Origin of the sequence: Nocardia sp. NPDC052566 (assembly GCF_044547285.1) — a bacterium.
GTDB lineage: Bacteria > Actinomycetota > Actinomycetes > Mycobacteriales > Mycobacteriaceae > Nocardia.
Genome location: NZ_JBIUAF010000005.1, coordinates 761659 through 875541 on the forward strand (window position 1 = coordinate 761659; position 113883 = coordinate 875541).

Annotated in this window: 112 protein-coding genes and 3 pseudogenes (2 of these 115 cut by a window edge); 74 read left to right on the forward strand and 41 right to left on the reverse strand. The window is 66.3% G+C overall.

Going from position 1 to position 113883, the window contains the following annotated elements:
* The 6 genes from ACIG5A_RS28375 to ACIG5A_RS28400 all read right to left on the reverse strand — a co-directional run.
* Positions 1 to 103, reverse strand: the start of a protein-coding gene (locus ACIG5A_RS28375) for a hypothetical protein (RefSeq protein ID WP_397245350.1). It extends 518 nt beyond the left edge of the window; the window shows 103 of its 621 coding nt (coding positions 1–103); the start codon lies at positions 101 to 103; its stop codon lies beyond the left edge, outside the window.
* Positions 104 to 108: 5 nt separating this feature from the next.
* Complete coding sequence (locus ACIG5A_RS28380) at positions 109 to 393, reverse strand: WXG100 family type VII secretion target (RefSeq protein ID WP_397245352.1); 285 nt, start codon at positions 391 to 393, stop codon at positions 109 to 111.
* Between the two features lie 10 nt (positions 394 to 403).
* A complete protein-coding gene (locus ACIG5A_RS28385) occupies positions 404 to 724 on the reverse strand; it encodes a WXG100 family type VII secretion target (protein WP_397245354.1) in 321 nt (106 codons plus the stop codon).
* Positions 725 to 978: 254 nt separating this feature from the next.
* Entirely contained in the window at positions 979 to 1986 is a 1008-nt protein-coding gene (locus ACIG5A_RS28390; protein WP_397245356.1) for a GNAT family N-acetyltransferase, read from the reverse strand.
* A gap of 118 nt (positions 1987 to 2104) precedes the next feature.
* On the reverse strand, positions 2105 to 2659 hold the full coding sequence (locus ACIG5A_RS28395; protein ID WP_397245358.1) for a hypothetical protein: 555 nt from the start codon (positions 2657 to 2659) through the stop codon (positions 2105 to 2107).
* 198 nt (positions 2660 to 2857) lie between these two features.
* Positions 2858 to 8977 carry an amino acid adenylation domain-containing protein gene (locus tag ACIG5A_RS28400; protein ID WP_397245360.1) on the reverse strand — a complete coding sequence of 2040 codons (6120 nt, stop codon included), beginning with the start codon at positions 8975 to 8977 and terminating at the stop codon, positions 2858 to 2860.
* A gap of 324 nt (positions 8978 to 9301) precedes the next feature.
* Between ACIG5A_RS28400 and ACIG5A_RS28405 the strand changes: the two genes are divergently transcribed.
* From ACIG5A_RS28405 to ACIG5A_RS28515, 23 genes are all read left to right on the forward strand, one after another.
* Positions 9302 to 9964, forward strand: a complete 663-nt coding sequence (locus ACIG5A_RS28405; RefSeq protein WP_397245362.1) for a hypothetical protein — start codon at positions 9302 to 9304, stop codon at positions 9962 to 9964.
* Between the two features lie 28 nt (positions 9965 to 9992).
* Positions 9993 to 10823, forward strand: a complete 831-nt coding sequence (locus ACIG5A_RS28410; protein ID WP_397245364.1) for a helix-turn-helix domain-containing protein — start codon at positions 9993 to 9995, stop codon at positions 10821 to 10823.
* Positions 10824 to 11532: 709 nt separating this feature from the next.
* Positions 11533 to 12402: a BTAD domain-containing putative transcriptional regulator gene (locus ACIG5A_RS28415; protein ID WP_397245367.1), complete on the forward strand. Its 870-nt coding sequence runs from the start codon at positions 11533 to 11535 to the stop codon at positions 12400 to 12402.
* A 73-nt stretch (positions 12403 to 12475) separates the two neighbouring features.
* Positions 12476 to 12736: an acyl carrier protein gene (locus ACIG5A_RS28420; protein ID WP_397245369.1), complete on the forward strand. Its 261-nt coding sequence runs from the start codon at positions 12476 to 12478 to the stop codon at positions 12734 to 12736.
* Complete coding sequence (locus tag ACIG5A_RS28425) at positions 12733 to 14364, forward strand: fatty acyl-AMP ligase (RefSeq protein WP_397245371.1); 1632 nt, start codon at positions 12733 to 12735, stop codon at positions 14362 to 14364. Before ACIG5A_RS28420 ends, ACIG5A_RS28425 begins: the two co-directional genes overlap by 4 nt.
* A gap of 268 nt (positions 14365 to 14632) precedes the next feature.
* On the forward strand, positions 14633 to 15397 hold the full coding sequence (locus ACIG5A_RS28430) for an N-acetylmuramoyl-L-alanine amidase (RefSeq protein WP_397245373.1): 765 nt from the start codon (positions 14633 to 14635) through the stop codon (positions 15395 to 15397).
* 77 nt (positions 15398 to 15474) lie between these two features.
* The gene (locus tag ACIG5A_RS28435) at positions 15475 to 17703 is read left to right on the forward strand and encodes a hypothetical protein (protein ID WP_397245375.1); all 2229 of its coding nucleotides are present in this window, start codon (positions 15475 to 15477) and stop codon (positions 17701 to 17703) included.
* A 140-nt stretch (positions 17704 to 17843) separates the two neighbouring features.
* A complete protein-coding gene (locus ACIG5A_RS28440) occupies positions 17844 to 18332 on the forward strand; it encodes a DUF6301 family protein (RefSeq protein WP_397245377.1) in 489 nt (162 codons plus the stop codon).
* 33 nt (positions 18333 to 18365) lie between these two features.
* Positions 18366 to 18899, forward strand: a complete 534-nt coding sequence (locus ACIG5A_RS28445) for a DUF6301 family protein (protein ID WP_397245379.1) — start codon at positions 18366 to 18368, stop codon at positions 18897 to 18899.
* A gap of 76 nt (positions 18900 to 18975) precedes the next feature.
* Positions 18976 to 19344: a DUF6301 family protein gene (locus ACIG5A_RS28450; RefSeq protein WP_397245940.1), complete on the forward strand. Its 369-nt coding sequence runs from the start codon at positions 18976 to 18978 to the stop codon at positions 19342 to 19344.
* Positions 19345 to 19536: 192 nt separating this feature from the next.
* Positions 19537 to 20040: a DUF6301 family protein gene (locus ACIG5A_RS28455; protein WP_397245381.1), complete on the forward strand. Its 504-nt coding sequence runs from the start codon at positions 19537 to 19539 to the stop codon at positions 20038 to 20040.
* Positions 20041 to 20073: 33 nt separating this feature from the next.
* Entirely contained in the window at positions 20074 to 20607 is a 534-nt protein-coding gene (locus ACIG5A_RS28460; protein WP_397245384.1) for a DUF6301 family protein, read from the forward strand.
* A 73-nt stretch (positions 20608 to 20680) separates the two neighbouring features.
* Positions 20681 to 21184: a DUF6301 family protein gene (locus ACIG5A_RS28465; RefSeq protein WP_397245386.1), complete on the forward strand. Its 504-nt coding sequence runs from the start codon at positions 20681 to 20683 to the stop codon at positions 21182 to 21184.
* A gap of 99 nt (positions 21185 to 21283) precedes the next feature.
* Positions 21284 to 21817 (forward strand): DUF6301 family protein, encoded by a 534-nt coding sequence (locus tag ACIG5A_RS28470; RefSeq protein WP_397245388.1) that lies wholly within the window; start codon positions 21284 to 21286, stop codon positions 21815 to 21817.
* A gap of 803 nt (positions 21818 to 22620) precedes the next feature.
* Positions 22621 to 23394: a PE-PPE domain-containing protein gene (locus tag ACIG5A_RS28475; protein ID WP_397245390.1), complete on the forward strand. Its 774-nt coding sequence runs from the start codon at positions 22621 to 22623 to the stop codon at positions 23392 to 23394.
* A gap of 41 nt (positions 23395 to 23435) precedes the next feature.
* A complete protein-coding gene (locus ACIG5A_RS28480) occupies positions 23436 to 24086 on the forward strand; it encodes a hypothetical protein (protein ID WP_397245392.1) in 651 nt (216 codons plus the stop codon).
* A gap of 26 nt (positions 24087 to 24112) precedes the next feature.
* On the forward strand, positions 24113 to 24361 hold the full coding sequence (locus tag ACIG5A_RS28485; RefSeq protein ID WP_397245394.1) for a hypothetical protein: 249 nt from the start codon (positions 24113 to 24115) through the stop codon (positions 24359 to 24361).
* Entirely contained in the window at positions 24361 to 24810 is a 450-nt protein-coding gene (locus ACIG5A_RS28490; RefSeq protein ID WP_397245396.1) for a hypothetical protein, read from the forward strand. The genes ACIG5A_RS28485 and ACIG5A_RS28490 overlap by 1 nt, the downstream gene beginning before the upstream one ends.
* Before the next feature lie 101 nt (positions 24811 to 24911).
* Positions 24912 to 25574 (forward strand): hypothetical protein, encoded by a 663-nt coding sequence (locus ACIG5A_RS28495; protein ID WP_397245398.1) that lies wholly within the window; start codon positions 24912 to 24914, stop codon positions 25572 to 25574.
* A 164-nt stretch (positions 25575 to 25738) separates the two neighbouring features.
* Positions 25739 to 25879, forward strand: coding sequence for a hypothetical protein (locus ACIG5A_RS28500; RefSeq protein WP_397245400.1), 141 nt, complete (start codon positions 25739 to 25741; stop codon positions 25877 to 25879).
* Positions 25880 to 25903: 24 nt separating this feature from the next.
* Positions 25904 to 26236, forward strand: a complete 333-nt coding sequence (locus ACIG5A_RS28505) for a hypothetical protein (RefSeq protein WP_397245402.1) — start codon at positions 25904 to 25906, stop codon at positions 26234 to 26236.
* Between the two features lie 38 nt (positions 26237 to 26274).
* The gene (locus ACIG5A_RS28510; protein ID WP_397245404.1) at positions 26275 to 26718 is read left to right on the forward strand and encodes a hypothetical protein; all 444 of its coding nucleotides are present in this window, start codon (positions 26275 to 26277) and stop codon (positions 26716 to 26718) included.
* Entirely contained in the window at positions 26718 to 27107 is a 390-nt protein-coding gene (locus tag ACIG5A_RS28515) for a hypothetical protein (protein ID WP_397245406.1), read from the forward strand. The genes ACIG5A_RS28510 and ACIG5A_RS28515 overlap by 1 nt, the downstream gene beginning before the upstream one ends.
* Positions 27108 to 27143: 36 nt before the next feature.
* On the opposite strand, the gene ACIG5A_RS28520 is transcribed toward ACIG5A_RS28515, so the two are convergent.
* Positions 27144 to 27755 carry a hypothetical protein gene (locus ACIG5A_RS28520; protein ID WP_397245408.1) on the reverse strand — a complete coding sequence of 204 codons (612 nt, stop codon included), beginning with the start codon at positions 27753 to 27755 and terminating at the stop codon, positions 27144 to 27146.
* 480 nt (positions 27756 to 28235) lie between these two features.
* On the opposite strand from ACIG5A_RS28520, the gene ACIG5A_RS28525 reads away from it, so the two are divergent.
* The 17 genes from ACIG5A_RS28525 (at position 28236) to ACIG5A_RS28605 (ending at position 42898) form a co-directional block, all read left to right on the forward strand.
* On the forward strand, positions 28236 to 29240 hold the full coding sequence (locus ACIG5A_RS28525; RefSeq protein ID WP_397245411.1) for a hypothetical protein: 1005 nt from the start codon (positions 28236 to 28238) through the stop codon (positions 29238 to 29240).
* A gap of 79 nt (positions 29241 to 29319) precedes the next feature.
* Complete coding sequence (locus ACIG5A_RS28530) at positions 29320 to 30204, forward strand: phage tail protein (RefSeq protein ID WP_397245413.1); 885 nt, start codon at positions 29320 to 29322, stop codon at positions 30202 to 30204.
* On the forward strand, positions 30201 to 31880 hold the full coding sequence (locus ACIG5A_RS28535; protein ID WP_397245415.1) for a phage tail protein: 1680 nt from the start codon (positions 30201 to 30203) through the stop codon (positions 31878 to 31880). Before ACIG5A_RS28530 ends, ACIG5A_RS28535 begins: the two co-directional genes overlap by 4 nt.
* A 42-nt stretch (positions 31881 to 31922) precedes the next feature.
* Positions 31923 to 32360, forward strand: a complete 438-nt coding sequence (locus ACIG5A_RS28540; RefSeq protein WP_397245417.1) for a DUF2744 domain-containing protein — start codon at positions 31923 to 31925, stop codon at positions 32358 to 32360.
* Positions 32357 to 33739, forward strand: coding sequence for a hypothetical protein (locus ACIG5A_RS28545; RefSeq protein WP_397245419.1), 1383 nt, complete (start codon positions 32357 to 32359; stop codon positions 33737 to 33739). Before ACIG5A_RS28540 ends, ACIG5A_RS28545 begins: the two co-directional genes overlap by 4 nt.
* A gap of 100 nt (positions 33740 to 33839) precedes the next feature.
* Positions 33840 to 34133: a hypothetical protein gene (locus ACIG5A_RS28550; RefSeq protein ID WP_397245421.1), complete on the forward strand. Its 294-nt coding sequence runs from the start codon at positions 33840 to 33842 to the stop codon at positions 34131 to 34133.
* Entirely contained in the window at positions 34133 to 34525 is a 393-nt protein-coding gene (locus ACIG5A_RS28555) for a hypothetical protein (RefSeq protein ID WP_397245423.1), read from the forward strand. Before ACIG5A_RS28550 ends, ACIG5A_RS28555 begins: the two co-directional genes overlap by 1 nt.
* Positions 34522 to 34857, forward strand: coding sequence for a hypothetical protein (locus ACIG5A_RS28560; RefSeq protein WP_397245426.1), 336 nt, complete (start codon positions 34522 to 34524; stop codon positions 34855 to 34857). The genes ACIG5A_RS28555 and ACIG5A_RS28560 overlap by 4 nt, the downstream gene beginning before the upstream one ends.
* An 81-nt stretch (positions 34858 to 34938) precedes the next feature.
* The gene (locus ACIG5A_RS28565; protein ID WP_397245428.1) at positions 34939 to 35289 is read left to right on the forward strand and encodes a hypothetical protein; all 351 of its coding nucleotides are present in this window, start codon (positions 34939 to 34941) and stop codon (positions 35287 to 35289) included.
* Positions 35290 to 35341: 52 nt separating this feature from the next.
* Positions 35342 to 36298, forward strand: coding sequence for a hypothetical protein (locus ACIG5A_RS28570; RefSeq protein ID WP_397245430.1), 957 nt, complete (start codon positions 35342 to 35344; stop codon positions 36296 to 36298).
* A 534-nt stretch (positions 36299 to 36832) separates the two neighbouring features.
* Positions 36833 to 38980 carry a hypothetical protein gene (locus ACIG5A_RS28575; RefSeq protein WP_397245432.1) on the forward strand — a complete coding sequence of 716 codons (2148 nt, stop codon included), beginning with the start codon at positions 36833 to 36835 and terminating at the stop codon, positions 38978 to 38980.
* Positions 38981 to 39064: 84 nt separating this feature from the next.
* Positions 39065 to 39607 (forward strand): hypothetical protein, encoded by a 543-nt coding sequence (locus ACIG5A_RS28580; protein WP_397245434.1) that lies wholly within the window; start codon positions 39065 to 39067, stop codon positions 39605 to 39607.
* 245 nt (positions 39608 to 39852) lie between these two features.
* Complete coding sequence (locus ACIG5A_RS28585) at positions 39853 to 40389, forward strand: hypothetical protein (RefSeq protein ID WP_397245436.1); 537 nt, start codon at positions 39853 to 39855, stop codon at positions 40387 to 40389.
* Positions 40390 to 40622: 233 nt separating this feature from the next.
* On the forward strand, positions 40623 to 41114 hold the full coding sequence (locus ACIG5A_RS28590; RefSeq protein ID WP_397245438.1) for a hypothetical protein: 492 nt from the start codon (positions 40623 to 40625) through the stop codon (positions 41112 to 41114).
* A 292-nt stretch (positions 41115 to 41406) separates the two neighbouring features.
* The gene (locus ACIG5A_RS28595; protein WP_397245440.1) at positions 41407 to 42195 is read left to right on the forward strand and encodes a hypothetical protein; all 789 of its coding nucleotides are present in this window, start codon (positions 41407 to 41409) and stop codon (positions 42193 to 42195) included.
* Positions 42192 to 42635, forward strand: a complete 444-nt coding sequence (locus tag ACIG5A_RS28600; protein ID WP_397245442.1) for a hypothetical protein — start codon at positions 42192 to 42194, stop codon at positions 42633 to 42635. The genes ACIG5A_RS28595 and ACIG5A_RS28600 overlap by 4 nt, the downstream gene beginning before the upstream one ends.
* Complete coding sequence (locus tag ACIG5A_RS28605) at positions 42632 to 42898, forward strand: hypothetical protein (protein WP_397245445.1); 267 nt, start codon at positions 42632 to 42634, stop codon at positions 42896 to 42898. The genes ACIG5A_RS28600 and ACIG5A_RS28605 overlap by 4 nt, the downstream gene beginning before the upstream one ends.
* A gap of 78 nt (positions 42899 to 42976) precedes the next feature.
* Here ACIG5A_RS28605 and ACIG5A_RS28610 read toward each other — a convergent pair whose 3' ends face one another.
* The gene (locus tag ACIG5A_RS28610) at positions 42977 to 43690 is read right to left on the reverse strand and encodes a hypothetical protein (protein WP_397245447.1); all 714 of its coding nucleotides are present in this window, start codon (positions 43688 to 43690) and stop codon (positions 42977 to 42979) included.
* A 277-nt stretch (positions 43691 to 43967) separates the two neighbouring features.
* Here ACIG5A_RS28610 and ACIG5A_RS28615 point away from each other — a divergent pair, with 277 nt between their 5' ends.
* Entirely contained in the window at positions 43968 to 44180 is a 213-nt protein-coding gene (locus tag ACIG5A_RS28615; protein WP_397245449.1) for a hypothetical protein, read from the forward strand.
* 350 nt (positions 44181 to 44530) lie between these two features.
* Here ACIG5A_RS28615 and ACIG5A_RS28620 read toward each other — a convergent pair.
* The 5 genes and pseudogenes from ACIG5A_RS28620 to ACIG5A_RS28640 form a co-directional block, all read right to left on the reverse strand.
* A pseudogene (locus ACIG5A_RS28620) lies at positions 44531 to 45443 on the reverse strand (protein kinase); the annotation flags it as partial.
* Positions 45444 to 45767: 324 nt separating this feature from the next.
* Positions 45768 to 47141, reverse strand: a pseudogene (locus tag ACIG5A_RS28625) (SAV_2336 N-terminal domain-related protein); the annotation flags it as partial.
* Positions 47138 to 48175, reverse strand: a complete 1038-nt coding sequence (locus tag ACIG5A_RS28630) for an AAA family ATPase (RefSeq protein WP_397245451.1) — start codon at positions 48173 to 48175, stop codon at positions 47138 to 47140. The gene ACIG5A_RS28630 and the pseudogene ACIG5A_RS28625, both read right to left, overlap by 4 nt.
* A gap of 11 nt (positions 48176 to 48186) precedes the next feature.
* A complete protein-coding gene (locus tag ACIG5A_RS28635) occupies positions 48187 to 50124 on the reverse strand; it encodes a caspase family protein (protein ID WP_397245453.1) in 1938 nt (645 codons plus the stop codon).
* Positions 50121 to 51308: a hypothetical protein gene (locus ACIG5A_RS28640; protein WP_397245455.1), complete on the reverse strand. Its 1188-nt coding sequence runs from the start codon at positions 51306 to 51308 to the stop codon at positions 50121 to 50123. The genes ACIG5A_RS28635 and ACIG5A_RS28640 overlap by 4 nt, the downstream gene beginning before the upstream one ends.
* Positions 51309 to 51740: 432 nt before the next feature.
* On the opposite strand from ACIG5A_RS28640, the gene ACIG5A_RS28645 reads away from it, so the two are divergent.
* A complete protein-coding gene (locus ACIG5A_RS28645; protein ID WP_397245457.1) occupies positions 51741 to 52307 on the forward strand; it encodes a hypothetical protein in 567 nt (188 codons plus the stop codon).
* A 22-nt stretch (positions 52308 to 52329) separates the two neighbouring features.
* The gene (locus ACIG5A_RS28650) at positions 52330 to 52866 is read left to right on the forward strand and encodes a GNAT family N-acetyltransferase (protein WP_397245459.1); all 537 of its coding nucleotides are present in this window, start codon (positions 52330 to 52332) and stop codon (positions 52864 to 52866) included.
* Between the two features lie 3 nt (positions 52867 to 52869).
* Here ACIG5A_RS28650 and ACIG5A_RS28655 read toward each other — a convergent pair whose 3' ends face one another.
* From ACIG5A_RS28655 to ACIG5A_RS28665, 3 genes are all read right to left on the reverse strand, one after another.
* Entirely contained in the window at positions 52870 to 53598 is a 729-nt protein-coding gene (locus ACIG5A_RS28655; protein WP_397245461.1) for a PaaI family thioesterase, read from the reverse strand.
* Between the two features lie 145 nt (positions 53599 to 53743).
* On the reverse strand, positions 53744 to 54391 hold the full coding sequence (locus tag ACIG5A_RS28660) for a DUF305 domain-containing protein (protein WP_397245463.1): 648 nt from the start codon (positions 54389 to 54391) through the stop codon (positions 53744 to 53746).
* The gene (locus ACIG5A_RS28665; RefSeq protein WP_397245465.1) at positions 54388 to 55965 is read right to left on the reverse strand and encodes an LVIVD repeat-containing protein; all 1578 of its coding nucleotides are present in this window, start codon (positions 55963 to 55965) and stop codon (positions 54388 to 54390) included. The genes ACIG5A_RS28660 and ACIG5A_RS28665 overlap by 4 nt, the downstream gene beginning before the upstream one ends.
* Positions 55966 to 56228: 263 nt before the next feature.
* Between ACIG5A_RS28665 and ACIG5A_RS28670 the strand changes: the two genes are divergently transcribed.
* Positions 56229 to 57065: a tryptophan 2,3-dioxygenase family protein gene (locus tag ACIG5A_RS28670; RefSeq protein WP_397245467.1), complete on the forward strand. Its 837-nt coding sequence runs from the start codon at positions 56229 to 56231 to the stop codon at positions 57063 to 57065.
* Here ACIG5A_RS28670 and ACIG5A_RS28675 read toward each other — a convergent pair.
* Positions 57026 to 58735, reverse strand: coding sequence for a DUF3556 domain-containing protein (locus tag ACIG5A_RS28675; RefSeq protein ID WP_397245469.1), 1710 nt, complete (start codon positions 58733 to 58735; stop codon positions 57026 to 57028). The two genes, ACIG5A_RS28670 and ACIG5A_RS28675, sit on opposite strands and share 40 nt — an antisense overlap.
* A 191-nt stretch (positions 58736 to 58926) precedes the next feature.
* Between ACIG5A_RS28675 and ACIG5A_RS28680 the strand changes: the two genes are divergently transcribed.
* The 12 genes from ACIG5A_RS28680 (at position 58927) to ACIG5A_RS28735 (ending at position 69755) form a co-directional block, all read left to right on the forward strand.
* A complete protein-coding gene (locus ACIG5A_RS28680; protein WP_397245471.1) occupies positions 58927 to 59757 on the forward strand; it encodes a mycofactocin-coupled SDR family oxidoreductase in 831 nt (276 codons plus the stop codon).
* Positions 59758 to 59866: 109 nt separating this feature from the next.
* Positions 59867 to 60985 carry an aminotransferase class V-fold PLP-dependent enzyme gene (locus tag ACIG5A_RS28685; protein ID WP_397245473.1) on the forward strand — a complete coding sequence of 373 codons (1119 nt, stop codon included), beginning with the start codon at positions 59867 to 59869 and terminating at the stop codon, positions 60983 to 60985.
* Positions 60982 to 62001: a methyltransferase gene (locus tag ACIG5A_RS28690; RefSeq protein WP_397245475.1), complete on the forward strand. Its 1020-nt coding sequence runs from the start codon at positions 60982 to 60984 to the stop codon at positions 61999 to 62001. Before ACIG5A_RS28685 ends, ACIG5A_RS28690 begins: the two co-directional genes overlap by 4 nt.
* A 190-nt stretch (positions 62002 to 62191) precedes the next feature.
* Complete coding sequence (locus ACIG5A_RS28695) at positions 62192 to 63364, forward strand: serine hydrolase domain-containing protein (protein ID WP_397245477.1); 1173 nt, start codon at positions 62192 to 62194, stop codon at positions 63362 to 63364.
* Positions 63365 to 63388: 24 nt separating this feature from the next.
* A complete protein-coding gene (gene trpM / locus ACIG5A_RS28700; protein ID WP_397245480.1) occupies positions 63389 to 63550 on the forward strand; it encodes a tryptophan biosynthesis modulator TrpM in 162 nt (53 codons plus the stop codon).
* A gap of 108 nt (positions 63551 to 63658) precedes the next feature.
* The gene (trpB, locus tag ACIG5A_RS28705; RefSeq protein WP_397245482.1) at positions 63659 to 64903 is read left to right on the forward strand and encodes a tryptophan synthase subunit beta; all 1245 of its coding nucleotides are present in this window, start codon (positions 63659 to 63661) and stop codon (positions 64901 to 64903) included.
* A complete protein-coding gene (gene trpA / locus ACIG5A_RS28710; protein ID WP_397245484.1) occupies positions 64900 to 65724 on the forward strand; it encodes a tryptophan synthase subunit alpha in 825 nt (274 codons plus the stop codon). Before trpB ends, trpA begins: the two co-directional genes overlap by 4 nt.
* A gap of 211 nt (positions 65725 to 65935) precedes the next feature.
* Entirely contained in the window at positions 65936 to 66340 is a 405-nt protein-coding gene (locus tag ACIG5A_RS28715; RefSeq protein ID WP_397245486.1) for a DUF4440 domain-containing protein, read from the forward strand.
* A gap of 46 nt (positions 66341 to 66386) precedes the next feature.
* Entirely contained in the window at positions 66387 to 66839 is a 453-nt protein-coding gene (locus tag ACIG5A_RS28720; RefSeq protein WP_397245488.1) for a hypothetical protein, read from the forward strand.
* A gap of 50 nt (positions 66840 to 66889) precedes the next feature.
* Positions 66890 to 67192, forward strand: coding sequence for a hypothetical protein (locus tag ACIG5A_RS28725; protein ID WP_397245490.1), 303 nt, complete (start codon positions 66890 to 66892; stop codon positions 67190 to 67192).
* Positions 67189 to 68751 carry a hypothetical protein gene (locus tag ACIG5A_RS28730; protein ID WP_397245492.1) on the forward strand — a complete coding sequence of 521 codons (1563 nt, stop codon included), beginning with the start codon at positions 67189 to 67191 and terminating at the stop codon, positions 68749 to 68751. The genes ACIG5A_RS28725 and ACIG5A_RS28730 overlap by 4 nt, the downstream gene beginning before the upstream one ends.
* 188 nt (positions 68752 to 68939) lie before the next feature.
* Positions 68940 to 69755, forward strand: a complete 816-nt coding sequence (locus ACIG5A_RS28735; protein ID WP_397245494.1) for an LLM class F420-dependent oxidoreductase — start codon at positions 68940 to 68942, stop codon at positions 69753 to 69755.
* On the opposite strand, the gene ACIG5A_RS28740 is transcribed toward ACIG5A_RS28735, so the two are convergent.
* Positions 69743 to 70819 carry a fatty acid desaturase family protein gene (locus ACIG5A_RS28740; RefSeq protein WP_397245496.1) on the reverse strand — a complete coding sequence of 359 codons (1077 nt, stop codon included), beginning with the start codon at positions 70817 to 70819 and terminating at the stop codon, positions 69743 to 69745. The two genes, ACIG5A_RS28735 and ACIG5A_RS28740, sit on opposite strands and share 13 nt — an antisense overlap.
* 301 nt (positions 70820 to 71120) lie before the next feature.
* Here ACIG5A_RS28740 and ACIG5A_RS28745 point away from each other — a divergent pair, with 301 nt between their 5' ends.
* Positions 71121 to 72686, forward strand: a complete 1566-nt coding sequence (locus tag ACIG5A_RS28745; protein ID WP_397245498.1) for a phytoene desaturase family protein — start codon at positions 71121 to 71123, stop codon at positions 72684 to 72686.
* A 226-nt stretch (positions 72687 to 72912) separates the two neighbouring features.
* Positions 72913 to 73920, forward strand: a complete 1008-nt coding sequence (locus ACIG5A_RS28750) for a terpene synthase family protein (RefSeq protein WP_397245500.1) — start codon at positions 72913 to 72915, stop codon at positions 73918 to 73920.
* An 8-nt stretch (positions 73921 to 73928) separates the two neighbouring features.
* On the opposite strand, the gene ACIG5A_RS28755 is transcribed toward ACIG5A_RS28750, so the two are convergent.
* The 12 genes and pseudogenes from ACIG5A_RS28755 to ACIG5A_RS28810 all read right to left on the reverse strand — a co-directional run bounded on the left by ACIG5A_RS28755 (position 73929) and on the right by ACIG5A_RS28810 (position 87798).
* On the reverse strand, positions 73929 to 74258 hold the full coding sequence (locus ACIG5A_RS28755) for a hypothetical protein (protein ID WP_397245502.1): 330 nt from the start codon (positions 74256 to 74258) through the stop codon (positions 73929 to 73931).
* 293 nt (positions 74259 to 74551) lie between these two features.
* Entirely contained in the window at positions 74552 to 75433 is an 882-nt protein-coding gene (locus ACIG5A_RS28760; protein ID WP_397245504.1) for a 3-methyladenine DNA glycosylase, read from the reverse strand.
* Complete coding sequence (locus ACIG5A_RS28765) at positions 75430 to 76494, reverse strand: hemolysin family protein (protein WP_397245506.1); 1065 nt, start codon at positions 76492 to 76494, stop codon at positions 75430 to 75432. Before ACIG5A_RS28765 ends, ACIG5A_RS28760 begins: the two co-directional genes overlap by 4 nt.
* Positions 76487 to 77869, reverse strand: a complete 1383-nt coding sequence (locus ACIG5A_RS28770; protein ID WP_397245508.1) for a hemolysin family protein — start codon at positions 77867 to 77869, stop codon at positions 76487 to 76489. Before ACIG5A_RS28770 ends, ACIG5A_RS28765 begins: the two co-directional genes overlap by 8 nt.
* Positions 77870 to 78225: 356 nt before the next feature.
* On the reverse strand, positions 78226 to 79662 hold the full coding sequence (locus tag ACIG5A_RS28775) for a GuaB1 family IMP dehydrogenase-related protein (protein ID WP_397245510.1): 1437 nt from the start codon (positions 79660 to 79662) through the stop codon (positions 78226 to 78228).
* A 605-nt stretch (positions 79663 to 80267) separates the two neighbouring features.
* Entirely contained in the window at positions 80268 to 81113 is an 846-nt protein-coding gene (locus ACIG5A_RS28780; RefSeq protein WP_397245512.1) for a DMT family transporter, read from the reverse strand.
* 700 nt (positions 81114 to 81813) lie between these two features.
* Positions 81814 to 83166: pseudogene (locus tag ACIG5A_RS28785) on the reverse strand (DEAD/DEAH box helicase); the annotation flags it as partial.
* A gap of 222 nt (positions 83167 to 83388) precedes the next feature.
* On the reverse strand, positions 83389 to 84327 hold the full coding sequence (locus ACIG5A_RS28790; RefSeq protein WP_397245514.1) for a M56 family metallopeptidase: 939 nt from the start codon (positions 84325 to 84327) through the stop codon (positions 83389 to 83391).
* 61 nt (positions 84328 to 84388) lie between these two features.
* Positions 84389 to 84784 (reverse strand): BlaI/MecI/CopY family transcriptional regulator, encoded by a 396-nt coding sequence (locus ACIG5A_RS28795; protein ID WP_397245516.1) that lies wholly within the window; start codon positions 84782 to 84784, stop codon positions 84389 to 84391.
* A 70-nt stretch (positions 84785 to 84854) separates the two neighbouring features.
* Entirely contained in the window at positions 84855 to 85670 is an 816-nt protein-coding gene (locus tag ACIG5A_RS28800) for an ABC transporter ATP-binding protein (protein ID WP_397245518.1), read from the reverse strand.
* Positions 85667 to 86752, reverse strand: a complete 1086-nt coding sequence (locus tag ACIG5A_RS28805) for a FecCD family ABC transporter permease (RefSeq protein WP_397245520.1) — start codon at positions 86750 to 86752, stop codon at positions 85667 to 85669. The genes ACIG5A_RS28800 and ACIG5A_RS28805 overlap by 4 nt, the downstream gene beginning before the upstream one ends.
* The gene (locus ACIG5A_RS28810; protein ID WP_397245522.1) at positions 86752 to 87798 is read right to left on the reverse strand and encodes a FecCD family ABC transporter permease; all 1047 of its coding nucleotides are present in this window, start codon (positions 87796 to 87798) and stop codon (positions 86752 to 86754) included. Before ACIG5A_RS28810 ends, ACIG5A_RS28805 begins: the two co-directional genes overlap by 1 nt.
* A 110-nt stretch (positions 87799 to 87908) precedes the next feature.
* On the opposite strand from ACIG5A_RS28810, the gene ACIG5A_RS28815 reads away from it, so the two are divergent.
* The 8 genes from ACIG5A_RS28815 to ACIG5A_RS28850 all read left to right on the forward strand — a co-directional run bounded on the left by ACIG5A_RS28815 (position 87909) and on the right by ACIG5A_RS28850 (position 93995).
* Positions 87909 to 88613: a hypothetical protein gene (locus tag ACIG5A_RS28815; RefSeq protein ID WP_397245524.1), complete on the forward strand. Its 705-nt coding sequence runs from the start codon at positions 87909 to 87911 to the stop codon at positions 88611 to 88613.
* Positions 88614 to 88769: 156 nt separating this feature from the next.
* Positions 88770 to 89207, forward strand: a complete 438-nt coding sequence (locus tag ACIG5A_RS28820; RefSeq protein WP_397245527.1) for a PaaI family thioesterase — start codon at positions 88770 to 88772, stop codon at positions 89205 to 89207.
* 77 nt (positions 89208 to 89284) lie between these two features.
* Positions 89285 to 89587 carry an urease subunit gamma gene (locus ACIG5A_RS28825; RefSeq protein WP_397245530.1) on the forward strand — a complete coding sequence of 101 codons (303 nt, stop codon included), beginning with the start codon at positions 89285 to 89287 and terminating at the stop codon, positions 89585 to 89587.
* A gap of 5 nt (positions 89588 to 89592) precedes the next feature.
* On the forward strand, positions 89593 to 89946 hold the full coding sequence (locus ACIG5A_RS28830; protein ID WP_397245532.1) for an urease subunit beta: 354 nt from the start codon (positions 89593 to 89595) through the stop codon (positions 89944 to 89946).
* Positions 89943 to 91664 (forward strand): urease subunit alpha, encoded by a 1722-nt coding sequence (locus ACIG5A_RS28835; RefSeq protein ID WP_397245534.1) that lies wholly within the window; start codon positions 89943 to 89945, stop codon positions 91662 to 91664. Before ACIG5A_RS28830 ends, ACIG5A_RS28835 begins: the two co-directional genes overlap by 4 nt.
* 83 nt (positions 91665 to 91747) lie before the next feature.
* Positions 91748 to 92371 (forward strand): YitT family protein, encoded by a 624-nt coding sequence (locus ACIG5A_RS28840; protein ID WP_397245536.1) that lies wholly within the window; start codon positions 91748 to 91750, stop codon positions 92369 to 92371.
* 467 nt (positions 92372 to 92838) lie between these two features.
* A complete protein-coding gene (locus ACIG5A_RS28845) occupies positions 92839 to 93033 on the forward strand; it encodes a hypothetical protein (RefSeq protein WP_397245538.1) in 195 nt (64 codons plus the stop codon).
* Entirely contained in the window at positions 93030 to 93995 is a 966-nt protein-coding gene (locus tag ACIG5A_RS28850; protein WP_397245540.1) for a CorA family divalent cation transporter, read from the forward strand. The genes ACIG5A_RS28845 and ACIG5A_RS28850 overlap by 4 nt, the downstream gene beginning before the upstream one ends.
* A 4-nt stretch (positions 93996 to 93999) precedes the next feature.
* On the opposite strand, the gene ACIG5A_RS28855 is transcribed toward ACIG5A_RS28850, so the two are convergent.
* From ACIG5A_RS28855 to ACIG5A_RS28865, 3 genes are read right to left on the reverse strand one after another with little or no spacing between them, the layout of a single operon-like run.
* Positions 94000 to 95088: a 2Fe-2S iron-sulfur cluster-binding protein gene (locus ACIG5A_RS28855; protein WP_397245542.1), complete on the reverse strand. Its 1089-nt coding sequence runs from the start codon at positions 95086 to 95088 to the stop codon at positions 94000 to 94002.
* Positions 95089 to 95094: 6 nt separating this feature from the next.
* Complete coding sequence (locus ACIG5A_RS28860) at positions 95095 to 95973, reverse strand: metal-dependent hydrolase (protein WP_397245544.1); 879 nt, start codon at positions 95971 to 95973, stop codon at positions 95095 to 95097.
* A 25-nt stretch (positions 95974 to 95998) separates the two neighbouring features.
* Positions 95999 to 96844 (reverse strand): metal-dependent hydrolase, encoded by an 846-nt coding sequence (locus ACIG5A_RS28865; RefSeq protein ID WP_397245546.1) that lies wholly within the window; start codon positions 96842 to 96844, stop codon positions 95999 to 96001.
* Between the two features lie 239 nt (positions 96845 to 97083).
* Here ACIG5A_RS28865 and ACIG5A_RS28870 point away from each other — a divergent pair, with 239 nt between their 5' ends.
* Positions 97084 to 98013, forward strand: coding sequence for a S1C family serine protease (locus ACIG5A_RS28870; RefSeq protein ID WP_397245942.1), 930 nt, complete (start codon positions 97084 to 97086; stop codon positions 98011 to 98013).
* Positions 98014 to 98016: 3 nt separating this feature from the next.
* On the opposite strand, the gene ACIG5A_RS28875 is transcribed toward ACIG5A_RS28870, so the two are convergent.
* Complete coding sequence (locus ACIG5A_RS28875) at positions 98017 to 98691, reverse strand: TVP38/TMEM64 family protein (protein WP_397245548.1); 675 nt, start codon at positions 98689 to 98691, stop codon at positions 98017 to 98019.
* A 180-nt stretch (positions 98692 to 98871) separates the two neighbouring features.
* Between ACIG5A_RS28875 and ACIG5A_RS28880 the strand changes: the two genes are divergently transcribed.
* The 3 genes from ACIG5A_RS28880 to meaB are packed head-to-tail and all read left to right on the forward strand — an operon-like array spanning position 98872 to position 104083.
* Positions 98872 to 100818, forward strand: coding sequence for a methylmalonyl-CoA mutase family protein (locus ACIG5A_RS28880; RefSeq protein WP_397245550.1), 1947 nt, complete (start codon positions 98872 to 98874; stop codon positions 100816 to 100818).
* A complete protein-coding gene (scpA, locus tag ACIG5A_RS28885; protein ID WP_397245552.1) occupies positions 100818 to 103094 on the forward strand; it encodes a methylmalonyl-CoA mutase in 2277 nt (758 codons plus the stop codon). The genes ACIG5A_RS28880 and scpA overlap by 1 nt, the downstream gene beginning before the upstream one ends.
* Positions 103091 to 104083: a methylmalonyl Co-A mutase-associated GTPase MeaB gene (meaB, locus tag ACIG5A_RS28890; RefSeq protein ID WP_397245555.1), complete on the forward strand. Its 993-nt coding sequence runs from the start codon at positions 103091 to 103093 to the stop codon at positions 104081 to 104083. Before scpA ends, meaB begins: the two co-directional genes overlap by 4 nt.
* A 115-nt stretch (positions 104084 to 104198) precedes the next feature.
* Here meaB and ACIG5A_RS28895 read toward each other — a convergent pair whose 3' ends face one another.
* Positions 104199 to 105314, reverse strand: coding sequence for an amidohydrolase family protein (locus tag ACIG5A_RS28895; RefSeq protein WP_397245557.1), 1116 nt, complete (start codon positions 105312 to 105314; stop codon positions 104199 to 104201).
* Between the two features lie 274 nt (positions 105315 to 105588).
* Here ACIG5A_RS28895 and ACIG5A_RS28900 point away from each other — a divergent pair, with 274 nt between their 5' ends.
* The 3 genes from ACIG5A_RS28900 (at position 105589) to ACIG5A_RS28910 (ending at position 107824) form a co-directional block, all read left to right on the forward strand.
* Entirely contained in the window at positions 105589 to 106239 is a 651-nt protein-coding gene (locus ACIG5A_RS28900; protein WP_397245559.1) for an L-2-amino-thiazoline-4-carboxylic acid hydrolase, read from the forward strand.
* Between the two features lie 277 nt (positions 106240 to 106516).
* Positions 106517 to 106972 carry a hypothetical protein gene (locus ACIG5A_RS28905; RefSeq protein ID WP_397245561.1) on the forward strand — a complete coding sequence of 152 codons (456 nt, stop codon included), beginning with the start codon at positions 106517 to 106519 and terminating at the stop codon, positions 106970 to 106972.
* Between the two features lie 186 nt (positions 106973 to 107158).
* Positions 107159 to 107824 (forward strand): NAD(P)-dependent oxidoreductase, encoded by a 666-nt coding sequence (locus ACIG5A_RS28910; RefSeq protein ID WP_397245563.1) that lies wholly within the window; start codon positions 107159 to 107161, stop codon positions 107822 to 107824.
* Here ACIG5A_RS28910 and ACIG5A_RS28915 read toward each other — a convergent pair whose 3' ends face one another.
* The 3 genes from ACIG5A_RS28915 to ACIG5A_RS28925 are packed head-to-tail and all read right to left on the reverse strand — an operon-like array spanning position 107825 to position 110980.
* Positions 107825 to 108703, reverse strand: coding sequence for an amidohydrolase family protein (locus tag ACIG5A_RS28915; protein ID WP_397245565.1), 879 nt, complete (start codon positions 108701 to 108703; stop codon positions 107825 to 107827). It abuts the gene before it with no gap.
* 7 nt (positions 108704 to 108710) lie between these two features.
* Positions 108711 to 109748: a nucleoside hydrolase gene (locus ACIG5A_RS28920; RefSeq protein WP_397245567.1), complete on the reverse strand. Its 1038-nt coding sequence runs from the start codon at positions 109746 to 109748 to the stop codon at positions 108711 to 108713.
* A 26-nt stretch (positions 109749 to 109774) separates the two neighbouring features.
* Positions 109775 to 110980, reverse strand: coding sequence for an FAD-dependent monooxygenase (locus ACIG5A_RS28925; protein ID WP_397245569.1), 1206 nt, complete (start codon positions 110978 to 110980; stop codon positions 109775 to 109777).
* A gap of 109 nt (positions 110981 to 111089) precedes the next feature.
* Here ACIG5A_RS28925 and ACIG5A_RS28930 point away from each other — a divergent pair, with 109 nt between their 5' ends.
* Positions 111090 to 111659 carry a TetR/AcrR family transcriptional regulator gene (locus tag ACIG5A_RS28930; RefSeq protein ID WP_397245571.1) on the forward strand — a complete coding sequence of 190 codons (570 nt, stop codon included), beginning with the start codon at positions 111090 to 111092 and terminating at the stop codon, positions 111657 to 111659.
* Positions 111660 to 111742: 83 nt separating this feature from the next.
* Here the strand turns inward: ACIG5A_RS28930 and ACIG5A_RS28935 are convergent, their stop codons facing one another.
* The 3 genes from ACIG5A_RS28935 to ACIG5A_RS28945 all read right to left on the reverse strand — a co-directional run.
* Positions 111743 to 113089, reverse strand: a complete 1347-nt coding sequence (locus ACIG5A_RS28935) for a CoA transferase (RefSeq protein WP_397245573.1) — start codon at positions 113087 to 113089, stop codon at positions 111743 to 111745.
* 65 nt (positions 113090 to 113154) lie between these two features.
* Positions 113155 to 113556 carry a DUF2784 domain-containing protein gene (locus ACIG5A_RS28940; RefSeq protein WP_397245575.1) on the reverse strand — a complete coding sequence of 134 codons (402 nt, stop codon included), beginning with the start codon at positions 113554 to 113556 and terminating at the stop codon, positions 113155 to 113157.
* 9 nt (positions 113557 to 113565) lie between these two features.
* Positions 113566 to 113883 carry the end of a ferritin-like domain-containing protein gene (locus ACIG5A_RS28945; protein WP_397245577.1) on the reverse strand. 411 nt of this gene lie beyond the right edge of the window, so only the last 318 of its 729 coding nucleotides appear in the window; its start codon lies off the right edge, out of view — the gene reads right to left on this strand; it ends in the stop codon at positions 113566 to 113568.

Here is a 113883-nt window from a genome sequence, read left to right on the forward strand (position 1 = left end):
AGCGGGCATCGAGTGCCTGGTACCAGTTGTGGGCGGCGGTGTTCAGCGCGGTCGCAGCGGCGTAGTAGCCCTGTGGGTCGACGCGCATAGCCGTCGTGGTCACCCGGGCTACCGCCCGAACATCGCACGGTTGGTGGCGATTGCCGTGCTGTAGTGCTGGTGGGCGGTGTGGGCGGCCGCGCGCATGGCGTCGACCCCTTCGCGCACCTCGTTCGCGCCGGTAACCCACTCGCGGTGGGCGCGGTCGTGCGCCGTGGCGGTCGCACCGGTCCATTCCTGGTGCAGCGCGCTGATGCGGGTATCCAAGCCCGTCAGTGAGTCGGTGACGAATCCGACCAGACCGCCGATGCGGGCGGTGACCTGGTCGAGATGATCTAGGTCTACTTCGAACACATTGTCCCCCTTACATTTTCAGCGAGCTCGCGCGTACGCCGTCGGCGGTGCGAGTGTCGGTATCGATGGTGGTGGTGACGGTCACGCCGAGTAGTTCGGCCATCTCGCGCAGCGCATCGAAGACCTGCAAGGCGCCCTGGCGGGTTTCCGACCACCCTTGCCAGTAGGCCGAGGCTGCGGTGCCGCGCCAGCTCGACATCAGCTGCGCTACCTCGGCGTCGGCGGAGCGGATGCCATCGGCCAAGGCCTGCGCCGTCTCCGAGACGAATTGCCCTGCATTGGAAACGTTTTCGGGCACCATCGCCAGCGGCGCGGCCGAACCTGCTGTCATCTGTCACCCCAAGATTCGAGATACATGCGTTGAAGATCGGACGCCGTGGGCGCTGTCCTGTCGCCCCGAAGACACTGATCCGATGATCACAGGATTCGAGCTTCCGGTCAAAGCCGCGGCCGTTGCGGACGGTGAACTTGGTTGAGTTGGGGACACCCGCGATGTGGAGGAAACCCAGAGCCTGCGGCCCGTCGCACGACGAAGGGGAGCCAAAGCAGGGCCGCTGTCCAAAGTCGCCGCTCATCCGCCCGAGATCAGGTGGGCAACCAGTATTGGCAGATACCGTCGTCGGTGATCCTGTCGAGCTCACCACCGCAGCGGGTGATGACGCGGCGGGAGCCGACGTTGTCGCTTCGGCACGTCATCCGTGCGCGATTGATGCCGAGATTCCGTGCAAGGGGCAGGGTTCGGCGCAGGATCTCGGTGGCGTATCCGAGCCTGCGACGCTCGGGGACAACCACGTAGCCGATGTGGCCGCCCCAGTGCATCAGCTGTTCGGTGAGGTGGTGCCGGATATCGCTGGTGCCGACGATCTGCCCGGCGGTGTCTTCGGCGACGAGGAAGGTCTCCGGCACTTTGCCTGGTGCCAGGTCAACGCCGCGCCGAGCTCGATCGAGATGGTCCAGATAGGACGTCCATGGACCTACATAGTTCCTGGCGAACTCGAATCCGTCGGCGTAGAGGCGAGCACGCACCGCTTGAAACTGGTGTTCGTCGGCGGGGCCGAATAGCCGGAGTCGTATTTCGGGCCGCGGACCGTACCGGGATGATGTGATCGCTGAGCCGGAGACCAGTGGCAACGTCATCTCTACCTCGACAACCGACGGGTTGTCTACGGCTTGTCGCCTGCCGCCGGTGGGTGTGAATCCGAGCCGCCGGTAGAGCGCGTCGGCGTGGGTGTTGGAGTCGGTGAGCCACAACCGCAGCAGGTGGTGGCCTCGAGCGCGAGCCCAGTCGGTCACCGCACTGATGAGTAGATCCGAGATTCCGGTGCCGCGGGCGGTCGGACGCACCCATACCGATGTCATCGACGGCAGGTCGTCGCTATCGAGCGTGCCGGCGGCCGAGCCGAGGAAACAGCCGTCGTCCTCGCAGACGAACAGCGTCTGCCGCCGCAACCAGGTTCGCCACTGTGCTTCATCCCAGGCCGAGGCAATGTCGAGGGCGGAATCGACTGCGCCAGAACGAGATTCGGCCAACGCCTCCAGGCGCACCGCGCGTGCGAGCTGCCATTCGTTCTCATCGACCCGGTGCAGGGTCATCTACCGATCCTGCCTATTCACCGCGAGGAGGTTGTCGACCGGGTCCACGGCGATGTCCTCACCGCCGAACCGAGCCGATAAGGCCGTTGCCATTTCGCCGCATACAACGGTGTCGGGATCAGTAGCGCAATGCGGCCAGCACGACCGTGATCATGAGCAGGCCGATGGAAGTCAGCAGAAGCCGGGCGGCGTGGCGGATCTTGAGATAGCGGTAGAGGTGGAGGCGCGAGGTCCGCCACAGCTCATCGAGGGCGCCCCGGAGTTGCTGCTCTGGGGACTGATTCATGACCGCTACTCTGAATTCCTCGAAGGTCGACCACCTACGGTTGATGCCGGACAGGTTGTAAAACATCGACGCGTCGCTGCGCGGTTCGGAAAAGCGACGCTCAGTGCGGCGCAGCATGACCAGCGCTTGCGTCGCGTAGGTGACCGACCCTGCCACGCACAACAACGTGCCAAGAGCTGGCATGAACACCCAAAGGCTCAGTGCCCGATGGCCTTTCAACGAGAAGGCCAGTGCTGTGCCTGCTACAACGAGTGCGTTGGTGCTCAGTATCGCACCGGCACGCGTTGATATCGCTGTGCGTTGGGCGTCCTCTCGAATGAGGTGCCAGTGAATGACGTCGAGACTGAGGCCTTTTGGCCTGCCGCTGGTGGTTCCCCCGGTGGTCATGCCTCGATTGTCGTCGATGAGTGGTTGTCGAGTGGTGTAGGTGGTGGTCAAAGTGGCGATCACGGTGCATGCGATTAGCCGGACTGGACGCCGTCCGACAGGTACGTCGGAAACCTGCGGAAAGTCCCTGTGTCCCTGGTATTTCCCTCGGCTTTCGCTCGATCTGATGGCCTTCGCTCCTTGGGGCATCCTGAGTGTTCAGGTGCGCGATGCCAGTTGTCGGGTCAGTGCGGTGATCGAGGGGTTGGTGAACAGTTCGTTGAGTTCGAGGTCGATGCCCTGTTTTTCGACGGCTGTGCGGAATTGTAATGCGGCGATCGAGTCTCCTCCGGTGGTGAAGAAGTCGTCGTCGCGGTTTGTTGGTGGTGTGCCGAGGACTTCGGTCCACGCGGCGAGGAGGGTTGTTTCGATTTCGGTGTGGGAGCGTGTGATCGTTGGTGAGGGCCGTGTGTGGCCTCGGCGCAGATTCTGTAGTGCGGCGCGGTCGGCTTTGCCGTTGGCGGTTACCGGGATGGAGTCGACGGCTACGAAGGCCGAGGGGATCGCGTACTGCGGGAGGCGTTTCCGCACGAATGCGACGATCTCGCTCGTCGGGGTGTCGCCGGTGTGGAATGCGACGAGGGTGTTGGTGCCATCCGGGTTGGGTTCGTCGAGGACCACCGCGGCGTCGATGCCTGGGCAATCGCTCAAGTGGGATGCGACCTCGCCGAGACTGATTCGATTGCCTCGGACTTTTACCTGATCGTCGGTGCGGCCCAGATATTCCAGGTTGCCGTCGTTGTCGTAACGCCCTAGATCGCCGGTTCGGTAGGTGCGGCCGTCGAGATGGTGTGGATCGATGGTGAATGCGTTGGCGGTGAGGTGTTCTCGATGGTGGTAGCCACGAGCGACCGCGATTCCGGAGACGAGGATCTCGCCGATTTCGCCATCGGGGACCACCTGGCCGTTGGGGTCGACCACGGTGAGGCCGACATTGGCGATGGGTGTGCCGATGGGGACGGTCGCGATCTTGCGGGCTTGGTCGACGGTGATGTCGAAAAAGGAAGCGCAGTAGGTCGCTTCGGTGGGTCCCCATAGGTTTGTCAGGACGACGTCGTCGAGACCTGCTGCGGCGAACAGGTCACCGAAGCGGCGCACGAGGCTCGGGTGCAGTGCTTCGCCGCCGCACAGGATGTGGCGCAGAGTGCGGATGCGGTCGAGGGCGGTGGGGGAGGTGTGCAGCTCGTCGAGGAACGGCCCGAGCATCGAGGGTACGAACTGGATGACAGTGACGCGGTGGGTCTCGATGGCGTCGATGATCCGGCGTGGGTCGATGTGGGCGCCTTCGTCGAGGATGGCGATCTGGGCGCCCGCGTGGATCGGCCACATCAGTTCCGGTACCGACGCGTCGAAGGTGTGGGGTGCTTTGAACAGGACGACGTCGGTGTCGGTGAGTAGGTATCGCTGTTGCATCCAGTCCAGCAGGTTGTTCAGTGAACGGTGTTCGGCCAGTACACCTTTCGGCGTGCCCGTGGAGCCGGAAGTGTAGATCATGTAGGCCAGTTCGGCGGTGGGCGTCGTACCGGGTTCGCGGTGGTGGGTCGGCGTGGCGGTTGGTGAGATCACCTCGACCGGGTAGGACGTGGCGTCGGTGAGGTCGGTGATCAGCAGGCATGCGCCGCTGTCGTCGAGCAGCGTCTGGATCCGGTGGGGCGGATAGTCCATCGCGAGGGGCACGTAGGTGCCGCCGGCGGCCATGATGGCGTGGATGGCGATGACCAGGGCGGGTGAGCGAGGCAGTAGTACCGCGACGAATTCGTTGGTGCGCAAACCCGTTTCACGTAAACATGCGGCGAGGGTGTGGACCTTGTCGCTGAACTCGGCATAGGTGAGAGCGTGGGTTTGCCGGTCTGGGCCCGTCCATACCAGTGCCCGGCGCGTCGGTGCCGTTTCGCTGGTCGCGACGAGCCGAGTCGTTACTGTTGCACTCGAATTATCGGCAGTATCAACAGTGTCCGGGTGGTGCGCGCTCGATGTCGGTACGGTGCTGACCGTGCGTCCGGACAGGATGTCGATGACCTCGTCGACAGCTGAACTGATCGTAGCTTCGGTGAACAGGTCGGGGGCATAGAAGATTTCGAGGTCGATCGTGGCCTCGTGCTCGAATTCGTAGACGGCGATGGTGATCGCGCCGAGCATGTTTCCGACGGCGAGGGTGGTCACATCGCGTCGTAGGCGGGCGGCGTGTTCATGGTCGGGGACTTTGTTGTAGGTCAGTCGGACATCGAACAGTGCAGACATGGTCCCGGTGTGTTCGCGTAGCGCGCGCAGCAGTTCGCCGTACGGGAAGCGTTGGCGCGCTTGCAGATCCCGGACTTGGGTCTCGACGGTCGAGGCCAGTTCGGTGAGTGTGCTGGTGCCGGTAGCCGGGATGTGGATGGGCAGCACATTGGTGAAGTCGCCGATCGTGTCGAGTTCGGCGGTCGTTTCTCGATTCAGCAATGCGACACCGACCACGATGTCGCCGCGCTGATGCAGGTTATGTAGTGAGATGCCGAGGGCGGCCAGTATCTGCGCGACGGTCGATCCTCGGCGCCGCAGTGCAGTCACTGCGGCGCGTTCGAAGTGGTGGGTATAGCGCAGATTCTGTGTCGGCGTCTGGATCTGGCGCTCGAACAGTGCCGGTGTCAGTGTGCGGAATCGACCGACGAGTGCGTCCCGGTCGTGTGCCCACTGGCCGGACTCGCGGTAGTCGCGGTAGCGGGTGTGCATGGTCAGACAGCTCGGGGCCGGGCCGGTAGGGCCCGCGCCGAAGTAGGTCGCGGAGAGTTCGCGAGCCATGATGATCAGCGACCAGCCGTCGGCGAGGGCGTGATGGAATCGGGTGAACACGATCAGCGACTCGGTGTCCTCGCGCAGGATCGTGAACTCCGATTGGGGGCCGTGGACCGGTAGGACTGTCGTGGCGCGATCGCGGGTCCATAGATCCAGTGCCGCAACCGGATCCGGCAGATCGAGCAGATCGACGAATACGATGTCGCCGGGCGGATCGCCCAGGTATTGGCTCGGTGGTGTGGTGGTGACATCCATGCGCAGGCGCAACGCGTCATGACGCTGATGTAGTCGCAGGATCGCGCTACGGAGCCGGTCGATGTCGGTGGCGCCGGTGATACGGAAATAATGCGCGGCCTGTACGACCGGCAGGTGCGGATAGCGGGCCGCCAAGACGACCAGATCCGCTTGATACGGAGTCAACGGCGCTCGGTCAACGATCGGGCCTGTCGGCTGATGGACAGCCGATATCGTTGTGGGGGAGTCGAGTTCGCTGCGCACATAGGCGGTGAGCGCGGCAGGGGTCGGGTGCTCGACGAGATCGGTGACCTGCAATCGCACCCCGGATGCTTCTTCGATCTGCTGTCTGAGGGTCAGCGATGCGAGCGAGTCGAGTCCGAGTTGGGTGAACGTCGAGGTGGATTCGGGCAGTACGCCACTGTAGCCACCCAGCACCGAGGTCAGTGCCGACCTCACGATCGCTGCGGCGTCGACGATCGCCACGGCACCCGCGGGCGCGGTCTGTCTGGGTGTCTCCGGTGCTGTCGGCACACATGTGTCGACCGGCCGAGTGGACCCGGCGCCGCGGACAGCGGTGGCGAGTCCTTCATCGTGCGCCATCCAATAGCGTTGGCGTTCGAAGGGATAAGTAGGCAGATCCACTGTGCGTGCATCGTGGCCGCGATAGTAGCGGGCCCAGTCCACGTCGATGCCCGCTGAATACAGCCCTGCGGCCGACGACAGAAAGCGGCGTAGCCCACCGTCGTTGCGACGCAATGTCTTCGCGACTGTGATCGGCACCGCGTCTCCGGTCTGGTGAGTGAGCGCGTTGAGGGTTTCGCCCACACTGGCCGTCAATACCGGATGGGCACTGACTTCCAGAAACGCCTTGGCGCCTCCGAGATAGGCGGTTCGCACCGCATGTTCGAATCGGACGGTCTCACGCGTGTTTCGATACCAGTACTCGGCATCGAGCTGGGCGGTGTCGATCGGTTCGCCGGTGACGGTCGACAGGAATGGGATGTGGGTGCGGTTGGGTTCCACTGACGCCAAAGCGCTTTCGATGCTGTGCCGAAGTGGCTGCATCAGAGGCGAATGCGAGGCCACCAGTGCGGGAAGCCTCCGTGCGTCGATGCCGTCGGCGGCGCAGCGAGCGAGCAGGTTCTCCACGGCGATGGTGGGACCGGACAGCACGCAGGATCGGGGACTGTTGACGCACGCGATCGCAAGATCGTCGTCGACGAGCTCGCTGGCCTGGTCCGCTGGCAGCGCCACTGCTGCCATGGCGCCGTTGCCCGTGGCGGTGGCCATGATCGTGGCGCGGCGTGCCACGATCATGGCCGCATCGCGCAAGGACAGTGCGCCGGCGATGTGCGCCGCGGTGATTTCGCCTTGGGAATGCCCGATGACTGCGGCAGGGCGGACGCCGAGGCTTTCCCACAGGCGGGCCAACGCCACCATGACCGTGAACAGCACCGGCTGGACGACATCGACGCGTTCCATCGGCGGAGCATCATGCGCGCCACGCAGGACATCGGTGACCGACCACTCGACGAATTCGGCGAGTGCGGACTCGCACTGGGCGACGTGTTCGGCGAAAACCGGTGCTGTGTCGAGCAATTCGACCGCCATACCGTGCCATTGCGGCCCTTGCCCGGGAAAGACGAATACGACATCGCCGCCGGTGTCGAGGTGCGCGGACCGGCTGGTGTCCGGGGTGGCGAGCCTATCGAGCGCGGTGATCAGCTCGTCACGATCGGCACCCAACACCACTGCTCGCTTATCGAAAGATGCACGACCAGCCGCGAGCGAGTACCCGATATCGAGCGGCGCGAGGTCCACACGCTGGCGCAGGTGTGTCGAGAGCGCCTCAGCTTGTGCGGCCAATGCGGAATCGGTACGCGCCGACAACACCAGCGGCAGCATCGATGGTTCGCCACGCTGGTCAGGGTTGCGGCGAGGCAGGTCGGGGGCTTGCTCGACGATGATGTGACAATTGACCCCGCTGATGCCATTGGCCGAGACCCCACCGCGGCGCGGGGCTCCCGCGACGGCGGGCCAGGCCATGAGTTCACCGGCTACCCGGACTTTGCCGCTCGACCAGTCGATGTGCGGGGAAGGCGTCTGGAAATGCGCTGTGGCAGGGACGATTCCGCGTCGGATCGATTCGATCATCTTGATCATTCCCGCAACGCCTGAACCGGCTTGGGTGTGGCCGAAGTTGGACTTTGCTGACCCGATCCAGACGGGATTGCCCGGACCGCGTACGGCCCCATAGGTATTGGTCAGTGCCGCGACCTCGATCGGATCGCCGATCCGGGTGCCGGTTCCGTGTGCCTCGACGACATCGATATCGGCGGCGCCGATTCCGGCGTCGCGCAGCGCGTACTCGATCACCTGCTGCTGGGCGTGCTGGTCGGGAGCGGTCAAGCCCGTTGACGCCCCGTCGGAGACGACAGCGCTGCCCCGCAGGACGGCCAGCACGGGGTGGCCGAGCCGCACAGCATCGGAGAGCCGCTCGAGTAGCAGGACCCCACCCCCTTCACCCAGGCCGAAACCCGATGCGGTGTCGGCGAATGGTCGGGTGGCGCCGTCTTCGGAGAGCACCCGCATCAACGAGAACCCGACGAAAAGGCTTGCGCTGCTGTGGATTGTCGCCCCGCCCGCCAATGCCAGCGAGCATTCTCCCGATCGCAGCGCCCGCATCGCGGTATGGATCGCGACCAGCGACGACGAACACGCGGTATCGATGCTGAGTGCGGGACCACGCAGCCCCAGAACGTAAGCGACCCGCCCGGACGCCACGCTGGCGGCAACCCCGGTGTCCTGGTATCCCTTGGTGCGTTCCATATCGGCCATGCGTGGCCCGTACTCGGCCTGCATGACACCGAAATAGACTCCGGTCCGGCTGCCCTGCAATATGCGGGGGTCGATCCCGGCACGCTCGATCGCCTCCCAGGAGGCTTCGAGCAGCACCCGCTGTTGCGGTTCCATGGCGATGGCTTCCCGTGGGCTGATGCCGAAGAAGCCGGCGTCGAAGCCGCCGGCATCGGTCAAGAAATTGCCTCGACGAGTGGAACTGGTAGCACGGGCGTGATCGGTTCCGCCCAGCCTCGATACGTCCCACCCGCGATCGGTCGGCATCGCGGTAACGGTGTCACGGCCGGTGACCATCGTCTGCCACATGTCCTCGACCGAGGCGACACCTCCGCCGAATCGGCAGCTCATCGACACCACTGCGATCGGTTCCGGCGCGTACGCACCGTCGCCCTCAAACCCCGACACCACTTCGTACCTCTCCTGAACACAGTTGAACCGCGGGAGGCTACAACCAAGTGGTTATTTGGCGGTTATCGAATTCTGGCAGGAAGGTTCTCGCCGAGAAAGCGGCTATCAACAGGTGTTACAGGGCGAACATCCCCTAGTTGGGGTATGTCGTAGCTCTTGTCATGGTGATCTGGCAAACGCTTCACTGAGCGCGTGAAAAGCTCGAATCACATGCTCTGCCGCACGCGGCCGTCCACATCGCATCAGTTCGTCGACGACAGTGCGAAGACCCCCAGCTCTCTCGACCCGTCGACTCGCCGCATGGCGATGCAATCCTTGCAGGCCGTGGCGGACCTGCTCGCCGAACTCGATATCACCATGTCTCGATCCGATGTTATGGGCACTCGATCCGGCGGACGCGCCCCGCGCGGCAGTCGCGCCTCGATCATGCCGTTCCATCAGGGAGCCGCTGACGCGCGCGCACTCCTCGTGCGGGTACTCGATCGGCTGAGCACCCAGGTCGCGGCCGCTCTCGATGAACCCAAACCTGCCGATTCGGCCGCGCAAGCCGCCTTCCTGTCGACCCACGCGCCGCGCCTCGACGCCGATTCTCGCGCGTTGACCGGCATGGGCGATCTCACCCGGGCCGTGCGCACGGCCCACCTGGCTATCGACGCGCCCCCGCAGCAGCGCGTCATCGGCCGCTGCCCGTGCGGCACCACGCTGTACGCCGACGCGGACACCGACATTGTCGAATGTGACCGATGCGCACGGGTCCACTCGGTGGCGATCCTTCGCTCGACCTCGCTCCAGCGAGTATGCGAAGAATTTGCTACGGCGGCGCAGCTGGTGCAAATCCTGTCAAGAATCACCGAGATTCCGGTCACTTCCAGCCGTGTTCGTCAGTGGGCGTCGCGAGGGAAGATTGCAGGTCATCGCAGGAATGGGCAGACCGTGTATCGAGTCGGCGACGTGCTTGCCCTTGTCTGCGGCCATGTGCAGGGCTGAAAAGTTGCTACAGTTACAAACTGGTCGGTTGTTCAACTATGTTCATGGATTGGGAGGGCGCGCGCGTATGTCTCCGCGTGAGCTGATGCTCCCCTTGCCCTCGCTTGCGGACTACATCTCCTTCCATCGCGGTCGTCTCGGATTGACGCGACCGGCTCTGGCCAAGCGCGCTTACGTGTCCATCGGCACGATCACCAAGCTCGAGCGAGGCGAGCAGACCGGACTGAACCCTTCGACCCTGAACTCGCTGGCCGAGGCGCTGGAGTTGACCACGGCCGATGAACGCCGGCATCTCGACGAGCTGACCCGTGTGCACATTCCTCGCCCCTGGTTTCCGCAGGAGTTGCGCTCGGAGGTGACCGAACACGAGCGGGCCATGCTCGATGCCCTGATGCCCCAGCCTGCCGCTTACTGCAACGAGCGCTGGGATGTCGTGGCGGCCAACGAGGCGTACGAGGCACTGTTTCCGGGGCGGCTCGAAGCTGTGAACGCGATGCGGTGGCTGTTCAGTCCCGCTGGGCGCGCGGCGATTGTCGACTGGGAAACCGAAGCGGCGGCAGACGTCGCACGGATGCGCGGGATTCTCGCCCACTTCGGCAACCCCGCCGTCGGGGTCGCGCTGCTGTCGCAATTGCAGTCCGACCCCGATTTCGCGCGCCTGTGGCTCGAACGCCGCGTGCGCTTCGACCGCGCGGTCGACGAGCCCGAGCATGTTCACACCGCCTCCGGCCCGGTCAGCGTCACCATGCAACTGCAGTCACTGCCTGCGCAGGTCGACTGGCTGCATCTGGTGATCGCCGTCGTTCACCCCTACAGCGGACCGCCGACGTTCGACGCTCCCGTCGACGACCGGTCCTGACCCGCCTTCGCGACTGCCGCAGCCCGCTGATGGTAGGGGCATTCGCTGATCTTCACTCACTCTCTCGATGTGGTGCGCCTCGCCGCATGCTTGTACCCCCTTCGGCTGCTGTCGCCGAAGGGGTATCTCGACATCGAATTCATCAGAAAGCTCGCTCAATGGCACCCCGCAATCCTGCCCTCCCGTGCGTCGGCGTACCCGGATTCATTCAACCCGCCGATACCCGAAACTGGCACCTCCGCGCGGAAACAATTGCCGCGCAAAAGATTTGCCGAGACCTATGCCCATCGGAGTCGTTCACTGCGTGCGCGCAGTCCGCGCTGCACGTCGGGGAAACGATCGAGGAGATCGGACGTCCCCGAGTCGCCGATGGTGTCGTCATGGCCGGGGTCATCTGCCGCGGAGACGCCGCCACCGCACGTGTACTGCGTGACCTTCTGGCCACGGACGCAAAGGTTTTGGGCAACGCCGCGCGTCGCTGCCTGGATTGTCGAGAGCCGATGTGCACCCGCACCCGACGCAAGCCCGGTCATGTCGTGCACGGCAGCGGCGGCCGCTGCTACCGCTGCTACCGGGCCGCCGCCCGTGCGGCATAACCCTGAATTTCGCGTATCCGAACGCTTGTTCCGTGTTCGCGGAAGGGGCGCTACTGGCTGGTAGCGCCCTCTGTGCGCGGCCGACGTGTGGTCGCATTCGAGAGATTGGATGAATGATGGTGGACTCGTTGCCTGTCGAGACCGTGGTGGTCAACCTGTTGGGAGACTTCGAAATCGGCTTCGACAACGGTATCGCTCCGGGCTGGCGCTCCAAGAAATGTACGAACCTCTTCGCATTTCTGGTCGTCAATGACGGTCGGCCGGTGAGCCGGGAGCGACTCGAGGCTGTGCTCTGGCCGCACCCGGGTCGCCCGGCGGGTCCCACCGCCCTGAAAGTCCTGGTGCACACATTGCGCCGCGCCCTCGATGCTGCATTCGGTCGTGACCGTGACTTCCTGCAGATCGACAACCACGGTGGCGGATACATCCTGCGCCTGGGGGAGCAGGTCCGTGTCGACATCCATGAATTCGAACGACTCTGCAGGGACGGCGGCGAAGCATCAGGGCGTGCGAGCGCGGACGCGATCGCGCACTACAGCCGCGCATGCGGCCTCTATCGGGGAGATTTCCTGGCCGGATGCGGGGAGGAGTGGGTGTACGAGTATCGAGAATGGTTGCGCGCCAATATGATGCACGCCCTCAGCGTGCTGGCCGGCCACGCTGGCCACACCGAGGACGCTCTCGCGGCGATCGGTCACGCCCGACGGATGCTCGAGCTCGACCCGTCGGAGGAAAGAGCGTTCCAGACGATGATTCTGGTGCACGGTCGTCGCGGCGAGTACGACCAGGTCGACTACTGGTATGGCTTGTGCTCGCAACGACTCGCCCAGGATCTCGACGTCGCCCCGCAGGAGGCTACCCAGCGGCTGTTGCTGCAGGCGCGCCACGGTGAGCTCATCCGGCGGCGCGGCGGCTCTCGCACACATCACTCCGGTACCAGGGTGGTGAAGTACACAGCAGGTCGTTCGGGTGCGCGGGGGTAGCGCACCGTGAGCCGCGTTGCTTTCCGGGCGGATCTTAACCAGCAAATAACCGTGCGATGTTAGAACATCTGTCATGGCGAGCATCGAACAGCAGTTGACGGCCCTTTTCGTCGAAGACCTCAGGATCGCGCCCGGTCAGCTGTCACCCGATACTCATCTGGTCGCTGACCTGGCATTCGATTCGCTCGCTTTCCGGATCACGATGTCCTCGATCGAAGCACGGTTCGGCATCACGCCGCCGGAGAGAGCCGCCATGGCGTGTATGACGTTCGGTGAATTGACCGAGCTGGTGACCCAGTGTGTCGCTGCCAAGACCGACCCAACGCCCCGATGAGTCGATTCACCGAGCATCTGTACCGGTCGTCGGCGGTCAGCGTCTGTGGCATGGTCACCGGTGAACCCGGCCTGCCGCGCCGACAGACCTGGGGTGAGCTACATCAGACAGCCCGCCGCATGGCTGGGGCACTGTCGCGGCATGTCGAGGCGGGCGCGCGTGTGGCGATCCTGGCCGGCGATCCGGCCGAGGTCGCACCGCTGGTTCAGGCGGTGTGGATGCGTCGTGGCGCCTTCACGATGCTGCAGCACCCCACACCCCGTACCGACCTCGGCACCTGGTCGGCGCAGACCCGGCGGGTACTCGACATGATCGACGCCGAGGTGCTCGTCGTCGGTGCGGCGTTCGACGCTGTGGAGTACAGGGACTTCCCCTGCACCGTGCTCACCCTGTCCGACCTGATCGACGGACCCGACACCGAGCCGCTGGAGTGCGGGGAAGACGACGCGGCGGTGCTGCAACTGTCCTCCGGCTCCACCGGGGACCCGAAAGCGGTCGTCATCACCCACCGCAACCTCTATACCAACATCACGGCCATGCTCACCAGGGCGGGGCTGGCGTCGGGCGCCGATGAGGTCGCGGTCTCATGGCTGCCGCTCTCGCACGACATGGGCATGATCGCGTTGCTGGCCATGCCCATGATGGCGGGCATCGAGTTGGTCAGCATCACCCCGGCCGACTTTCTGCGCAACCCGCTGCTGTGGGCCGAGCTGATCAGCCGCTACCGCGCCACCTTCACCGGCGCGCCCAATTTCGCCTACACCCTGCTCGGCCACCGCCTCGAACGTGCCGACGACAACGCCTACGGCCTGTCGAGCATGCGATACGCCATCAACGGCGCCGAACCGATCGATTGCGCCGCGATGGACGGGTTCGTCAACAGCGCCGCCCGATTCGGTTGGCCGGCAACGGCATTGGCCACCTGCTACGGCATGGCCGAAGCGGTTGTCGCGGTCTCGGCGCCCGAGCGCGGAGCGGCTCGGATCGTCGACCGAGTCGAGCGCGACGCGCTCGAAACCGAGCGCCGCGCACAACTCGACGAGAACGGTTCCCGTTACGCGGTGCTCGGACAACCGCTATCCGGTGTCGATGCCCGTGTCGTCGATCCCGACACCGGAATCACCCTCGGCGCCCGGTCGGTCGGGGAGTTCGAACTGCGCGGGGAATGCGTCACCGCCGGTTACCTCACCACCGCCGGATTCGCCGCCGGGCAGGATCGCGACGGATGGCTGCGCACCGGCGATCTCGGATATCTGACCGAGCACGGCGAACTCGTCATCTGCGGACGCCAAAAAGACGTCATCATCGTCTCCGGTCGCAACCTGTATCCGACCGACATCGAACGTGCCGCCGAACGTGTCGAGGGAATCCGCGGGGGCAACGTCATCGCCGTATCGGTAGACGCCGCCACAGCCACCGAAGGTTTCGCTGTCCTGGCCGAATCACTCCACCACCGCGACTTGACCCGAGTCACCCAGCTACGCCGCGACATCAGCGTCGAGATCTTCACCTCGATCGGTGTCGCACCCCGCATCGTCACCATCCTCGCACCGGGCGCGCTTCCGAAGACCACCTCAGGCAAGCTCCGACGCGCCCATGCCCGCCAGTTGCTGACCACTCGGGCCTGACGCTGCTGCCAGCTCGCCCGCGCCCATCATCAAAATAGCTTCCTACCTGCACTGTTCACGATTATCAGCGGATCTGTCACACGGCGGCCGATAGGCTACGAGCCGTCGGACATTGACCCCGACATCGTTTGACAACGCCTTCGTTCCGACCGCTCGCCAGCGGGGGCGAAGGCGTTGTCGTTGTGGCCGCACTGTTCGGCCTAGGCCCCAGCGCACGCCGACACCGGCGGCTCTGCGCGATGCATCGAGGCCGGAAGGGAATCGGAAAATGACGACGTGGACCGGAGATCCGGTGTGGCTCGCAGATGTCCTGCGCGAGGCCGGATTACGAGTAATCGAACACGAGGGCTGGCGCGAGCGCGGGCACGGCGACTTCGCCGATCTGCGCGGGGTGCTGTGTCATCACACCGCCGGTGGCGGTACCGAGGATTGGCGCATCGTGCAGCACGGGCGACCCGACCTGGAAGGTCCACTCGCACAGTTGGTGCTCGAACGCGACGGCACCTTCCGGGTCATCGCGGCCGGTGTGTGCTGGCACGCCGGGCGCGGTTCCTGGCCCGGCTGGCCCACCGATAACGCCAACTACCACACCATCGGCATCGAAGCCGTCTCCCGGGGCGACGGAACCGACTGGACCCCAGCGCAATTGGATGCCTACAAGCGCGGCTGTGCAGCCATCCTGCGGCGCCTCGGCCGCACCGCCGACGACTGCGCCGGCCACCGCGAGTACAGCAGCGAAGGCAAGATCGACCCGGCCGGCATCGACATGGACGACTTCCGTCGCGATGTCCAGGCCCTCATAGACGGAGAGGACGCGCCCATGAGCGCAACAGAAGTCAAGCAGATCCAGGATTTCGTCACCGGTTTCTGCGGCCCGATCGGCAGCGACGTCAAAGACATTCGCGAACAGCTGTGCGGCCGGTCCCAGCGTGACGCGGGCCAGTACAGCGGCTGGCCCCAGCTGGGCGACCGCACTCTGGTCGACGCAGTGGCGGAAGTTATAACAAGGCTCGACAAGCTCGAAAGGCCCTGAGCCGCTTCGCTTTCAATTCTGAGCGCCCAGCCTCCTCGGAGGCTGGGCGCTCTTTTCAACTGAACATGGAGTGACGCATGCCCCCGCCGAACAATCGGCCCGAAGCCGGCTCCAACAACGGCTACGGCGGTCACCGCGCTCAGCAGGATCCGTCGGCCGGTCAGCAGGCGCAGCCCGCACCTGCGCAACCGTCGGAGACGAAACCGGATAAGAACCGCCCAGAAGCGAGCTCGGACAACGGATTCAGCGGCCACCAGGCGCAGCAGAACGAACCGGCCGCGAACCCACTCGGTCCCGATGTCCCGACCTACAACCCGTCCGCGCCAGGCCTCCTACCGGCCGCACCCGAACCGGCGCACACACTCACCGGATACGACCCCAGCACCGGTACGCGCACCGAGATCTACATCCCGGAGCAGAAGCAGGCTCCCGCCAGCACCCCCTATCCCGCCTCGAAGGCGCGTCTCGACGACGTGAACGGGCAACCACGCTACGCGGTGCTCAACGCCGCGGGCGAATTCCTGTTCGTCGTAGACGGCCGAGGGAACCAAATCGGTTCCGGCAGTAATGGATTGACCCAAGGCAACGGACCGGGTGGAGTCACGCTGCCAACCGGAACCGGCAACCAGGCCGGAGGCCCCGGAGCCGTCCTGCACCCAGGCATCGTCGAGCCGATCCAGCCCAACGTCAATATGCTCGCCACCACGGTCGGTGTCGGTGTCGGCAGCACCGTCATGGCGGGCGTCCTGGTCGGCGCGGAAGGCGGCGCCGTCGCAGGCCCGGTCGGCGCGCTCGCTGGAGCAACGCTCGGACTATTGGCCGGTCTCACGGTCGTGGCCGCCGACCAGCTCATCGACAACCTTCGTGCCGGCGAATCCGAAGACACCCCGGCGCAATCGGTCGACCTCGATTCGCTCCCCACCTTCGGAGATCCCAATGCGATCGTCACCCCGGTCTTCCCGCGGAACCAGCCGACGCAACCCTCGACGACGCAGACTCCAGCCAACGATCCCAACTCCACCACACGGCCCGGCAGCTCGAACCCCGCCGATGATCCCAACACCAGTCATCAACGGATCACGTTCCCCTCCACGGTGCCCGGGCAGCCGGATGTCCCGATCGAGGGCACCTACTGGAGCGCTCCGGGCGTTCTCCGCAATGGCCGCGACAACCCCCGCGGCCAGCAACCAGGCAGCTTCCCGCCCAAAGGTGATAGCGAGATCAGCCTGAAAGCCAAGCTTTTCAAGCTGTACACCTGGACTCTCGCCGACATCGACGAGCAGTACAGGCCACCAGTTCTGGCGATCATGGGCTTCCTTGCCGCTGCCCAGGCCTACCAGGGGCAGCTAAAGGACGGCATCCAAGAACTTGTCGACCCCTACGGCGTGAAAGTCGCCGACCTCACCACGAGCAGTGAACGCCTCAAGGCGGCGATGGCGAGGCTCGGAAGGGCAGGCGCGCCTGTTGCACTCATCGAGGCGGCGGTCAATGCTTGGCAGGCAACGCGGTATCCGGTCGATAAGGCCAAGGAGCGTCTCGGTCTGGCCGGTGCGGTTGCGCTGCTGAAATCCGATGACTGGGACGTCAACGTCCGGCCCGGCGGTGACAGCAAGCACGACATCGTCGCTTTCAAGGACGGCCAGCTCATGGTCGTCGAGTCCAAGGGCGGCGACCCCGGTCCCGCAAAGGCCGGTGATGCACTGGTTCCGGACGGTCATGGTGGCGAGTACCGTGCCCAGCAGATGACCGACCCTTACCTGTGGCACAAGCTCAAGCAGGATGCAGAAACCGATCCCGAGTTCGAGAAATGGCTCATCGACCGCGGCATGTGGGACGCGGTGCAGAACGAGGATCCCACCAACATCGGATACCGTTTGCTGCGAACCGATACCAACGGCAAGATCGACGGTTACGGCTCCACCCAGGAAAAGCTGAACGACAACGTTCCCGACGACGTCGAGATTGGCAGAACCACGGGCAATCGGCCCGGCATCGACCCAGCCGACCGAAATCCGGGTCCGACGCTGCGTGGTATCGCGCTCCCTATCGGCCAAGATGGGAACCCGATCGACAATCTGCTCGGCCAGGCTGGGACCTGGCTCAACGGGCTGGTGCACAACGGCTTGCGCGATGCCGCCGCAGTGCCCCAGCTCACCGTGACCGTCCCGCCGCTATTCGCGCTGCCACAGCGGCTGTGGCCCCAGAATGCGTCGAACGATCGGTCCCTGACCGTCACCATAAGCACTCCCGCAATGTCCGCACAGATAACACAGGCCGAAGAAATGGCCGCCGCTACCTACCTCTAACCCGGGTGCGAAACGGCCTGTGCGAAGCTGGCATCAGTCCCGGGCAACCCTGCCAGGTTGAAACCCTGCACAGAGAGAAAGAGCAGTTCATACGGATGCGAGCAGATCTTGACCGCGCTGTGCGGGTTATCGAGGCGGCCATGGAGTTTGATTGGGCTTGGACCGTGGACGACTTGCCTGGCTTCGCTGAACGTGTCGGCTGGCAGGTCGGCAGCCTCGACGTACTCTCACCGCCTCTGACTACGGATTTCCAGGTCAACCGGACCGATGCGCAGGTGTTTGCGGCCAGTAAGGCGGTCTACGACCGGCCACGCGAGATGAAGAGTATTTGGTTTTATGTCAGTGATGTCGTGCTCGATGATCCGGCCGTCAAACCTGTGTTGTGGGGGTTGTTCGAGCAGTTGGCTCAGCGGGTGTTCGAGCTTGCTGGGCAGGAACCGATCCAATGGTGGACACGAGACCCCGACCGTACTGTGCGCTGGAATCTGTCGGGGATCGTGATCCAGCTAGCTGTCAGTGATGCCTCGCTAGACGTCAGGCTCATCAGCCCTGCACAGCAGGCGCGAGACGATGAGTGGGACAGGCGACTCGATCCGGATTTGAATCCTGATCTGGACCCTATTCGATAGTCGGGCAAAGAGAGAAGAGAGCAGTTCACACCTATGCGAGCAGATCTTGACCGCGCCGTGCGGGTTATCGAGGCGGCGATGGAGTTCGATTGGGCGTGGACTGTGGATGACCTGCCTGGTTTCGCTGAACGTGTGGGTTGGCAGTTGGGTGATCTGGATGTCCTGTCGCCGCCCTTGAGTACGAATCTCGATGTCAACCGCACCGTAGCGGCGGTATCCGCCGCGCCCAAGGCGATCTATGGCCGACCACGAGAGCTTACGATGGTCAGCTTCTCGGCCAGTGACGTCGTGCTCGACGACCCCGCCGTCAAGCCTGTGCTGTCGGATTTGTTCGACGACTTCGCCCAGCGGGTGTTCGAGCTCGTCGGGCAGGAACCGACTCGATGGTGGTTGCGAGACCCCGACCGTACTGTGCGCTGGGATCTGTCGGGGATCGTTATCCAGCTAGCTGTCAGTGATACCTCGCTGCGGGTGAGGCTTATCAGCCCGGCGGAGCAGGCGCGAGATGATGAGTGGGACAGGCGACTTGATCCGGATTTGAATCCTGATCTGGATCCTATTCAATAGTCGGGCACAGAAAGATAGAGAGTTCACACCGATGCGTGCAGATCTGGACCGCGCTGTGCAGGTTATCGAGGCGGCCATGGAGTTTGATTGGAGGTGGACTGTAGATGACCTGCCTGGCTTCGCTCACCGTGTCGGTTGGCAGGTCGGTAGTCTTGACGTACTCTCACCGCCTCTGACTACGGATTTCCAGGTCAATCGGACCGATGCGCAAGTGTTTGCGGCTAGTAAGGCCGTTTATGATCGGCCGCGCGAGGTCAAGAGTATTTGGTTCGATGTCAGTGATGTCGTGCTCGACAATCCCGCCGTTAAACCGGTGTTGTGGGGTTGTTCGAGCAGTTGGCTCAGCGGGTGTTCGAGCTGGTTGGGCAAGAACCGCTCCAATGGTGGACACGGAACCCCGACCGTACCGTGCGCTGGGATCTGCCGACATTTACCCTCAAGCTAGCTGTCAGTGACGCCTCGCTGTCAGTCAGGTTGATCGGTCCTGCGCAGCAGGCGCGAAATGATGAGTGGGACAGGCGAATTGACCCGGATCTGACTCCTGATCTGGATCCCATTCGTTAGTCCGGCCGGCTATCGTGTCGGTGAGGTTCGCCCGCTTTCTTGCACGGCTAACTACCAGAAAGAGCAGCTATCCATGCGAGCAGATGTCGAACGTGCTGCCCAGGCGGTGCGCACCGCAGCCGTATTCGAGTGGACGTGGACTGTCAACGACCTGCAGCCATTCTGCGATGGCGTTGGCTGGGAGCTTAGCGGGCTCGAAGGTGGGTCCCCAGGAATGACGACCAATCTCGACGTCAATCGACCCGATGTTTTGTTATACGTCAAAGCCATCGAAAGACCTGATGCGTCGCGCACCCTTAATCAGATCTCGTATCGCGTCAGCGATGTGGTTCTCGATCGCACCGATTTGCAGCCTGAACTTGACGAAGTTTTCGATGCGCTCGCCCAGAGGGTGTTCGAAATGCTCGGGAAGCGGCCAACGGATTGGTGGATCGAACCGACCCGCGGGTTGCGCTGGGACTTTCAGAACATCGTTGTGACCACCACAATCAGTGCGACGTCAGTCTACGTTGACCTGGTTAACCCCGCGTACCAGCAATGGCACGACGAAATCGAGAATAGCGGCGATGACGATTAGACTCTGCTCAGAGAGAAAGAGTAGTTCGAACCGATGCGAGTAGATCTGGACCGCGCTGTGCGGGTTATCGAGGCGGCGATGGAGTTCGATTGGGCGTGGACTGTGGATGACCTGCCTGGTTTCGCTGAACGTGTTGGCTGGCAGTTAGGTGATCTGGACGTCCTGTCGCCGCCCCTGGTTACGGACTTTCAGGTCAATCGCACCGATGTCAGAGTGTTTGCCGCGAGTAAGGCCATCTATGACCGGCCGCGCGAGGTCAAGAGTATCTGGTTCTATGTCAGTGATGTCGTGCTCAACGATCCTGCCGTCAAATCGGTATTGAGGGGGCTGTTCGAGCAGTTGGCCCAGCAGGTGTTCGAGCTCGTCGGGCAGGAGCCGATCCGATGGTGGCTGCGGGACCCCAGCCGTACGGTGCGCTGGGATCTGCCAGGCCTTACCCTCAAGGTCGCTGTTAGTGACGCCTCGCTGTCCGTCAGGTTGATCAGCCCGGCGGAGCAGGCGCGAAGCGATGAGTGGGACAGGCGACTCGATCCGGATTTGAATCCGGATCTGGATCCCATTCGTTAGTCCGGCCGGCTATCGTGTCGGTGAGGTTCGCCCGCTTTCTTGCACGGCTAACTACCAGAAAGAGCAGCTATCCATGCGAGCAGATGTCGAACGTGCTGCCCAGGCGGTGCGCGCCGCAGCCGTATTCGACTGGACGTGGACTGTCAACGATCTGCAGCCATTCTGCGACCGGGTCGGTTGGCAGCTGAGTGGGCACGATCAGCGATTGCCGTCGGTCTCAACTAATCTTGACGTAAATCGGCCCGACGCGTTGCTGTTCATCGCTGATGCTTCAGAAATCGAACAGCCACGACGAATCAAACAGATCGCGTTCCGTGCTAGTGATGTGGTTCTCGGTCGTACTGACCTGCAGCAGGAATTGGACGAGGTTTTTGACAACCTCGTCCAGCGTGTGTTTGAAGTAGTGGGACAGCGGCCGACGGATTGGTGGATCGAACCGACCCGTGGCTTCCGCTGGGATCTTTCCGCTGCTGTGGTTACGGCCAAGATCAGTGCCACCTCGGTTTATATGTATCTTGTCAGTCCCGCGTATCAACGAAGGAACGACGAAATCGAGCAGAGCGGTGATGACGAGTAGGCCACGAGTTCGTTTGACCGAGCGGCTTGGATGTCTTGTCGCGCCCCTGATCACCGAATTCAGCAAGATCTCTCTGAGAGCAAGGAACGGTTTGAACCGATGCGAGTAGACCTCGACCGCGCGATGCAGGTCATCGAGATCGCCACAGAGTTCGATTGGGCGTGGACCGTGGACGACCTGCCCGCCTTCGCTGAGCGTGTCGGTTGGCAGTTGGGTGATCTGGGTGTCCTGTCGCCGCCCTTGACTACGAATCTCGATGTCAACCGCGCCAACGCGCGAGTATCCGCCGCGCCCAAGGCAGCCTATGGCCGACCACGAGAGCTTACGATGATCAGTTTCCCGGCCAGTGATATCGTGCTCGACGACCCCGCCGTCAAGCCCGTGTTGTCAGATTTGTTCGACGACTTCGCCCAGCGGGTGTTCGAGCTCGTCGGGCACGAACCGCCCCAATGGTGGCTGCGGGATTCCGACCGTACTGCGCGCTGGGATCTGCCAGCACTCACCCTCAAGATCGCTGTCAGCGACACCTCGCTGCGAGTCAGGTTGATCAGCCCGGCGCAGCAAGCGCGAAACGATGAGTGGGACAGGCGAATTGATCCGGATCTGACTCCTGATCTGGACCCTATTCAATAGTTCGACAGTCATTGAAACCTTCGCTCTCCGTCCGGTAACAGCGACTCGAAACGCGGCATCTACCAGCGTTGTTCATCATTTTACGCCGAGTTGTCACGCACTGGCCGATAGGCTGTAGCCATCGGCGACATCAACGCAACCAACCCTCTTGGTTCGGAGCTCGCTGAGTTCGAAAAAGCTGACGGGAGTGGAACTTCCGTTTCTGCGCTGCATGCGGCACGCCCCCGGAAACCGAGAACACGGTAGAGAGCGGGTTCAGAGCACGCCGCATGTTTGCCCCTGTCGCTCCCGTCTCCCGTAGGTGGTTCGCGGTCGCAGACGCTGTCGCAGCGTAGGGGTCGCGGTGGTCCCACTCCAGGAAAGCCCTTCGAGTCCTGGGGTGGGGCCGCCGCACAGACAGCCCAGTCGTGTCCCGCTCGTCCGGATCGCCATGGACGAGCGGTGTAGAGCGGCGCGGGCGAATCGTTCCGCCCCGGTCACTGCCACGGGCCGGGGTGGAACGTCCAAAGACTCCCGGTGCGGCGCCGGGTTACCAAATCGCCGCGCGCACAACTGAACAGCCTCGGACGGGCGCACACCGGCTGCTCGTCACGCGCCCGTCCGATGGCCACCGTCGCATCACCCGAGCCCGCCCCGCCCGCCAGGACTCCCGTCAATCGGTCCGTACGGTTGCAGCCGGCCGGAAGCCGGGGCGCCACGCGGCTCCACCCGTACCGCGACGCGGATACGGGTGGAGCCGCGTCCTTTCAACCTCCACGTTGCCTGTCGGGCACCGTGACACTCATCCAGGAAGGCACAATTTCGTGATCACCGTTTTGACGTGCCGCGGCACCGGTGAGGTCCTCGGTTCGCCCGCGAACATGCTCACTCATGTCGCGAGCAGACTCGACAGCGCGAAGTATCGAATCGGCCCGGACATCGACTACCCCGCGAGCATCGGGCCGGTCAATCCGCAGAACCGTTGGGAGGGCTGCTCGGAGGCGGAATCCGTCGCCCGAGGTGTCCAAGCGCTGGTAGCTGCGATCCGCGCGACCCCCGATCGGGTCGGACTGCTCGGTTACAGCCTCGGCGCCATCGTCGTCACCGAGTTCTTGGAAGCGAAGGCGCGTGGCGAGTACGCGGACTGTGAAGTCGCGTGGGCGGCGAATATCGCCAATCCGTGGCGCAGACAAGGTGATTCGATCGATGGCGATGCGGTCGGGTTCGGCATCAACGGCGAGCATGGCCGGTGGCCTGACGATATCCCGACCTGGGAGGTCGCGAACCCTGCCGACGGAATCACCTGTTGCCCTGAAGATTCGCCGCTGCGCGGGCTCGCCGACACGCTGTCCGCGTTCAGCTTCGCGGAATTGGGCGGTTGGGGTGTCGCTCTCGCCAGCCGCATCCGAAGCAATCGGTGGCAGCTGAGTCGTCTCGGATGGTGGCAACGTCCCATTCGTAACTGGCGATTGTGGTCGCAGGCCGCCGTGCTGATGGACGGCTACGTCCGCGGTGGCACCCACAATGCCGCCTACCGCACCGACGGCTACTGCGACCGGCTGGCCGAGGTCGTCAATGCACACGATGACGTGCACTAACAATTCACAGCTAATGGATGGTCGTTATGTCTTATGAGGGAATGCGGATCAACTCGGAGGAGGAGAGCCGCCCGGATTCCGGTGACAGCATGCTGTCCGCCGCTCCGGTGGGAACCATCGGATCGTTCCTGCAATGGTCCACTATCGCAAGCGGTTTGGGGCAGGGTGGCGGCAAGACGGTCATGTTGCCGGCCAAACTTGCCGAAGGCGGTGAGCCCGAGGGGCGGCAGGACTACGACGACGGATTTCTCGCGACATCGCGACCAGGTCGGATTTTCGGCTTTCTACAGTGGCCGAGCTGGTACGGCATCTACAAGAGCACCCGTGACCAGGTCGTGCAGGCGGGGGGATCGGCTGCCGCTCAGGCGGGCTTGTCCGCGCTTGTAGGGTCGGTCGCCGGTCCCGCTGGTGCCGCGGCCGCTGCGGCGGTGAGCACGCTGACCTCCTCGGTGCAGAATGTGTTGCAGCAGTTCACCGCTCCATCACAGACGCAGACGGGGAACGCGCTGCCGAAGGCGACTCCGCTGCCACAGATCTTGCCGCTCAACAACGGTGTTTTCGATCAGGAAACGTTCGGTCCCAGCATCGACCGCACCACCACGATCAATGTGATCAAAGGCGTGGCGAGCGCCGTGAAGACCAAAGACCCCCTGCTCGAGCGCATGGAAACCTATCTGTCCCATCTGCGCTGACCGTATTTGTTTCCACGGATTACCCCGTGAACCTGATGATGGAGAAGATCATGCCCACCCCCGATGAATCCCGCGGCCTCGCCGAACGCATCGCGACCGATGTCAATGCGCTGGTTGCCCGACTTGTCAACCTGAAGTCGAATGTCGAGGTACTGCTCAACCTTGCCCAAGGGGTGTCGATGACTGTCGATGCGGCCATCCCCGCACCGGTGCCGGCCACGTCCGGCACGCTCGATGCCGTTGTTTCGATCGGCTCGCCTTCGGAAGCGGCGTGATGGCAACCTATCCCGTGCCAGGGGAGTTCCCCGATTTCGAGCAGTTCATGGTCGATCTGTTCACGCCGATCGCCACCACCGTCACCGCCCTGCCCGCGACATCTGCCGCATTGCAGTCGTCGTTGCCGCTGATCTGGGTACGCACCACCGGCGGAACTCTCGATATCAACGCGGTCACCTATAAGGCGAAGGTGAATGTCGTCGCGTTTGGCGCTACTCGCGGTGCGGCACAGCTGCTTTCGGTGCGCATCCGCGAGGCGCTACTGAATGCGCCGGCAAGCCGTGTCAACGGTGTCCTCGTCGACTACGTCGAAGAGGTCGCGGCCGAGGAACAGAAGTTCCATCCGCCGATCCTGCGGCGAAGCCGCGGTTTGACCGAGGTCCCCGACCTCGATCCGCTCAACCAGATGGTCGAGATCGCCTTCTCGATCGAAGCCCGCCGCCAGTAGGCGGTTCCAAACCCTGTCCCGGATAGGGCTTTTCATCGGCACCGCTCGGTGCCGTTTCCGTTAACCCTGCCCGCATCCCGCGGGTGTTCGAATGGAGACACATGCCTGCCACCAACCTCACCGCGCTCAAGAACGCGCAGCGCTCGCTGCTGCTCAAGCCGCTCGACGCCGCCGTGTTCATCGCACCCTGGTACACCGCCGCGCCGACCGCGTTCACCGATGCCAGCGGCAATCTGCAGTCGCTGCCGACCGCGTACAAGCCGGTCGGCCTGATCGACAAGAAGACCGGTATCGCCTTCTCTCGCGGCATCACCGCCGCGCCGATCGAGGCCTACGGTGAACTGCAGCCGGTGCGCAACGACATCACCAGCGATATCACCACTATCGAGTTCCAGCCGCAGCAGACCACCGCGCTGACCCTGGAGCTTGCTACCAGCGCGAACCTGGCGCAGGTCAAGTCGAACGCCACCTCGGGCGAGGTGTTCTTCCCGCAGCCCGCCTCCGAGCAGATCACCTACTACTCGGCGATCATCATCGGTAAGGACGGCAACGATGCCGAGCCGACCTACGTGTTCAAGGTGCTGCCGAAGGTTGCCGTCTCCAAGTTCGGTGGCGAGCAGTGGAATCCGACCGAGGTGCTCGCGCAGAAGCTCACCATGGTCGCTTTCAAGGACGACACCGCCGGTTACGCCGTCGCGCACGGCTTCGGCGGCCTCGGCTGGAAGAAGATCGTCGGCCAGACCGGTATCGCCCCCGCGGCGTGACGCCGCCCCACGCAGCGCGAAACCTCCCCTGATCACCCAGGTTCCGACCTGGGCGTGGGGCGTGCCATGTGTCTCCGGTCATGGCACGCCCCACACCATTTCCTGTCCGCACCACCGGAGAAGAAAGCGGGTCAACTGTGTCCGCCATCCCCACCGAATTCCCCGTGACGATGACCGACGGCGAGAACGACTACATCGTTTCCAGCGCCACCGAGTACGTCAACGCCGTCTACAAGCTCGGCCACGCGCCGAAGCCCGAAGCCGCCGACGCGGTTTCGCGTCGGCGCGCGGCGAAGTCCAAGTAACACCCCACAACCCGGAGATCACCCATGGCTACCACATCCGAAGCGGCCGCGAAAGCCGAGGTCGGCGGACGTTTTCACGAGCTCCAGCAGGAACTCGCCCCGCGCAGACGCGCTCCTTACCGCCTGACCGACGACATCGCCATCGCGCCCGTGACCCGAGGCCAGCTGCTGGCCCTGCGCCGGACCAACAACGACGACGAGCAGATGGTCATCGTGCTGGGCGACCAGTACGAGGCCGTCGAAGCGCTCTTCGCCGATCGGCCGCTGGATGAGTGGTTGGCCTTCCAGAAGGATCTCTACGCCCATCTGTTCGGCCAGGGCTCCTCGGAGCTGCCGGGGGGATCATCGGGCTCGTAGAGTTCTGGGAACGTTTCGGTGCCGCGCTCGACTACGACTTGCTCGAGCGCGGCATCGACATCCGGGACTGCTTCGGGCCCACCACAATCCGCACGCGCGACTGGCGCACCATCTGGGCCTTCAAAGACAGACTGCCGCACGGCTCGCAATACCGCTCGGCGCTCGCCATGGACCGCGAGCTGGCCGAGCAGATGATCGCGGCCGAGCAGGCACAGGCTCAGCACGAATCATACGAGGAACCCGAAACCACCGGCGGCCCAACGCCGGTCGGCTACACGATCGACACCTACCTGCTGCTGTCGATCATCGACGCACTACAGGGAGTCCAGGCCGCGGTAATCGCTGCCGCCGGCGGCGACCCGCCACGAATGGCGCCCATGCCCCGCCCCGTCACCGCAGCCGACCAGGTCCGTGACGAGTACCGAGACCGGTCGATGCAACAGCTCATCGACCAGTTCACCGCCCCTGACTGGGAGAACTGATGATCTACTCCGCGACATTGCCGGCTCAGAGCGCCGGCGGAGCCGACGTGACGGTGCTGGCAGGCGTTCATTCGCCGAGCTTCTACAGCGGCGACACCGTCACCGACGTCCAACTCGTTGCCCCGCCGGGCTTTTCGACCGTCAATGGCGGCGCCACCAACAACGTCACGGTCTCGGTCCGGCAACTGCGCAACGGCACCCCACTCCAAACCGTGGCAAGTCTGACTGTGACCAGCGGAGTTACCCTCAAAGCCGAAGTGCCGGTGACCATCCCGATCACCCAACAGCCGACGCTGCTCACCGGCGACGTCCTCGACGTTCAGATCCACCAGAACGGAACCGGTCAGGCGATCGGTGCCGGACTACTCGTCTCGATCTTCGTGAGCTGAGCGAATCCACTCTTACGACGAGGCGCAGTTATTGAATTAGGGATGCGCTATATGACTCGGAAGTGGGTCGGCGTTGCCTCGAGCGGTGTTCGGGAAGCAGGGTGAGGCGAGAGCCAGGCCCAGCTCTCCGGTCATAGAAACCATCGCTGTCAGCGTGAAATGGTCTGGTGTCGTGGCGCGGATGAGATCTGTTCTGATGGCTGGTTCGTTGGAAACTTTCCATCCGAGGTTCTGCCAGGAAGACCGGAAAGCGTCGATATATTGCTGCACAGGCGCTTCGGCTCCGGTCACCAGATAGTTTATCCATAGGCCGAGCGGCGCGTTCTGAACAGTGCGATCCGTCGTGCAGGTATCCACGAATCGCGGGTCGATCGCGTGCCCACCCCAACGATCGCTGATGGTGAGTGAAAGCTCGCCGGGTAGCGATTTCAGTGCCTCGGATAGGTGCCGGACAGCAAGTTCTTGCGCGGATCGTTCCGACAAATCCTCGCTCACGGGAAATTCGCTGACATACGTCAGTTCGGGCTTCGATACCCACTGGGTGGTGCTGACGTGTCCGCTGTGATCCTGCGCAGGCTGTGCGCACGACGAGCAGGCGATGACGATTGCCGCGACGGAAGCGGCAACAAGGGGATATCGACGTTTCACTCTGATTCTTGGTTTCTCTCTGTTCGAGTCGTCGCGCGTAGCTCGCTGGTCGCGCGCCGCAACATCCTAGCGTGATGGACGCAGCGACTGTAACTCGGGTATGCCGTCCCATCTGCATCGCATTTCGATGGACGCGAGGCCTGCTCGATTTCATCGGTAAACAATTGAAATGGTAGTGAAATGGGAAATGGTAATAACGTAGATCCAGCCGCTGCGCTCTTCGAATTCCTGAACCGAGCCGGCGATGCTCTTTCTTCTATGATTCCGGGTGCGCAGCGGGGGCCGTCGTTCATTCAGGAGAGCGATCAGCGTACGCGCGATTCGGCGAGAGCGTTCGAACGAGTAACAGGAAGACCGCCGCAGACCTCAGTGGATCTCATGACGGCGGAGGCATTGAATTCGAGAACCTACGATCCGAAATATAAGGGTGCGGAGGCGCAGGTTCGGGTAGCGAGGATCGACCCAGTTCTCGGACAGGGCGTGGTTCGCTCCTCGTTCTTCATCGAGCAGGACGAGGTGTTCAATCCGTCGCCGAATAACCTCGGCTACAACCGTGGTGACGGCCGGACCGCGAACGAGAACTTCGACCCCGAACTGTCTCGGGTCACGATGTTCGTGGACTACGAGAACGGCCTGGTCGTCATGCGGCAGAACCCGTCGATCAAGATTTCCGACGGGAGCGTGAAGGTCGGGACCCCGGAAGCGAACGTGTGGCAGGCCAAGGACGGTACGGTCCGGGTCAACTATGCCGCGCATGATCCATTCGCGTTGTCCCCGGCCAAGACCGTGGGATCCGTCAACGGGAATCTGGTCTTCACTCCAGGTAAGGGGGTCGCCGGCACACCCGGGTCGACTGGTGTCACGGTGAACGGGCGGGTCGGAGACTATCCATCGCTCGAGGTGTATCAGGACGCACCCAACGGGAATCGGCACACGATCCTGATCGATCCGGCGGATTCGGGTTCCGAAGAGTTCGGTCCGATGACCCTCATCGGAAATCACGACATCGGTTCCGGGCTGGATGCGATCGCCCCGTTCCAGGAACGGGGAATTGTGCAGCGCGGTCCGGACAACTTCTCCTATGCGCAGGTCGACAAGCCGTCGGTTGCGCTCGGCACGGTGAACAATCCTCCGAAGGTACCGGTCTACGCCAGCGGTGGTGACGTGCGCGGGCCGGGTTCGTCGATCGGCGACAAGATCCCGGCCTGGTTGTCCGACGGCGAATTCGTGATGAACGCCCGCGCGACGGCGATGAACCGGCCCTTCCTACAGGCGTTGAACGCTGACCCGTCCTTCTTGCAGACGATGCTCGCGCAGCGAGATCGTGCGGCCGAGGCAAAGGCCAACGCCAGCGCTGGTGCGTACGCATCGGCGCCATCGGGTGGTGGGCCCGCGACGGTGAACATCTCCATGTCCGGCTCCGACGACATCATCGGGCGGCTGAAGGTGCTGTCGACGCAATGGGAGCTCATGCACTCCCGGTAAAGGGCGATCAGCCCTCGTTTGTTCGAGATCGCTTGACAGCGAGGTTGTTTCAGATTTCAAAGAGAATTGAGGTGAACTTGTGGCGTCGAATGCCGCGATGATCACGGTGACCGGGGTCGACGGATCGGTGTGGACGATCGCCGGCCAGGGCCGGGGCCGTGAGGGTGTGGAGTTGGCGACGGCTCCGAGTGGTCTGTATGACGCTCCGGTGACGACGATTTGGAACCAGTCGGCGTTTCAGGTCGGGTCGTCGTTCGGTGGGTATCGGACGAACAAACGCGATGTCGTTTTCGCCGTCAATGTTTTCGAGGCGGCGGGCCAGTCGTGGGAGTCCGTGGATTCGGCGTGGCGCAAAGCTTGGGCCTACGACCGGGATTCGATTCTGACGATCACGACCGACTTCGGTACGCGGTCGCTGAGGCTGCGGATGTCGGAGCAGCCGGACTTCAAGCCGGACAAGGATCCGCATCTGAAGTCGATGGGCAAGGTCGTAATGACCTGTGTCGCAGGCAATCCGTGGTGGGTGGAGTCGGATGTGACCGGCACCTGGACCTCGACCATCGACACGACCGGTGCGGGTAAGAGCCAGAGCGGCACGATTACGATCGCCAACCCGACCGATCAGCCGATGTGGTTGAAGTGGGTGTGTTCGGCGCCGGGCAAATGGACGCTGCCGGACTTCTCCTGGGGCGATCCGGAGCGTGACAAGGCGCGCGTGATCACTTTGCCGACGACCACCGCGGGGCAGGATCTGACGGTCGACACCGATCCGATGGAAGAGATGATCGTCGCCGCGAACTCCGCGCAGATCTGGGCGCTGATGAACGGTGCCAGCTTCCTGTACCCGGTGCCGGCGTACACGTCCGCGACACAGGTGCCGGTGACGGTTGCCGGTGCGCCGGCGGGTGCGTCGGTGATGGTGGTGCAGCCGCGTAACTGGTCGCGTCCGTGGGGGCTGCAGTGACGGTGGCAACGGATCTGCCTGCCGTCTACGCGAATGCGCAGGCGGTCAAGGTAGCGCGCAAACAGCAGCGATTCTCCCGGCCGCTCATCCGGCTGTGGGACGGCGACTGGAATCTGCGCGGTGTATGCGGCGCGGAGATCAGCGCCAACTTCCGGTGGGTGCTCAATCAGTCCGGAACCGGTGTGCTGGTCCTGCCCTATGACCACTACCTGGCCAAATGGGCCGTCGATATCAACGGACGTGCCAAGAAGAACGCGCACATCACCGTCGACAAGGATGGTGCACGCTGGGACGGCCGGTTGGAGAAAGCGGTCATCAAGACCGACGAACACGGCTCGACGACGGTCGAGCTGTTGTTCATGCACTCCTACCAGGAACTGAAGCACATCTACTGCTGGTCGAATCCGTTCCTGCCCGCGGCCGTGCAATTTCCACGGGAGTTCATCTTGGCCGGACCCAGTGTCTGGGTGTTGAAGACGGCGCTGCATCTGAATCTGTTGCGCCTGCAGGGATTTGGATGGACGCTGCCTGACGATCCGGTGGATGCCGGTGGATGGGGCAACCTGAACCAGTCCAACTGGTCCGTCGTGGTGAAGCCCGGTGAGTTCGCTTCCGACACGTCGTTGTGGACGATTTTCGGCGCCCGATTCCGGTCCTTCCACGAAGTCGCTTCCGGCACATTGGAAACCGCACAGCTGGCGGTGGTGACACGGCGCTGGCTCAAGGGCGATCCGCCGCCGTGGCCGGGGGCGAAACTGCGCCACGGCTGCCTGGTGGTCGACATCGTCGACAAGTCCGGGTTCTGGTCCGGCACCAGTACCGGCGGCAATATGTGGGACGGTCTGACGCACACCATGCAGGTGCTGGACAACACCCTGCTGGACTACAGCCCGGATGTGCTGCCGGATCCGGATGCGCCTGAGCTGTACAAGAATCCGGGCTGGATGGGCACACTGCCGTCGAACCCGTGGGTGGTGTACCGGCAGAACGATCACACCGGTATCCAGACCTCGTCGTTCGTGGTCAACCCGTCCTCGGCGACGCGGGTGCTCACCGGCGGTCACTCTATGCCGGGCGTGAACGAGGCGATCTCCTCGGCGATTCAGTTCGTGGGAATGGTCGCCGCAGGCGCTCTCGGTGAGATCCCGTTCGTCGGCCCGATCGCGGCCGGTGTCGCCAATGGTACGACCGCGGTGGTGGACACCATCGCGATGGCGTTGCTGTCCGACACGTTGCTGGCGTGGATGGAGTTCCAATCGCCTCAGCGCGAACAGAATGCGGGCTGGTCGCACTATTTCGAGCATTTCGAGACCAGCGCTTCGCGTGCCTACACGCTCGGCTCGCTGCTGAGTCTCGGTGAGGGCCTGTGGAAGACGCGTCAGCACTTCACCCACAAGTTCACCGTCGCCAACGGCGAACCGTACATGATCGGTGACCAGGGCTACGGCCACTTCTTCCTCGGCGACCGGGTCGGTTCCACCGTCAAGGGCATGCCCGAGGGATCGATCTACGTCGATCAGGTCACCGAGCTCGAGCTCGCCTGGTCGCGCACCGCCAGCCCGGCCTGGCAGGTCACCGTCGGTTCCGATCGTGACCACGGTATGCCGTTCGCCAAGTCCATGCGTGTGATCGCCGACATCGCCGACGCAATTCAGGCGCTTGCGGTGCAGATGTAATCGCCGCCCCGACACTCTCTTTCGTATTTCCGGAGACAAACTATGGCTATTCCCTTGCATGAGGACTGCGACCCTAACGACCCGTATCAGGCGTTCGTGTGGGCGCTGGTCGGTCTACCCGGTCCGCACAACTCGCCACTGCTGGTACACCCCGATGTGCTGCGGCAGTGGTCGAAACACCTGTGGGACTTGGGGTTCCGTCACGATGAGGAACAGCAGACCAAGGAGTATCACCCGCCGGCGCGCGGTGTCGACCACTGGCTCAACGGTGCCGGACAGTGGGCACAGAAGGGGGCGCCGCGCCCGGCGGAGTCCTTCGCGCCTGACGTCACCGAGCTCACCCCGGACGAGCGCGCGCACCTGGTGCAGCAGCTGCGAGAGTCCGGTGACCTGAAGCACCTGGTGGATCCGAGCGAACTCGAGCTCAATCAGGCACAGATCGGTACCGCCGCGGACGTTTCCGTCGGGGAGCGCGAATGACCAGTCCCGACAAGAAGATTCCCCCCGGCGCCTATAGCGGCGGATCGATTCGCAACCTGCAGAAGGTTACCTGGGAATCGGCGCAGGCATCGGTCATGTCCAGCGTGATGGGTTCGTTCGCCGGTCTGGATGCCGTCGGCACCAACCTGAACACGGCGACCAATCGTGCCAGGGAAGCGGCGAATTCGGCGCAGGCCGGTGCCGCGCAGGCGCAATCCACCGCGAAGGCGGTGCAGAGCACGTCGGCGTCCAACGCGTCGGAGATCGCCAAGCTGAAGTCTGAGCAGACGCAGAACGAGGTCGGTGGGGCGGCGGTCTCCGACCGGTTCGATTCGTGGGACACCACGAAATGGACCGTCGCCAAGTGGGCCGAGGGCAGCAACGCCGTCCCCGACATCGTTGTGGCCGACGGTCAGGCGGGCATCACCAAGAGCGGGAACACCGGCACGGGTGGCGATTTCGCGCTGTACAAGACCCCGCTGATGACCGACTCGCAGACCGTGTCGATAGTGCTGGGGCGTCCCAACCAGGCGAGTCAGTTCACCGGCAGCGGTCTGCTGCTCCGTGCGGCCATCGACCTTTCGAGTTTCGCCCTGGCGCAGATCGGTACGACCAAGATCACCCTGCAACGTGCGACGTTGATTGCCGGGAAGCTCGAGGTCACAACGTGGGCCGAAGCATCGAGCCTGACATTGAGCACGGGGGACACTGTGTCGGTCTCCGCGGCTGGAGACAAGTACGAGGTACTGGTCAACGGCATCGTCGTCCTCGTGTACCGGGATACGGCTGTCAGCACCCCGGTGGGTGCGAACAACCGGTGGGTCGGATTCTTCACCGCATGCGCCATCACCACCGGCTGGGCCGGCGCGACCTATTTCGGCTTCGACGTCGAATCCCTTGCCGCAGCGGACACATCGTCACCGCCACTGGTCGGAACAGGCTGGTCCCTGTGTCGGCAGAGCGCGACCACGGTCGCTCATGCCGCGGGCAAGAACCGATTCGGCGCGGTCTTCGACACCGTGCGCCAGATGACGAACGTCAACGTCGTCGATCTCCCTTCCGGCAGTGTCCAGATCACCAAGCCGGGCTGGTACGTGATGAACGTGGGTGCTCAATGGTCGAAACCCTGTGGCACGGGCTATACCTACAGCGTCGGTTTGTGGACAGCGCCGAACCCCGAAGGGGATTGGCGGCTCATCCGTGCCAGTGGTGACGTCGAAGGTTCCAAGATCTACCGCGTCTCCGGAGGGTTCGTCGTCTTCGCCGGTGCCGGAAGTGTCTGGGCGCCAGGCTATAACGTCGCCGGAGCCAACGACATGTACGGCGACCCGTCGGGTATCAACACCTATTTCGACGGCAGTCTGTGCTCATTCGCCTGATGCCGTCGGCCACCAACAAGGAATTTGTCATGACTCTATTCGGTGTGCACCGAACCGGTTTCGGCCGGAAAGTCCGCGGTGCGGACTCGAAGGCGGCGGCGTGAGTGCCGGGGCGTTCGTGGGACGCAACGCCAAAACGGTGGTGTCGCTGATCGGCGGCGTCATCAGCGTGCTCGCGACCGCCACCGCACTACTGCAATACGCGCCGGCGCATGTGGCGGGCGTGGGTACGGCTCTGTTCACCATTCTCGAAGTGCTGCGCACCGCCAACGTGTGGATCGTACGTAACGAAACCCTGATCGAAGCCGCCGCCGACGCGGTCGAGGACCTCGCTGAATCCCTCACCGCGGCCGTCGAACATCCAGATGGCAACCGCATCCCTGGAGCCGGTTGATGGCGGTGCTGGAAACAACCGTCGCAGGCGTCGCCACCTTCCTGGGCGGCTCCGGAGCCGCCGGTTTCTTCACCTGGCTGCGCGCTCGCAAACGGCTCCCGGCAGAAACCATGCGCTTGGAGGTGTCGGCGGCCAAGCAGGTCAACGACATTGCCCTGGCGACGCTGTCGCGGGTGGCGGACGAGTTGCGGGTCGTCACCCTGCGTCTGGATGCCGTCGAAGTCGCGCAGGAGGCATCCATCCAGGAGCTCGATCGCGTCACCGGTCTGTTCCGTGAGGCGCTCGGGGTGCTGCGCAACGTGATCGAGGCGGCCCAGCACGGCCGCCTTCCGGAACTGAACCTGTCCAGAGAACTGATGGACGAGGTCGAACACAGCAGAGGAACCCTATGACCACATTCAACGATCCCGGCTACCTGGGCTACCAGCCCACCCTGCAACCGCTGAAACTGACCACCGGCGCCAGCTTCGTGCAAACCATCCAGCCCTCCGACGGTGCCGTATTTCCCACCGGCACAAAGGTTTCCATCGTGGTGACCAAACCCGGCGGCGAATCGCTCGGCACCTGGCCCGCGACAGTCACCAATTCCGCCGCGGTCTGGTCGGTGGCCTCCGTCACGTGTGACGAGGTCCCGGCGAACTCGCGCTACACCATGCTGGTCACCTACCCGACCAGTCCGGTGACCACCTACGCCTGGTACGCGGGCTCGGTCATCCGCACCTAGCTCCGCCGTCAGATGGCTACTCCAAGTTCTAGTGAGTAGCTGAATCACCCTTCCCCGCAACAATTCTCAAGGAGTGCTCTCATGGCTATCGCCGTCACCTCGACCAAGAACGCGCTGTGCGCCGCCTACGCCAACATCGCCTCGACCGTCTACATCTCCGTTCACACCGCGGACCCGGGCACCAACGGTGCCAACGAGGCCACCGGCGGCTCGCCCGCCTATGCCCGGAAGGTCACCACCTGGTCGGCCCCGGCCAACGGCCAGATCAGCGGCAGCCAGGTAACCATCGACCTACCGGCAGGCACCTACACCCATGCCGCACTCTGGAGCGCGGCCACCGGCGGCACTTTCATCGACAAGGTCGCCATCTCGCCCACCACCCTGGGCGCCCAGGGCACCCTGCTGATCACGCCCACCTTCAGCATGAGCTGACCAGCTCCCTGACCTCGACAATGATTGGCTCACAACCGGATCGGAGGCTGTCATGACAGCATCTGGGCAGGTGTTCACCGCGACACCGCCGACGCCGCCCACGGCGCTTCCCGCGCTCCCGGTGGCGCCGGTCATCGCGGTCGAAATCCCGGGGCCGACTCGCGCGTTCATCGACGGCACCCGGATCCCGGTGGTCCCCCCGTTCATCTATGCCGCATTCACCGCGTCCGCGGCCAACACCCCAACCGTGAAACCGTCGACCAGGTTGACGGCCGCGACCAGCGGATCCGGGTTGCTCACTACCGTCGCATCCGCGTCGACCCAGTCGACCGCACCGATGCTCGTCAACGAGGGAACTACCACAGCCCGAGTGCGTGTCGGTTCCGGCGGTGTGGTCGTCGCCGCCTCGTTCGGCAGCGATAGCCGTGTGGTCGCCGGTGACGCATCGTTCGCCGGTGTTGCGGCAATGTCGGCGGCGGTTGTTCCGGCATTGTCCGCATCCGCGGCGTTCGGCACCACCGGCGTATCGGCGAGCACGCGTTTCGGTCCGATCCCGATGGCAGGTTCCGGCACAGGCACACTCTCGGCGAGTGTCCCGCCCCCGTTCCGTCCATCTGGAATGACCAAGAACGGCGACCAGCAGCTCACCGGCAATTGGCTGAACATCACCGGCTGGATCGCCGAAACCGCAAGCCTGCCAGGCTCAGTGGTCACCAGCGACGGTCTCGTCGCCCAGGGCACCACGTTGAAGGCCTTGGTGAGCGCGACGGTGCCGTACGTGATCGCCAACGGCTTCGGCGCTCCCCGCCAGGCGGTGCGGATATTGGTCAACGGTGCGGTAGTCGCCACGGGTCAGGAGGCCACCGGCTGGTCGGGCACCATGACCGCCACCGCCACTGTCCGTGTCGACTCGGGTGACCGCGTCACTGTTCAAGGCTGGTCCACGCACGGCGCCGCGGTCCGCGGCGGCACCAGTACCCGAGTGCGAATCGAACGCGCCCCGGCTTAGCGTCGCACGCAATCAGAAACAGGCGGACTGCCCTCGCTGAATCTACGTCGGATTCAGCGGGGCTTTCTGTTTGAGAGTAGCGCTGGTCATTTCGTGGTGAGCGGCTGAAGCAGCTGGGTGCGGGCAAGGTTAGCTGAGGGCCATCTCGGAGTGCATTCTAGAGTTCCCAGGGTGGCAGATTTGCGTATATTTGTGAAACGGTAAGGTGCTGCCGCGGCTGGACAAATGCCATTTACGCTCACTATTACCGAAAGTCTGGAAAACCTTGAGCGTGGTTCTAATAGGATCCGCGCGGACGCCATAGATAAATGATCGGCCGCCATCGATTAGTCGAGACTGTTGCCGACGTTGCGGTCAGCGCGGGTAAATCTGAGGGCGCAGCGGCTGACCATTGATAGTCGGCCGATTGTTTTCCTTTCATTCACAGTGCGGCATGCCCATGAATGTGTACATACGAATGCTTCTTCCGATCATGCGAGAACTGTTCGTTCGGCCTGGCGTGTGTGCGCTGTTCGATACAGCAAGCGAGTCTCAATGGGATTTTGGAATAAAGTCAAGAACGCCACAGGGAAGGCTGCTGATTGGGTTGGAGACAAGGTCAGTGCTGGCGCGAGTGCCGCCGCCGACATCGTGGTCGCGCCTTTTGAGAACCTGGGCGACACCTTCGATCAAGCCTCGTCGGTACGCGCCGGCAGCAACGGAATTGGTCCTACCGCAGATACCAAAGGATCTCAAACCCGCACCGCTGTCAGCGACGCCGCCGTAGCGACCGGTTCTTGGGCATCGGACGTAGCCGCGGGAATGAATCCCTATCCGGGTCTCAGTGCGGCAGTTAATCCGACCAATCCTGCGGCCGTCGAGGCCGCGACCGAGAACTCCGACCGTTTCGGCCACGCCCTGGGCACCGTCGGCGAACCCGTATTGGAAACGGCTGAACACGCCGGAAAGTCCGCAGTGGTCCTCGGCGACGAGGCATTCGACGCCCTCCATTTCGACGACATCCTGGAGTGCCTTTACACCCGCCCCGGGCCCGACGGCACGTTGCATACCCCGGACTTGAACACCCGGCCCGACCACACACCACTCGAAATCGGAATGGCCGCAGTCGAGATCGCGTCCTACGCGTTCCCCGCTGCCACTGCGGCCGAGCGCCTCGCTGCCACCACTGCTGGCCGCCGCGCCATAGCCGACGCCCTCGCCAACGGTGCCACCTCCGAACAAGCCGTTATCGCAGGTCAACGGGCGACCCGTGACTATCTTGCACCGCCACGCAGTTTCGCCGAGCTTGAGGCCCCAGGTACGAGCGGTCCCAGCGAACTCCCACTGGGTACCAACCCGAAGCCCGTGCAACCTGGAGCGGTTGCAGCTGCGGACGGAAAACCCGCGCTTGCCCCGGACGAGGCCGTTCAAACCAACCTCGGTGCCGGAACACCACGGTCTGCGAGCGTTGGATCACCAGAGGTTCCGCCCAGAGATCCAAGGTACGACGACTGGATTGCGCAAGCTGATGCCGGACTGGTCAAGGCTGGGATCAATCCCTCCGACGTGTACGGTGACCTTCCAGCCACCGATCGGTGGCGTATGGAGCTCGCCAAGCAGATGGGAACGAACAGGTTCAGTGACAAACTTCCTGGCATGGACATACGTGCCTATCAGTTCGCATTCAACAATGGCGGTAAAGGAAATGCCGCGAATTTCAAGAACCTGTACGAATATTATAAGGCTCGATTCGATCTCGCGGCAAAGGAAGTAGACCCCTCAGTCCCGAAGAGGCAGCGCCCGCAGATTGCGGCTTCGGAGATGGATGACGCTGTTGTAGCAGCAGAGTTGGCTAGTGATCTCGAATTCGTCCGAAGTAGCCCGAGGGGAGTTATCGAACTTGACCCTGCGTTGGTGCCATTGGGGAGTCAGCGATCGGATCTAGCAAATGCGATTCAAGCGGCCGATAATCTGGGGTTTGGAAATCCTAACTCTGTGGTTATGCACACATATAAGCATCCGGAGGTTATTGAGCTCGGCGGGAGTGGTAAAATTGATGTGGCGGAGTATATTGATGGAGCTGCTAGAACCGTGCGGGAAGGTGCGCTGGTTGACGTAGCAAAAGCGGATAATGGCTCGCTGAGCTTCATTTATCACAGAAATATCCTGACTCCCACCGGCGATACCAAAACTGTCGAGGCCATTGTCATAGTCAGCACCGATGGTAAGGCGCGGATTGCAAGTTACGGGTCTCCGAAGGCTGTTAAGAACCCCATACCGGGAAGTAGGTGGAGATGGAATGATGAGACTCCGCCGGAACTGGCAGAAGATATAGGTCAGTCTACCACTTCTGGAGTTGGCGGGCCTGCTGGCGGGGGTGTTACGGAAGCCCCTCGCTTGGGGCTTCCTTGGCTCGAGGGTCTAGGAAGTTTGCGAGGGCGAGAGATTCCGAACGGTCAAGAGAATGTCGGCTTAGCTGATATGCATTGGTCGAATGGTCTCATCGAATCCATCACATCTGGCTTGGATGCACTTCTGGCTCCGATGGTCCCTGTGGGGCAGGAAACGGAAATGCCTGTTGCTGAAACCTCGCGGCGTAATCAGTCGATGACGGTGAACATTATTTCCCCAATCTTGGCTGGATTTGGTATTGATTCGCAGGAAATTGCAGCTACATTCGGCGCAGGGGTGCACATCAAGTAGTCAGTAGAGTGCGTTATAATACGATTAGTTTCTGCGGGTATCTACCGATTTGCTGGAACTGCTGATTTGAAAGGTCGTGCAGAAGTGCATACACAAGACACTCCCGTTTCCGTGCAGCAATCCATGGTGGAAACTATTTCCAAACTGAAGAAATCGCTAAAATTCGCTGACGCACGTGCTGTCGGTGATGTTCTGTTCGCTGAAGCGATGGAAGATCTTCTTATTGTACACATTGGATTAGCTCGTGAACAAGCGTCGGTGAACGAAGAGGATCTCAATATCTTCCGTACAGAGGTTTCATCACTTGTGCGAGCCAACAATCAGGGATGGTTTTCCTACGTTTACGACTCGTTGAATCGGGCAATCAATTCGGAACTCAACGGATGGAAAGATCCATGTATGCGGCGCTCAGTAATCCAGTTCTTGTCTGATTGCTATCCGGATGTCGTCGATGGTGAGGATCGGGAATACGTAGACGAGATGGATGATTGGCTTCGCGAGCGCGCACCACGTATCAGGCCGGCGCCCCCTCGTACGATTCCCCACGGAATCCCAGAAAGTCATTGGTGGTGGCGCCTGCCTTCCGGGGGCCCGGAGATCCCGTCTGACGATTCTTGGGAAAGCTGAGATGGCTAGCATGACTTTCCTTCGCCAGACTTGCTTGCTGAGCTGAACGGAGCGTCGGTCCTCACGTGTATCGTGAAAGCCTATGACAGGCCCGAGGGCCGCACCCACCTGCCGAAGCCGGCGACGCCGATTATTTGCCTGGCGATGGGGTGTCTTATCCTCACAGACTGGGCGCGCTTGCCGGAGCGATGATCGACAGCTGTGGATGGTCAGGAGGGAGTGTCTCCCGGATGATGTGAAAGACAGTGAGTTTCGATCGCGCTTGTCGCGTCAATGTTGGGCTACGGGAGCCGAATGTTGCTTTCGAGAAAGAGGATTGGGCTGTGGGCGTGGATCGAGGCAGATTGCTTGTGATCGCCGAACATGTGGCCCCCGGTGTGCCGGCGATCGCGGCGGCGGTTCGGTCCGCACCGGACGACAAATCGGCGATGACCGAGCTTGCCTGGGGGCTTCGTGGTGCCGGGTTGGCGGCTTACATCGACTGGGCGGAAGATCCGGAAGATGTTCAAGAGGCGTTGAATTCGTTACGGTCACGGCCAGGAGCGATGTCCTGGGACTGGTGGGACGACGAGGACTGCGAGGACTGTGACGAAGCCGAAGTCATCGAGCGATTTTTGGGCCTTGCCGGTGATCATAGCCGTCGGTACGGGGCGATCCTGTTCGAGATCGAGCAGGGTGGCGATGGCTACCTGGTTGGTTTCATGGAAGAGGGCTCGGTCGGCATGCTGGTCGACAACCGCTCGCTCCGGGTGGTTGCTACGGGTTGGCAAAACCGAGCCTGAAGGCCCGCCTGCTGAGCGCTTCGCCACGAGAGCTTGGAGAGTTGCTCGCCCAAATCCGCGCGATGTAACCGACCATCGTGTCGTCGCACACAATTCCGCTGCGTGTGTATAGCCGGGATTTGATTCGTCGACCGGGATGCTATAGAACTTGGCCGTTGCAATACGCAATGCAAACCGCGCTGCATTTCATCAGGTTCCAGTGTGCGCGGGTTTCGGGAAGATAGGGAAAAATCATGCGTCGGACTAACTTCGGTCGTAAGGCCCTCATCGCGGCGTTGCCGCTTGCGGTCGCGATGAGCTTCGTGAGCGCGGGAACAGCTTCTGCCGATGCTCCGGCCGACGCTTGGCAGTCGGCTCCTGTCCTGCAGATGATTGCAGCGCCGCAAGCTCCGCTCGCGGTCCAGCAGGTGGTTCCGGTTGTCGCGCGGCCCGCCGCCGCAGTCGTCGAGCAGCCCGACACTCCAGAGGTCGTGCAGTCGGTGGCGGCCACGGGTCCGCAGGAGATCGCCACCAATCCGAATGCGGCCAACCACGATCCGCTGGGTAATGGTGCGGCAGGGGGCGCGATTGTCGGGGCGGTGATCGGGGCCGTTGTTTGCGCCGTCACCATTATCGGCATTCCCTTCGTCCCGCTCTGTGCCCTTGGTTACGCTTTCCAAGGTGCCCTGGTCGGCTTGATCGTCGGTGCGGTCGCCCCGGATGTCATTCCGCAGGTGCTGCCCTGATCTCTTGGAGATTGGCAACTCTCGTTTCCGGTAGACGGATCGAAACCGGCTACCGGAAACGAGCTATCGATGTGCGCGGCTGATCACCGCGGTGCGCTCTTCTGCCGCTGAGGCGCGGCGATAATGTGGTGGCCGGCGATCGATACTTACTGTGGCGCTCGCTCACTCACATCAATGACGTCAGCTGGCATGATGAACCGTCACCTGCGATCGTGGGCAACAACCGTTTCGATGGATGCTGTTAAGTTGCCACCCGACGAGAGCCCGTTGCGTCGGAAATAGATAAACACACATGCGTATCAAGAAGTTCCTGGTGACGGCCGCTCTTACGGTGGCAGCCACCGGAATTGCCGCCGGTACGGCTCACGCCGGACCGCACGCGGAAACCATCGGGGAACCGGTCGCACTCCAGGGCGCCGATCATGGAGCGGCCTTTACGATTTCGTGGCCTGCCGATTCGGCGGACATCACGGTTGCCCTCAACGGCGGGCGTTTCGTTGCGACCAGCACTGGATTCACGGTGACGGACGCTTCCGGTGCCCGGATCGGCGAAGTTCCCTTCAGGTTCGCCACCGACGAGGCGACTGTCGATCTCGCACCGACCGTGGACCAGACCGGTACCCGCCTGACCGTTGAGCCGATTGACCGAGTCCTTTCGCAGCGTCAACTCAATACCGAGGTGGGAGCCGGAATCGGCGGAACCATCGGGTTTGTCACCGGGGCTTTCCTCGGCCTGTTCGGATTGATCGGTTTCGGCGGGCTCGCGATCATCACGATTCCGGCGGGCATGCTTCTCGGCGCTCTAGCGGGTGCCGGAATCGGCGGGGACATCGGCGCAGCGATCCCGGCGTCGGACGAGCCGACCTGGTTCGAGTACAAACTGCCGCCCGGGATACGACCCGCAGCCCGGCTGCTAGGCGGATCTCGAAACAGTGCCGCTCGGCCTGCATCTGCTGGGCGGCACTCCGGATGCGGGCGCGCCCTTCGAACGCCTCGGCGCCGACAATCGCTCCGCCGATGTCGTCCGACCAGGCTGCAACGGCGGTCATCGGGAACTATCCCGCCTACAACACCAGCATGATCATGATGATGGTCGAGGAGCGGCCATATTTTGTCGACAGTGCGACCTTGGAGGAGGACTGTCGACGGAAGATGAACACCTACATCAGTGCATTGCGGTCGGGTTACGTTCGGCAGTTGGCTGCTGATCGCGGTATTTCCGAGACAGCCGGGATAGAGATCGTGCTGTTCAGCAGCACGGAACCGACGGCCATGGTGAAGGAAATGATCGAGCTCGTCAACAGCGAACTGGCCGACGAGCGTGTCACTGCACGGTGGGAGTCGTGGGCGCCCGACGTTGTCGATTCCGAAGTGGTCGAGCGTGCGCTGGTGACGGAGGCAATCGGGTCGGTCGGGGCTGGTTGGGAATTCGCGCTTGTGTGGGCGAACCTGCGTGGGCAGCCAGGGTTCCGCTGGGATTCAGGTGGGCGGACGACCCGGAAGATGCCCAGGAGGCATTGAACTCGTTGCGGTCGCGGCCGTCGGCAATGTCGTGGGACTGGAGCGAGAACGAGGATTTCGACGACTGCGATGAATCCGAAGTCATGGAGCGATTCCTGGGCCTTGCCGGTGACCACAGCCGTCGATACGGGGCGATCCTGTTCGAGATCGAGCAGGGTGGAGATGGCTACCTGGTTGGATTCATGGAAGATGGCTCCGCGGACGCGTTGATCGAGAGCCGTGCCTTGTGGGTGGTCGGTACAGGTTGGCAAGACCGAGTCTGAGTGCCCTCGAGAAGGCGATAGGAGAGTCGTCGGCCAGAGGGGGCGATCACGGCCGAAATGGTCCTCCTGCGAGGCAAGTCAGCGCTTCAGCTTGGCCACCTGCGCGGCCAGCAGCCTATCTGCGAAAGTGATGCTCTCGGCGGGCATCTCGGGTCGGAAGGAGCCGAGGCTACCGCTGATGTATTCGACCACCGTACGATTGCCAACCGTCACGAAACGCACGACGGCGGCCGTGGGCATACTGCCGCTGCTCTTGTTGCCCAGTTCCCGGATGTAGGGCATCTCCCGTACCGAACCGACCCCGACGATGTCCTTGAACACCGGCATCTCCCAGTCGACGGCCTGCTCCGACCCATCGCGATTGCGCACCGAGACGTTCGCGCTCGGGCATGCCCGCATGGCCGAGGCCAGCGCGTCGACGTCGACGACACGGTTCAGCACCGCGATCTGTATGTCGTAGCGGGGCTTTCCGTCAGCGGTCTCGACTCGGGCCAGTGCGGCAGTCATCGGATCGGCGCTGACGAGCGGAATGGCCGCGTTGCGCGCCGCGCACTCCGGGGTGTTGCGGCTAGAGGCGAGGCCGACGGTGCCGAGCGCGGCGGCATCGGCCGCTGGGGGCAGCACGTAGGTGATCTCCGGCGTGTCGGCGCTGCTCACCAGATAGTCAGTCATCGGTCGCGCCACGACCGTGGTGGTGGGAGCAGTGCTGTTGGTCGCGATCGCCGCCTGCTGACTGTTGGAACACCCCGCAGCGACTGCTGCCGCACCCAACAGTAATCCCGCGAAAACCATTCGACGGCACGACATAACGCTCTGACTCCCATAGATCGAAACACAGCCACTTCATGGCTACCGCGCGGCAGCCTATCTCGCGGTGAATCAGGGGCGATCGCCGGGTCCGGCTCCCCATAACGGGGGTGTCGGCGCTCAGATTCTGGAGGCTGCCGGTGTAGCCAAGGGTTTCAGGTCCTCGACGAGCTCGAGTCGGCCTGGACTCTGGCGCCCGCGGTCTGGAGGCGCGGGTACACCACCGAGGCCGCTCGACGTCGCGTCAACTACCCTGCCGCAGATGTCGCTGACTTGGAAAAGGATTCTGGCGGGTACCGGCCTCGAATGGTCGACGCCGAAGACTCTGCGTTCCACTCGCGCGACTCGCGTAGCCGAGAAGTACGGCCTGCCGACTGCTCGGCTCATCCTGGGGCACGAGGAGAACTCACCAGTGACTGGGCGGCATTACGTCCCCGACGAACGCCAGGTGGTCGACCTGGCCGATGCACGGTGAGTGTCGCTGATTCTCGCTGACCTGTTCAAAACGGTCACATAAAAGTCACAGGCCTAGGCTCGGCGTCGTCCACTGCAGGTCAGATCGGATGAACGGGCCCAAACGGCTACACCGAGCCGATCCTGCACCGCCGCCGCCGCGAGGCCAAGGCGCTGGCCGCGAAGAACTGACGGCAACACCTCGAATCCCCTGGCAGGCAGCGCTTGCCAGGGGATTCGTGTATCGGGGGTTCGGTCAGTCGCGATTGCGTAAGAGCGACCACCAGCGTCGCCAGGGTGACTTCGGCTGGGTGGCGAGGCCGGAACCGGTTGTGCGTGAATCGGTCCGGCGTTCGAACTGTTCATAGTCGGAATCGGTCATCACCATCGGCGCGCTCGGTTTCTGCCCGCCGAGCACCCGGATCAGGTCGGCGCGCATCTCGGCCGCGGTCTGGTACCGGTTGGCCGGGTTCTTGCTCATCGCCTTGAGCACGACGGAATCGAGTTCGCGCGGCACCCCGGGATGTACGTGTGAGGGCAGGTGCGGGTCATTACGGACATGCTGGGAGACCACCGCGAGCGGCGAGTCGCCGGTGAAAGGCGGTTCGCCGGTGAGGATTTCGAACAGCACGCAGCCGACGGAGTACACATCCGAGCGGGCGTCGACGGTCTCGCCGCGCGCCTGCTCCGGGGAAAGATACTGCGGGGTGCCGATTACGGCCCCGGCCTGGGTCACAGCGCTCGCGCTGTTGGCGATCGCCCGGGCGATGCCGAATCCGCCGAGCTTGACCGCCCCCGCGTAGGTGATCATGATGTTGGCTGGCTTCACGTCGCGGTGCACGATGCCGTTGCGGTGGCTGAAATCCAATGCGGCACATATATCGGCGATCAATTCCATGGCCCGGCGCGGCGGCAGCGGACCCTTGCCGCGCACCACATCGCGCAGCGTATCGCCGTCGACGTACTCCATCACGATGTACGGCAGCGGGCCGCCGTCCACCTCGGCCTCACCGGTGTCGTAGACCGCGACGATCGCCGGATGGTTCAGCGTCGCCGCGTTCTGCGCTTCGCGTTTGAAGCGCAGGTAGAAGGTTGGGTCGCGGGCGAGGTCGGCGCGCAGCACCTTGATCGCCACATCGCGGCTCAGCCGCAGATCGCGAGCCTTGTGCATCTCCGATGTACCGCCGAATCCGATGATTTCACCGAGCTCGTACCGGGCGCTGAGGCGGCTCGGAACTTGGCCGAGGGGTGCCGCGCTCGCTGGTACGGGTGGTGGTTGAGCCACCACCCCGCCAGAGCTCGCGGTCTGTCCGTAATCCGGCTCCGGCGGGCTCGGCGATGCGGCGGCGGATACGGTGGAACCCGATTCCGTGGCGGGCTGTGCCTGCGCGGCGATTTCCGGGTGCTGCTGCGCCACGGCGGTTGCCGCCGCAGTACGGAGCTCCTCGACGCGGCGGCTGAGCACACCGAACCGGCCACCCAACCGGGCCAGCACCGCCGCGGCGACGTGAGCGAGCGGGGGACCGGAAGTCGCGTCGAGCGCGGGGAGCGGTGCCTGCTCCGGATCATCGAGCACGGCCGCGAAATCCAGCCGCTGGCCGAATCGCTCGCCGACGAAATCGCTTGTCGATTCGAGGATTTCGAGCAGGTCACGACGCATCAGGTAGCTGTTGAGCTGTGCTCGCGCGTCACCGGTGAACTCGTACTGGACGAGATCGGGATCGAGCGAGGGATCGTCGGGCCCGCAGCGGCGCAGCAATCCGCCCAGAAAGACTTCGGCCAGATGCGCGGTGTCCGATGCCGGGAGCATGACGCGCTGGACCAACCGCATGACGGGCAGGTTCAGCCATGCGGCGGAGAGATAGCAGGCCAGCTGGAAGGCGGTCGGTGAGGCCGCGACGCGGAAGTGGCGGACGAGGTCGTCGGTGCTGTCGAGGTGCGGCGGCGCACCGACGGCAGCGGCCGTGTCGGTCAGCATCGCCCCCGGCTGCCATCCGGTGCCACCCGCGACGAGCGCCGCCCATCGGCTGAGCCAGCGCGGCGACAACTCCACCACCGGAATGGGGACGCCGTCGGATCGTTGCTTCGTGAATCCGCGCCGCGACCGGCGAATCCGCCACGATCGATTGGCCAGACCACCTGCGGACGTGTGCATTTCGATCGGCCCGACGGGTAGTCCGGTCGCAGGCCACAAGCGTTGCGGTAGGAGCGTGAGCACGGCGGTGGGTGCGCTGTGCCCCCATCGCCGCAGCAGCGCGTGCATGCGGCCGTCGTGCCAGCCTTCGCCGACAGTGTCGGTGAGCACGACGATCGCCTGTCGGCCCGATCCGTCGATCGGGACATGTGGCGTGTGGGTGAGCAGCCGCGCTGAGGGCGCCGAGCTGTCGATCTCGAGCCGGACCATTCTGCGGAAGGCGCCCGAACTGGCTGCGGTGTCATGGAATTCCGCGAGCGTCCGCCGCCACACGACCATCGACGGTGACGTGTCGCAGAGGATGATCAGGTCCAGCCAGCGCTCCCGTGCCGGTCGCAGCACCGGCAGCCAGATACCTTCCTCCGCTATCCGATCGACCGTGGCGACTTCGTCGATGATCGACGAATACTGGCCCGCCACAGTGCGTTTCACCGGTCGAAGCGATCGGGCCAGCAACAGCTGGTTGCGCAGTGCCGGCACTGCCGGAGTCCTGGCCGCGACCGCGCGGTGTGTATCGGACAGTGCCCCTTCGAAACCCGTCGCGTGCCGCTCGGCCTCGGCTTCGCCTGGTTGCTCGCCCGGCGGGGCGACCCAGGTTTCGTCGTCGTCGGCACGCGGTGGCAGCGGCACGATCTCGGCCCGTACCGCATCGACCGGTTCCGCCGCGACCGTTCCGGGTGGCATTGCCGCCGCGGCGAAGTGCGGCACCAGCCACAGCGCGTCGCGCAGCTCGGCGACCGACGGGTCGAGACCGGCACCCGCCAGTACCGCACCGAGCCGATCGATCACTCCGTGCCCGCCTCACTGAGCGGTCTGAGCACCGCCGCGACGACCTCGGTGAAGGAGTCGTGCTGGCCGGACATGGCGAGATACACGACGTTGAGCAGCTGATCGGTGGCGATTTCGGACAGCGTCCGCTTCGCGAGGAAATCCCGGATGTACGGCTGCGCGGTGGCGACCGCCTCCGGTCCGAGATGCGCGGCCACCATGGCGGCCAGCTGGGCGCGGTCGGGTTGCCGCAGATCCAGGCGCAGACAGCGGCGCAGGAACGCCGCCGGGAATTCCCGCTCACCGTTGCTCGTGAGTACGACGAACGGGAACGCGCGGCACAGTACGCGCCCACGCTGGATCATGGCTTGGCCGTCGGCATCGGCCGTGCGCACCGAGATCTCCGCCTGTTCCGCGGGAAGGCGGGTCAGCTCGTCGATCTCGTAGGTGCCGTCCTCGAAGACATTGAGCAGGTCGTTGGGGAGATCGATATCGCTCTTATCGATCTCATCGATGAGCAGCACCCGCGGCCGGTCGTACGGCAGCAGCGCGGTACCCAGCGGTCCGAGCCGGATATGGCGGCCGATATCGTCCTCGTCGGCGGGTATCGCGGCACCGCTCTGCTCGGCCGCGCGGGCGCGCGCCTGGCGCAGGTTCTCCTCGCGTAACCGGCCGATCGGGTCGTATCGGTACAGCCCGTCGCGCAGTGTGGATCGACTGGTGATCGGCCAGGTCAGCACCGGTCCGAGCCCGAGTTCGGTCGCGACAGTCGTTGCCAGCGTCGACTTTCCGCTGCCGGGCCGCCCGGTGACCAGCAGTGGTCGGCGCAGGAAGAGTGCGGCGTTGATCAGCCGCAGTTCGTGGCCGGTCGGCCGCGGATGGGTGTCGCCGATGCCGATCCGGCGCGCGACGCTCGCCGCGGTCTCCGGATCGGTTGCGGGCGGTGGTGGCTGCACGGGCGCACCGGCGAAGGTCCGCCAATTGGGTGGCGGCGGCAGCTGCTCGATGCCGTCGTGCGGCACCGCGGTGCCGTGGAATATCGGCCACGCGCTCATGGTGGCATGTCCTATCTGCCCGGCGGCGCCAAGCGTAGGTGGGCGGGTATGCGATGCGGGTCGTCCCAGAGCAGCACCAGATCGCGCCCGATATGGTCGCCGCTCGATGTCGTTCTGGCCGCGGCGCGCTGACCGCGCACGGTATCGCGCAGATCGCGCAGCGGCCTGCCGCGCAGCACGCTGTCCAGCGCTGATCGGCGAGGTGGTCGTCCTGGAATGGTGCGCTGCCACAACATGATCGGGATACCGGCCGCGAGCGCGTCGAGCACGATCGGATCCGCGCCGGACCGGTTTCTCCGGTAGGCGAGAACTGTGCAGACTCGTCCGCTCAACACCGCGATATCGAAGGAGCTCTGCTCGTCGACGACGGTGATGGCCTCGGCGTCGTAGCTGTCACCGCGCGCTTCCAGATCGGCCCAGCCGCTGCGCCACCGCGAATGCCAGTCGGTCGCGCCGATGCGCTCGATCGGCCGGACCACCACCGGGAATACGACGCCGAGTGGCTCGGTGCCGCCGCCGACGGTGACCTCGAGATCCTCCACGCGTTCGTCGAACATCGTGATGGGCATGAGGAATTCGACGACCGGTGCGACGTCGTCGACCCGTTGTGGGTCGAAGTCACGCAGGTAGCCGCTGAGCTGATCGGCGAGTTGCTGTGCGCGCCAAGGTGTCTCGCTCACTGCCAACTGTCTGCCCTCGGTGCCGGCATACTCCCAGATGGTGACCTGGTAGCCGTCGTCGAGATAATCGGGCAGCAGGCGGACGAGATATACCCTGCGGCGCAAATGCGCACGCAGCGAACGGAGCTCGTCGACGTCGATCCGGTATCGCGGTGCGGTCGTGTGCAACCACTCCCAGAGCCGTTCCTGGGTGCCGGTGTCCGCGCTTTCGGCGAAGGTGACCAGAAACGAGAACAGTGGCGTCGGTTCGACCGGCCCGCGCAGCGCCTCCAGCACGGAGAACAGGTCGTCGACGTTGCGCGGCGTCGGTAGGTCGACGGTATTTCTGGTGGCCCGTCGGAAGGTCTCACCGATCTCGATATGGATCGCGGCCTGATGCAGGATCGCTTTGAGGGCTTGGTACTCGTCGAAGTCCAGATGACGCTGCGCCGATTCGCGCGCGGCCGCGCGCCGGAACGCGGCACGATCGACGACGACCTCCTCGGTCCCGTTCGCGCTGTGCGCCAGATAACTCGGCGACTGTTCGGTGTGACCGGTACCGCGGAGATACTCGAAGCGCTCGCGCAGCGCGGTGAGCAGCGCGCCGTGATCCAACCGGGAGATCCCCTCGGCCACCATCGGATCCAGTAGTTCCCGCAGCACCCGGGAGAACAGTCCGGTGCGCAGCCGATCGTCGTTCGCGGCGCGCTGGCCTGGGCTCGCCGCGAAGAACGCGCGCTGGTCGTAATCGTGGAGTTCGCGGCCGCTCGCGAAGGTTTCGTCGGGGATGGCCGAGGTGTCCCAGTGGGTTTCGTGCGCGAAGCTCAGGCAAGAATCCACGAAGACGAGCTGCCGGAGGTGTCCCGAATAGCGTTCCGTGCGCATGGATTTCAGTAGCGAAGTGAGGTTCAGGTTGGCCTCGTCGTCGGCGGTGGCGTCGGCATAGAGGATGCGGCGGACGTCCTTGTCGATGTATCCGTGTCCACCGATGTACAGGATCAGCAGGTCGCTCGAGCTGCGGTAGAGATAGGAGGTGAGCGCCCGCCGGATGGTCTGATGGTCGGCGGCGCCGACGGTGATGCCGTGCGGCAGCGCGTCGACCGCGGCCGCGTTCGACGGCAGTGCCGAGACCAGCAGTGAGATACTCCCGGCGTCGACCCCACGCTCGATCAGCCAGGAGGCGAACCGGCAGGCGTCGAGGGCCGGTCCGTTCAGCGGCCAGCCGGGGCCGATCCGGTAGTCCTCGATACCGATGATCACCGCCAGTGTGCGCGCGGGAAATATGTTCACGGCAAGACTTCGTCCAGGACGTCGAAGAAGTTCTGGCGGCGGAAGTAGGCGCTGTGGGAGCGGGGGAAGGGGGTGTTGTTGTCTACGGTGCGGTCTACGGTGTGGTTGGGGAAGACCGGTTCGGCGGCGTAGCCGAGGAGGTCGCGGCGGTCGTAGATGTTCACCCAGGGGGGCATGTGGGCGGGCAGTGGTGCGCCGAATTCGAGGGTGGGCAGGGCGTTGAGCTCGTAGAGCAGCGGGGCCTGGGAGCCGACGGTGATCAGCAGCGAGACCTGGGGGAGCGCGCGGGTGATCAGCATGTCCACCACGGCGATACCGCCGAGGCTGTGGGCGAGCACGATGATGTCCTCGCCGGGGTAGGTCTGCGCGAGTTCGGTGACCGTGTGGAAAAGGTAGGCGCGCAACGGGTTACCGCGGGTGAGATAGAGGACGACGTCGCCGGCCAGCGGGGCGAAGGCGTTGCTGATCGCGGCGCGGCGGCGCTCGGCGGGTTTGGTGATGCCGGTCGCCAGCGCGACATCGACGACCAGTTTGCCCATGCCGCGGTCCGAGCCGCCGAGGCCGGCCACGATGCAGGCGGCGAGTTCGTCGCGATGTGCGCCGTCGAGCGCGAGTACGCCGTCGAGCCTGCGATCCATCCGCACCGTCGCGGCGGCGACGATCGCGCGGGCGAGCACCTTGATGAGTTCGGCACCCAGCGCCGCCGCGTGTATCACCGACCGCGCGTATTCGGGGCTCGCGATGACCCCGTCGATCGCGGGGCCGAGCACGGGCGCGACGCCGGCCGCGCGGGCCGCGTCGACCACCGCCGCGTCGTCGGTGAGGTTCCTGGCCGCGTTGGCCAATTGGCGCCCCGGCAGCGGTGCGTTCGGCGGCATCGGGGTCTCCGGTACCCGGCCCGGCGACGCATGCCTGAGCTCGTACAGCGGATCCGATTCGAGCAGCGCCCACAGCGCAAGCGCCGGATCGTCGTCGGACCAGGTGTCACCGGCGCGCGAGGAGTAGCCGAGCGGAATGGAGGCGCCGTCCAGGTTCAGCCGCGCGCCGCACACGTCACCCCAATAACAGGGTGTGACGCGGAAGCCGGGTCTGATGTGCGTCAGGTTCTCGCTCACCGCCGCGAACGTGTCCTCGAACGAGGCCCGGCGGACGCCCGTTCCGTGCACGAAAACCACCGTTGTCATTGCGTCCATCCCCCAGGAGATCGGATCCGCCGCCATCGCAGATGCCAATGATGACGCAGCGATCGGCGGCTCGCGGGTGAACTCGACGATCGGATCCGCGAATTCTGGGCGGCCGAGCGCGCGCCGTTGCGTCGATGCCGATCCGTTACCCTGGTCGCTGCATCAAGGATCGACGGATTTGTGAGGAAGACTTATGGGAAGTGTTGTTCTCGACGTTGTCGCATTGCTCGCCAATCGCGCGGCGATGTTTTGGAATTGGATGGCCACCGGTTCGTCCGGATTTCCACCCCTGTGATTCCGTTCAGTCGTACCAGCACCGATCCCTCGGCCAGGTGGCCGGGGGATCGGTGTTTTTCGGCCGGATGGCGCTGAGCGCCAACAGGTTTCGTTCGATGGCGCGCGCGGTCGGCGTCCGCGACGTATCTTGATCGCATGGGCGGCGACGGTGCGGTGCGTGCGCGTATCCCGCGGTGGTTCGTCCTGTGGATGCGGTTGATCGCGCTGGTCGTGCTCGTGGTCGGGCTGGTGCTGCTCTGGCAGGTGGGGGCCGAGGGGAGTTTTCCCACCGTGGTGCTGCTCTGGGTGGGCCTGGCGGTGGTCGTTCTCGTCGCGGTGCTGTTCGGATTGTTCGGCATTCTGCGGTATCGCGCCTATGTGAGCGCGCTGGTGGTGCCGCTGCTGGTCGGGATACTGGCGGCGCTGGTCTGGTTCGATATCCCGCGGACGGTCGGCTGGCAGCTCTCGCGCGGGATCCTGGAGGACCAGGCGGTGGCCTGCGACAATCCGGGACGGCACACCCGCCTCGGGGTGTACACCATCACCTTCATCGATCGGCGTGATGGTGGCTGCCTGTTCTACACCCAAGCGGGAGAGGATGATTCGGTAGGATTCGGCTACTTCCCCGATGCTCCGCCACCGCGCCTAGGTCCGGCGCCGTCGCAGGGCATCGGCTATGAGCCGTTCCATGGTCGGTGGTACCGGTTCACCGACAAATCCTGAATCCGAGGGGAACTGATAAAAGGTGGGTGACGGGGTGGCCGGGGTTTATCCGGGGCTGCGCTTGCGGCCGTTGGGGTTGGGCGACGAGCAGGAGTTCCTCGCCGCGCACGAGGTGATGAAGGCCGACGACTTCGAATTCGGTTTCGAGGTGACACCGGGTATGCCGTGGCCGGAGTATGTTGCCACGCTGGAGGATTGGCGGTGCGGGCGGCATCTGCCGCCGTTCCGGGTCGCCGCGACGTACCTGGTCGCCGAGGCGCAAGGTCATATCGTCGGCCGGACCTCGATCCGGCATCGGCTCACCGAGAGCCTGCGGCGCGAGGGCGGGCACATCGGCTACTGCGTGCTGCCGCGCTATCGGCGCCGCGGCTACGCGCGCGAAATCCTGCGCCAGAGCCTGGTGGTGGCGCGGGCCATCGGCATCGATCGGGTGCTGGTTACCTGTGACGACGACAATGCGGTGTCGGCCAAGGTGATCGAGTCCTGTGGCGGGCTGTTGTCGTCGGTGGAACCGGTCGGGCCGGGACGTGCGCCGAAGCGGCGGTACTGGATCGACTGAGCGCTACGCGAGGTGTTCGGGCTGGATCCACAGCGCCTCGGCGAGGGCGCAGAGCTCACCGCTCGCGGTGGCCAGCCCGACACCGACGGTGAACTTGCGGCCTTCGCGGTGGATCGGCCAGGCATAGGAGATGTATTGGGCACCGGCCAGGACGGGGCGGAGCTGGGTCGCGGTGAGCGCGGCGGTGACCGAGCCGGGTCGCATGCCCTGCCAGGTGATCGCGGCCCATCCGCCGGGGCAGTCCAGTGCCGCCCACACCACTTCCGGCGGCAACTGTCCGTCGGCCCCGGCGAGCGCGGGGTGGGGTGACCATGCCGCCACGGTCAGCTCGCGGTCGGCCGCCGCACACGGGTGCAGGAGCAGGCCGCGGCCGGGAGCGCAGGCGGTTCCGCAGCCGTAGCAGTCGGTGACCCGCCTGCTCCCCGAGGGGAGCTGCGCCGCCGCGGCGTCGTGGGCGTCGGCCCAGGACGGTACCGGCGGCGGATCAATGCGCAGCACCGCGGGCGAGGCCTCGGCGAGCAGTGTGCCGTCGGCACCGGTCAGCGTGTGCGCGCCCGACCTCGGCGAGGCGAGGACGATCGGTTCGCCGACCGGCACCTTCGCCCGGAAGTCCACCCGCACCCGCGGCGCACCCGACCGTTTCGCGAGCAGTCCGGCGACATATCCGCCGAACGCCACATCGGGAAATCCGTGCACGTAGTCGGGAATGCTGATCTCGCTCACCTGGATCATCTGTCGCCCACCCTCCCGCGCCTGCCATCCGCCGATCGTGATCGACGATACCGCCGAGGTCCGGCACGCCGGTGCACGGCCGTGCGATGTGCGACGCCGGACTCGCGCGACGGCATCCCGATGCCGCGACAGCGGGATACGAGTCTCACGACAGTGGCTGGCCGCCCAGCTGACCGAGCATCAGGCCGATGATCCCGGCCTCCTGGTTCTGGCCCTGCACCATCGAGCGGGCGGTCTCCTTGACCGGGCCCGAGGCGATCAAGCCGTCGGCGGCCATGGCCATCGCGATACCGCCCTGGTGATGGCGCAACATCAGTTGCAGGAACAGGATTTCGGCGTCGCGGCCGCGCGCGGCGGCCAGCGCGTCGAGTTCGGCCATGGTCGCCATGCCGGGCATGGTGGCCGGTGGCGTCGACGCGGCGACCTGATGATGTTGCACGGCAGCGTCTTTCGCGTGCATCCAGGCCATCGGCCTGCTCGCCGTCGGTGGCGCGCCGGCGAGCCGAAGCCAGCCGAGCATGGTGCCCATCTCGAGGCGCTGGGTGTCGTCGAGCTGGCGCGCCAGCCGCTGCACCGCGGGCCCCGCACCGGGATCGAGCCGCTGCACCATCATCAGCGCCTGCTGATGATGGGCGGTCATATCCTGCGCGAAGCCGATCTCCACCGCGTCGAGAATCGGAGGGGCGGTGTGGTTGTCGGGAAGGACCAGTGGCCGCAGCGCCGCGCCGAGCACCAGCAGCGTGAGCGCGAGCGAGGTGAGCGCCGCGGCCCTGATCACGCGCGAGCGCGTCACGACCCGACGATCGATTCTTGGTTCGCCGGCGGGGCGTACACGTCGTTGTCCAGTTGCAGCACCATGAATCCGTTGTCGGAACAGGCGACATACAGCTGGTTGCCGCGCCATTCGGGTGGCGAGAAGCACCAGTCGGTGGACATGTCGCCGAAGGCGAGCCTGCCGGTGCGCGGGGTCAGCGCGTCCCAGGGGTTGAACTGCCCCTCCAGCACCGCGCGCGCGGCGGGTGGTGCGCTCATCACGGGCACGCCGATGATGGAGGCCAGGGCGTGCGGCGAGTTCCACAGGCTGAGGTTCTGGCCGGTCCGCGCGGGCGGATTGAAGTATGCGATCTCGCGGATGTTCCGCGGGTCGCGGACATCGAAAACCCTGATGCCCGAGGAGATCCAGCCACAGGCGAGCGCGGTCGGATCTTCCTGCCGGTCGGCCGCGCAGTAGTGGGACTCGTAGGCGAACGCGGAACCGCCCATGGAGGAACCGATATTGCTGTCGATATTCTGCGGCAGGTTGATCTCCAGCTTGATCTTCCCGGCGACCTTGGGCGCGCCGTCGTTGCCGACGTCGATGAGTTTCACACCGCCGGAACCACCTTCGTCGACGGTGTAGAGGTAGGGCTTGCCGCCATAGCTGACCGGGATGCTGTGCTGGGTGGCCCAGCCGTCGGTCCAGAAGGTCCTACCCAGGTGTGGCACTTGCGGATTCGGGTCGCGCCGCTGTACCGCGCTGATATCGAGCACGGTGAAACCGCCGAGCGCGGAGATGTACATCCGGTTGCCGTCGGGGCTGATGCCGAAGCCGTGTGCCTCGATGCCGGTGAGGCCCTGCCAGACCACGTGCGGGTTCGCCGGATCGGAAATGTCGACGGCGCTGACGAATCCGGGCGCGATGCCGGAGGCCCAGTAGGTGTTGCCGTCGGGGGAGAAGCCGCCCTCGTGCGTGGTGATCGGCAGCGGCATCAGGAGATTCGTGCCCGCGCCGGGATTGAGCAGCCGTGGGTGCGCGCAGTCGGAGATGTCGTAGATCGAGAGGTAACCGACGCCGGTACCGACTGGGACGCCCGTGCCGACCAGCAGCTTGCGCTTGGTGTTGACCTTCAGGCTCTCCCAGGTACCCGCCAGCATCGCGGGCTCGGCGAGGGTGGCGGTCGGGCGCGGGTTCGCGGGATCGGAGACGTCGAGCACCTGGACGCCACGACCCTCGCTGATCAGGTCGCCGGGGAAGAACGAGCCCATGTAGGCGCAGTTCTCGAAGCTGGTCGAGGTGATCCCCGCGCCGCGCCCGGCGAAGTTGCCGATCATGGACATATTGCAGCGGTAGCCCTTGGTGCTGCGCCCGCTGTCGCGATCGGCGGCGGGCACGTCGCCCTGGAGTCCGGATTCGGGCATCGAGCCCGGTCCGCAGTCCGCGCGCGGGACGGAATCGCGCCCGACATCGAGGAACTCCTGGACCGCGGTGGCGATATCGGATTGCAGATCCGCCGAGGCGGTGCTGCTCGGCAGCATCACCGCGGCTATCGCGCCGACGATGAACAGGGCCAATGGTTTCGCGCGACGCGAGCGTGCCGAAGGGCGCATCGTTGTGTCCCCCAACCTTCATCCGTGGTGGTCCGGCCCGCGCTGACTGGGACAGCGCGGAAACTGACTGAATAGTAGTAACAGTCGGTAACTTACGGAAGGACTTTCCCGGAATTGGCGCGAGACCGGTCGGTTGGCAAGGGGACGGTATCGCCGGTCCATGATCCACTCAACGAAACGAACCGTGCGTCCGACTCGTGGGTATGTCACTGTGGCGCTGGGGAATTCGAGCGGAACGGAGACCAACAGAGGAGGCGACATCCTTGTCGACAACGGGGGGCAACACCGCGGCCGACCAGCTACGCGAAGCGCTGGCGAAGCCGATGTTCAACGCGGTACTCAAGACCTGGGTCGGGGCTGGGACCACCGATTACGAGGTCTATGTCCGCACCGGCGAGCTGCTGTCACTGCAGACGGAGATCGGGCAGCTCACCGATCCGGACGAGCTGATGTTCCAGATCGTCCACCAGGCCCAGGAGGTCTGGCTCAAGCTGCTGTCCCATGAACTCGCCGGGGTGGTCGGCGAATTGGACCGCGACGCGCTGTGGGAAGCGTCGGCACGGCTGGACCGGGTGATCCGGATCGCCGAGTGCCTGGCCGGGGAACTGCGGGTGCTGGAGACCATGACACCGGATACCTATCAGGTCATCCGGCGCAGCCTCGGCAACGGTAGCGGCCAGGAATCACCGGGCTACAACGCGGTGCTCACCGCGGCCGACCAGGTCGCCGCGGCGCTGGATCGGCTGCTCGATCGCCGCGGCATCCGTGTCGTCGACGTCTACGCCCAGTGGGCGGTGCCGCCGCACGACCTCAAGCGCGTCTGCGAGCTGCTGGTGGAATTCGACGAGCGGTTCCAGCTGTGGCTGGTCGGCCATTTCATGATGGTGCGCAGGACGATCGGGATCGGCCACGGGGTGAACGCCCTGGACGGCGTGCCGACCAGGGTGCTGACGGGCCGGATGACCAAACCGCTGTTCCGTTCGCTGTGGCAGCTCAGGGACGAGCTGACCGCGGGCTGGCGGCGCGAGGGCGGTTACGCGCCGGGCGCGGCGCGCAAAGCTCACGCGGGATGCACGGGCACGTCGTCGTCCCAGGGCTGACGGGTCACCATATCGGCGACGCGGACGAAGCCCCGCTCGAATTCGCCGGTGGCGGCGTCGACGAGGCGGTACTGCTGCGTCTGCCGGTGGATCGGCTGGGCGTCGAGCAGCACGATGCGCACCTCGCCCGGTGCGAACCCGCAGCGTTCCTGCAGCGCGGCGATGAGCTGTTCGTTGTGCATGTGGCCGTCGCCGAAGTTCCAGCCGACGGCGGTGCCGCAGATGCGCTCGCCGTCGGTGATGACGTAATCGTCCTCGTGCCCGGGCGGCATGGCCCGGTGCACGAGGGTGAACAGCGCACGGCCATGGGTGTTCATGGCGCGGAAGGCGTAGCCGAGATACATCGGGATCTCGGCGCGATCCTTGCCGTAGAACCGCTCCAGCTGGGCCTGCGGCATGCTCGCGACCGCGACGATGCCCGCGCTGATCTTCGCCGCGGCGGCGGGTTTCACGCACCACAGCGTGGTGTCCCAGTTGCCCGCGTAGTACCGCATGCCCGGCAGGAACGAAATCTTCTGTGGGAAAAGGTTTCCCGCGATGACGATGCCCGCGACGAGCAGGAACAGGAGCGCGACAGGGACGGGCTCGGCCAGGTCGGCGAGGCCGAGATCGGCATGAGCGACGAAAAGCGTGAGCACGCCGAAGATCATGAAGACGTTCCACTCCAGTGGTACACCCATCGGGATGGCGGTCAGGATCGCCAGATGGAAGCAGATCATCGCGCACGCGGCGATCGCCGTCGGCCAGCCGCCGTGGGAAAAGAACAGCACCAACGGGCTACACAGCTCGACGGCCGTAGCGGCGTGCGCCAACAGGTGCGCCGGGCGGCCGGGCCGCAGATCGTCGGGGAAGTTCGCGAAGAACATGCGCTTGAGCGACTTTCCCCGGAAGACCGGGCTGTTGGACATCATCGTGGACACCACGAACGGGAAGTGCCTGTTCAACTTGGAGACCGCCGCGCCCATCCAGATCACCACGAACACCAGCTTCGCGGCGACGACCATATCGGCGCCGGCGAAGAGGAAGGTCACGGTCAGGGTGGCGTATACCTCGCCGCGCGCGGCCAGGAAGATCACCTTGTCGCGCAGCCCGAGCACCGCGAGCAGGCCGAGTACGACCGCGATCTGCCACACGGGCAGCAGGCCGACCGTCGAAGCCGATGTGGGACCGGTGCCGTCGGACAGTAGCGCGATCGGGATCGCCACCAGCAGTGCGGCATACAGTGCGATATCGATCGGCGTGCGCGCGGTGCCCTTGGTCAGCGGAATGCGCGACGGCCAGGGCGGCAGCCGAATCGTGCTGGGCCGCAACCAATACAGGATCGAGCCGAGCGGCGGAAAGAACCTGTTGTTGAGCGGACCGAACCCGCAGCCGAGCCCGGCCACCTCGAAAAGCAGGGTGTACAGCACGATCTTCTGGAAGACGATCGGCTCCGACCACCAGGAGCCGACTTCGGTGAATCCATCGATTCCCTTGGTGGCCAGCGCGATCAGCCAGCCGCCGAGAATATAGACGCACACTTTGCCCACGTAGAACAGATGCAGCACGACGGGGGTGCCGAAACCCACCTCGGCCCAGTGCCTGGCCATCGGCCGAATCCGTTCGCCGCGCGTGCCTTTGCGCCATTCCGTCAGATCGACCACGGGTAGTTCGGGTTCGAGAAACCCCATGGCCACACTCCGATCCGGCGAATTCCGGGCACGCCCGCACCCGAGATTGCTCGACACGGTGACACGCACGGTAGGCGCCGTCAATCCCGCGTCCCGGCCAGTGGGCACGGGTTCGCAGGCAATTTGCCCCGCGCGTGCGTCCGATCGTGAAACCATGGGACCGCCGGAATATCCAGTGAGAGGGGACACGGATGGGAAAGCTGGACGATCAGGTCGCGGTGATCACCGGCGGTGCGCGCGGGCAGGGGCGATCGCACGCCATGACACTGGCCGCCGAAGGCGCCGATATCGTGATCTGCGATATCGCGGCGCCGATCGCCAGCGTGCCGTATCCGCTCGGCACCGACGACGACCTCGCCGAGACCGCCGAACTGGTCGAGGAGACCGGGCGGCGCTGCGTCGCGATCAAGGCCGACGTGCGCAGCCGCTCGGAGATGGACGCGGTCGCCGAACGCGCGGTCGCCGAATTCGGCCGGATCGACATCCTGCTCGCCAACGCGGGCATCGCCTCCGGCGCGCCCATCGCCGAGATGGACGAGCGGATGTGGCAGGACACGATCGACGTCGATCTGACCGGCATCTTCCACAGCTTCCGCGCCGTGGTGCCGCATATGATCGCGCGCCGGTCGGGCCGGATCGTCGCCACCTCGTCCATCGTCGGCCGGATGGGGGCCGCGGGTGCGGGGAACTATGTGGCGGCGAAGTGGGGTGTGATCGGTTTGGTCAAAACGCTGGCGCTGGAGCTGGTTCCGCACGGCATCACGGTCAACGCGGTGCTGCCCGGCGGCGTGCGCACCCCGATGATCATGAATCCGGCGATGTTCCCCGCCATGGTGCCCGATATCGAGAATCCCACGCTGGAGGATGTGGAGGCCATGTTCGCCAAGGCGCCGCCGAACGGGGATCTGATTGTGCCGGAGGAGGTTTCCCAGGCCGTGCTCCTGCTGGTCGGCGAGTACGGACGGCATTTCAACGGCGAGGCGATCACGATCTCCGGCGGGATGAGCGCGGGAACCACCTGAGCCGTTTCACTGAATGAACCGGTCCATGGATCGCGCGGATCCGGTATGTCACTGTGGCACTGGCGATTTCGGTTGTTCTGGCTTGTCTACTTTGGGGGGAGGCGGCGCGATGGATGGGATCGAAGCGCTCCGCGCGCAGTTTCCGGTGCTGGCGAACTGCGTCTATCTGAACAGCAACTCGACCGGTGCGATGCCGAGCGGGGTGGCGCAGGTGCTGAACCGGTATTGGGATACGGTGCGCGACTGGCGCGACGACGTGTGGGACGGCTGGCTGGCGGAACTGGACGACTATCACCGCGTCCTCGCCGAATTCCTCGGCGCCCCAGCGGGAACGGTGGTTACCGATACGAACCTGACCACGTTGCTCGGCAGGCTCGCCACCTGCTTCGACTTCGGCGGCGAGCGGACCAGGGTGATCACCACCGACCGTGAGTTCCCCACGGTGCCGTTCCTGTGGCAGGGCTTCACGAGGTATGGCGCGGAACCTGTGGTGGTCGAGTATGACACCGAGGCGGTGGTGTCGGCGATCGACGAGCGCGCGCTGCTCGTCTGTGTCGCGCACGGCAGTTACACCACCGGGGCGATCCTCGATCTGGAGCGGATCGTCGCGCGGGCACATCGGATGGGCGCACTGGTCATCGTGGACGCCTTCCAGACGGTCGGCGTGTATCCGCTGAACCTGCGGGCGCTCGGCGTGGATTTCGTGCTCGGCGGCGCGGGGAAGTGGTTGTGCGGTGCGCATACCGCGTTCCTGTACGCGCGCCAGGACCTGCTGCCGATGCTGCGGCCCGCGGCCACCGGATGGTTCGCGGGCCGCGACCCGCTGACGTTCCGGCCCGCCGAGGATTGGGCGCCGGACGCGCGGCGGCTGGCCGGTGGCACGCCGATGCCGCTGACCGCCATGATGTCGCGCGTCGGTCTCGACCTGCTCGCTCAGGTGGGGGTGCGGACGATCCGCACGCATTCGCTGCTGTGCACCGACCGCATCCTCGACCGGGCCGGTGCGGCGGGGATCCCGGTGCGCACTCCGGTCGCGCCCGGACAGCGCGGCGGGGTTGTCACGCTGCACTTTTCCGGCGACGAGGTGGTGAAGAAGCGCCTGATCGAGCGCGGGATGATCTGCAGCTGGCGCGACGGGATACGGGTGGCGCCGCATATCTACAACACCGTCGACGAGGTGGACGCCTTCATGGACGCGGTGATCGCCGAACGGAAGGCGCTGGGATGATCGGCGTGTCGCCGAGGGCGCTGCTGAGCCTGCTGTTCAACGGGGACAAGGCCATCGACGTCGTGCGGACCGCGCTGGAGATGGGGATGCTCGACGCGCTGGACGGCGGGCCCGCGACGCTGGGGGCGCTCGCCGATCGGTTCGAGCTGGTGCCGATGCGCTTGTACAAGCTGCTGGACTGTCTCGAATGCCTCGGCTTCGTCACCAGGAGTCCTGCGGATGCCTTGCGGGACACCGAATATCGGGCGATCGCGGGCGCGCGTGCCGCGGCGATGGACGTCCTCGGTCCTGGTTCGCTCGAGCGGGACCGGGACACGTATCCGTGGCGAACGCTGTACGGGAAACTCCCCGAGGTGCTCAGCGGTGTACGCGAAATGCCGCGGGAGGCATTCACCTGGCCGCTCGACAGCATCGAGCGGATCGCGGGCTTCGAACGCAGCATGGCGGCCGGAATCGGCCCTATCGCCGAGGCTTTCATCGCGCATGCCGGCGCACTGTGGCGCGGCGACGGTGACGTGCGATTGCTCGACGTCGGCGGCGGTGACGGGACGCTGGCCGCACATCTGTTGCAGGACAACCCGAAACTGCGCGCCGATGTCTACAACCTGCCCGCGCTGCGGTCGCTGGTGGACGATCTGCGCGAGGAATCCGGCTGCGGTGACCGCCTCGGCTTCGTCGGTGGTGACTTCTTCGCCGAACCGTTGCCCGGCGGCTACGACGTCCTCTCTTTCGTTCGCGTACTGCACGACTGGCAGCCGCCGCAGGCGCGCGAGCTGCTGGCGAAGGCGTACGAGGCGCTCGAACCGGGCGGGCGGGTCGTCATCTGCGAGGAGTTCCGCGACGCCGAACGCCTTGCGCGGCAGTTCTTCTGGTCGTACTTCCTGATCGGTGTCGACAGCTGTTCGAGCATGCTGCGTGAGGTGGCCGACTACATCAGGCTGCTCGGCGAGGTGGGCTTCCGTGATGTCGACGTGCTGCCGGGGCCGTTCGAGATCGTGGTCGCCACGAAGTCCTGAACGGCGAAAAGCCCGGCCAGTTCGGCGGCTACGGCCGCACTCGTCTCGTGAAGGCGCCGCCGCTGCCACTCGACCGAATTTCCGTATCGATGGTGGGGCTGGCACCACCGCGAAGACGGGGGTTCGCCTGATCGAAAGGGATGCCGAGTTCTTCGTAGCGTGAATGAGTCCGCAACAGAGAGGAAGTGTTTTGCGCATCAGGGGATGTCATCGATCGCTGGCCGTCGCGGTGGTCACCGGGGCGCTGGTTGCCGCACTGGCATCGTGTGATTCCGGGGAGAACGATCGAGCCGAGCCGGTCGATGCGGGCCGGGTAAGGGTCGTCGAGGCATTGAAGCAGCTGATCAAGGACCATCACCTGCCCGGCGCCCAGGTCGTGGTCACCGATCGTGGCCAGGTCTGGACCGCCAGCGCCGGAGTCGGTGACCTCGAGCGCGGTACACCTGTCCCGGACGATGCCAGGGTGCGGATCGGCAGCAACACCAAAACGTATGTGGCGACGGTGATGCTGCAACTCGTGGCGGAGGGCGAGGTCGACCTGGACGCGCCGGTGGAGCGATATCTGCCGGGCGTCGTGCACGGGCCGGGGATCGACGGTAACCGGATCACGATCCGGAATCTGCTGCAGCACACCAGCGGACTGCCCGAATACGCGGCGGAGAACGGCGCGCCCGCCAAACCCGGCCAGCTCGATTTCCAGGCGGCGCGCTGGGTAACGGTGGACACCGCCGAGGTGGTGCGCAACGCGCTGACCATGCCCGCCGATTTCGAACCCGGTGCGCGGTGGGCGTATTCGAACACCAACTACGCCGTCGCGGGGATGGTGATCGAGAAGATCACCGGAGAGTCGGTCGGCGCGCAGATCACCCGCCGCATCATCGAGCCGCTCGGCCTACGCGACACCTACTACCCGGATCCCGGCGAAACCGATATCCGCGGACCGCATCCCGTCGGCTACGCCGAGATCGGCGGCAAGCGAGTCGATTACACGATGATGAACGTATCGGGGGCGGGCGCTGCGGGCGCGATGGTCGCGACCGGCGCGGACCTCAACCGCTTCTTCACCGCACTCCTCGACGGGAAGCTGCTGCCGCCCGCACAGCTGTCCGAGATGAAAAAGACTATGGCCTTGCCGGTTTCGGGACCTCCTCTCGGCTACGGGCTTGGTTTCATGCGCAGCGAATTGTCCTGCGGCAAGGAGAGCTGGGGCCACGGCGGCGATATCGACGGATTCGAGACCCGCGGTGGCGTCACCGCCGACGGCCGGTCGGTCACCGTGATCGTCACCGAGGTCCCCGAGGCGCCGGAGGCTTCGGCGGACGTCACGAAGGTTGTCGACACCGCCCTCTGCGCCACGGACTGAAGCACGGTCGGATAGAATTCGGATGTGCCGATTGCCGCTCGTCTCGCCCCAGGTTGCCGCCCGCGCGGCTGCCGGGCGCCCGCGCGCCGGGTGCGTGGCAGGCGGGTGCGGTACGTGATCGGCTCCGAGCCCGGTCAGGTCAACGGGATGCGATGGCTTCGCGCGTCGCGCGTCGTCTCCGTGTGAGTCGTTTCCGCTGAATCGCCGAGAGTTCTCGGCGCGTTGACGCGTTTCTCGTGACCATCACAAGCCAGACCGCCGGGGTGTCCGCCCCGGTTCAGGAGCGTGTCCGACATGTCCAGTGAGTTGTTCAGTCCGGCCCCGGAGGGGCAGATCCCTAGCGTCGAAGGGTATTTCGGCGCGTTCGGCGGCAAGTTCATTCCCGAGGCGCTCGTCGCGGCGGTGGACGAGGTCGCCGCCGCCTATGCGAAAGCCAAGGTCGACCCGGATTTCGTCGCGGAGTTCGAAGGGTTGCTCGCCAACTACGCGGGGCGGCCGAGCGCGCTCACCGAGGCACCCCGGTTCGCCGAGCACGCCGGTGGAGCGCGGGTGTTCCTCAAGCGTGAAGACCTGAATCACACCGGCTCGCACAAGGTCAACAACGTGCTCGGGCAGGCCATGCTCACCAAGCGCATGGGCAAGTCCCGGGTGATCGCGGAGACCGGCGCCGGATCGCACGGGGTCGCGACCGCGACGGCGTGCGCGCTGTTCGGGCTGGAATGCGTCATCTATATGGGCGAGGTGGATATCGAGCGGCAGGCGCTGAATGTCGCCCGGATGAAAATGCTTGGTGCGCACGTTATTCCGGTCACCTCCGGTTCACGGACGCTGAAAGACGCGATCAACGAGACGTTCCGTGACTGGGTCGCCAACGTCGCGGATACGCACTACATCTTCGGCACCGTCGCCGGGCCGCATCCGTTTCCGGCGATGATCCGTGATTTCCAGCGGGTGATCGGGGTCGAATCGCGCCGTCAGCTGCTGGAGCGGGTGGGGCGGCTGCCCGATGCGGCCGTCGCGTGCGTCGGTGGCGGGTCGAATGCGATCGGGCTGTTCCACGCCTTCCTCGACGACGCGCAGGTCCGCCTGATCGGCTGCGAGGCCGCGGGGCACGGCGTGCACACCGATAAGCACGCGGCCTCGCTGTCGGCGGGGGAGCCGGGGATCCTGCACGGTTCGCGGTCGTATGTCCTGCAGGACGACGAGGGGCAGATCACCGAGGCCCATTCGATCTCGGCGGGGCTCGACTATCCCGGCGTCGGTCCGGAGCATTCCTATCTGCACGATATCGGCCGCGGCGAGTACCGGCCGATCACCGATGACGCTGCGATGCACGCCTTTCGGCTGCTCTCGGTGACCGAGGGCATCATTCCCGCGATCGAGAGCGCGCACGCGCTGGCGGGTGCGCTCGAGATAGGGCGGGAACTCGGGCGCGACGGGGTGATCCTGGTCAACCTGTCCGGGCGCGGGGACAAGGACATGCTCACGGCCGCCGACTATTTCGGCACTCGTGATGCCGCGAAGGAGGCCGTCGAGTGAACGGGAACATCCGCCTGCTGAACGACACCCTCGCCGCGGCGAAGGAACAGGGCAGGGCCGCGCTCATCGCCTATCTGCCCGCCGGATTCCCGACCGTCGACGGCGGTATCGCCGCGCTGGCGGCGGTCGTGCACAGCGGCGCCGATATCGTCGAAGTCGGCCTGCCGCACAGTGATCCGGTGCTGGACGGGCCGGTTATCCAGACCGCGGCCGACATCGCGCTGCGTGGTGGCACCAGGATCGCGGACGTGATCCGCACGGTGCGCGAAACATACCGGGCCACCGGCAAACCGGTCATGGTGATGTCGTACTGGAATCCGATCGACCGCTACGGTGCCGAGCGCTTCGCCGCCGAGCTCGCCGCGGCGGGCGGCGCGGGATGCATCCTGCCCGACCTGCCGGTCCAGGAGTCCGCCCGGTGGCGCGGGCAGGCCGCCGCACACGGCCTTGCCACCGTCTTCGTGGTCGCGCCGAGCAGTACCGACGAGCGGCTGCACGAAATCGCGGCGGTCGCTTCGGGATTCGTCTACGCCTCCGCGTTGATGGGTGTCACCGGTTCCGGCGCCTCCGTCGGCGACGCGGCGAATGCCCTGGTACGCCGGATCAGGGCGGCCACCGAGCTCCCGGTCTGTGTCGGCATCGGCGTCTCGAACGCCGAACAGGCCAGGCGGATAGCGGAGTTCGCGGACGGTGTGATCGTCGGCACCGCTTTCGTGCGGGCGATGCTCGATGCGCCCGACGAGACCGCGGGTTTGGTGTCCCTGCGGGCACTCACGGGCGAACTCGCCGACAGCGTGCGCCGTAAGCACGCGCTCACGTAGCCGGAGGTATTCCGGATGTCGTACCGCGACTACGGCGGTTCGGCATCCGGAACCGGCGGGTGCTACTGCCTCGAGGAACGGCGCCGCGTTGTGACTGCTTCGAGGGATGGTGCCGCGCTCAGCGTGACCAGTGGCTCTGAAATGATGCCGTGCGGTGTGATTCGGGCGAGTCGGCGGTTGGCCGACCGCGCCGGCTGATAGTTTCCGGGCGATGAGCATCAGCCACGACACGATCGTCGCCGAGATACGGACGCTGCACACCGATCTGGCCCGCTGGCTGGGGGCGCCGGATGCGTCGGACGCGCTCGACCTGTTCGAGGCGCAGCTGCATCCCGACTTCTCCATGGTCGTCATGGCCGGTGCGATCGCGTCGCACGAGCAACTGCTCGATGGGCTGCGCGATGCGGGTAACGCCATGCCCGGTCTCAGCATCGACATCGTCGACGTGGTGGTTCTGCACGAGTCGCCGGACTGCGTGGTGGCACGGTTCGCGGAAGTTCATCACCGCCCCGACGGCCCGGCAACGCGCCTGACGACCGCCGTGCTGCTACCCGATCCGCGAGCCAGGAACGGGCTGCGCTGGCGCAGTGTCCACGAGACCGCCGCGGCACACTGAGCAGGTCGGATATCGTCGGACTGTCCTCGTCGTAGGAGGTGGCGCCGTGTCTGTTCGTCGAACCGCCCTGGTAGCGGCGGTGGCGTGCGCGATATCCATGTTCGGCGCGCCGCAGGGGAGCGCCGATCCGCCGGGCGACGGCTGCCGCGAGGGCAGCATGATGACCGGCCGATTGGTCCCCGGCACCGGTAGCGCGGGCCAGAACATCCGTCGCGATGCCACCCTGCGCGGGTGCGTCAGCGCGCTGCTGCCCGGCATCGACGCCGGACGGTTCAGCGTGACCATCCCCTGGAACGCGCCCGGCGCTACCAGCGCCGCGGAGTTCGCGTGGTCGGACGGCAGCGCGAGCACAGCGCGCGGCTACGGCAACGGCCTCTGGCTGATCACCGCGGGGCCCGCCACCGGCCACGGCATCCAGATCCACGTCGCCGACACCTGGAACGGCTGGTACGACAGCTATGCCGAGGTCGCCGTCACCGGCGCGACGTTCGTCTCCTGACCCGGCCATTCGGCCCCGCCGACGGCTTGGCGGACAATAGGATTCGCAATATGGAGACGCTGATCATTACCTGCGGGGCCGAAGTGGCGGACGAGGTCGATGCGCGTCTGCGCGCCAACGACATCACCGCTCAGCGATCACCGCGGCGCAATATCGACGGTGCGGCCGCGACGACATGGGTGCTCGTGGCGGGCGTGGCCGTGCAATCGGCGCCGGCGATCCTGAATTCGCTGCGAGATCTCTTGACCCGCAAGCAGGTTGGTGAATTCACCTTCGGCGATGTGACGATCTCCAATCCGAGCCCCGAGGACGTCGCCGAGTTGATCGAGGTGCTGCGAACGCGCGGGCAGTGACCGAGCTGGACCCGTCCATCCTGGACGTCTTGATCAGAGACCACCTGCCACCGGATGCGCTGTTCTCCCGGATGTCACGCGACCACCGCACGCCCATGGTCGTCGCCTTGGAGACGGCCGAACGCGAGCTGGCCCGGGAGGTGGCGATCTACTGGGTGGAGGGCGGTGCACCCGAGATGTTCAGCCTGCCCGGTCTCATGCCGGCGCCGATCACGTTCAGCACCCGGTTCCTGACGGCGTCGGCGCAACTGCTGTCGCTGCGACGACTTCACTCGGCGGCGAGTGACATCGAGTTGCTCGCCGAACGATTCGCGCTCCAGTTCATCGCGGAACTCACCCTGTCGCACGGCGATCCAGTGGCGGCGAGCTACCTGATCGCCCGGTCTCTGCTCATCCCATCGGGCATTCAGCTGATGCCGATGACGGTGCTGGAACTCGAAAACACGCCGAGGAACGAGATCTACATGACCGTGTGGTTCTTCGGACTGCTCCACGAGATCGGCCACGTGCATGCCTACGAGCACGGGTGGTCGGGCGCGGTACCCGACGATCTCATCGAGGAAAGCGTCGCTGACGTACTCGACATGGTCGCGGACCCCGCGCTCAGCCGCCAGATCAACGACCGGCTGAAGAATTCGGGGATCGCGCATTCGCTGGATACCGCGGTGCTGCGCGAGGAGATCGACGCCGACCTGTTCGCCGTCCGCACGCTGATCCTGGCGACCACCGCCGTGGTGAGCGAGGAAGGCAAGCGCGACTTCGACTACGTCGACCACGCCTGCGTCATTCTCGAGATGTTCGCCGCGTTGACGATGCTGAACCGTTGCGTCACAGCGGCAATGGCCGCGGGAGCTATGGAGGACCGGCTTCGCGCCGACCCGTGGGCAGGGAACTCCTATCTGGTCAGAGCCCAGGTGATCGCCACCTACCTGGCCGGGAGCATCGCCGATTCCGGTGCCGCGGCCGAAGAAATCTACGACACCATCCGGCGGCGCGTCGAGAAGTCAGCCGTCAACGACGCCTGCGAGCGCGGGATTTCCCGAGCGATGCGGCAGGCCATGTTTCCCGCCGAGCGGGAACGCGGACTGATGGACCGCCTGATCAGCACGCCACCGGATGTCGTGTCGGGCATGCAGATCCAACCCTTCCTGGACCTCGCGGCCGCCCTGCAGGTCGAAGATCCGGATATCGAGGCACTCCGCGAAGTGTGCCTCGGATCGGAGATCCCCGCCGACCGTCACTTCCTGGCCCTGTGGGTCCGCGAGCCGGACGGCGCCACCGCCCCGTTCGGCCTCCAGACCCGGCACGGCTTCACCATCTTCCTGTTCGAGACCGTCCCGCTGTTCGAGGCCTTCTACGAGGCGTCCCTGCCCCTGCGACCAGGATTCGTCCTCGAACGTGCAGTGGTCATCGGCCGCACCGCCTTCGAAGCAGCGGTGGCTTGCGCTGCCGCGATACCTCCGGAGTACGCCGGACAGCTCAGAGTCGTCGTCGAAGGCACCGCCCTGTTCGACCGCCTGCTCCGCAGCCTCGCCGACGACACCATATGGCCGGATTGACCGCGCAGCAGCGTATCCGATCAGGGTGTACCCGGTCTCCGGGGCCGGTCGCCCCGGCTCGTCGGCGGCGAACAATGGAGAAGTCTTGTGGCCGAGGAGATCACGCCGGGGGCTCGGGGGGATGTGTTCTGTCTCACGGTAACTCGGATTGACCCTCACATTGGTGTCAGAGTTCGAGCATATGAGGCATGAAGATTGGTATCACGACCTTCGTTACCGACGAGGGTATCAGCGCTCCGAAACTTGGTGTGGCACTGGAGGAGCGGGGGTTCGAGTCGCTGTTCTTGGCCGAGCATTCGCATATTCCGGCGAGCAGGAGGACGCCGGCGCCCGGCGGGGGTGAGCTGCCTCGGGTGTATTACCGCGCGGTGGATCCGTATGTCGCGCTCGGTGCCGTCGCGGCGGTGACCGAGCGGTTGGTGTTCGGCACCGGGGTCACGCTGCTGGTGCAGCGCGATGTCATCCATACCGCGAAGCAGGTCGCCACGCTGGATCTGATCTCCAACGGGCGCTTCATATTCGGCGTCGGTGCGGGGTGGAATCGGGAGGAGATGGCCGATCACGGCACCGATCCGCGGACGCGCGGTGCGCTGCTGGACGAGCAGATCGAAGCCCTGCGCGCGATCTGGACCGAGGACCTCGCCGAATATCACGGGCGCTTCATCGATTTCGATCCGATGTACGCCTGGCCCAAACCCGTACGCCAGCCGCCGATCTTTATCGGTGGCGGGAAGGCGGCGGCCGAACGCGCGATCCGGCACGGTGTCGGCTGGATTCCCGCCGCGGTCTCGGATCCCGCCGAGATCGGTGCTCAGTTGGCTCAGCTCGACGGTCACGAACTGCCCGTTACGGCCGCTTTCGCCGTGCCCGATCCGGCGCTGCTCGACGGCTATGCCGAGGCGGGGGTGCAGCGAGTGCTTCTGCAACTGCCGACAGCGCCGGAGGCGGAGGCGCTGCGCACCCTGGACGAGCTCGTGAAAGTGGTTGACCGCTACCGGGTTTGAGCGTCCGTTGCTCGATCGGGGGTGCGCAGGGGTGCGCCGACGCGGTGCAGGTGGCCGAGCGCCTCGCGGTAGGAGGCGATGAGCCCGGTCTCGTGATACGGCACGCCGATTTCGGCGCAGTAGTCGCGGACGATCACTTGGGCGTGCCGCAGATTCGGCGTCGGCATGCTCGGGAACAGGTGGTGCTCGATCTGGTAGTTGAGCCCGCCGAGGGCGAAGTCGGTGAGCACCCCACCGCGCACATTGCGGGAGGTCAGTACCTGCTTGCGCAGGAAGTCGGGGCGGTCGTCGCCGGTGAGGGTCGGCATGCCCTTGTGGTTCGGGGCGAAGATGCAGCCCATGTACAGGCCGAACAGCGCCTGATGGACGGCGAGGAACGCGAAGGCCTTGTCGGCGGGCAGCACCGCGAACACCGCGGCCAGATAGGCGGCGAAGTGACCGAAGAGCAGCGCGCCCTCCAGCGCGCGATGTTTGACCGAGGGATTTCTGAGCGCACGCGCACCGGCCAGATGGAGATTGAGGCCTTCCAGCATCAGCAACGGGAAGAACAGGTATCCCTGCACCCTGCCGATGAGGCGAGCCGGACCACGGCTGGCCCGCGCCTGCCGCTGGGACCAGACCAGAACGTCGGGCGCGACATCGGGGTCGAGCTCCTCGTGGTTCGGGTTGGCGTGATGGCGGGTGTGCTTGTCCTGCCACCAGCCGTAGGCCAAGCCGATCCCGGCATTGCCGACGACACGGCCCATGATCTCCGTCGGCCGCCGCAGCCGGAAGACCTGGCGGTGCGCGACATCGTGCATCACGAGCGCGACCTGGGCGAACGACACGGCCATGAACGCGGCGACCAGGAGCGTCCACCAGGAATCGCCGACGAGCACGAACGCCGTCCAGCCTGCCACGAACGCGAGCCCGACGAGGCTCAGCCGGACGGCGTAATAGCGGGGACGCCGCCGCATCAGTCCCGCGTCGGAGATCCGGCGCAACAGGCGGGCGTAATCACCCTCGGCGCCGCCGCGCCGCGATGACCGTGGAAATGACTCGGGGACCAAGGCCGGTGTCGTCATACACCCGAAGCTATCGGCCTGATTCTCGTTCGATGTAACCCCTTGGTATGACATGGAATAGGACTGCGGTGTGTTATTTCTCGAACTCCTCGGCCACGCCACCAGCCGGGCGAGACGGAACAAGTTGTACTACAACCGCCTTCGGCGGGTGCGGGTTTCGCCGAGGGTGACTCGGTCGGGTGCGGAACGAGATATGTTGTCGGACAGGCGATCAGTCGCATGGGTGACCCGTTGACGACATTCGGTTCATTGAGCGAAACGGATATCGACGAACGGCAGGTGCACTGGTCAACTGGCTGGTATGCAGACTTTCGATCACATATTCGTCGGCGGGGGCCATAACGCGTTGGTCGCGGCGGCCTATCTGAGCAGGGCGGGGCACGAAGTACTTGTCATCGATCGCAATGACCGGGTCGGGGGATACGTGCGCAGCGCCGAATTGGCACCGGGGGTGGTCTACGACCCGTTCTGCTCCGCCGTGCCGCTGTTCCTGAGTGGGCCCGCATGGCGCGACCTCGGTCCGGATCTGCAGAAGCAAGGGCTGGAGATCCGGCAACCCGAACATCCGAGTGGGGTATCGCTCGCGGACGGCACCACCGCGATTCTCCCGCGCGACCCGGTGGCGCTGGAGAACGAGGCGGAACGCCTGCATCGAGGGGACGGCGCGGCCGTCGCCGGAATCCTGTCGGCGCTGGGGCCCGCGACGAACGAGGCGTTCGGACTGATGGGCCAGGACCTGACCTCCGACGCGGCCCGCGCCACGCTGGCCAGGCTGGTGCGTGACGGGCTCGGCTGGTCCGAGGTGGCCGAACTCGCGCTGGCGAGCGCCCGCTCGGCGGTGTCGGGCATCGAATCCGCGGCGATGCGAAGCCTTTTCGGGTCCTGGCCCGCCCACGTGAGCCACGGCCCCGACGATGCGGGCGGTGCGTTCTGGACGACGGTGTTCGCGCTCGGCCTCACCGGTGGTGGCATGCCGATTCCGCAGGGCGGCATCGGGAAGCTGGCGCAGGCGCTGAGCGATGTCGTCACCACCAACAAGGGTGTGTTGCAGACCGATGCGACCGTCACCCGTATCCGTGTCGCCGATGGGCGCGCGGTGGGTGTGGAACTGTCCGATCACAGCGCGTACCGCGCCAGGATCGGCGTCGTCGCCTCGGTGAATCCCGACCAGCTCTACGGCTGGCTGCTCGCGGAAACCGAGGTGCCCGAACGTATCAAGCGCCAAGCTCGCGAATACCGGTACGGCACCGGCCTCTTCCAGCTGCACCTGGCCACGAACGGCCCGATTCCCTGGCCGGACAAGCGTTTCGAGCGCATCGGCCAGCCGTTCCTCACCGACTCGCTCGACGGACTGTCGTTGCACGTCGCCCAGGCGCGCGCCGGGTTGCTGCCCGCCCTGCCGACCATGACGCTCGACTGCCCGACCGCGCACGACTCGACCCGGGCTCCGGCCGGTACCAGCGTGATTCGCATCGAGGTCACCGACGTGCCGACCAACCCGGCCGGTGACGCCGCGGGCCGGATCCCCGTCGACGGCACCTGGACCACCGATGTGGTGAACGCCTTCGCCGATCGCGTGCTCGCGGTCGTCGAACACCACATCCCCGGCCTGACCGCATCGGTGGTCACGCGCGCGATGACCACACCCGCCACCCTGGCCGCGTTCAATCCCAACAGCGGCCCCGGCGACCCCTACGGCGGCGCACAGGATCTCGCGCAGAGCTTCGCTCTGCGCCCCATCCCGGCCGCCCCCGGCCACCGCACCTTCATCCCCAACCTCTACGTTCTGGGAGCCGGAACCTGGCCGGGCGCAGGCGTTTCCGGAAACTCCGGCTACATCGTCGCCCAGTACCTGCTCCAGGACTGACGGCGGTGCGAGCACCGGGCGAGCCCGCCCGGTCAGCTCGATATTCGCTGTGCGCCCGAAGGCCTACGTGCTTTCCGTCCGCGCGGCGTCGGCCGGTCCGTTGACCTGCCAGGAAAGCCAAAGGGTTACCAGAGCCGCCGTTTGCTGAGACAATCGGCAGAGCTACCTACTCCAGTCCGAGCCGGCGGACTGGACCGCGATCGACCGCGTTGAAGGAAGTGCTGTCGTGGCCAGGTCACAGCTCGATCGACTGCTCGAACCCGGAGCGCAATACCGGCTGCCGGACCCGGTGTGCAGTACCGCGGCGAAGGTCAACCCCGACTATCCCACCATCTACGAGCGCAACGCCGCCTGGGTGCGGACCTTCTTGCCGTTCCCGGACGAGAGGGCGTTGTCGCACATGCTGGAGGACCGATACCCACTGTGGGAGTCGCTGGTGTATCCGACCGGACTCCCTGCGCGGGTGGTGGATTCGTCCTGCATCACCTCGCTGATGTTCGCCGTCGACGATGTCGCCCTGCTGGCGGGTGCGTTGTTCGACGACATCGCCGCCGACTGGATGGCGGACCACCCGTACGGTCGCGCGTTCGCCGACATCTGGACTCGTCTGAAACTCCGTATGCCCGAGGGTGTTTACCGGCGATACCGCCAGGAATGGCAGGACTGGTTCACCTACGCGCTGAAGGAGAACGAGTACCGGGTCCGCGAGGAGATCCCGGACGTGGAGACCTACCTCGAGATCCGCCGCATCAACGTCGGGCTGCGCCCCTACCTCGTCTGCGCCGAGTACGTGCTCGACCTCGACCTGACCGACCTCATCGCCGCCGACCCCGACCTGGCGGCGCTGCAGCCGACCGCCGTCGAACACGCGATGCTCGTCAACGACCTGTTCTCCTTCCGCTGGGAGTGCTTCCGCGGCGACTACTTCAACACCATCGCGCCGCTGATCCACACCCACGGCCACAGCCTGCAGCACGCCATCGACATCACCTGCGACAAGATCAGCGCCGCCGACCGGGCACTGACCGACCTGTCGGCCATGCTGCGGCGCCGGTACGCCGACCATCCCGACCGCACTCAGCTGCACGACTACATCGGCGCCGCCAACGCCTTCTGCGCCGGTAACCTCCGATGGTCACTGGAGACGACGCGCTACAACGGCCACGGCTACGGATGGAACGGCCTGCGCTCCGGACTCGTCACCCTGCGCCCGGACCGCACCGATATCACCTGAGACGGTGCCTAACCCTCGCCGGTCGCCGACCAGGCCCAGCGGGCATAGGTGGTTTCGGGCGAGACGGTGATGACGTCGCACACCCGGACGAGTACCGCGGGGATGTCGCCGCCGAAGTGCTCCGCGCTCGGCACCAGCACCGCGTCCACATCCGAGTTGCGGGCGAGCTTCACCAACTGTGTTTCCGGGTCGTCGTTGCCCGGCCCGACAATCACGATTCTGGTCAGTTCGTAGCCGAGCCGTTTGGCGAGCCCGCGCATTCGGGACTCATCCCAGGGCTGGGTCATCCCCGACACATCCCGCCGCAGATATCCGAGGGCGGTGGGTTTAGCACTCATGCCCCTGCTCCGTTCGCCGTGTCCGCGCGTACTCCGAGATACTGATATCTACGCCTGCCGAGCCACCCGCGGCCGGTGCCGGTCACCCGCCACCGCCAGGGTTTCCCACGGGGACCACTCGCAAACCCCGATTCGGCGAGCGCATCGACAACAGCACCGGTGTGAGCCCGCGCAAGACCCACTCTGCCACAAAGTTCCGCAAAGGGCGCCGCCCAGTTCTGCGAGCGCACCCTAGCGTGCGACTCCGTGCTTGTCGAGGGGGTGACCGCGGAACCGAATGGCGATCTGTCGACTCACGCCGAGGCACCCCCGGATGTGGCCGATTCCGGGGCGAGGAGGTCCAGGCACGCGTTCAACAGTTCGGCGCGCAGCACTCCGGCCCGCTCGGCGACCTCGGACTGGCGGCGGACGTATTCGGCTCGGCCGCTGGGGGTTTCGATGCGGATCGGGGCGTAGCCGTAACCCGCCAGGTCGTAGGGGCTGGCTCGCATATCGAGTTCGCGTGCGGTGCAGGCCAGTTCGAAGCAGTTCAGGAGGAGGTCGGAGGAGAGCAGTGGAACGAGTTTGAAGGTCCACTTGTAGAGGTCCATGTTGGCGTGCAGGCAGCCGGGCTGTTCGCGGTGGAGTTGGTCGGCGCGGGTGAGGGGTTCGGCGTTGCGCGGGGCCGCGTCGGGGGTGAAGAAGCGGAAGGCGTCGAAGTGGGTGCAGCGCAGCGACATCGATTCGACGACGGTGTCGGTGCCCGCGTGGCCGAGGCGCAGTGGCACCTTGTCGTGGCGGACGTCGGCGGTGCGGTAGACCATGGCCCATTCGTGCAGTCCGAAGCAGGACAGCTGGGCCGGGCGGTTCGCGGTGGCGCGCAACAGGTTCACCACGAACTCGACGGTGTCGTGGCGGCGTGCGAGGTAGGCGGGGTCGGCGGTATACGCGCCGTCGGCGCGGCGCGTATACCCGCGGGCGCCGTCGTATTCGCGGGCATCCGCCAGCGCGACACCGAATCCCGGATGCCAGCGGCGGAGCTGGGCGGGTTTGTGGCCGTAGTAGGTGAACAGGAAGTCGATCACCGGGTGGGTGGCGCCCGCCGCGCGTCGTTCCAGATAGGGGCCGGCCAGTTCGTCCACCCGGGCCCGATGAGCGGCGGCACGCGCCCGCCATTCGGGCCCGGGCACCGTCATTCGATCACCCGGTGCGTGGTATCGCGCACGGTGCCGACGAACTCCTCGACCAGATCCTCCAGTGCGACAATGCCGGTGGTGTTGCCGTGATTGTCGACCACGCGGCCGAGATGGCTGTTGGTGCGGCGCAGGCGGGCCAGCGCCTCGAACAGCGTGGTGCCCATGCTGACGGTCGGCAGTGGGCGGATATCGGTGCGGGGGATAGGAGTCGATGGGCCCGCGCTCTCGTCGGCCACCTTGTCGAGCACGTCCTTCACGTGCAGATAGCCGACCAGCGACCCGTCGTCGGTGCGCACCGGATAGCGCGAGAAACCCGTTTCGGTGACCGCGGATTCGATATCGCCGAGGGTGGTGCCGTTGCCGCGCAACGGGATCGAACGCGTCGTCGCCAGCGGCACCATCACGTCGGCGACGACGCGGTCGCTGGTGCCGAGCGCCTGGGTGAGCCGCCGGTGTTCCTCCTCGTCGAGCAGCCCCTCCGAACGGGATTCGCCGATCATCTCGGCCAATTCGACGGAAGAGACGGTGGCGTCCAGCTCGTCCTTCGGTTCGATGCGCAGCAGCCGCAGCGACAGATTCGCGGCCAGGTTGTACACCGCGATGAGCGGGCGGGCCAGCCGCAGCCACGCCAGATGGATCGGAACGAGAAGCAGCGCACTGCGTTCCGGGCCGGCCAGCGCGATATTCTTCGGGATCATCTCGCCGAACAGGATGTGCAGGATCACCACGATGGTGAGCGCGACGGTGAACGCCACCGGATGCAGCAGCTGATCAGGCAGGCCGAGCAACTCGAACGGGCCCTGTAGCAGATGTGCGACCGCGGGTTCGCCGACCCGGCCGAGCAGGATGGAGCAGATGGTGATGCCGAGCTGCGCGGCGGCCAGCATCATGGACAGGTTCTCACCCGCCCTGATCACCGTGTTGGCATTGCGCTTGCCCTGTGCGGCAAGGGCTTCCAGCCGGTCACGGCGGGCCGAGATGAGGGCGAACTCGGCGGCGACGAAGAACGCGTTGCCCGCGAGCAGCACGACGGTGAGCAACACCCCGAACAGATCACCCATGGCTGTGCTCCTTCGTGCCGAGCACGTCGGCGGTGACCGGGATCAACCGCACCCGGTCGATGCGCCTGCCGTCCATGCGTTCGACCTTGGCTATCCAGCCGCCCTCGTCGTATTCGTACGGATGCCGTTGCTGGGCGCGGGAATTCGGTAGCACCACCTCGTCGCCGACGACCGGGATGCGGCCGAGGCGGGTCAGCACGAGGCCGCCGAGCGTTTCGTACTCGCCCTCGGGTGCGTCGTAGCCGGTGGCCCGCGACACCTCGTCGATGCGCAGCAGGCCGGAGCAGTCCCAGCCGTCGGCGACGCGGCGCACGTCGCGCTCCTCCTCGTCGTGCTCGTCGCGCACGTCGCCGAGGATCTCCTCGATCAGGTCCTCCATGGTCACCATGCCCGCGGTGCCACCGTACTCGTCGACGACGAGCGCGACCTGCATACCGTCGCGGCGGACCCGCTCGAGCACCTCGTCACCGTCGAGGCTGGCGGGCACGATCGGCACCGGATGCGCGAGCTGATGCAGCGGGATGATGCGGCGCAGATTCGCCGGATGGGTGAACGCCTGCTTGACGTGCACCACGCCGAGGGTGTTGTCCAGGTCGCCATCGATCACCGGGAACCGCGAATACCCGGTGCGGGCGGCGGCGGCGAGCAGATCGGCGATGGTGTCGTCCTTGTCCAGGGATTCCACCTTCACGCGCGGGGTCATCAGCTCCTCGGCGCTGCGCTCACCGAATTCCAGCGAGCGGTCCATCACCTGCGCGGTGCGCTGATCGAGGGCGCCGCGCAGCGCGGACGTGCGCACCAGCGAACCGAGCTCCTGCGGCGAACGCGCCGAACGCAGCTCCTCCGCCGGTTCGACACCGACGCGGCGCACCACCCAGTTCGCGGTGTTGTTCAGGAAATGGATCATCCATTTGAACACCGTGGAGAACGCGATCATCGGGCCCGCCGTGGTACGCGCGGTGGCCAGCGATTTCGCGATGGCGATGTTCTTGGGCACCAGCTCGCCGTAGATCATCGATAGCGAGGTCGCGAGCACCAGTGCGAGCGCCAGCGAAATGCCATGTGCCGCACCTTCGCTCACGCCGACCGCGGTGAACAGCGGGGCAAGCAGCCTGGCCAGGACCGGCTCGGCGATATAGCCGGTGATCAGCGTGGTGATGGTGATGCCGAGCTGCGCGCCGGATAGCTGGAACGACAGCGTGCGATGCGCCTGGCGGACCATGCGCGAGCGCACGTCACCCGCGGTGCGCGCATGCGCCTCCACGGTGCTGCGTTCGAGTGCGGTGAGCGAGAACTCGGCGGCGACGAAGAGGGCGGTGCCCGCCGTCAGGGCGATGAACCCGATGAGGCTGAGCACGGTGAGTGCGACGGACATCGTCAGCACCACCCGGGCAGGGCTGCCGGAGCAAGAACAACTGTGGAAGGGGGGACTGCTGCGGGAAGGAGAGCGCCGGGTTGGTCACCCGGCTCGGTAGAGGAGCCCTCCTGTGCGGCGCCCTCGGACGCGGGTGACAACTGGATCCTTTCGCATGACGGCATCGATACGCCGGACAACCGGCAACCCCCATGCTACCTGTGTTTGACGGCCGCGCCTGCGGCGCGGCGTGTTCGCGGCCCCTTGTGTCTCAAAGGGCCGCGAACGGCGCTCGTCAGGCTCGCGCTGTGGCCGGTTGCGTAGGTGCCGGACGATACCGCTCGTTCTTGGTTACGCAACTGGCCGTGGGCGTTTCTTTACCAGCCGCTGGGCAGCGGGCGGCCTTCGGCGAAGCCCGCCGCGGACTGCACGCCGAGCACGGCCTTCTCGTGGAACTCGGTCAGGCTGCGCGCGCCCGCGTAGGTGCACGCGCTGCGGACGCCGGAGCAGATGTGGTCGATCAGGTCTTCCACGCTGGGGCGTTCCGGGTCCAGGCGCATCCGCGAGCTGGAGATGCCCTCCTCGAACAGCGCCTTGCGTGCCCGGTCGAAGCCGGAATCCGAGGCGGTGCGCGCGGCGACGGCGCGCTTGGACGCCATGCCGAAGCTTTCCTTGTACGCGTTGCCGTCACGGTCGACGCGCAGGTCGCCGGGCGATTCGTAGGTGCCGGCGAACCAGGAGCCGATCATCACGTTGGACGCGCCCGCGGCGAGGGCGAGTGCCACGTCGCGCGGGTGGCGCACGCCACCGTCGGCCCAGATGTGCACGCCGAGTTCCTTTGCGGCGGCAGCGCATTCGGCGACCGCGGAGAACTGCGGGCGGCCGACGCCGGTCATCATGCGGGTGGTGCACATGGCGCCGGGGCCGACACCGACCTTGATGATGTCCGCGCCCGCCGCGGCGAGGTCGCGGGTGCCCTGCGCGGAGACCACGTTGCCCGCGACCAGTGGCACACCGAGGCCGAGATCGGCGATGGTGCGCAGGGTTTCGAGCATCTTGGCCTGGTGGCCGTGCGCGGTGTCGATGACGAGCAGATCGGCGCCCGCGTCGACCAGCGCCTTGGCTTTGGCGGCCACGTCACCGTTGATGCCGACCGCGGCGGCGACGCGGAGCTGGTTGTTGCCGTCGACGGCGGGGGCGTAGATGCCGGTGCGGATGGCGCCGGTGCGGGTCAGCACGCCGGCCAGCGAGCCGTCCTCGGCGAGCAGCACGGCCAGGTTGGCGCGCTTGGTCTCGAGCAGGTCGAAGATGTCGCGCGGCGAGGTGCTCGCGGGGGCCTGCACGAAGTCGGTGATCGCGACGTCACGCAGCCGGGCGAAACGGTCGACATCGGTGCACGACGCCTCGGTGACGACGCCGACCGGCTTGCCGTCCTCGACGACGACAACCGCGCCGTGGGCGCGCTTGTGCATCAGGGCGACGGCCTCGGACACCGAACGTTCGGGGTCGAGGGTGACCGGGGTGTCGGCGGTGAGCGAACGGCTCTTGACGAAGGCGATCGTGTCGGCGGCCGCGGAGATCGGCAGATCCTGCGGTAGCACCACGATGCCGCCGCGCCGGGCGACGGTTTCGGCCATCCGGCGGCCCGCGACAGCGGTCATGTTCGCCACGACGATCGGGATGGTGGTACCGGACCCGTCGACGGTCGACAGATCGACGTCGAACCGCGACGCCACATCCGTCCGATTCGGGACGAGGAACAGGTCGTCGTAGGTCAGGTCGTACGGGGGCTGATGCCCAGGAAGAAACTGCACTTAACCGATGATAACCGCGACTGCGCCCCAGCACGCAATTCCACGCCACCCGATATGAGAGCGATGCCGATCACACATCAACCAGCTCCACCCTTGTGACCTGCGATTCTCCCCCTCTCCGGGCCGCGCGACCCCGCGGCCGCTGTGGCGAGCTGCATTCCCCACCGCCCCACATCCCTGCATGAACTGCGCCGTTGCCACTCCCGGTCCGTCGCACACTGTGCCAGGGGAAAGCACCTGGAGTCCCGGTGCCGCCAATGGACATACATCGCTGCCATCGCCAGCTGCTCGCAACTACCCGCCGCCCGCCAGTCGTCCAGCGCAGCCGAATGGCCACACGACACGCCGTAAACGACGCCCATCGGACTGCACTCGCCGATGTCGACGGCCGAACAGTGCCCTCGAGCCGGACGCACTTGCGATGACCCGAGGCAACTCCAGAAACACCGCCACCTACCGCGCATCCGCTGCTACTGAGCTCACCCAGCCAGCGGTCTCTCGCCGAGCGCAGTCGGATGGTGGCTGAATGCGGCGTGTCGCACCGCCATTCGACTGCGTTCGGGTTCGGGCGTGGTTGGGGGCGGTGTGGGGCGGTGCTTTTCGGGTCAGGTGGTGGCTTGGGAGCGGGAGAGGGTGATTGTGGTGGCGCACATGAGGATGACGGCTACGGCGGTGATGGTGAGGCCGAAGGTGTTGGTGCGGAAGCGTTCGCCGAGGACGGTGAGGCCGATGAAGGCGGCGGCGAGCGGTTCGGCGATGGTGACGGCGGGGAGGGAGGCGGCGAGTGGGCCCGCTTGGAAGGCACGTTGCTGGAGGTAGACGCCGGTGACGCCCGCGGCGACGAGGGCCCAGGTCTGCCAGCTGCCGAGGACGTGGGCGATGCCGTGGTCGAACAGGCCGGTGACGTAGGCGGTCAGCGCGGCGGCGAGGCCGTAGAGGGAGCCGCTGGCCGCGCCGAGCAGTAGAGCGCGCCTGCCGGGGTCGGTGCCGGCGATACCGATCGCGACGGCTGCGATGATGAGCGCCAGCAGGATTGTCAGGGGTAGCAGCCAATCGCGCAGGGGCGCAGTCGTATTGCCTTCGCTGGGATCGCCGACGATGAGGAAGCAGGCGAGCGCGGCGACGAGGACGACGGCGGTGGCCCAGGTGCGCGGCGTGATCCGGCGGCCGTTGAGCCGAGCGGCCAAGGGGAGCGCGAATACCAATGCGCTCACCAGAATCGGCTGAACCAGCAGGACCGCCCCCAACGCCAGCGCCGCCACCTGCATCGCGTAACCGCCGATGTCCCCGACGATTCCGGCCCACCACCGCGGATTGCGCATCAGCCCACCCACCAGCGAAGCCCCCTCGGGCACCGCCGCCGCGGCCCGCTGCTGCGCCACCGCCGCCACCGCGAACAGCAGCGCCGCGACCAACGCGCACACGATGGCACCCACCGGATGATTCGACATCCGCACAGTGTGCCCGAGCACCACCGCACCACCCCGAACCGCACTGTCACCGACTCGCCCACCACTTGTCGACTGACTGTGCTCGGCGGGTGCCACCACAGCGGTGGGGCTGGTTGGCTGTCGTGGCGCGCGGGTTGCGGGGAGGGGCGGATCGCAATGTGGTCGAGCTGCCGGACCGTGCGAGCGAGACTGGACGGTCGTCAATAGTTCCGGTGATCAGCGTCGGAACTTGTTGCGGCCGTGCCGGGGCGGCGACGGCCGCAGGTGCGGATGCCGATTGCTGCGGGGTTGCGGTGAGCGGTCAGCCTTGCGGTCGTGCGGCGCGTCGCCGGGTACGCCCGGGCGTGTCTCCGCTGGTCGCGCGCCCCGCGGTCGAGCCGCCGGACGAGGCGCCGGCGCCGGTCGAGCGGGTCGGTGAACCGAATCCGCTGGAGCGACGGCCTGCCGCCGGGGCGCCGGAGCCGGAAGCCGCCGAGCGAGTGGAGTTGGCAGCGCCGCCGGAACGACCGGCCGAACCGGTGGTACGGCCTGCGGGAGCAGCGGTCGGTGCGGCCGAGCGGGCCGACTTCGGCTTGCCCGCGCCGCCGCGTCCGGGTGCGGCGGTCGCGGCGCGGCCCGCGCTTTCGCCTGTTCCACCTGCGGAACGGGTGCGCGGCTTCCGCGCACCACCGGTCGACGCCCCGGCGCCACGGCCGGATGCGTTGGCGCGACGGTTGGTCGAGTCGGTGTCGCGCCCGGATGGGCCGGTTCCGCGTCCGGATGTGCCGGTGCGACGCCCGGTGGCACCGGTGCCGCGCGTGGATCCGCTCGAGCGCTGGCGGGGCGTGGTGTCCGCGGTGGCTGCCGCGGCGACGATGGGGACGCCGCTGGGCCTGCGGGCGCCGGTGATCTCGATGAGCTTGCGGTCGCCGGGGCGCACGGCGACGCCGACGATGTCGACACCGGCCTTGCGGGTCATCGCCTCCACGTCGCGCCGCTCGGCGTCCATCACCATGGTGACGACGACGCCGTCCTCACCGGCGCGGGCGGTGCGGCCGGCGCGGTGCAGGTAGGCCTTGTGCTCGGCGGGCGGGTCGACGTGCACGACGAGCGAGATGCCGTCGACGTGGATGCCGCGGGCGGCGACATCGGTGGTGACCAGCACCGGAGTGCTGCCGTCGGCGAAGGCGGCCAGCGTACGCACGCGATTGTTCTGCGCCTTGCCGCCGTGTAGCGCGCCCGCCGCGATGCCCGCGCCGCGTAGCTGCTTGGCCAGGCGGTCGGCGCCGTGCTTGGTGCGCACGAACATGATGGTGAGGCCGTCGCGCGCGGCGATCTCGGTGACCACGTCGCGCTTGTCGAACTTGTCGTGCACGTAGAGCAGGTGGTGCGACATGGTCGCGACCGAGGCGGCGGGCGGTGCGGTGGAGTGGGTGACAGGGGAGCGCAGGTAGCGCTTGACGAGCTTGTCCACCTCGCCGTCGAGCGTCGCCGAGAACAGCAGGCGCTGACCATCTTTCGGCGTCCGGTCGAGCAGCTTGGTGACCTGCGGCAGGAAGCCCATATCGGCCATGTGGTCGGCCTCGTCCAGCGCGGTGATCCGCACGTCGGACAGGTTGGCCGCGCCCTGCGCGATCAGGTCCTCGAGCCGGCCGGGGGTGGCGATGAGCAGGTCGACGCCGCGCGCCAGGCGGTCGGCCTGTCGCTTGATCGGCGCGCCGCCGACCACCGAGGCGACCCGCAGGCCGAGCGACTGCGCCGGATTGTCCAGCGCGCGTTCGATCTGGGTGGCCAGTTCCCTGGTTGGCACCAGCACCAGCCCGCGCGGCCTGCCGGGGTTGGACGCGCCGTTGGCGAGCCGGGTGAGCATCGGCAGGCCGAAGGCCAGTGTCTTGCCGGAGCCGGTCGGCCCGCGGCCGAGCACATCCTTGCCCGCCAGCGCGTCCGCGACGGTGGCGGCCTGGATGGGGAACGGCTTCTCGATGCCGTCGCGCCGCAGCGCTTGGACAAGCACTGCGGGCAGGCCCAGATCCGCGAAGGAGGGCGTCGAGGCGTCGGGCGTCGAGGGGGTCACAGGGTTAGTGCCTTTCGGTTCTCGGCGCGGCGATAACCGGCACTCGTGGTGCAGCCGAGATGGTTGGCCCGGTCGGCAGAAAGTGGGACCGGGGTGCAGCGGGTGGAACCGGTTATTTGCTGAGCGGGTCAGCCGATTCGATTCAACCAGCCAGACTACCGGCCGACATGGCCCGATAACGAATCCGCGGCCGTAATGAAGCCAACCGAACAGTTCGCCGCGTCAACCGCGGAAGAGCCTGCTCAGCTCGACCAACCATGGAATGGCGACCGCGAGGGTCGGCACGACGAGGATGGCGAGCGAGCCGAGGTAGGCCGCGGTGGACAGCCGCAGATCGCCCAGTGGTCCGGACAGTCGCTGGATGCGGATCAGCGTGCTCGGCCCGCCGACCGCGAGCGCCCCTTGCGGCGCGGTCGATTTCGAACAGGCGACCAGCGCGCGGGCCAGCGGCTTGGGCCCGGTGACCTTGACGGCGGAATCGTCGGCGAGCAGTTCGATGAGCAGCTTCACCGAATCCAGCGCGGACTTGCTGCGCACGAATCGCGGGAACGCCTCGTGCGCCGCGGTGAACGCCTCGAGCACCAGGTCGTGGCGCGCGCGCAGGTGTGAGCGCTCGTGGCTGAGGATCGCGGCGAGTTCCTTCTCGTCGAGGTTCTCCAGCGTGCCCGCACTGACCACCACCCGCCTGCGCAGTCCTGGCAGGCAGTAGGCGATCGGCTCGGTGGAGGCGAGTACCCGGATATCGGCGGCGCGCCGCACCGGACCGCTCTGGTCGAGCAGGTCGACCAGCATGCGATGACGGTTGCGCCTGCGCCTGGTGTGCACGCCGACCCGGACGACCGCGTAGATCAGCCGCGCACCGACGAGCAGGGTGAGCGCGAAGACGAACACGTAGGCGAGCCACAGCGGAAGTCCGAGCGCATCGATCTCGCGGGTCGGTGAGGTGGTCGGGCGGCCGTCGGGTCCGGGGACCAGCAGTTCGGCGGCGATCGCGAGACCGGAGCCGAACGCGCTGAGCACGGCGGCGAGCGCGATGGCCTGCCACAGCACCAGTGCCGCGCGGGGCGTCCGGTAGGGCCAGGTCGCCCGGCTCAGCAGAGCTGGGGCAGGCCCCGCGAGAAGCAAAGCGAGACCGGCGAATACCGGCGCGGTTGCGTTCATCGACTCAGCTCACTGCGTTGTGGGGCCTGGGCGCTCGCGTCTTTGCGCTCGCGGGCCGATTCTACTGCGGCGGTGGCGCCGTATCGTCCTCGGCCGCTTCGAGCTTAGCGAGTGCTTCACGCAATGCGGCAGCCTCATCCTTGCCGACCTGTTCCACGAAGTGCACCAGTGCCGCCGCGCGGGAGCCCGCCGCGTCGGCCTGCTGCAGTGCGTCCACCATCAAGCTGGCCACCAGTTCGTCGCGGGTGTGTACCGGCGCGTAGCGGTGGGCACGGTCGTCGCGGCGCTGGACCACCAGATTCTTCTTGGCCAGCCGCTGCAGCACCGTCATCACTGTGGTGTACGCGAGCTCACGACGTGCGGCCAAGGCCTCGTGCACCTGCCGAACCGTCTGTGGTTCGTCACTGGACCACAGTTGGTCCATGACCGCTTTCTCGAGTTCACCAAGTCCTGCCATCCCACAAGTTTACGGATTCAACGACACAAATGCGTACTACACCTTGTCGTAACTGCTGGATAGCTGTGTGTCATTTGTCATAGCGGCCGAGAACGTGCCGGGTACCGATGGGAACGATCATGGGACGGCCCGATACCGGATCCTCGAGCACCGAGGCGTCCAGGTCGAAGACCTCGCGCAGCAGTTCGACGCTGACGATGTCGGATGGCTTGCCCTGCGCGACGATCCGGCCGGCGCGCATGACGATCAGCTCATCGCTGTAGCGGATGGCCAGATTCAGGTCGTGCAGCACCATCACCACGGTCCGGCCGTAATCATCGTGCAACCGGTCGACCAGATCGAGCACCTCCACCGAGTGTGCGAGGTCCAGATAGGTGGTCGGTTCGTCGAGCAGCAGGATGTCGGTGCCCTGCGCCAGCGCCATGGAGATCCAGGCCCGCTGACGCTGCCCGCCGGACAGTTCGTCGAGCGCGCGGTCGGCCAGATCGGCGATACCGGTCTGCGCCAGCGCGTGCATGACCTCGGTTTCGTCGTCGGCCGACCACTGCCGCAGCCACGACTGATGCGGATGACGCCCGCGCGCGACGAGGTCGGCCACGGTGAGCCCCTCCGGCGCGACCGGCGTCTGCGGCAGCATGCCGACGACCCGCGCGACGTCCTTGGTCTTCATCGACGAAATCGCCTTGCCGTCCAGCACGACTCGCCCCTGCCGCGGGCGCAGCAGCCGGCCGAGCGAGCGCAGCAGCGTCGACTTGCCGCAGCCGTTGGGGCCGATGACGGTGGTGATGACGCCGGGGGTGATGTCGAGGGTGAGCCCGTCGACGATGACCCGATCGCCGTAGCCGAGGGTGACGCCGTCGGCGGCGAGCCGGTGGGGGCTGGTCATGAGAGGGTCGCCTTCCGATTCATACGCACGAGCAGGTAGAGCAGGAACGGGCCGCCGAACGCGGCGGTCACCACGCCGACCGGCAGGTCGACCGGGAACAGCGAACGCGACGCCACATCCGCGCCGACCACCAGGGTCGCCCCGATCAAGGCCGAGCCGATGAGCGGTTCGCCGGGTGTGCGCAGCAGCCTGCGCGCGATCTGCGGCCCGGCGAGCGCGACGAACCCGACCGGACCGACCGCCGCCGTCCCGACGGCCGCCGCGACCACCGCCGCGCCGATCAGCAGCGCCTGCTGAGCCTGGATGCGTACACCGAGGACCCGGGTGGTCTCGGCGCCGAGGCGCAGCGCGGCCAGTGTGCGCGCGGACCCGATCGCGACCACGGCGACGATGCCGAACGCGAGTGCCGCTGGGATCAGCCGGGATTCGGCCGCCTCGTTGAGTGAGCCGTTGAGCCACAACTGCACTCGCGCCGCGTCCTGCCAGCTCGCGCGGGTGAGCAGCCAGCTGATCAGCGACATGAGCAATGCGTTGACGCCGATGCCGATCAGGACGAGGCGCAGTCCCGCGACACCGCGTTCGCCGGTCGGACCCCGGCCCCAGGCGAGCAGATAGATCAGCGCCGCGGTGCACAGCCCGCCGAACAGGGCGGCCAGCGGAACTCCCGCGGTGGCCGCGAATCCCGTTGTCGCACTGCCAACTCCGACGATCACCGCGACCGCGCCGAGCGCCGACCCGGCCGTGATACCGAGCACATCCGGGCTCGCCAGCGGATTGTGCAGGATCGACTGGGTGATCGCGCCCGCCAAACCCAGTGCGGCGCCGACCACTACGGCGGTCATCGCGCGCGGCAAGCGTGAGTCGAGGATGATGAACCGTTGCGAGCGGGTGCCGCCGCCGGTGAGCACGTCGAGCACGCGGCCGAGCGGAATATGGGTATCGCCGGTGGCGATGTCGAGGCAGAACAGTGCGAAGGTCACTGCGGCCAGCGCGAGGACGATCGCGGCCATCCGCGGCCGCAGCACCAGCGAAACGGGTCCGGCGCGCAGTGCGGGCCGTACCGATTCCTTGAGCGAAACCATCACAGGCTCACCAGCTTCCGCCGCCGCACCAGCGCGATGAAGAACGGCGCGCCGAGCGCGGCGAGCATCACGCCGACCTGGAGTTCACCGGGCCGCGCCACCACCCGCCCGACGATATCCGCGACGAGCAGCAGCAGCGCGCCGAGTAGGCCCGAATACGGGACGAGCCACCGGTAGTCCGGCCCGGTGAACACCCGCGCGATGTGCGGCACCACCAGTCCGATGAACGCGATCGGCCCGACGGCCGCGGTCGCGGCGCCGCACAGCAGCACGACCGCCGCGAGACCGAGTGCGCGACTGCGCCCGATGTTCACCCCGAGCCCGCGCGCGACATCGTCGCCGAGGCTCAGCAGATTCAGGCCGGGCGAGGCCGCGACCGCGAGCAGCACGCCGAGCGCGAGGAACGGCAGTACCTGCCAGAGCACCGAGGCATCGCGACCCGCGACCGTGCCGACGACCCAGAAGCGGTACGCGTCCAGCGCCGCCGCGTCGAGCAGCACCACCGCGTTCGTCATCGCCTGGAGGAACGCGGTCACCGCCGCACCGGCAAGCACGAGCGCGAGCGGGCTCGCCTTGCCGCCGCCGATCGCCGAGACCCCGAAGACGACCACCCCCGCGATGAGCGCGCCGAGGAGGGCGAACCAGATGTACTGCGCCGGACCGGTCAGTGCGAACAGATAGATGCTGAGCGCGGCGAGGAAGGCCGCGCCCGCGTTGAGGCCGAGCAGCCCGGCGTCGGCGAGCGGATTGCGCGTATATCCCTGGATCAGCGCACCGGCCATGCCGAGCGCGAGTCCGGTGCTCAGCGCGAGTGCGGTGCGCGGCAGGCGAAGTCCGCGCACGATCTCCTCGGCGGTGGATTGCGCCGGGCAGCGGAACGGGCCGCCCTGGCAGGTGAGTGCGTTGGTGAGCGCGTCGAAGACGGTGCCGGGCGACAGCGATCGGGTGCCGATCGCGATGCTGGCGAGCACGGCCAGCGCGAGCGACACGGTCAACAGGATCAATCCGGTGCGCCGAGCCCGCCTTTCAGTGCCAAGTGCGGTCACGGCGACGAACTACTCCTGACTCGTAAGGTGTGCGGTACTTGCTAGGTCTGGTAAGCCTAACCTATCTTTCCGTTCGACCATGCCACGGAACCAACCCTCGAGGAGGTTCGATGCCCGAGCTCATGATCCCCAGTCCGCCTCGCCATTCCCAGGTGGCGTTCGGCCGGGCATGTCACCGGCTGCGCGCACTGCAACCGGAGCACCCGCGGGTGTACGCGGTGGCCGCCATGGCCGAGCAAGGCAAACGTCGCTGGTGGCGGCTGTCCGACGGATTGCGCGAGGGCCGGATCGAATTGATGTACCGGCGCCATGCCGCGGAGATGATCAGCGCCGACGTTGCGGCGGAAGTCGTTGCGACGGCGCTGATCCACGCGGTGATCGGGCGGGTCACCGCGCTGCTCGTCGCCGAGGGCCGGGCCTGGGATCCCGGCCTGGAGAACCTGTGGATCCACACCGACAACGACGGTGGGATCGACTGGGCGGGCCTGGTGGACACCACGATTCGCGTGCTCGACGGTGACGGCCTGGCGGGGGAGCCCGGCGTGGTCGCGCTGCCGTGCGAGGAGGCGATGTACGTCTGGCTCGCCCACCGCTGCGAATCCTCACTGACGCTGATTCAGCAGAGCCTTGCGCGCTGTTCGGGGTTGAGCGCCAGGCGATTCTGGGCACTGGTCGGCGAATCCATCGTCGGCGCCGCGACTTACGTGCCGGATCTGGCGCGCACCGACCCGGCGGCCGGTGCGCGGCGCGGCCAGGGCCTGCTCGCGGCCCTGGAGGACCGCGGACTCGCCGCGCGCCGATTGCGGGTTGCTTAGTTAGGTAAGCCTGACCTATACTGGGTGAGGCGTTCGGATCGAGCCGGTGTCCAGAGGGCTGCTGTGACCCCCGATCCACTGCCGCGACGGGCTCCACGTTCCCCTACGTGGAGCCCGTCGCCATGTCCGGTGAAAGTGTTGTGCCATGGTGAACGCATGACAGAGCAGGAGATTCGCTCCATGGCGGATGTGACGCCGGAGATGATGACGAAGTTCGCCGAGGGCACCTTCGCCGATCTGATCGGCCTTCGCTACACGGAGATGACCCCGGATCGCGTGCGCGGCGAGTGGATCGTCAAGCCGCATCTGTACCAGCCCGCCGGAATCCAGAACGGCGGCGTGTACTGCACTGTCATCGAAACGCTCGCCAGCATCGCCGGTGCGATCTGGTACGGCGCGCAGGGGACCGTCGTCGGCGTCAACAACAACACCGACTTCCTGCGCGCGGTCCGCGAGGGCACTCTTTTCGCCGAGGCGACCCCGATCCACCGCGGCAGGCTGCAGCAGCTGTGGCAGGTGGTGATCACCGACGAGCAGGATCGTCAGGTGGCGCGCGGCCAGGTCCGCATGCAGAACCTGCCGAAGCGGGACTGACCGGGCCGGTGTAACACGCCGGTAGCACGTGCGTGCCAAAATATCCGTCACTTATCTCGACTCGACGAGGAGCACGGATGCGATTGACCCCGCACGAGCAGGAACGGCTGCTGCTGAGCTACGCGGCCGAGCTGGCTCGGCGCAGGCAGGCACGCGGGCTCGAGCTCAATCACCCCGAGGCGGTCGCGCTGATCACCGACCACGTGCTGGAGGGCGCGCGCGACGGACGCACGGTGGCCGAGCTGATGTCCTCGGGGCGAACGGTTCTCACGCGCGACGACGTGATGGCCGGTGTGCCGGAGATGATTCACGACGTCCAGGTCGAGGCGACGTTCCCGGACGGCACCAAGCTCGTCACCGTCCATCACCCGATCGGCTGAACCACATGACTGAACCGTCGCTCGCTCCGCAGGCTCCGCTCGTGCCTGGCGAATACCTCTGTGCCGAGGGCGTTGTCGAGCTGAACGCGGGCGCGCACCGCATCGAGCTCGACGTGCTCAACACCGGCGACCGGCCCGTGCAGGTCGGCAGTCATGTGCACTTCCCACAGTCGAACGCGGCGCTGCGCTTCGATCGCGCCGCCGCGCACGGCTACCGCCTCGATATACCGGCCGGTACCGCGGTGCGCTTCGAACCCGGTCTCGGACAGCGGGTTTCGCTCGTTCCGCTGGGTGGGACCCGCGAGGTGTACGGCATCAGCCGCCCCGCACCGGGCCGACTCGATCAGGAGATCCGATGACCGCGCTGAGTCGCGCACGCTACGCCGAGCTGTTCGGGCCGACCACCGGCGACCGGATCCGGTTGGCGGATACCGATCTGCTGATCGAGATCACCGAAGACCGCAGCGGCGGACCGGGATCGGCCGGCGACGAGGCCGTCTTCGGCGGCGGCAAGGTACTGCGCGAATCGATGGGTCAGGCGCGCGCCACCCGCGCCGAGGGCGCGCCGGACACGGTGATCACGGGTGTGGTGATCATCGACCACTGGGGAATCATCAAGGCGGACGTCGGCATTCGCGACGGCCGCATCTGCGCACTCGGCAAGGCGGGCAACCCGGACACCATGGACGGTGTGCATCCGGACCTGGTCGTCGGCCCGTCCACCGAGATCATCGCGGGCAACGGCCGCATTCTCACCGCGGGCGCCATCGACTGTCACGTGCACTTCATCTGCCCGCAGCTGATGGACGAGGCGCTCGGCGGCGGCATCACCACGCTGATCGGCGGCGGCACCGGCCCGGCCGAGGGCAGCAAGGCGACCACCGTGACGCCGGGCGACTGGCATCTGGCGCGCATGTTCGAGGCGACCGACGGCTGGCCGATGAACATCGTGCTGCTCGGCAAGGGCAATACGGTCAGCGCCGACTCGATGTGGGAGCAATTGCGCGGCGGCGCATCGGGTTTCAAGCTGCACGAGGATTGGGGCTCGACGCCGGCGGCGATCGATGCCTGTCTCACCGTCGCCGACGCGTCGGGCGTGCAGGTCGCACTGCATTCGGACACCTTGAACGAGGCCGGATTCGTCGAGGACACCCTCGGGGCGATCGCCGGGCGTGGCATCCACGCCTATCACACCGAGGGGGCGGGCGGCGGGCACGCGCCCGATATCATCACCGTCGCTTCATATCTCAATGTGCTGCCGAGTTCCACCAACCCGACCAGGCCGCACACGGTCAATACCCTCGACGAGCACCTGGACATGCTGATGGTGTGTCATCACCTGAGCGCGTCCATCCCGGAGGATCTCGCGTTCGCGGAGAGCCGGATCCGCCCGTCCACCATCGCCGCCGAGGATCTGCTGCACGATCTCGGCGCGATCTCCATGATCGGCAGCGACTCCCAGGCCATGGGCCGCATCGGCGAGGTGGTCATGCGCACCTGGCAGACGGCGCACGTGATGAAGCGCCGCCGCGGCGCACTGCCCGGCGACGGCGCCGCCGACAACGCCCGCGTACAGCGCTACATCGCGAAATACACCATCTGCCCGGCCGTCGCGCACGGCCTGGACGACGAGATCGGCTCGGTGGAGGTCGGCAAGCTGGCCGATCTGGTGCTGTGGGAGCCCGCCTTCTTCGGTGTCCGCCCGCACGCGGTGCTCAAGGGCGGCATGATCGCCTGGGCCGCCATGGGCGATGCGAACGCCTCCATTCCCACGCCGCAACCGGTGCTGCCGCGCCCCATGTTCGGTGCGGCCCCGGCCGCCGCCGCGGCCACCTCGCTGCATTTCGTCTCCGAGCATGCCATCGCCGACGGTCTCGCCAACCGCTTGGACGTCCGTCGTAAACTGGTGCCGGTCAAGAACGTTCGCAAGGTGACCAAGGCGCATATGCCGCGCAACGACGCCATGCCGCGCATCGAGGTGGATCCCGACACCTTCACCGTGCGCATCGACGGTGAGGTCTGGACCGAGCAACCGGCTACCGAGCTCCCGATGACGCAGCGGTACTTCCTGTTCTGAAGGCCAGTTAGCAGGCCAGTTGCCGGTCCACTGGCCTGCGATTGGCTCTGTTCTCCAAGGCCAGTTGTCGGCAGGCTGGACGCATGTTTCGTCGTCTGATCGCGTTGTACGCGGGATTGTCGCTCTATGGGTTCTCGATGGCGGTGATGATCCGGGCCGGGCTCGGCCTGGACCCGTGGGATGTGTTCCATCAGGGTGTGGCCGGGCATGTGCCGGTCAGCTTCGGCACCGTCACGGCGGCGACCGGGATACTCGTGCTGCTGGCCTGGATCCCGCTGCGGCAGCGGCCGGGGCTCGGCACGGTGAGCAATGTGGTGGTGATCGCGGTGACCGTCGACGCCGGGCTGTGGCTGCTGCCGCAGGCGCACGGGCCGGTGCTGCAGATCGCCGCCATGGGTGCCGCGGTCGCGCTCAACGCGGTGGCGACCGTGCTGTACATCGGTGCGGGGATGGGGCCCGGCCCGCGCGACGGGCTGATGACCGGGCTGGTGCGCCGGACCGGCTGGTCGGTGCGGGTGGTGCGCACCACGATCGAGGTGACGGTGCTCGCGACGGGCTGGTTGCTCGGCGGCAGTGTCGGCGTCGGGACCCTGGTGTACGCCTTCGGCATCGGCCCGCTGATCCAGCTGCTTATCCCGGTTGCGAATCGGTACCTGCCCGGATTCCACGATGTGCGCAAGGAGGAGCCGGTCGCCGTCGCGCCGTGAATTGTTCGACGGCCGTTTCGCATTCGGTTGCGGCGGCCGTCGTTTCGGATTCGCTCCAGACCGTCCAGCATGCCGAAAAGTGTTGTGGCAGTGTCGGTAGCCTGGCACGAGTGCGAACACTTGCGCAACCGATTGACGTAGCCGTCGTGGCGGGTTTCTAATGATGAATGGCGCATTTCGCGCACCGATAGCAAACCACGACGAAGCGGGGTGAGCGGCAGATGCCGGATGACAGTATCGACGTCCATGGCCGGGCCGCCCTCGTGAAACAGGCTGTGCCGGTTCGTCGTTGATCTGCCCGAGAGGCACAGACTTACATCACGGTTCGACCCGACAGGTCGGCGCGCCCGTGTCCGGCGCCGGGCACCGACCACGCGCACTTCGGTGCCCGGGCACGGCTGGTTGCTGCGTGTCCCGGGCCGTCAATACTGCTGCCGCACAGATGATTCGACGTTATGGAGCACGCTATGGCCACGTTGTTCAGCAAGACGGAAATACCACCTCGCGTCCCGAATCTGGAACGTCAGGCGATCTGGTTCACCATCGGCCTGTACCTGCTGATCAGCGCGGGCCTGCTGACCATGCACTACGCGCACGCACAGGAGCCGGTGGGCTCGTCGTCGGTGTCGCCCGCGCACTCCTCGTACGGTAGCGGCCGATGACCGTGCCCGCGCCGACGCTGCGCGTGCCCGCCATGTCCGTTCCCGTCGACCATTTCGACACCGAAGTTCTGCATCGACACTGGATTCCGTTGTCCGCCACGGATACCGAGACCGCGGCGGTGCTGCGCGAGCGGCTCGGCGTCGACTTCGCCACCGCGCGCAACCGGGTGTGGGAGACCGATAATTTCCTGTATTTCCCGGTGGTCGCGAACTATAAACGCGGTGACCGCGTCGAACGCGAGACCATCGTCTTCGCGCTCGGCGCCGAATTCCTGGTCACCCTGCAACCGGCCGACCATTTCCCGCCGTTCGACAAGGCCGTCGCGAAGATGCGCCGCACACCCACGCTGGCCGCCTCGCCGCACGGTGTCATGTACGCGCTGCTCTGGGCGCTCAACGAGGCATCGGAGCGGGTCATCCACTACGCCAGCGACGCGCTGGAGGCGATGAACGACGAAATCGAGATGGCCACCAAGGGGTACGACCATCGCGGGCGCGAGATCGGCGTCGCGGATATGCGCGGCACCATGTTCCGGATGAACGCGGCCGAGGAGATCGTGTCCCGCACACAGGAGACCCAGCTGCAACTGGCGCGGGCCGCCAGACATCTGATGGCCGAAACCCCGTGCCATATCGGTGATTTGGATGGCCTGATACCGATCCTCATCGCCGATATCGACGGGGTGAAGCAGCATGCGGGTTTCGAGCACGACAAGGTGCGCTACCTGCAGCAATCGGTGATGACCTGGCTGGATGTGAAGCAGAATCAGATCGTGAAGGTGTTCACCATCATCACCGCGGTCTTCCTGCCGCCGACGCTGATCGCCACCTTCTACGGCATGAACTTCACCTGGATGCCCGAATTGGAGTGGCAGCACGGCTTTCTCGCGACCACACTGATGACGCTGGTCGCCGCGGTGATTCCGCTGGTCTACATCAAACGGAAGGGCTGGCTGCGCTGATCCGCTACTGATCGAACGCGATATGGACACGCGCCGATTCGGGGAGCGTCTGACAGGCCAGTGTCAGCCCGTCGGCGATCTCCTCGTCGAGCAGTGCCTCGCGGTGCACCATGCGCGTGCGCCCCTGTCGCACGGAGCACACGCAGGTGCCGCACGCGGATTCGCGGCAGACGTATGGCGCGTCGATTCCCTTGTCCAGCAGTACATCCAGCAGCCGCTCTGTCTTGGGCCAGTCGAGCAGGTGTGTCGCCCCGTCGATGTCGACCTCGAGCACCGCGCTCGCACCGACCGGCGCATCGGATGTGGCTGGTGCGCAGTGTGTTTCGAATGGATTCTCGACGAGCGAGCGATACTCCTCGAGATGGACCCGGGCAGGGGGCACCCGCAGTGCCGTTGCCGCGGCGCGCACCACCGAGGTGAAGCCGACCGGGCCGCAGACGTACCACTCCGGACGATGGTGCGGTCGTAGCAGTGCCGCGACCGCACGGGCGTCCGGCAGCCCGCGTTCGGCTTCCAGCCACGACAGCACGCGCAACCGGCCGGGGTGGCGGCGGGCGAGCTCGTCGAGCCCGGCCCCGAAGATCGCCGAGCCACGATCCCGGTTGGCGTACAACAGGGTGATCCTGCCGCGCCCGACGGCGAGCATCGACTTGACGATGGACATGATCGGGGTGATACCGCTGCCGCCCGCGCACAGCAGTGCGTCGGCGTTCAGATCACGCGGCCCGAAGACGCCGGCGGGTTCGAGCACCGTGATCGGATCGCCCGCGGCGAGGGTGTCGCACAACCAGTTCGAGGCGTAACCGTCCGCCGTGCGCTTGACGGTGACCGCGAGCCGGTCGTCGCAGTGCGGGCTGCTGCACAGCGAATAGCACCGCGCCACCGAGCCGGTGCGTTCGCTCGGCACCCGCAGGGTGAGGAATTGCCCTGGGCGGTAAGCGAATCGGCCGAGCAGGTCGTCCGGTATGTCGAACACCAGCGTGGTCGCTTCGGCGGTCTCGGCGATCACCTGGGCGACCTTCACCGTGTGGGCCCGTGGATTTCCGATGCTCGGTGCCACCCCGCCGACGCCATCGTCCGCGGAATCGCTCATCGCCGCTCATCGCACCCGGTCGAGGAGTTCGCCCTCGGCGCCGAACAATTCGCGCTGCCACTGGCGGACCACGTCTTCGGTGTCGATGTCGTCGGGGTGGAATCCGGGCCGCAGATACTCGGCGACCTCGCCGGTGAGTCCCTTCACCAGCGGCCCGCGCAGCACGTCGATCGCCTGGCGGGTCACGGTGAGCGGGCGCCAGCCGGTCGGGTCGGTGAGGATCGAGAGCAGAACGATCAGCGAAACCACCGGAATCGCACCGACATAGGGGACGGTCATCAGCAGGATCCGCATCCGTTCGGTGCCGCCGACGGCGCGGTACACGTCGAAGGCCACCGACTTGTGTTCCAGCTCTTCGAGCGCATGCCAGTTGATCAGCTTGCGCACCTCGGGATCGGCCGGAATCGCTTGCAGCTCATCGCTGGTCAGTACACGGCGGGCGAGGGTGGCGGTGTAGTGCTCGGCCGCGGCGGTGCCCGCCAGATGCAGCCGGGCCGGGATGAGGCGCTCCGCGCGCACGATCACCCGCTCGCGGAGGCTGTTCGCCGGGAACGTCGGAATACGCACCAGCAGATAGCCCATCTCGATGAGCCGCTCGTTGAGTGCGCGGTGCTGCTGGCCGTGCATCGCCTCCTGGCCGACGAACCCGGCGACGCGCTTCTTCAGCACCGGATCGGTGATCTGATCCGAGACCCGGCGCACGGAGCGGATGAACGACTCCTCGCCGGGCGGGAAGGCCGAGGACAGCAGGGCGAGCAGATGGCTCAGCACGATGTCGTCCTGGACGTAGTGGCGTTGCATCGGCGCGGGGTCGCCGAACCGGAACCGCATCCGGCGCACCTTCGGATAAGCGTTGGCGCCCTTGGTTTTCGCAGTGGCGGTCATCTGAATCTCCATTGATCCGAGTGGTTCACCGAAGGTGGTCGACAAGCGTTCCGTCGGCGCCGAAGAGCTCTTTCTGCCAGCGCGCCAGCAGTTCCCGGGAATCGATGTCGTCGGGGTGGAACCCAGGCCGCAGATACAGCACCAGCTCGCGCCCGATACCGCGGAAAACCGGTCCGTGGAACAGTGTGTAGGCCTCGCGGGCGAGCGTGAACGGATAGCGCCGCGCCTCGGCATCGCGGGCGAGCGCGATCACGAGGCTGGCGGTGGTGAGCGGCAGGGTGAGCGCGACGAGGGTCGCCATGGTCGCGATCCGCATCGCCTCGGTGCCGCCCACCGCGCGATAGACGTCGAAAGCGACGGACTTGTGCTCGAGTTCCTCGAAAGCGTGCCAGTTCAACAGGTTTCGCACCTCGTCGTCACCGGCGAGCTCCTGGATCTCCGGCATCGACAGCACCCGTCCGGCGAGTACGGCCGTGTAGTGTTCGGCAGCCGCGGTCGCCGCCAGATGCAGCCGCGCGGGCAGTCGCTCTTCGAGGCGGAGCTGGCGTTCGGCGAGTGCGGGGGAGTCCAGCCATGCGATGGGATAGCCCATCTCGACGAGTCTTTCGTTGAGCCGCCGGTGTTCCTGGCCGTGCATCGCCTCCTGGCCGATGAACCCGGCGACGCGCTTCTTCAGCACCGGATCGGTGATCTCGTCGGCGAACCGGCGCACCGATCGGATGAAAGACTCCTCGCCGGGCGGGAATCCGGCGGACAGTCCGGCGATGAAATGGCTGAAAACCATGTCGCCGCCCGCGTAGTACTTCGACATCGGCACGGGTTCGCCGAACCGGAACCTGATCCGCCGAGCCCGTGGGGTGGGAACGGTCATTGGTGTACCTCGTTGTAGCGGTACCGTGGGTATGCGGTACTACTAGTACGATACCGTCTCAGACGGTTGTGGCAAGGCCTGCGCGGAGCACGATTGCGCAGCGCCCGAAAGATTTTCGGTGAAGATCGGCCGCGCGCCCGCGCCGATGCCTGAATCCGGTTGCGCCTGTGGTGAACACGGTGCACGCGCGGCGGTGGACGGGCATGCTGGTGAGAGGTCGGCCACTCGGTGTCGGCAGGATGGTGGTCAGCGTGGACGACTCCGCGATGGATGCGTATTCCCGCACGGTGAGCGCGGTGGCGGCGTCGGTGACACCGCATGTGGCGAGCGTGCGCACGCGGCGGGGCAGCGGATCGGCGGTGGTGTTCACCGACGACGGATTCCTGTTGACCAACGCGCATGTGGTCGGTGCGACCAGCGGCGGCGAGGTGGTCTTCGCCGACGGCGTCGAATCACGCTTCGACGTGGTCGGTATCGACCCGCTGTCGGATCTGGCGGTGCTGCGGGCACGCGGCGCGGCGCCGAAGGCCGTGGTGCTCGGCGACGCCGATCAGCTCGTCGTCGGCCAATTGGTGGTCGCGGTCGGCAATCCGCTCGGCCTGGCCGGTTCGGTGACCGCGGGGGTGGTGAGCGCGCTCGGGCGGGCGGTGCCGGTGGCCTCGCGGCGAGCCGGGCGGGTGATCGAGGACGTCATCCAGACCGACGCCGCGCTCAATCCCGGCAATTCCGGTGGTGCGCTGGCGAATTCGGCGGGCCGGGTGGTCGGTGTCAACACCGCCGTCGCCGGAATCGGTCTCGGCCTTGCCATTCCGATCAACGCGACGACGCGGCGGATCATCAGTACCCTGCTCAGCGACGGCCGGGTGCGGCGGGCCTACCTCGGCCTGGTCGGCGTGCCCGCGCCGCTGCCCGCGACGGTGGCGGCGCGCACCGGGCAGGGGGCGGGTGTGCGCATCGTGGAGGTGGTGCGCGGCGGCCCCGCCGATCACGCGGGCCTGCGCCGCGGCGATCTGGTGCTGAGCGTGGCCCGCTCGGAAGTCCGTAACGCCCAGGGCATTCAGCGGCAACTGTTCGCCGACGCCATCGGCGTCAAGCTGCCCGTGACCGTGCTGCGCAACGGTGCGATGGTCGACGTCATCGCGGTGCCGATCGAACTGACCGTCGACTGACGTCTACTGCTGGACGGCCACCGGCTCCGGCGCGGGTTCTTCGGTGCGCCAGCGCATGTCGACGATCAGCCCGATGACGCCGAGCGCGAGGCACACCGCCGTGACGGCGAACATGGCCGGATGGGTGCCGCCGGTGAGCGCGTCGGCGAGCACGACCGTCGCGACGGTGCCTGGCAGTGAACCGAGCACGGTGGCGATCAGGTAGGGCCAGAAGCGGATCGAGGACAGCCCGCAGCAGTAGTTGACGATGGAGAACGGCGCGGGCGCGATCATCCGCAAGGAACCGACCGCGAGCCAGCCGCGGCGCGCGAGGCGCTCATCGATCGAGCGGATGGCGGGATGGGTGAGCCGGGAGGCGACCTTGTCCCGGTCCAAAGCGCGAACCAGCAGTAGGGCGAGCGCCGCGGCGACGGTGGTCGCGGTGAGCGCGACCGCGCTGCCGAGCAGCGAGCCGAACAGGACACCGCAGCTCACCGTGAGCACCGTCCTCGGCACCGGCAGCACCGCGAGCAGCGCGTAGACCAGGAAGAACAGCGCCGGGAAGACCGGACCGACGGTGGCCGCCCAGTCCTGGATCTGCCGTGGCTGCGGCAGCGGAACGAGCATCGCCGCCACGAAAACCGCACCGAGGCCGAACAGCAGCGCGAGTGCGCGCGGATCGCGGATCAGTTTGGTCACGCCGAACAGGTTACCGGTTGGTAGAGGCGGCCAGGATCAACCGAGGTGCGAGCTACAGCTAGCATCAGAGGAAACGGGACGAATGCTCGTTAACCGAAGTGCTCGCTGAGCTGGGCGAATGCGGCGGAAACGAGTGCACACACTGCGTGCGCTCGCACCGAGTGGAAGAGGAAGAGCAGGATGCCGATTGCTTCAGATCCCGGCGCGGGTGCCGCGCCGGATCCGGTGCCCGAGTTCGCCGCCTGGCGTAAGGGTGTTGCGGGGGTGCTCGCCAAGGCGCGCAGGGTCGAGATCGCCGATCTGCCGGCCGAGCCCGAGCGACTGCTCGACGAGACCACCTACAACGGGCTGACCATCGCCCCGCTGTACACCCGCCGCGACGAGCTGCCCGAGCAGCCGTTGCCGGGGGCGTACCCGTTCGTGCGCGGCAGGGACGCCGCACGCGATGTGCACCGCGGCTGGTTCGTCGGCGCCAGGATCGCCGAACGCGATGCGGCCCAGGCCAATCGGGACCTGATGACCGGCTTGGAGAACGGGATCAGCGCGGTCTGGCTCACCGTCGGTGAGCAGGGTGTGCCGGTCGACGGCCTGCCGACGGCGCTGTCCGGGCTGCTCTTCGAGCTCGCACCGCTGAGCATCACGGCCGGGAGCGCCGCCACCGCGGCGGCGGCACAGGTTTTCGCGGTGCTGGACGGTTACCAGGCGCCCGCGCGCGCCGATATCCGGGTTTCCCTCGGCGCGGCGCCGCTCACCAGCCGCTTCGCCGGGACCGCCGATATCGGCGTACCCGAGGCGGCGGCGCTGGCCACCCAGGCGGTCGCGCGCACCGAGACGGTGCGCGCGATCACCGTGGACGGCACCGTCTTCCACGACGCGGGCGCCTCCGACGCACAGGAGCTCGGCGCCGCGGTGGCGGCGGGCCTGGCCTACCTGCGGACGCTGACCGAGGGCCTCGATATCGCGGATGCGCTGGGCCAGCTGGAGTTCCGGTTCGCCGCCACCGACGACCAATTCGCCACCATCGCCAAATTCCGTGCCGCCCGCCAACTCTGGGCCAGGGTCGCGCACGTGTGCGGTGCACCCGCCTTCGGTGGCGCTCCGCAGCACGCGGTGACCTCGGCGGCCATGATGACACAGCGCGATCCGTGGGTGAACCTGCTGCGCACCACCCTCGCCGCGTTCGGCGCCGGTGTGGGCGGTGCGGACGTGGTGACGGTGCTGCCGTTCGATTCCGCACTGCCCGCAGGGGAATTGGGCGTATCGAAGGCGTTCGCCGAGCGGATGGCGCGCAACACCCAGCTGCTGCTGCTCGAGGAATCGCACCTCGGTTTCGTGCAGGATCCGGGCGCAGGTTCCTGGTACGTCGAGGACTACACCGCCGAATTGGCCGCGCGGGCATGGGCGTTCATGCAGGAGCTGGAGGCCGCGGGCGGTTATCTCGCCGCGCTGGAGTCCGGTCTGCTCGCCGAGCGCATCGCCACGACCAAGGCGGCGCGCGATGCCGATGTCGCACACCGCAAGACGGCCGTCACCGGCGTGAACGAATTCCCGAACCTGGCCGAGCAGCCGCTGTCCGCAGCGGCGCGAGCTCAGGACCCGGAGGCGGCAGCGGAGCGTGACCACGCAGGGGCCAGGGAGCGCCGCCAATTGAGCACAGCGGCGCGCAGGCCGGGCTCGGTGGCCCGCTACGGCGCCGCTTTCGAGGCGCTGCGCGACCGTTCCGACGCCTACCTGGCGACGCACGGCACTCGCCCGAAAGCGCTGCTCGTGCCGCTCGGTTCGGTGGCCGAGCACAACGTGCGGGTGACCTTCATCGCGAACCTGCTCGCCTCCGGCGGCATCGAGTCGGTCAACCCCGGCCCGCTCGAGGTGGGCGGGATCGCGGCCGCGGCAACCGAATCCGGCGCACCGATCGCGGTGCTGTGTGGCGCCGACGCGCGCTACGCCGCGGAAGCCGGTGCGGCCGTGGCACAGTTGCGCGCGGCCGGGGTGGCGACGGTGCTGCTCGCCGGTGCGGCGAAGGCCGTCGCCGAGCTGAGCGAGGCGCAGCGCCCGGACGGATTCCTCGCGGCGCGCATCGATGCGGTCGCGGCGCTGTCCGGCCTGCTGGAGAAGGTGGGAGCCTGATGACCGTGGAAATCAAGCATCTGATCGGCAATTTCGCCGAGGTGCCCCTGGCGGACCGCGCGCCCGAGCCCGCCGCCGTGGACACCGACCAGGTGAATGCCTACGTGCGTACGGCGGCCGCCGCCAACAACTACGCACCCGAACAGCTGTCCTGGTCGACTCCCGAAGGCATCGAGGTGCCGCCGGTATTCACCAAGGCGGACCGGGATGCCGTTGCCGCCGAGGGCTATCCGCTCGACAGCGTGCCCGGCGTCGCGCCGTTCCTGCGCGGACCGTATCCGACGATGTACGTCAACCAGCCGTGGACCATCCGCCAGTACGCGGGCTTCTCCACCGCCGCCGACTCGAATGCCTTCTACCGCCGCAATCTTCAGGCGGGCCAGAAGGGACTCTCGGTCGCCTTCGACCTGGCGACGCACCGCGGCTACGATTCCGACCACCCGCGCGTGCAGGGTGACGTCGGCATGGCCGGTGTCGCCATCGACTCCATCCTCGACATGCGCCAGCTCTTCGACCACATTCCGCTCGATCAGGTGAGTGTGTCGATGACCATGAACGGCGCGGTGCTGCCGATCCTCGCGCTGTATGTCGTTGCCGCGGAAGAACAGGGCGTCACGCCCGAACAGCTGGCCGGAACCATTCAGAACGACATTCTGAAGGAGTTCATGGTCCGCAACACCTACATCTATCCGCCCAAGCCCTCGATGCGGATCATCTCCGACATCTTCGCCTACACCAGCGCGAAGATGCCGAAGTTCAACTCGATCTCCATCTCCGGCTACCACATTCAGGAGGCGGGCGCGACCGCCGACCTGGAGCTGGCCTACACCCTCGCCGACGGCGTGGAGTACATCAGGGCCGGTATCGAGGCGGGCATGGCGGTCGACAAGTTCGCACCGCGGCTGTCGTTCTTCTGGGCCATCGGCATGAACTTCTTCATGGAGGTCGCCAAACTCCGGGCCGGACGGCTGCTCTGGAGCGAGCTGGTCGCGAAGTTCGAGCCGAAGAGCGCGAAATCGCTATCGCTGCGCACTCATTCGCAGACTTCGGGGTGGTCGCTCACCGCGCAGGACGCCTACAACAATGTGGCGCGCACCTGTATCGAGGCGATGGCCGCGACCCAGGGCCACACCCAGTCGCTGCACACCAACGCGCTCGACGAGGCGCTCGCGCTGCCGACGGACTTCTCCGCCCGCATCGCCCGCAACACCCAGCTGCTGATCCAGCAGGAGTCCAACACCACCCGCCCGATCGACCCGTGGGGCGGCTCGTACTACGTCGAATGGCTGACCCACCAGCTGGCCAACCGCGCCCGCGCGCATATCGCCGAGGTGGAGGCGCACGGCGGTATGGCACAGGCGATTTCGGAGGGCATCCCGAAGCTGCGCATCGAGGAGGCGGCCGCGCGCACCCAGGCGCGCATCGATACCGGCCAGCAGCCGGTGATCGGCGTCAACAAATATCAGGTCGAAGAGGATCAGCAGGTCGAGGTCCTCAAGGTGGAGAACTCGCGTGTCCGCGCCGAGCAGATCGACAAGCTGCGCCGCCTGCGCGCCGACCGGGACGCGGCCGAGGTGGAACGGGCGCTGGCCGACTTGACCAGGGCCGCAGCCTCTTCCGACGGCGGCATGGACAACAATCTGCTCGCCCTCGCCATCAACGCGGCGCGCGCCAAGGCCACCGTCGGTGAGATCTCCGACGCGCTCGAGCGCGTATACGGCAGGCACCAGGCCGAGATCCGTACGCTCTCCGGTGTGTACCGCGACGAGGCAGGCAAGGTCACCAACATCACCAGGGCCATCGAACTGGTCGAGGAGTTCGCCGAGGCCGAGGGCCGCCGCCCGCGCATACTGGTCGCGAAGATGGGCCAGGACGGGCACGACCGAGGACAGAAGGTGATCGCGACGGCCTTCGCCGATCTCGGCTTCGACGTCGACGTGGGCCCGCTGTTCCAGACCCCGGAAGAGGTGGCGCAGCAGGCGGCCGACAACGACGTGCACGTCGTCGGCGTGTCCTCGCTGGCGGCGGGCCATCTCACGCTGGTGCCCGCGCTGCGGCAGGCACTGGCCGATGTCGGGCGTCCCGACATCATGGTCATCGTCGGCGGCGTCATCCCGCCCGGTGACTTCGACGAGCTGTACGAGGCGGGCGCGGCGGCGATCTTCCCGCCGGGCACCGTGATCGCCGATGCCGCCATCGACCTGCTGCGCAAGCTCGGGTCGGAGCTGGGGCACGAACTCGGCGGCGGGAGCGGGGCGGGAACCGCTACCGCATGACCAAGCGCGTCATCGATGTGGACGCACTCGCCGACGCGGTCCGCGGCAACGAGCGGGCCGCCTTGGCGCGTGCGATCACCCTGGTCGAGTCGACCAGGGCCGATCACCGAGAGCTGGCTCAGCAGCTGCTGCTGAAGCTGACGCCGGGCGCCGATGCCATGGTGTCGAATCGCGTCGGCATCACCGGGGTTCCCGGCGTGGGCAAGTCGACCTTTATCGACGCGCTCGGCATGGCCCTGATCGGCAAGGGGCACCGGGTCGCGGTGCTCGCGGTCGATCCGTCCTCCACCCGCACCGGCGGGTCCATCCTCGGCGACAAGACACGGATGGCGCGGCTGTCGGTGGAGCGCGGCGCGTATATCCGCCCGTCGCCGACGGCGGGGACGCTGGGCGGTGTCGCCAAGGCGACCAGGGAAACCATCGTGCTGCTCGAGGCCGCCGGATACGACGTGATCCTGGTGGAGACCGTCGGCGTCGGCCAGTCCGAGGTCACCGTCGCGAATATGGTCGATGTGTTCTGCTTCCTGACCCTGGCGCGCACCGGAGATCAGTTGCAGGGCATCAAGAAAGGCGTGCTCGAGCTGGCCGACCTGGTCGCGGTGAACAAGGCCGACGGCAAGCACGAGATCGAGGCCAAGGCCGCCGCCCGCGAGCTCGCGGGCGCGCTGCGCCTGATCCACCCGCACGACGCGCTGTGGCGCCCACCGGTATTGACCATGAGCGGTCTGGAAGGCACCGGCCTGGACAAGTTCTGGGACACCGTCCTGGAACACCGCAGGGTGCTCACCGACGCGGGCGAATTCGACGAGAAGCGCCGCCGTCAGCAGATCGACTGGACCTGGACCATGGTGCACGATCAGCTGCTGCGCCGCCTGGCCGACAACCCGAACGTGAAAGCCATTCGCGCCCAGGTGGAAAAGCAGGTCCGCGACGGCACCCTGACCGCCGCCCTCGCCGCCGAGGAACTACTGCGCGCCTTCGACAACTGATCCGTCAATCGACGGGATCGGCGAATCGGACGCCGGTGCACTCGAATTGTTTCACGTTGCGCAGGAGCGCGACGCCGCGACGCGGTTCTCCGGTCGTCCTGTGGGACAGGCTGTTTCAGGCCGTCCGCGGCACCCGTTCGACGCCGGCGCACCAGACGCGCAGCAGGCGCCGGGTGAGATGGATATCGGTGGTCGGATCGCCGTCGAGCAGGATCAGGTCGGCGCGGCGGCCTGGCTCGATCACGCCGCGGTCGGTCAGGCCGAAGTGCTCGGCGGGCAGCACGGTCGCGGCGCGCAACGCCTCGACGGGGGACAGGCCCGCGTCGACCAGCAGTGCGAGTTCATCGTGCAGGCTCTCGCCAGGAGGGGGCATCACCGGAACGCCCGGCGTCGAATTCGAGTCTGTGCCAGCCAGAATCGGCACACCGGCCCGGTGGATGGCGGCGATATTGGCGCGCGCGGCGGCATAGTCGCCCACCGGCGGGGTCGGCAGCGTGGTGAGGAATTCGATGACGCCCTTCATCATGCCCAGCGTGGGAATGACGACGGTGTGATCGGCCACCAGGCGGGCGACGAACTCCTCGTCCAGGGCTTTGTCGTAGGGGGCGTGCGTGATGAAATCCGCGCCCGCGTCGGCCGCCATGGAATAGGTGGCGCAGGAAACCGCGTGTGCGACAACCTGTTTGCCGTGCTCGTGGGCCGCGGCGACCAGTGCGTCGAGCGTTGCCTGATCCGGGCCCGGCTGGTCGGCGATGACCTTGATGTAGTCCGCCCCCTCGGCCACCCGGTCGGTGACGAACCGCGGTGCCGCCGCCGCACTGTCCACCAGGCCCTCGTCCGGAAAGCCCGGCATCCCGCTGTGCATACTGCCCGACGCGGTTGCCGGGGTACCCGCGCTGCGGATATCGGCGGCCCCGCGATGTCCGCGCAGCGCCTCGACCTGCTTCGCCGACCAGTTCGCCATCTCCAGCGCGGTCGTCACGCCGAAGTCGGCAAGTCGTTCCAGCGCATCGGTGTCACTCAGATGCACATGCGCGTCGATCAGCCCCGGCAACAGGGTCGCGCCCCCGGCATCTACCACCTCCGCTCCGCCGGGATCGGTGCCGATCAGTCCGTTGTCGATGACGACGGTGTCCGGCTCGACGAGCCGATGTCCATCGAAGACGCGCACATTGGTCAACAGCAGCTTGTGTACGGTCCTCGGATCGGCGTAGCTCGGTGTGGTGGACATGAATCCTCCCGATCGTCGGCGGCCGAGCGGCCCCGGTGATGCCGCATCGTGGTGCCGAACTCAGTATCGGCCGACCGCGTTGCCGTCGGAGGGGGAACGGGATGGACGGCCGATCGGTCGCTGTGGCAAGCTGCGGGGGCAAGTATCAGAAAGTTCGTCAACGCCTAGGTCGGTCGGTGGAGTGCGTTGGCGTGTTCGCGTTGTCGCGGACACGGCCGACTCCGCCATGGTGGCTGCTGTGTTCGAGACGCGCGCCGTCTCGAAAGGACACGACATGACCACCGACTACGTCCCCGATCCCGAGCGCGACATCAGCGCCCTCCTCAGAGGTTTCTTCGACCACGTCGCCGTGACACTCGCCGAAAATAGCCTTCCCGCAACACATCTCGCGGACATTCAGCAGCGCCACCGCGAGCTGGACGCGGCCGACGCCGCACGCGTCATCGATGAGCCCGCCCGCTACAACCTGCGCATGACGCTGGCGCTGGTGGCCGCGCACGAGGTCCTCGTCCCGCTGCTCGGCCGCGCCGAATCCCTTGCCGCCGTGCGCGATGCGTTCATGCGGCCGCTCGGAGCGGCGGTGCGCGACGCGACGAAGGCTATGCTCGACGCGGCACCCGATCCGTTCGCGGCACTGGTCGCGGTCTCGAAAGCGCGGGAGGAGTACCAATTCGGCGCGGGATTCACCTTCGAACGCCCGGTCGACGACGATCGGCGCTACCACGTGGATGTCGTCCGGTGCTTCTATTACGACGTGCTGGCCGCTCATTCGGCCACCGAACTGGCGCCGGTGATGTGCGAGTTCGACACCAACTGGATGGACGCCGTCGATCCGTCCGCGCACGGATTCCGCTTCGATCGGGTGACCACGATCGGTCTCGGCGGTTCGCGCTGCCCGTTCCATTTCACCCGCACCGACGCCTGATCGCTGCCGGATTGCCAACGGTGACCGGTGCTGCCCGCCTCGCAGGGATGGGCAGCACCGGGTCGGAGGAAATCACTGAAAGCTGAGGATGTCGCGCTCACGACCGGTGCTGGCGTCGGCCCGCGTGGGTGATTGCCAAGCGAATGCCGGTTGTCGAGAGCCGTTGACGCGGCGTAAGGTTGAAGGTTCCTCGGCGGACGGTGTGCCCCGGCGACGAGGACCCGCCGGCCGTCGTGATGTGCAGCGTTCACCCGCACAGGACGAAGGAGCGTGGGCGATGACCGATGACGCGATTGCCCCGGCGCCCGAGCCGCGCGCGATCGGGCCGATGCCGGTCGCCAGGTTCACGCCGGTACCGCCGCAACAGCTTTCGGTCGAGCCCGTGCTGGTTACCGTCGGCGATATCGCGTGCAGTTCGACGACGGTGTTCATCCCGTCCGGTCAGCGCCATCCACTCGCCGGTACCACCTGGATCGTGACCCATCAAACCACCGTCACCCAGCGCATCCCGGCCTATGCGATCGTTTTGGCCGTGCTGCTCGCGCTGGCCTGTCTGCTCGGGCTGCTCTTCCTACTGGTCAAGGAGGAGTCCATCCAGGGTTTCGTGCAGGTCAGTGTGCAGTCGCCCGGTTTCTACTACGCGACCCAGGTGCCCATCGGCGACAAGCGCCAGGTCATCGATGTCGAACAGCGCGTCGAGTACATCCGCGGGATGGTCGCCGCACTCGGCTGAATCACGCTGTGTCGCCGAGTGATTCGAGCAGTGCGCGCAGTGCGGCGGCGACCCGCTGGCGCTGCGCCGGGGTGAGTGGCGCAAGCAGTCGCCCCAAAATGTCTCAGCGGTGAGTTATCTCACCACGGAATTACTTATCACTAAGCTAAGTTACTTAGGGCTAAGCAACAGCAACAAGGAGGAATCATGCGGATTACGGTGTTCGGCGCGGCCGGTGCGGTGGGCAGCCGGGTGGTGGCCGAGGCGCTGGCGCGGGGCCACGAGGTCACCGCGGTGGTGCGCGATCTCGCGCGGGCCGGATCGGTGCCCGCCGGTGCGCTGCTTCGGGTGGGCGACGCCGCACGGTCCGCGGACGTCGAATCACTCAGTGCCGGACAGGATCTGGTGATCACGGCGACCAGGCCCGCGCCGGGCAGCGAGGCGGAGCTGCCCGCCGTGACCGAGGCGCTGCTCGCCGGCGTGGCACGCACCGGCGTCCGCGTCCTGGTCGTCGGTGGCGCGGCCACCCTGCGGGTGCCCGGCGAGGCCGATCTCACCCTGCACGAATCACCGGGTTTCCCAGCCGAATTGGCGGCGATCGCGCGGGCGTGCGCCGATCAGCTCGCGCTGTGCCACGCGGAGCCCGTCGCGGAGTGGACCTATCTGAGCCCGCCCGCGCAGCTGGAGCCGGGGGAGCGGACCGGTCGCTACCGGCTCGGCGCGGACGAGCTCCTGGAAGACGCCGACGGTGTTTCGGCGATCTCCATGGAGGATTTCGCGGTCGCGCTGCTCGACGAGGCGGAGCATCCGGTACACCGGCGCGTCCGCTTCACCGTGGCCGCGCCGCTGCTCGCCGGGGCGAGCGCCGAGTAGCTATCGCACGCCGAAGAGTCGAGCCCCGTTCTGGTAGCAGACTTTCCGTAACCAGTCCTCGCCGAGGTCGAGCCGCTCCAGCACCTCGATCGCGTGCGGGTAGGAGTAGGGGATGTTCGGGAAGTCGCTGCCGAACAGGATGCGGTCGCCGAGCTCGCGCAGGCGGCCGTGCTCGGCGGCCGGGAACGGGTCCGCGGATTCGACGAATTCGGTGAAGGCCATGGTGGTGTCGAGCCGCAGGTCCGGGTACCGCTCGGCCAGGTCGAAGAATTCGGCGTACTCGGGCATGCCCATATGCGCGATGATCAGGCGCAGCCGTGGAAAACGGTGCAGCAGTGCGGCGATCGGCTCCGGGCCGGTGTATTCGCCTGCGACCGGACCGGATCCGCAGTGGATCACCACCGGAATGCCCGCGTCCTGGACCATGCCCCACACCGGGTTCAGCAGTGGATCGCCCGGATGGAATCGGCCGACCTGAATGTGCACCTTGAACACTCGCGCTCCGCGCTCGATCGCGGCCTCGGTGTAGCTGTCCGCGCCGTGCTCGGGAAAGAAGGTCGCGGTGTGCAGGCAATCCGGGGTGCGCTCGGCGAAATCGGCGGTCCACTCGTTCAACCAGGCCGCCATATCCGGCTTGTGCGGGTACACGAGGGAGGTGAACGCGCGAACGCCGAAGCCACGCAACGTCTTCAGCCGGACCTGCTCGTCGTCGCGGTAGGCGATCGGCCAGGTGCGCGCGATCAGCGGACCCGCCGAATCGAAATACGCCCACACTTTTCGCATGACCTGTTCCGGCATGAAATGCGTGTGCACGTCGATGATTCCGGGCAGGCCGAGCCGTTCACGGAACGCGGTGAGATAGGCGTTCTCGTCGTTCATACCTCTCCTACTGTGCGGGATACCGCTCCCTGGCGAAATCGCCGATCCGGGCGATCAGCCGTTCGAAGAAGATCTCCGGATCGGTGCCGATCACGATGTCCGCGTTGGGTTCCCGGCCCCACATGCCTTCCCAGTCGGCCACCGTGGTCGCCCGGGTGATGGTGCCCGCCAGTTCGACGTCGACCGTCGCCGGGCGGGTGACGGCCAGACCGGCGTCGAGCGCGACCGCCGCGGCGAACGGATCGTGCATATGCGCGAGATAGCCCGCGCCGCACTGCTGGTGGAAGTCGAAGTAGAAGCGCACCGCGTCGGTCACGTGCCGCACGATCGGATTGCTCGCGGCCGAGCGGGCGTGCGGCGGGTCGAGCGGCGACACCGTCTCGACCGGGAAGCTGCCCGCGCGTTCGGCGAGCAGCGTGAGATGTTTGGGCGTCATCTCGATGGTCTCGGTGATGTCGAGCGCGCAGACCAGCGGCCTGCGGTCGGCGGGTGCGGCGGAGAAGGCGTCGAAGACCTCCTTGGCCGCCTCCGGGTCGACGTGCACGTTCCACTCGTTGGTCGGCGTGGTATTGCCGGGGTGGTTGAACGCGCCGCCCATGATCACCAGTCGCCGCAGCAGCTGCGGCAGCCGTGGTTCGAGCCGCAGTGCCAGCGCGAGATTGGTGAGCGGCCCGGTGCACAAACCGACGATCTCGCCGGGATGTGCCCGCACCAGCTCGACCCACATCTCCACGGCCGACCGCGGCGAGAGCGCGCGCGCCGATTCCGGCAGCTCGGCATAACCGACGCCCTGCGGGCCGTGGGTATCCTCGGTGGTGCGCAGGGGGATGGCGAGCGGTTCGGTCGCGCCGAGCGCGACCTCGATATCCGCCGCGCCACACACGTCGAGCCAGGCCAGATTGTTCGCCGCGACCTGGGCCGCGGGCACATTGCCCGCGGTGGAGGCGATCCCGATGATCTCGGCCTCGGGGGAGGCGAGCAGGTAAAGCAGCGCAAGGGAATCGTCGACACCGGTATCGACATCCATGATGATCTTCTGCCGCACCACCCGAGCGTAGCCCTGGCGAATTCTCAGTAGGCGGGCAGCTCGTAGAAGTCGGTGTGGGTGAAGAACTTCATCATCAGCGGCCGCAGCAACCGGGTGGTCATGAGCCGCATGAACACTTGCGACATCTTGATGCCGAAGCGGGACGCGGGCAGTACGGTCGCGATACTGCCCGGCAGCTCCTTGGCTTTGTCGAGGAAGGGGGTGACGGTGGTCTCGTAGCGGGCCAGCGCGCCGGTGAGATCGCCAGGGGTGGCGGCGATTTCGCCCGCGAGCACATACGCGCCGACGATCGCCATCGCGGTGCCCATGCCGGTCATCGGCGAGCCGCAGTATCCGGCGTCGCCGAGCAGGGTGACCCGGCCCGCCGAGAGCGTCGGCATATCGATGCGGGCGAGCACGTCGAAGTAGAAGTCGGGGGTGTCGGCCATCGCCGCGAGCACCTCGGGCGCGATCCAGCCCGCGCCCGCCAGCATGTCGGCGATGCGCCGCTGCTGGGCGGCGACATCGCGGCGCAGTCCCGGATCGGCCTCGGTGCGCAGCATGATGATCGCCTTGCAGGTGTCCGGGTCGGCGTCCGGGCGGATGCCGACCGAGGCGTTGGGCACGGAATGTGTTTTCATCCAGCCCGGTTCGGTGCCCGCGGGCGCCGGGACGGTGAAGAAGGACATGTAGCCGCCGAGGTAGGTCGCGTAGTCGTCCTCCGGTCCGAAGGCCAGTGCGCGGGTCGCCGAGTGCACGCCGTCGGCGCCGATCACCAGATCGAACCGCTCGGTGCCGCCACCGGCGAAGGTCACCTCGACGCCGGTGTCGTCCTGGGTCAGCGCCTCGATCCAGGCGCCGTAGCGATAGTCGAGCGGGCCGTCGATCGCGGCCAGCTCGGTGAGCAGCACGTCGTTCAGATCGCCGCGAGTGATCTCGATTTCGGCGACGAAGCCTTTGCCGTCGAACATCTCGGCGGGCATCCTGACCTTGTCGCGGCCGCGTTCGTCCACGAAGGCCATGCCCTTCTCGTCGAGCAGGTACTTGCGGATGCCCGGCATCAAGCCCATCCGCTCGGCCGCCTCCTTGCTCGGTCCGCGCAGGTCGACCGCCTGACCGCCAGGGCGCGGCGCGGCGGCGCGCTCGACGACGGTGGTACGGATGCCCGCGCGGAGCAATTGGATGGCGACCGCGTTGCCCGCGATGCCGCCGCCGCTGACGAGCACGTGCGGGCTGTGGGTGGAGCTCATGATCTGGTTCCCCTCGGAAAGGCAGTGGGAGACAACGGTCTCGGCGAGTGTCGCAAATATTAGAACAGATGTCTAGGACAATTGTCTAAACATGTTGTAACCTGGACGCATGGGAAACCGAGAAGATCTATTGGCCGGTGCGCGCAAGGTCATCGTCGAGCGGGGCATCGCCAAGGCGACGGCCAGGGATATCGCCTCGGCCGCCGGTGTCAGCCTGGCCGCGATCGGCTACCACTTCGGCTCGAAGGACGCGCTGATCACCGAGGCGCTCGCCGAATCGCTGGGCACCGGCATCGGCGACGGGATGGAGGCGCTGATCCAGGAGGGGAGCGGCATGGCGCCGCTCGCGGCCTTCGCCCAGATGTGGAACGCGATGCCGAACATCTTCCGTGACAACCACGAGGCCATGCTGGCGAGCATGGAGAACCTGGTGCGTGCCTCCCGCTCGCCGGAATCGCAGAAGTTCTTCGCCGACGGGATGCCCCATATCTACCAGGACATGGGTAACGCACTGCGGCAGGCACATCCGCAGTTGACCGCCGAGCAGGCGCACGCGATCGCCCAGCTGCACTGGGTCCTGGTGCAGGGCCTCGGCGTCCTCGGCGTGGTCGCGCCCGCCGCCGACCTGCCCGACGGTGATCGCCTGGCCGAGGCGATCACCGCGCTCACCGGCGCGTAGGTCGGCCGGAATCGTGGCCCGCCGGGATCGGCGACGCGATGCGGAACGCGCCGAGCCGGAACAGCCGCAGGTCGAGCATCGGTTCAGCGGGCGTGCATCGGCCAGGCCGGGGTGTTGGAGCCGTAGGCGGGTGCGGGCCAGGCGTAGTCCGGATACTCGGCGAGTGCGGGGGCGGCGGTGATGGTGTTGCCGTGGAAGACGGCCGCGGCCGGGCTCGGCATGGTGGCCGCCGGATGCGCCGGTGTCCGGTACGGGTCGGCGAGTAGCCAGGATGCGGTGCGCGCCAGCGAGACTCGCACGTCACGGCCGACGCCGTCGGCGGCACGCGCCACCAGTGCGTCGATCACGCCCGCGGCGAGCAGATAGCCCGACGCGTGGTCGAGTGCCTGCGCGGGCAGCGCGCCGGGCACCGCGGGGGCGCCCTCGATGATGGAGATGCCGCTGGCCGCCTGCACGATGCTGTCGAAACCGCGGCGCTCGCCCCACGGGCCGTATTCGCCCCACGCGCTCACCCGGCCGTGCACGAGGCCGGGGTAGTGCGCCGCGATGAGCCCGGCGTATTCCAGTGCGCCGGGCCGATATCCGGTGACGAGCACATCCGCCGAGGCGAGCAGTTCGTGGAACACCGGCAGCTGCGTGCGCAGATCGAGCAGCGTCGACCCCTTGCCCTGGCAGGTGTCCACGTACTGCCACTCGATCTCGGGTAAGTGCGGCGGATCGACCCGGAGCACGTCGGCGCCGAGTAACGCCAGCGTTCTGGTGGCCACCGGTCCGGCGAGCACCCTGGTCAGGTCGAGCACGCGCAGGCCGCGCAGCGGTTGCAGCGGTGAGGCGTCCATGGACAGTCCGGCGGCCGCGCGATCCTCGCGCTGCTCGATCGCCACCAGCGGCCCGTCCGCCGCCGCCTGGCCCTCCGGGCTGTCGGCCCACTCCTGTTCGGTGCGCACGCGCACCGCGATGGCGCCGTGCGCGGCGGCGCGCTCCTCGATATCGGCGGCGCGGCTCATCGCCATTTGAGCGATGGCCAGGTCGACGGGCATCTCGGGGGACAGGTCGAGCGCGGCGAACAGGCGGGCACGGTGGTGTGCGTAGTTGGCGTGGGTGCGCACCCAGCCGTCGAAGGTCGGGAAGAAGCCGGACAGGTCCGCGAACATCGCCGGGGCGTTGCCGTTCGCGCGCACCAGGCGCTCACTGCGGAACGCCGCGGTGATCCTGGCCGGGTCGAGCCGGTGCGCCACCGGGTGCAGGCCACGCGCCGCCCGTATCCGGTTGCTCGCCGCGGTCACCGCGGCCACCGAGCCCGAGGCCAGCGCCCAGACCGGCAGTGTCGCAGCGAGATTGCCGCCGGGGTCGGGGAAATGGGTTATGCCGGAGCCGGTGACACCGATTCCCGCTTCGTAGTCGTCGACCAGCCGTGTGTGCGCGTTCACCCGACCGAGAGTAGTTGCTCCATGGCGGTACCGAGATGGGCACGGTACCGGTGAGCCGGCACCGGTCAGTTACCCGCGAACGGACGTGTCTGGGCCGCAGCGGATCTCGCGCTGCGCCTGCGCCACAACCAGGCATAACCGACCCAGGAAACCGTGACGCACACGACGACGAGCACACGCACCAGCCCGAGCGCGCTCTCCGGATAGATGACACCGGTGAGGTAGTGATCGATGAATCCGCTCGGCGGCAGTCCGGCGACGCCTGCCCGGTGCCGCGCCCAGTTCTCCAGATCGGTGAGCGGGCATTTCACCCCGAACAGCACGGTGCTGAAACCCCAGCCGAACGCGATCAGGTGCAGCACCAGGGTGCGCGGCCGGCGCCACGCGAGAAACCCGCCGATCACCACGTACACCACGAACGCGAAATGCACCGCGGCGACGGCGTCGGCCAGCAGCCGGTACACCATGTATCCAGCCTAAGCCGCCGCCGTCGGCTCGCGCGTCGCGACCGGCGGGAGAACGCGGCGCAGCACCGCACGGAACAGCAGGACGGTGTCGGTGGCGAAGTCGCGCCGCGTCACCCGCAGGTGCCGCAGTGCCCGGCCGTGCTCGACGGCGAGCACGGCCATCGCCGCGGCCAGCAGCAGCCAGCAGAAGGCGCGCACCGAGTTTCGCGTCACGATGCCGCGGCCCGCGAATTCGGCGCGCAGCCTGGCGACGTGGAAGTCGATGTGGCGCACCGCGTCCGAATGGATGCGCCGCGCCACCTCGACGAGTACCGGATCGGTGCTGCC

Bases quoted from the DNA above. Each gene is read 5' to 3' on its own strand.
- ACIG5A_RS28385 (WP_397245354.1), bottom strand. From the start codon at position 724: ATGACAGCAGGTTCGGCCGCGCCGCTGGCGATGGTGCCCGAAAACGTT.
- ACIG5A_RS28390 (WP_397245356.1), bottom strand. From the start codon at position 1,986: ATGACCCTGCACCGGGTCGATGAGAACGAATGGCAGCTCGCACGCGCG.
- ACIG5A_RS28395 (WP_397245358.1), bottom strand. From the start codon at position 2,659: ATGACCACCGGGGGAACCACCAGCGGCAGGCCAAAAGGCCTCAGTCTC.
- ACIG5A_RS28415 (WP_397245367.1), top strand. From the start codon at position 11,533: ATGATGGTGGACTCGTTGCCTGTCGAGACCGTGGTGGTCAACCTGTTG.
- ACIG5A_RS28420 (WP_397245369.1), top strand. From the start codon at position 12,476: ATGGCGAGCATCGAACAGCAGTTGACGGCCCTTTTCGTCGAAGACCTC.
- ACIG5A_RS28425 (WP_397245371.1), top strand. From the start codon at position 12,733: ATGAGTCGATTCACCGAGCATCTGTACCGGTCGTCGGCGGTCAGCGTC.
- ACIG5A_RS28430 (WP_397245373.1), top strand. From the start codon at position 14,633: ATGACGACGTGGACCGGAGATCCGGTGTGGCTCGCAGATGTCCTGCGC.
- ACIG5A_RS28435 (WP_397245375.1), top strand. From the start codon at position 15,475: ATGCCCCCGCCGAACAATCGGCCCGAAGCCGGCTCCAACAACGGCTAC.
- ACIG5A_RS28440 (WP_397245377.1), top strand. From the start codon at position 17,844: ATGGAGTTTGATTGGGCTTGGACCGTGGACGACTTGCCTGGCTTCGCT.
- ACIG5A_RS28445 (WP_397245379.1), top strand. From the start codon at position 18,366: ATGCGAGCAGATCTTGACCGCGCCGTGCGGGTTATCGAGGCGGCGATG.
- ACIG5A_RS28450 (WP_397245940.1), top strand. From the start codon at position 18,976: ATGGAGTTTGATTGGAGGTGGACTGTAGATGACCTGCCTGGCTTCGCT.
- ACIG5A_RS28455 (WP_397245381.1), top strand. From the start codon at position 19,537: ATGCGAGCAGATGTCGAACGTGCTGCCCAGGCGGTGCGCACCGCAGCC.
- ACIG5A_RS28460 (WP_397245384.1), top strand. From the start codon at position 20,074: ATGCGAGTAGATCTGGACCGCGCTGTGCGGGTTATCGAGGCGGCGATG.
- ACIG5A_RS28465 (WP_397245386.1), top strand. From the start codon at position 20,681: ATGCGAGCAGATGTCGAACGTGCTGCCCAGGCGGTGCGCGCCGCAGCC.
- ACIG5A_RS28470 (WP_397245388.1), top strand. From the start codon at position 21,284: ATGCGAGTAGACCTCGACCGCGCGATGCAGGTCATCGAGATCGCCACA.
- ACIG5A_RS28480 (WP_397245392.1), top strand. From the start codon at position 23,436: ATGCGGATCAACTCGGAGGAGGAGAGCCGCCCGGATTCCGGTGACAGC.
- ACIG5A_RS28490 (WP_397245396.1), top strand. From the start codon at position 24,361: ATGGCAACCTATCCCGTGCCAGGGGAGTTCCCCGATTTCGAGCAGTTC.
- ACIG5A_RS28495 (WP_397245398.1), top strand. From the start codon at position 24,912: ATGCCTGCCACCAACCTCACCGCGCTCAAGAACGCGCAGCGCTCGCTG.
- ACIG5A_RS28505 (WP_397245402.1), top strand. From the start codon at position 25,904: ATGGCTACCACATCCGAAGCGGCCGCGAAAGCCGAGGTCGGCGGACGT.
- ACIG5A_RS28515 (WP_397245406.1), top strand. From the start codon at position 26,718: ATGATCTACTCCGCGACATTGCCGGCTCAGAGCGCCGGCGGAGCCGAC.
- ACIG5A_RS28540 (WP_397245417.1), top strand. From the start codon at position 31,923: ATGGCTATTCCCTTGCATGAGGACTGCGACCCTAACGACCCGTATCAG.
- ACIG5A_RS28545 (WP_397245419.1), top strand. From the start codon at position 32,357: ATGACCAGTCCCGACAAGAAGATTCCCCCCGGCGCCTATAGCGGCGGA.
- ACIG5A_RS28555 (WP_397245423.1), top strand. From the start codon at position 34,133: ATGGCGGTGCTGGAAACAACCGTCGCAGGCGTCGCCACCTTCCTGGGC.
- ACIG5A_RS28560 (WP_397245426.1), top strand. From the start codon at position 34,522: ATGACCACATTCAACGATCCCGGCTACCTGGGCTACCAGCCCACCCTG.
- ACIG5A_RS28565 (WP_397245428.1), top strand. From the start codon at position 34,939: ATGGCTATCGCCGTCACCTCGACCAAGAACGCGCTGTGCGCCGCCTAC.
- ACIG5A_RS28570 (WP_397245430.1), top strand. From the start codon at position 35,342: ATGACAGCATCTGGGCAGGTGTTCACCGCGACACCGCCGACGCCGCCC.
- ACIG5A_RS28575 (WP_397245432.1), top strand. From the start codon at position 36,833: ATGGGATTTTGGAATAAAGTCAAGAACGCCACAGGGAAGGCTGCTGAT.
- ACIG5A_RS28590 (WP_397245438.1), top strand. From the start codon at position 40,623: ATGCGTCGGACTAACTTCGGTCGTAAGGCCCTCATCGCGGCGTTGCCG.
- ACIG5A_RS28595 (WP_397245440.1), top strand. From the start codon at position 41,407: ATGCGTATCAAGAAGTTCCTGGTGACGGCCGCTCTTACGGTGGCAGCC.
- ACIG5A_RS28600 (WP_397245442.1), top strand. From the start codon at position 42,192: ATGATCATGATGATGGTCGAGGAGCGGCCATATTTTGTCGACAGTGCG.
- ACIG5A_RS28610 (WP_397245447.1), bottom strand. From the start codon at position 43,690: ATGGTTTTCGCGGGATTACTGTTGGGTGCGGCAGCAGTCGCTGCGGGG.
- ACIG5A_RS28615 (WP_397245449.1), top strand. From the start codon at position 43,968: ATGTCGCTGACTTGGAAAAGGATTCTGGCGGGTACCGGCCTCGAATGG.
- ACIG5A_RS28630 (WP_397245451.1), bottom strand. From the start codon at position 48,175: ATGAGCGCGTGGCCGATATTCCACGGCACCGCGGTGCCGCACGACGGC.
- ACIG5A_RS28640 (WP_397245455.1), bottom strand. From the start codon at position 51,308: ATGACAACGGTGGTTTTCGTGCACGGAACGGGCGTCCGCCGGGCCTCG.
- ACIG5A_RS28645 (WP_397245457.1), top strand. From the start codon at position 51,741: ATGGGCGGCGACGGTGCGGTGCGTGCGCGTATCCCGCGGTGGTTCGTC.
- ACIG5A_RS28655 (WP_397245461.1), bottom strand. From the start codon at position 53,598: ATGATCCAGGTGAGCGAGATCAGCATTCCCGACTACGTGCACGGATTT.
- ACIG5A_RS28665 (WP_397245465.1), bottom strand. From the start codon at position 55,965: ATGCGCCCTTCGGCACGCTCGCGTCGCGCGAAACCATTGGCCCTGTTC.
- ACIG5A_RS28675 (WP_397245469.1), bottom strand. From the start codon at position 58,735: ATGGGGTTTCTCGAACCCGAACTACCCGTGGTCGATCTGACGGAATGG.
- ACIG5A_RS28680 (WP_397245471.1), top strand. From the start codon at position 58,927: ATGGGAAAGCTGGACGATCAGGTCGCGGTGATCACCGGCGGTGCGCGC.
- ACIG5A_RS28685 (WP_397245473.1), top strand. From the start codon at position 59,867: ATGGATGGGATCGAAGCGCTCCGCGCGCAGTTTCCGGTGCTGGCGAAC.
- ACIG5A_RS28690 (WP_397245475.1), top strand. From the start codon at position 60,982: ATGATCGGCGTGTCGCCGAGGGCGCTGCTGAGCCTGCTGTTCAACGGG.
- trpB (WP_397245482.1), top strand. From the start codon at position 63,659: ATGTCCAGTGAGTTGTTCAGTCCGGCCCCGGAGGGGCAGATCCCTAGC.
- ACIG5A_RS28715 (WP_397245486.1), top strand. From the start codon at position 65,936: ATGAGCATCAGCCACGACACGATCGTCGCCGAGATACGGACGCTGCAC.
- ACIG5A_RS28725 (WP_397245490.1), top strand. From the start codon at position 66,890: ATGGAGACGCTGATCATTACCTGCGGGGCCGAAGTGGCGGACGAGGTC.
- ACIG5A_RS28735 (WP_397245494.1), top strand. From the start codon at position 68,940: ATGAAGATTGGTATCACGACCTTCGTTACCGACGAGGGTATCAGCGCT.
- ACIG5A_RS28740 (WP_397245496.1), bottom strand. From the start codon at position 70,819: ATGACGACACCGGCCTTGGTCCCCGAGTCATTTCCACGGTCATCGCGG.
- ACIG5A_RS28745 (WP_397245498.1), top strand. From the start codon at position 71,121: ATGCAGACTTTCGATCACATATTCGTCGGCGGGGGCCATAACGCGTTG.
- ACIG5A_RS28755 (WP_397245502.1), bottom strand. From the start codon at position 74,258: ATGAGTGCTAAACCCACCGCCCTCGGATATCTGCGGCGGGATGTGTCG.
- ACIG5A_RS28760 (WP_397245504.1), bottom strand. From the start codon at position 75,433: ATGACGGTGCCCGGGCCCGAATGGCGGGCGCGTGCCGCCGCTCATCGG.
- ACIG5A_RS28765 (WP_397245506.1), bottom strand. From the start codon at position 76,494: ATGGGTGATCTGTTCGGGGTGTTGCTCACCGTCGTGCTGCTCGCGGGC.
- ACIG5A_RS28770 (WP_397245508.1), bottom strand. From the start codon at position 77,869: ATGTCCGTCGCACTCACCGTGCTCAGCCTCATCGGGTTCATCGCCCTG.
- ACIG5A_RS28780 (WP_397245512.1), bottom strand. From the start codon at position 81,113: ATGTCGAATCATCCGGTGGGTGCCATCGTGTGCGCGTTGGTCGCGGCG.
- ACIG5A_RS28790 (WP_397245514.1), bottom strand. From the start codon at position 84,327: ATGAACGCAACCGCGCCGGTATTCGCCGGTCTCGCTTTGCTTCTCGCG.
- ACIG5A_RS28795 (WP_397245516.1), bottom strand. From the start codon at position 84,784: ATGGCAGGACTTGGTGAACTCGAGAAAGCGGTCATGGACCAACTGTGG.
- ACIG5A_RS28800 (WP_397245518.1), bottom strand. From the start codon at position 85,670: ATGACCAGCCCCCACCGGCTCGCCGCCGACGGCGTCACCCTCGGCTAC.
- ACIG5A_RS28805 (WP_397245520.1), bottom strand. From the start codon at position 86,752: ATGGTTTCGCTCAAGGAATCGGTACGGCCCGCACTGCGCGCCGGACCC.
- ACIG5A_RS28815 (WP_397245524.1), top strand. From the start codon at position 87,909: ATGCCCGAGCTCATGATCCCCAGTCCGCCTCGCCATTCCCAGGTGGCG.
- ACIG5A_RS28820 (WP_397245527.1), top strand. From the start codon at position 88,770: ATGACAGAGCAGGAGATTCGCTCCATGGCGGATGTGACGCCGGAGATG.
- ACIG5A_RS28825 (WP_397245530.1), top strand. From the start codon at position 89,285: ATGCGATTGACCCCGCACGAGCAGGAACGGCTGCTGCTGAGCTACGCG.
- ACIG5A_RS28830 (WP_397245532.1), top strand. From the start codon at position 89,593: ATGACTGAACCGTCGCTCGCTCCGCAGGCTCCGCTCGTGCCTGGCGAA.
- ACIG5A_RS28835 (WP_397245534.1), top strand. From the start codon at position 89,943: ATGACCGCGCTGAGTCGCGCACGCTACGCCGAGCTGTTCGGGCCGACC.
- ACIG5A_RS28840 (WP_397245536.1), top strand. From the start codon at position 91,748: ATGTTTCGTCGTCTGATCGCGTTGTACGCGGGATTGTCGCTCTATGGG.
- ACIG5A_RS28845 (WP_397245538.1), top strand. From the start codon at position 92,839: ATGGCCACGTTGTTCAGCAAGACGGAAATACCACCTCGCGTCCCGAAT.
- ACIG5A_RS28850 (WP_397245540.1), top strand. From the start codon at position 93,030: ATGACCGTGCCCGCGCCGACGCTGCGCGTGCCCGCCATGTCCGTTCCC.
- ACIG5A_RS28855 (WP_397245542.1), bottom strand. From the start codon at position 95,088: ATGAGCGATTCCGCGGACGATGGCGTCGGCGGGGTGGCACCGAGCATC.
- ACIG5A_RS28860 (WP_397245544.1), bottom strand. From the start codon at position 95,973: ATGACCGCCACTGCGAAAACCAAGGGCGCCAACGCTTATCCGAAGGTG.
- ACIG5A_RS28865 (WP_397245546.1), bottom strand. From the start codon at position 96,844: ATGACCGTTCCCACCCCACGGGCTCGGCGGATCAGGTTCCGGTTCGGC.
- ACIG5A_RS28870 (WP_397245942.1), top strand. From the start codon at position 97,084: ATGGTGGTCAGCGTGGACGACTCCGCGATGGATGCGTATTCCCGCACG.
- ACIG5A_RS28880 (WP_397245550.1), top strand. From the start codon at position 98,872: ATGCCGATTGCTTCAGATCCCGGCGCGGGTGCCGCGCCGGATCCGGTG.
- scpA (WP_397245552.1), top strand. From the start codon at position 100,818: ATGACCGTGGAAATCAAGCATCTGATCGGCAATTTCGCCGAGGTGCCC.
- meaB (WP_397245555.1), top strand. From the start codon at position 103,091: ATGACCAAGCGCGTCATCGATGTGGACGCACTCGCCGACGCGGTCCGC.
- ACIG5A_RS28895 (WP_397245557.1), bottom strand. From the start codon at position 105,314: ATGTCCACCACACCGAGCTACGCCGATCCGAGGACCGTACACAAGCTG.
- ACIG5A_RS28900 (WP_397245559.1), top strand. From the start codon at position 105,589: ATGACCACCGACTACGTCCCCGATCCCGAGCGCGACATCAGCGCCCTC.
- ACIG5A_RS28905 (WP_397245561.1), top strand. From the start codon at position 106,517: ATGACCGATGACGCGATTGCCCCGGCGCCCGAGCCGCGCGCGATCGGG.
- ACIG5A_RS28910 (WP_397245563.1), top strand. From the start codon at position 107,159: ATGCGGATTACGGTGTTCGGCGCGGCCGGTGCGGTGGGCAGCCGGGTG.
- ACIG5A_RS28915 (WP_397245565.1), bottom strand. From the start codon at position 108,703: ATGAACGACGAGAACGCCTATCTCACCGCGTTCCGTGAACGGCTCGGC.
- ACIG5A_RS28925 (WP_397245569.1), bottom strand. From the start codon at position 110,980: ATGAGCTCCACCCACAGCCCGCACGTGCTCGTCAGCGGCGGCGGCATC.
- ACIG5A_RS28930 (WP_397245571.1), top strand. From the start codon at position 111,090: ATGGGAAACCGAGAAGATCTATTGGCCGGTGCGCGCAAGGTCATCGTC.
- ACIG5A_RS28940 (WP_397245575.1), bottom strand. From the start codon at position 113,556: ATGGTGTACCGGCTGCTGGCCGACGCCGTCGCCGCGGTGCATTTCGCG.